Origin of the sequence: Bradyrhizobium sp. HKCCYLRH3059 (assembly GCF_051168035.1) — a bacterium.
In the GTDB taxonomy this organism is placed as follows: Bacteria; Pseudomonadota; Alphaproteobacteria; order Rhizobiales; family Xanthobacteraceae; genus Bradyrhizobium.
In genome coordinates this window covers 227545-342887 of the sequence record NZ_JBNPUF010000006.1, presented here as the reverse complement: position 1 = coordinate 342887, position 115343 = coordinate 227545, and the positions used below count along the sequence as shown (strand labels likewise).

105 protein-coding genes (2 of these 105 only partly in view) are annotated in these 115343 nt (G+C 65.5%); 41 read left to right on the top strand and 64 right to left on the bottom strand.

Annotated elements, in window-relative coordinates:
- A protein-coding gene (locus ACQR13_RS20725) for an ABC transporter ATP-binding protein (RefSeq protein ID WP_316202375.1) crosses the window boundary here: on the top strand, positions 1-1392 show its 3' portion. It extends 237 nt beyond the left edge of the window; 1392 of the gene's 1629 nt are visible here — the last part of the coding sequence; its start codon lies beyond the left edge, outside the window; its stop codon occupies positions 1390-1392.
- Here the strand turns inward: ACQR13_RS20725 and ACQR13_RS20720 are convergent.
- Complete coding sequence (locus ACQR13_RS20720) at positions 1389-2699, bottom strand: NAD(P)/FAD-dependent oxidoreductase (RefSeq protein WP_315827560.1); 1311 nt, start codon at positions 2697-2699, stop codon at positions 1389-1391. The two genes, ACQR13_RS20725 and ACQR13_RS20720, sit on opposite strands and share 4 nt — an antisense overlap.
- Before the next feature lie 150 nt (positions 2700-2849).
- Here ACQR13_RS20720 and ACQR13_RS20715 point away from each other — a divergent pair, with 150 nt between their 5' ends.
- Positions 2850-3707: a VOC family protein gene (locus ACQR13_RS20715; protein WP_315711806.1), complete on the top strand. Its 858-nt coding sequence runs from the start codon at positions 2850-2852 to the stop codon at positions 3705-3707.
- Between the two features lie 40 nt (positions 3708-3747).
- Here the strand turns inward: ACQR13_RS20715 and ACQR13_RS20710 are convergent, their stop codons facing one another.
- From ACQR13_RS20710 to ACQR13_RS20700, 3 genes are read right to left on the bottom strand one after another with little or no spacing between them, the layout of a single operon-like run.
- Entirely contained in the window at positions 3748-4782 is a 1035-nt protein-coding gene (locus tag ACQR13_RS20710) for a 2Fe-2S iron-sulfur cluster-binding protein (protein WP_315711805.1), read from the bottom strand.
- Positions 4782-6713 carry an ethylbenzene dehydrogenase-related protein gene (locus tag ACQR13_RS20705; protein ID WP_434863148.1) on the bottom strand — a complete coding sequence of 644 codons (1932 nt, stop codon included), beginning with the start codon at positions 6711-6713 and terminating at the stop codon, positions 4782-4784. Before ACQR13_RS20705 ends, ACQR13_RS20710 begins: the two co-directional genes overlap by 1 nt.
- The gene (locus tag ACQR13_RS20700) at positions 6710-6892 is read right to left on the bottom strand and encodes a hypothetical protein (protein WP_315711801.1); all 183 of its coding nucleotides are present in this window, start codon (positions 6890-6892) and stop codon (positions 6710-6712) included. Before ACQR13_RS20700 ends, ACQR13_RS20705 begins: the two co-directional genes overlap by 4 nt.
- A gap of 776 nt (positions 6893-7668) precedes the next feature.
- Between ACQR13_RS20700 and ACQR13_RS20695 the strand changes: the two genes are divergently transcribed.
- From ACQR13_RS20695 to ACQR13_RS20655, 9 genes are all read left to right on the top strand, one after another.
- Entirely contained in the window at positions 7669-9531 is a 1863-nt protein-coding gene (locus tag ACQR13_RS20695; RefSeq protein WP_315827558.1) for a type I secretion system permease/ATPase, read from the top strand.
- A 3-nt stretch (positions 9532-9534) separates the two neighbouring features.
- Entirely contained in the window at positions 9535-11490 is a 1956-nt protein-coding gene (locus ACQR13_RS20690) for an HlyD family type I secretion periplasmic adaptor subunit (protein ID WP_434863147.1), read from the top strand.
- Positions 11491-11557: 67 nt separating this feature from the next.
- The gene (locus ACQR13_RS20685) at positions 11558-13687 is read left to right on the top strand and encodes an autotransporter strand-loop-strand O-heptosyltransferase (RefSeq protein ID WP_434863146.1); all 2130 of its coding nucleotides are present in this window, start codon (positions 11558-11560) and stop codon (positions 13685-13687) included.
- 553 nt (positions 13688-14240) lie between these two features.
- The gene (locus ACQR13_RS20680) at positions 14241-17534 is read left to right on the top strand and encodes a beta strand repeat-containing protein (protein WP_315711795.1); all 3294 of its coding nucleotides are present in this window, start codon (positions 14241-14243) and stop codon (positions 17532-17534) included.
- A gap of 569 nt (positions 17535-18103) precedes the next feature.
- On the top strand, positions 18104-19918 hold the full coding sequence (locus ACQR13_RS20675; RefSeq protein ID WP_315827555.1) for a hypothetical protein: 1815 nt from the start codon (positions 18104-18106) through the stop codon (positions 19916-19918).
- A gap of 228 nt (positions 19919-20146) precedes the next feature.
- Positions 20147-24373, top strand: a complete 4227-nt coding sequence (locus ACQR13_RS20670; protein ID WP_316192964.1) for a sulfotransferase — start codon at positions 20147-20149, stop codon at positions 24371-24373.
- Between the two features lie 700 nt (positions 24374-25073).
- Entirely contained in the window at positions 25074-25667 is a 594-nt protein-coding gene (locus ACQR13_RS20665; RefSeq protein WP_315711792.1) for a formyltransferase family protein, read from the top strand.
- A gap of 298 nt (positions 25668-25965) precedes the next feature.
- Entirely contained in the window at positions 25966-26316 is a 351-nt protein-coding gene (locus tag ACQR13_RS20660; RefSeq protein ID WP_315751045.1) for a hypothetical protein, read from the top strand.
- Between the two features lie 22 nt (positions 26317-26338).
- On the top strand, positions 26339-26806 hold the full coding sequence (locus ACQR13_RS20655) for a hypothetical protein (protein WP_409977878.1): 468 nt from the start codon (positions 26339-26341) through the stop codon (positions 26804-26806).
- Positions 26807-26812: 6 nt separating this feature from the next.
- On the opposite strand, the gene ACQR13_RS20650 is transcribed toward ACQR13_RS20655, so the two are convergent.
- Positions 26813-27043 (bottom strand): hypothetical protein, encoded by a 231-nt coding sequence (locus ACQR13_RS20650; RefSeq protein ID WP_315711788.1) that lies wholly within the window; start codon positions 27041-27043, stop codon positions 26813-26815.
- Positions 27044-27254: 211 nt separating this feature from the next.
- Between ACQR13_RS20650 and ACQR13_RS20645 the strand changes: the two genes are divergently transcribed.
- Entirely contained in the window at positions 27255-28145 is an 891-nt protein-coding gene (locus ACQR13_RS20645) for a DMT family transporter (RefSeq protein WP_315751044.1), read from the top strand.
- 198 nt (positions 28146-28343) lie between these two features.
- Positions 28344-29804, top strand: coding sequence for a caspase family protein (locus tag ACQR13_RS20640; RefSeq protein WP_315711785.1), 1461 nt, complete (start codon positions 28344-28346; stop codon positions 29802-29804).
- A 75-nt stretch (positions 29805-29879) separates the two neighbouring features.
- Here ACQR13_RS20640 and ACQR13_RS20635 read toward each other — a convergent pair whose 3' ends face one another.
- The gene (locus ACQR13_RS20635) at positions 29880-30119 is read right to left on the bottom strand and encodes a BrnA antitoxin family protein (protein ID WP_315711784.1); all 240 of its coding nucleotides are present in this window, start codon (positions 30117-30119) and stop codon (positions 29880-29882) included.
- A gap of 2 nt (positions 30120-30121) precedes the next feature.
- Complete coding sequence (gene cysK / locus ACQR13_RS20630; RefSeq protein ID WP_315751043.1) at positions 30122-31084, bottom strand: cysteine synthase A; 963 nt, start codon at positions 31082-31084, stop codon at positions 30122-30124.
- A gap of 487 nt (positions 31085-31571) precedes the next feature.
- Here cysK and ACQR13_RS20625 point away from each other — a divergent pair, with 487 nt between their 5' ends.
- On the top strand, positions 31572-31790 hold the full coding sequence (locus ACQR13_RS20625; protein ID WP_315751042.1) for a hypothetical protein: 219 nt from the start codon (positions 31572-31574) through the stop codon (positions 31788-31790).
- 183 nt (positions 31791-31973) lie between these two features.
- Here ACQR13_RS20625 and tgt read toward each other — a convergent pair whose 3' ends face one another.
- Positions 31974-33128, bottom strand: coding sequence for a tRNA guanosine(34) transglycosylase Tgt (tgt, locus tag ACQR13_RS20620; protein ID WP_315751041.1), 1155 nt, complete (start codon positions 33126-33128; stop codon positions 31974-31976).
- Positions 33129-33400: 272 nt separating this feature from the next.
- Between tgt and ACQR13_RS20615 the strand changes: the two genes are divergently transcribed.
- A complete protein-coding gene (locus ACQR13_RS20615; protein ID WP_316192965.1) occupies positions 33401-34426 on the top strand; it encodes an aspartate-semialdehyde dehydrogenase in 1026 nt (341 codons plus the stop codon).
- A gap of 39 nt (positions 34427-34465) precedes the next feature.
- Here ACQR13_RS20615 and queA read toward each other — a convergent pair whose 3' ends face one another.
- The 4 genes from queA to coaD all read right to left on the bottom strand — a co-directional run bounded on the left by queA (position 34466) and on the right by coaD (position 37585).
- Positions 34466-35560 carry a tRNA preQ1(34) S-adenosylmethionine ribosyltransferase-isomerase QueA gene (gene queA / locus ACQR13_RS20610; RefSeq protein WP_315751039.1) on the bottom strand — a complete coding sequence of 365 codons (1095 nt, stop codon included), beginning with the start codon at positions 35558-35560 and terminating at the stop codon, positions 34466-34468.
- 139 nt (positions 35561-35699) lie between these two features.
- Positions 35700-36164, bottom strand: coding sequence for a peptidylprolyl isomerase (locus ACQR13_RS20605; RefSeq protein WP_315799860.1), 465 nt, complete (start codon positions 36162-36164; stop codon positions 35700-35702).
- Positions 36165-36458: 294 nt separating this feature from the next.
- The gene (locus ACQR13_RS20600; protein WP_315711771.1) at positions 36459-37022 is read right to left on the bottom strand and encodes a peptidylprolyl isomerase; all 564 of its coding nucleotides are present in this window, start codon (positions 37020-37022) and stop codon (positions 36459-36461) included.
- A 68-nt stretch (positions 37023-37090) separates the two neighbouring features.
- Positions 37091-37585: a pantetheine-phosphate adenylyltransferase gene (coaD, locus tag ACQR13_RS20595; protein WP_315827550.1), complete on the bottom strand. Its 495-nt coding sequence runs from the start codon at positions 37583-37585 to the stop codon at positions 37091-37093.
- Between the two features lie 293 nt (positions 37586-37878).
- Here coaD and ACQR13_RS20590 point away from each other — a divergent pair, with 293 nt between their 5' ends.
- The gene (locus tag ACQR13_RS20590) at positions 37879-38136 is read left to right on the top strand and encodes a hypothetical protein (RefSeq protein ID WP_434841149.1); all 258 of its coding nucleotides are present in this window, start codon (positions 37879-37881) and stop codon (positions 38134-38136) included.
- Positions 38137-38170: 34 nt separating this feature from the next.
- Here the strand turns inward: ACQR13_RS20590 and gyrA are convergent, their stop codons facing one another.
- Positions 38171-40915 (bottom strand): DNA gyrase subunit A, encoded by a 2745-nt coding sequence (gene gyrA / locus ACQR13_RS20585; protein ID WP_315827548.1) that lies wholly within the window; start codon positions 40913-40915, stop codon positions 38171-38173.
- Between the two features lie 313 nt (positions 40916-41228).
- Entirely contained in the window at positions 41229-42122 is an 894-nt protein-coding gene (locus ACQR13_RS20580; RefSeq protein WP_315711766.1) for a LysR family transcriptional regulator, read from the bottom strand.
- 136 nt (positions 42123-42258) lie between these two features.
- Between ACQR13_RS20580 and ACQR13_RS20575 the strand changes: the two genes are divergently transcribed.
- Entirely contained in the window at positions 42259-43254 is a 996-nt protein-coding gene (locus ACQR13_RS20575; RefSeq protein WP_316165346.1) for an aldo/keto reductase, read from the top strand.
- Between the two features lie 140 nt (positions 43255-43394).
- Here ACQR13_RS20575 and ACQR13_RS20570 read toward each other — a convergent pair whose 3' ends face one another.
- Positions 43395-43892 carry a single-stranded DNA-binding protein gene (locus tag ACQR13_RS20570; protein ID WP_315711764.1) on the bottom strand — a complete coding sequence of 166 codons (498 nt, stop codon included), beginning with the start codon at positions 43890-43892 and terminating at the stop codon, positions 43395-43397.
- 462 nt (positions 43893-44354) lie between these two features.
- On the opposite strand from ACQR13_RS20570, the gene ACQR13_RS20565 reads away from it, so the two are divergent.
- The 6 genes from ACQR13_RS20565 (at position 44355) to uvrA (ending at position 52269) form a co-directional block, all read left to right on the top strand.
- Positions 44355-45110, top strand: a complete 756-nt coding sequence (locus ACQR13_RS20565) for an outer membrane protein (RefSeq protein WP_315711763.1) — start codon at positions 44355-44357, stop codon at positions 45108-45110.
- Positions 45111-45302: 192 nt separating this feature from the next.
- Complete coding sequence (locus ACQR13_RS20560) at positions 45303-46058, top strand: outer membrane protein (protein WP_316170186.1); 756 nt, start codon at positions 45303-45305, stop codon at positions 46056-46058.
- Positions 46059-46322: 264 nt separating this feature from the next.
- A complete protein-coding gene (locus ACQR13_RS20555) occupies positions 46323-47108 on the top strand; it encodes an outer membrane protein (protein ID WP_434863145.1) in 786 nt (261 codons plus the stop codon).
- 212 nt (positions 47109-47320) lie between these two features.
- Positions 47321-48061: an outer membrane protein gene (locus ACQR13_RS20550; RefSeq protein WP_315827542.1), complete on the top strand. Its 741-nt coding sequence runs from the start codon at positions 47321-47323 to the stop codon at positions 48059-48061.
- Between the two features lie 293 nt (positions 48062-48354).
- On the top strand, positions 48355-48999 hold the full coding sequence (locus ACQR13_RS20545; protein WP_315827541.1) for an outer membrane protein: 645 nt from the start codon (positions 48355-48357) through the stop codon (positions 48997-48999).
- Between the two features lie 276 nt (positions 49000-49275).
- The gene (uvrA, locus tag ACQR13_RS20540; RefSeq protein ID WP_316175355.1) at positions 49276-52269 is read left to right on the top strand and encodes an excinuclease ABC subunit UvrA; all 2994 of its coding nucleotides are present in this window, start codon (positions 49276-49278) and stop codon (positions 52267-52269) included.
- A 191-nt stretch (positions 52270-52460) separates the two neighbouring features.
- Here uvrA and ACQR13_RS20535 read toward each other — a convergent pair whose 3' ends face one another.
- From ACQR13_RS20535 to ACQR13_RS20525, 3 genes are all read right to left on the bottom strand, one after another.
- A complete protein-coding gene (locus tag ACQR13_RS20535) occupies positions 52461-52790 on the bottom strand; it encodes a hypothetical protein (RefSeq protein WP_316175353.1) in 330 nt (109 codons plus the stop codon).
- 236 nt (positions 52791-53026) lie between these two features.
- Positions 53027-53341 carry a hypothetical protein gene (locus tag ACQR13_RS20530; RefSeq protein WP_316175352.1) on the bottom strand — a complete coding sequence of 105 codons (315 nt, stop codon included), beginning with the start codon at positions 53339-53341 and terminating at the stop codon, positions 53027-53029.
- Positions 53342-53502: 161 nt separating this feature from the next.
- On the bottom strand, positions 53503-54495 hold the full coding sequence (locus ACQR13_RS20525) for a lipase family protein (protein WP_316165342.1): 993 nt from the start codon (positions 54493-54495) through the stop codon (positions 53503-53505).
- A 272-nt stretch (positions 54496-54767) separates the two neighbouring features.
- Here ACQR13_RS20525 and ACQR13_RS20520 point away from each other — a divergent pair, with 272 nt between their 5' ends.
- The gene (locus ACQR13_RS20520) at positions 54768-55412 is read left to right on the top strand and encodes an HAD hydrolase-like protein (RefSeq protein ID WP_315711750.1); all 645 of its coding nucleotides are present in this window, start codon (positions 54768-54770) and stop codon (positions 55410-55412) included.
- A gap of 184 nt (positions 55413-55596) precedes the next feature.
- Here ACQR13_RS20520 and ACQR13_RS20515 read toward each other — a convergent pair whose 3' ends face one another.
- The 7 genes from ACQR13_RS20515 to ACQR13_RS20485 form a co-directional block, all read right to left on the bottom strand.
- Positions 55597-56529 carry a cytochrome D1 domain-containing protein gene (locus tag ACQR13_RS20515; RefSeq protein ID WP_315712611.1) on the bottom strand — a complete coding sequence of 311 codons (933 nt, stop codon included), beginning with the start codon at positions 56527-56529 and terminating at the stop codon, positions 55597-55599.
- Between the two features lie 276 nt (positions 56530-56805).
- A complete protein-coding gene (locus ACQR13_RS20510) occupies positions 56806-57360 on the bottom strand; it encodes an SRPBCC family protein (protein ID WP_315827537.1) in 555 nt (184 codons plus the stop codon).
- 104 nt (positions 57361-57464) lie between these two features.
- Positions 57465-58151, bottom strand: coding sequence for a UPF0149 family protein (locus ACQR13_RS20505; protein ID WP_316192969.1), 687 nt, complete (start codon positions 58149-58151; stop codon positions 57465-57467).
- A gap of 24 nt (positions 58152-58175) precedes the next feature.
- On the bottom strand, positions 58176-58364 hold the full coding sequence (locus ACQR13_RS20500) for a hypothetical protein (protein ID WP_434863144.1): 189 nt from the start codon (positions 58362-58364) through the stop codon (positions 58176-58178).
- Between the two features lie 550 nt (positions 58365-58914).
- Positions 58915-59685 carry an AAA family ATPase gene (locus tag ACQR13_RS20495; RefSeq protein WP_315827535.1) on the bottom strand — a complete coding sequence of 257 codons (771 nt, stop codon included), beginning with the start codon at positions 59683-59685 and terminating at the stop codon, positions 58915-58917.
- Between the two features lie 75 nt (positions 59686-59760).
- Positions 59761-60618, bottom strand: coding sequence for a PCC domain-containing protein (locus ACQR13_RS20490; protein ID WP_316188441.1), 858 nt, complete (start codon positions 60616-60618; stop codon positions 59761-59763).
- 6 nt (positions 60619-60624) lie between these two features.
- Entirely contained in the window at positions 60625-62226 is a 1602-nt protein-coding gene (locus tag ACQR13_RS20485; RefSeq protein ID WP_434863143.1) for an acyl-CoA synthetase, read from the bottom strand.
- A gap of 255 nt (positions 62227-62481) precedes the next feature.
- On the opposite strand from ACQR13_RS20485, the gene ACQR13_RS20480 reads away from it, so the two are divergent.
- From ACQR13_RS20480 to ACQR13_RS20470, 3 genes are all read left to right on the top strand, one after another.
- A complete protein-coding gene (locus tag ACQR13_RS20480) occupies positions 62482-63024 on the top strand; it encodes a DUF3828 domain-containing protein (protein WP_315827630.1) in 543 nt (180 codons plus the stop codon).
- Positions 63025-63030: 6 nt separating this feature from the next.
- The gene (locus ACQR13_RS20475; protein WP_315711742.1) at positions 63031-63303 is read left to right on the top strand and encodes a GNAT family N-acetyltransferase; all 273 of its coding nucleotides are present in this window, start codon (positions 63031-63033) and stop codon (positions 63301-63303) included.
- A gap of 115 nt (positions 63304-63418) precedes the next feature.
- Positions 63419-63583 (top strand): DUF1127 domain-containing protein, encoded by a 165-nt coding sequence (locus tag ACQR13_RS20470; protein WP_315751025.1) that lies wholly within the window; start codon positions 63419-63421, stop codon positions 63581-63583.
- Between the two features lie 99 nt (positions 63584-63682).
- Here the strand turns inward: ACQR13_RS20470 and ACQR13_RS20465 are convergent, their stop codons facing one another.
- Positions 63683-64090 carry a DUF3597 domain-containing protein gene (locus ACQR13_RS20465; protein ID WP_315711740.1) on the bottom strand — a complete coding sequence of 136 codons (408 nt, stop codon included), beginning with the start codon at positions 64088-64090 and terminating at the stop codon, positions 63683-63685.
- 402 nt (positions 64091-64492) lie between these two features.
- Here ACQR13_RS20465 and ACQR13_RS20460 point away from each other — a divergent pair, with 402 nt between their 5' ends.
- Positions 64493-65404: a DUF2189 domain-containing protein gene (locus ACQR13_RS20460; protein WP_315751023.1), complete on the top strand. Its 912-nt coding sequence runs from the start codon at positions 64493-64495 to the stop codon at positions 65402-65404.
- 190 nt (positions 65405-65594) lie between these two features.
- Positions 65595-66416 carry a lytic murein transglycosylase gene (locus tag ACQR13_RS20455; protein WP_315751021.1) on the top strand — a complete coding sequence of 274 codons (822 nt, stop codon included), beginning with the start codon at positions 65595-65597 and terminating at the stop codon, positions 66414-66416.
- A 70-nt stretch (positions 66417-66486) separates the two neighbouring features.
- Here the strand turns inward: ACQR13_RS20455 and ACQR13_RS20450 are convergent, their stop codons facing one another.
- The gene (locus tag ACQR13_RS20450; RefSeq protein ID WP_315712608.1) at positions 66487-66753 is read right to left on the bottom strand and encodes a hypothetical protein; all 267 of its coding nucleotides are present in this window, start codon (positions 66751-66753) and stop codon (positions 66487-66489) included.
- A 475-nt stretch (positions 66754-67228) separates the two neighbouring features.
- On the opposite strand from ACQR13_RS20450, the gene ACQR13_RS20445 reads away from it, so the two are divergent.
- The 5 genes from ACQR13_RS20445 (at position 67229) to ACQR13_RS20425 (ending at position 71971) form a co-directional block, all read left to right on the top strand.
- A complete protein-coding gene (locus ACQR13_RS20445) occupies positions 67229-67381 on the top strand; it encodes a DUF1127 domain-containing protein (protein WP_006614327.1) in 153 nt (50 codons plus the stop codon).
- 155 nt (positions 67382-67536) lie between these two features.
- Positions 67537-68970, top strand: coding sequence for a methylenetetrahydrofolate--tRNA-(uracil(54)-C(5))-methyltransferase (FADH(2)-oxidizing) TrmFO (gene trmFO / locus ACQR13_RS20440; protein WP_315711734.1), 1434 nt, complete (start codon positions 67537-67539; stop codon positions 68968-68970).
- A 7-nt stretch (positions 68971-68977) separates the two neighbouring features.
- Positions 68978-70078: a serine/threonine protein kinase gene (locus ACQR13_RS20435; RefSeq protein ID WP_315711732.1), complete on the top strand. Its 1101-nt coding sequence runs from the start codon at positions 68978-68980 to the stop codon at positions 70076-70078.
- A gap of 66 nt (positions 70079-70144) precedes the next feature.
- Positions 70145-71035 (top strand): TauD/TfdA dioxygenase family protein, encoded by an 891-nt coding sequence (locus tag ACQR13_RS20430; protein WP_315751018.1) that lies wholly within the window; start codon positions 70145-70147, stop codon positions 71033-71035.
- Positions 71036-71278: 243 nt separating this feature from the next.
- Positions 71279-71971, top strand: coding sequence for a TauD/TfdA dioxygenase family protein (locus tag ACQR13_RS20425; RefSeq protein WP_315711730.1), 693 nt, complete (start codon positions 71279-71281; stop codon positions 71969-71971).
- A gap of 13 nt (positions 71972-71984) precedes the next feature.
- On the opposite strand, the gene ACQR13_RS20420 is transcribed toward ACQR13_RS20425, so the two are convergent.
- The 5 genes from ACQR13_RS20420 to yajC all read right to left on the bottom strand — a co-directional run bounded on the left by ACQR13_RS20420 (position 71985) and on the right by yajC (position 76342).
- Positions 71985-72845 carry a phytoene/squalene synthase family protein gene (locus tag ACQR13_RS20420; RefSeq protein ID WP_434863142.1) on the bottom strand — a complete coding sequence of 287 codons (861 nt, stop codon included), beginning with the start codon at positions 72843-72845 and terminating at the stop codon, positions 71985-71987.
- A complete protein-coding gene (locus tag ACQR13_RS20415; RefSeq protein ID WP_315711727.1) occupies positions 72842-73219 on the bottom strand; it encodes an Mth938-like domain-containing protein in 378 nt (125 codons plus the stop codon). Before ACQR13_RS20415 ends, ACQR13_RS20420 begins: the two co-directional genes overlap by 4 nt.
- Before the next feature lie 42 nt (positions 73220-73261).
- Entirely contained in the window at positions 73262-74275 is a 1014-nt protein-coding gene (gene secF / locus ACQR13_RS20410) for a protein translocase subunit SecF (RefSeq protein WP_316170173.1), read from the bottom strand.
- An 8-nt stretch (positions 74276-74283) separates the two neighbouring features.
- Complete coding sequence (gene secD, locus ACQR13_RS20405) at positions 74284-75885, bottom strand: protein translocase subunit SecD (protein ID WP_315711724.1); 1602 nt, start codon at positions 75883-75885, stop codon at positions 74284-74286.
- An 88-nt stretch (positions 75886-75973) separates the two neighbouring features.
- Positions 75974-76342, bottom strand: coding sequence for a preprotein translocase subunit YajC (gene yajC, locus ACQR13_RS20400; protein WP_006614336.1), 369 nt, complete (start codon positions 76340-76342; stop codon positions 75974-75976).
- Positions 76343-76545: 203 nt separating this feature from the next.
- Between yajC and ACQR13_RS20395 the strand changes: the two genes are divergently transcribed.
- A complete protein-coding gene (locus ACQR13_RS20395; protein ID WP_434863141.1) occupies positions 76546-77562 on the top strand; it encodes an ATP-binding protein in 1017 nt (338 codons plus the stop codon).
- A 51-nt stretch (positions 77563-77613) separates the two neighbouring features.
- Here the strand turns inward: ACQR13_RS20395 and ACQR13_RS20390 are convergent, their stop codons facing one another.
- Positions 77614-79068 (bottom strand): peptidoglycan DD-metalloendopeptidase family protein, encoded by a 1455-nt coding sequence (locus tag ACQR13_RS20390; RefSeq protein WP_434863140.1) that lies wholly within the window; start codon positions 79066-79068, stop codon positions 77614-77616.
- A gap of 107 nt (positions 79069-79175) precedes the next feature.
- Positions 79176-79823 (bottom strand): protein-L-isoaspartate(D-aspartate) O-methyltransferase, encoded by a 648-nt coding sequence (locus tag ACQR13_RS20385; protein WP_434863231.1) that lies wholly within the window; start codon positions 79821-79823, stop codon positions 79176-79178.
- 266 nt (positions 79824-80089) lie between these two features.
- Here ACQR13_RS20385 and ACQR13_RS20380 point away from each other — a divergent pair, with 266 nt between their 5' ends.
- Complete coding sequence (locus ACQR13_RS20380) at positions 80090-80473, top strand: response regulator (RefSeq protein WP_315799824.1); 384 nt, start codon at positions 80090-80092, stop codon at positions 80471-80473.
- A gap of 8 nt (positions 80474-80481) precedes the next feature.
- On the opposite strand, the gene surE is transcribed toward ACQR13_RS20380, so the two are convergent.
- From surE to ACQR13_RS20320, 12 genes are all read right to left on the bottom strand, one after another.
- Positions 80482-81249, bottom strand: coding sequence for a 5'/3'-nucleotidase SurE (surE, locus tag ACQR13_RS20375; RefSeq protein ID WP_434863139.1), 768 nt, complete (start codon positions 81247-81249; stop codon positions 80482-80484).
- A gap of 96 nt (positions 81250-81345) precedes the next feature.
- Positions 81346-81705: a hypothetical protein gene (locus tag ACQR13_RS20370; RefSeq protein ID WP_434863138.1), complete on the bottom strand. Its 360-nt coding sequence runs from the start codon at positions 81703-81705 to the stop codon at positions 81346-81348.
- Positions 81706-81807: 102 nt separating this feature from the next.
- A complete protein-coding gene (serS, locus tag ACQR13_RS20365; protein WP_434841160.1) occupies positions 81808-83139 on the bottom strand; it encodes a serine--tRNA ligase in 1332 nt (443 codons plus the stop codon).
- A 126-nt stretch (positions 83140-83265) separates the two neighbouring features.
- The gene (gene tatC / locus ACQR13_RS20360) at positions 83266-84081 is read right to left on the bottom strand and encodes a twin-arginine translocase subunit TatC (RefSeq protein WP_315827526.1); all 816 of its coding nucleotides are present in this window, start codon (positions 84079-84081) and stop codon (positions 83266-83268) included.
- On the bottom strand, positions 84078-84605 hold the full coding sequence (gene tatB / locus ACQR13_RS20355; RefSeq protein WP_315711712.1) for a Sec-independent protein translocase protein TatB: 528 nt from the start codon (positions 84603-84605) through the stop codon (positions 84078-84080). Before tatB ends, tatC begins: the two co-directional genes overlap by 4 nt.
- Before the next feature lie 112 nt (positions 84606-84717).
- A complete protein-coding gene (locus ACQR13_RS20350) occupies positions 84718-84951 on the bottom strand; it encodes a twin-arginine translocase TatA/TatE family subunit (protein WP_006614346.1) in 234 nt (77 codons plus the stop codon).
- Positions 84952-85227: 276 nt separating this feature from the next.
- Positions 85228-86325, bottom strand: a complete 1098-nt coding sequence (gene scpB / locus ACQR13_RS20345; protein WP_315827524.1) for an SMC-Scp complex subunit ScpB — start codon at positions 86323-86325, stop codon at positions 85228-85230.
- Between the two features lie 19 nt (positions 86326-86344).
- On the bottom strand, positions 86345-87184 hold the full coding sequence (locus ACQR13_RS20340) for a segregation and condensation protein A (protein ID WP_315711705.1): 840 nt from the start codon (positions 87182-87184) through the stop codon (positions 86345-86347).
- Entirely contained in the window at positions 87181-88209 is a 1029-nt protein-coding gene (nagZ, locus tag ACQR13_RS20335; RefSeq protein WP_316202391.1) for a beta-N-acetylhexosaminidase, read from the bottom strand. The genes ACQR13_RS20340 and nagZ overlap by 4 nt, the downstream gene beginning before the upstream one ends.
- 42 nt (positions 88210-88251) lie before the next feature.
- A complete protein-coding gene (locus ACQR13_RS20330) occupies positions 88252-89802 on the bottom strand; it encodes an SPOR domain-containing protein (RefSeq protein ID WP_315750999.1) in 1551 nt (516 codons plus the stop codon).
- 95 nt (positions 89803-89897) lie between these two features.
- Positions 89898-91694, bottom strand: coding sequence for an arginine--tRNA ligase (argS, locus tag ACQR13_RS20325; protein WP_434863137.1), 1797 nt, complete (start codon positions 91692-91694; stop codon positions 89898-89900).
- An 8-nt stretch (positions 91695-91702) separates the two neighbouring features.
- Positions 91703-92869 carry a deoxyguanosinetriphosphate triphosphohydrolase gene (locus ACQR13_RS20320; RefSeq protein WP_315711700.1) on the bottom strand — a complete coding sequence of 389 codons (1167 nt, stop codon included), beginning with the start codon at positions 92867-92869 and terminating at the stop codon, positions 91703-91705.
- Between the two features lie 111 nt (positions 92870-92980).
- Here ACQR13_RS20320 and erpA point away from each other — a divergent pair, with 111 nt between their 5' ends.
- A complete protein-coding gene (erpA, locus tag ACQR13_RS20315; protein WP_315711699.1) occupies positions 92981-93322 on the top strand; it encodes an iron-sulfur cluster insertion protein ErpA in 342 nt (113 codons plus the stop codon).
- An 18-nt stretch (positions 93323-93340) separates the two neighbouring features.
- Here erpA and ACQR13_RS20310 read toward each other — a convergent pair whose 3' ends face one another.
- The 3 genes from ACQR13_RS20310 to ACQR13_RS20300 form a co-directional block, all read right to left on the bottom strand.
- Positions 93341-95656, bottom strand: coding sequence for an ATP-binding protein (locus ACQR13_RS20310; protein WP_434863136.1), 2316 nt, complete (start codon positions 95654-95656; stop codon positions 93341-93343).
- Positions 95657-96418: 762 nt separating this feature from the next.
- Positions 96419-97159 (bottom strand): metallophosphoesterase family protein, encoded by a 741-nt coding sequence (locus tag ACQR13_RS20305; protein ID WP_316165448.1) that lies wholly within the window; start codon positions 97157-97159, stop codon positions 96419-96421.
- Positions 97160-97576: 417 nt separating this feature from the next.
- Positions 97577-98482 (bottom strand): LysR family transcriptional regulator, encoded by a 906-nt coding sequence (locus ACQR13_RS20300; protein ID WP_315827517.1) that lies wholly within the window; start codon positions 98480-98482, stop codon positions 97577-97579.
- Positions 98483-98577: 95 nt separating this feature from the next.
- Here ACQR13_RS20300 and styA point away from each other — a divergent pair, with 95 nt between their 5' ends.
- Both styA and ACQR13_RS20290 read left to right on the top strand, forming a co-directional pair.
- On the top strand, positions 98578-99825 hold the full coding sequence (gene styA, locus ACQR13_RS20295; protein ID WP_316165311.1) for a styrene monooxygenase subunit StyA: 1248 nt from the start codon (positions 98578-98580) through the stop codon (positions 99823-99825).
- Positions 99826-99848: 23 nt separating this feature from the next.
- Entirely contained in the window at positions 99849-100376 is a 528-nt protein-coding gene (locus ACQR13_RS20290; RefSeq protein WP_316165309.1) for a flavin reductase family protein, read from the top strand.
- 322 nt (positions 100377-100698) lie between these two features.
- Here ACQR13_RS20290 and ACQR13_RS20285 read toward each other — a convergent pair whose 3' ends face one another.
- Positions 100699-100941 carry an aldo/keto reductase gene (locus ACQR13_RS20285; RefSeq protein ID WP_316165307.1) on the bottom strand — a complete coding sequence of 81 codons (243 nt, stop codon included), beginning with the start codon at positions 100939-100941 and terminating at the stop codon, positions 100699-100701.
- Between the two features lie 78 nt (positions 100942-101019).
- Between ACQR13_RS20285 and xth the strand changes: the two genes are divergently transcribed.
- Together xth and bla are read left to right on the top strand one after the other, a co-directional pair.
- The gene (gene xth, locus ACQR13_RS20280; RefSeq protein WP_316186114.1) at positions 101020-101811 is read left to right on the top strand and encodes an exodeoxyribonuclease III; all 792 of its coding nucleotides are present in this window, start codon (positions 101020-101022) and stop codon (positions 101809-101811) included.
- A 14-nt stretch (positions 101812-101825) separates the two neighbouring features.
- Positions 101826-102695, top strand: a complete 870-nt coding sequence (gene bla, locus ACQR13_RS20275) for a class A beta-lactamase (protein WP_315827514.1) — start codon at positions 101826-101828, stop codon at positions 102693-102695.
- Here the strand turns inward: bla and ACQR13_RS20270 are convergent.
- The 14 genes from ACQR13_RS20270 to ACQR13_RS20205 all read right to left on the bottom strand — a co-directional run.
- Positions 102650-103489: an urease accessory protein UreD gene (locus ACQR13_RS20270; RefSeq protein WP_434863135.1), complete on the bottom strand. Its 840-nt coding sequence runs from the start codon at positions 103487-103489 to the stop codon at positions 102650-102652. The two genes, bla and ACQR13_RS20270, sit on opposite strands and share 46 nt — an antisense overlap.
- Positions 103486-104130, bottom strand: coding sequence for an urease accessory protein UreG (gene ureG / locus ACQR13_RS20265; protein WP_316192982.1), 645 nt, complete (start codon positions 104128-104130; stop codon positions 103486-103488). Before ureG ends, ACQR13_RS20270 begins: the two co-directional genes overlap by 4 nt.
- On the bottom strand, positions 104127-105833 hold the full coding sequence (gene ureC / locus ACQR13_RS20260; RefSeq protein WP_434863134.1) for an urease subunit alpha: 1707 nt from the start codon (positions 105831-105833) through the stop codon (positions 104127-104129). Before ureC ends, ureG begins: the two co-directional genes overlap by 4 nt.
- A gap of 4 nt (positions 105834-105837) precedes the next feature.
- On the bottom strand, positions 105838-106536 hold the full coding sequence (gene ureB, locus ACQR13_RS20255) for an urease subunit beta (RefSeq protein ID WP_315711684.1): 699 nt from the start codon (positions 106534-106536) through the stop codon (positions 105838-105840).
- Between the two features lie 16 nt (positions 106537-106552).
- Positions 106553-107230: an urease accessory protein UreF gene (locus ACQR13_RS20250; protein WP_315711682.1), complete on the bottom strand. Its 678-nt coding sequence runs from the start codon at positions 107228-107230 to the stop codon at positions 106553-106555.
- Entirely contained in the window at positions 107223-107672 is a 450-nt protein-coding gene (gene ureE, locus ACQR13_RS20245) for an urease accessory protein UreE (protein WP_315711680.1), read from the bottom strand. Before ureE ends, ACQR13_RS20250 begins: the two co-directional genes overlap by 8 nt.
- 163 nt (positions 107673-107835) lie before the next feature.
- Entirely contained in the window at positions 107836-108138 is a 303-nt protein-coding gene (locus tag ACQR13_RS20240) for a putative quinol monooxygenase (protein WP_257164995.1), read from the bottom strand.
- Positions 108138-109652 (bottom strand): amidase, encoded by a 1515-nt coding sequence (locus tag ACQR13_RS20235; RefSeq protein ID WP_315827508.1) that lies wholly within the window; start codon positions 109650-109652, stop codon positions 108138-108140. The genes ACQR13_RS20240 and ACQR13_RS20235 overlap by 1 nt, the downstream gene beginning before the upstream one ends.
- An 86-nt stretch (positions 109653-109738) precedes the next feature.
- A complete protein-coding gene (locus ACQR13_RS20230) occupies positions 109739-110440 on the bottom strand; it encodes an ABC transporter ATP-binding protein (RefSeq protein ID WP_315711677.1) in 702 nt (233 codons plus the stop codon).
- On the bottom strand, positions 110437-111165 hold the full coding sequence (locus ACQR13_RS20225; protein ID WP_315711676.1) for an ATP-binding cassette domain-containing protein: 729 nt from the start codon (positions 111163-111165) through the stop codon (positions 110437-110439). The genes ACQR13_RS20230 and ACQR13_RS20225 overlap by 4 nt, the downstream gene beginning before the upstream one ends.
- 1 nt (position 111166) lies before the next feature.
- Positions 111167-112222, bottom strand: coding sequence for a branched-chain amino acid ABC transporter permease (locus ACQR13_RS20220; protein ID WP_316202399.1), 1056 nt, complete (start codon positions 112220-112222; stop codon positions 111167-111169).
- Positions 112222-113088, bottom strand: a complete 867-nt coding sequence (locus tag ACQR13_RS20215; protein ID WP_315711674.1) for a branched-chain amino acid ABC transporter permease — start codon at positions 113086-113088, stop codon at positions 112222-112224. Before ACQR13_RS20215 ends, ACQR13_RS20220 begins: the two co-directional genes overlap by 1 nt.
- 66 nt (positions 113089-113154) lie before the next feature.
- Complete coding sequence (locus ACQR13_RS20210) at positions 113155-114393, bottom strand: urea ABC transporter substrate-binding protein (RefSeq protein WP_434840723.1); 1239 nt, start codon at positions 114391-114393, stop codon at positions 113155-113157.
- Positions 114394-114490: 97 nt separating this feature from the next.
- Positions 114491-115343: the 3' portion of a substrate-binding domain-containing protein gene (locus ACQR13_RS20205; protein WP_316172811.1), read on the bottom strand. 200 nt of this gene lie beyond the right edge of the window; only the last 853 of its 1053 coding nucleotides appear in the window; its start codon lies beyond the right edge, outside the window — the gene reads right to left on this strand; its stop codon occupies positions 114491-114493.

Here is a 115343-nt window from a genome sequence, read left to right as displayed (position 1 = left end):
TGCACCGCCACGGCGGCCGAGATGCGCCGCATCCGCGGCGCCGAAATCGCGATGGTGTTCCAGGAGCCGATGACCGCGCTCAATCCATTGCGCACGATCGGCGACCAGATCGGCGAGGTCCTGGACATCCATACCGATCTGTCGAAGGTCGAGATCAAATCGCGCGTGCTGTCGCTGCTGTCGGACGTCAACATTCCCGATCCGCCGCGCGCGGCGAAGGCCTATCCGCACGAGTTGTCCGGCGGACAACGCCAGCGCGCGATGATCGCCATGGCCTTGGCGCTCGATCCGAAGCTGCTGATCGCCGACGAGCCGACGACGGCGCTCGACGTCACGACGCAGGCCCAGATCCTCAAGCTCATCCGCGAGCTGCAGCAGAGGCGCAAGACTGCGGTGCTGTTCATCACGCATGACTTCGGGGTCGTCGCCGAGATCGCCGACCGCGTCGTCGTGATGCAACATGGCAGCGTCGTCGAACAGGGCGCGGCGGCGGATGTCCTGCAACGGCCGCAGCATGACTACACCAGGCAACTGATCGCCGCGGTGCCGCCGGTAGCAGCGCCCCCGGCACGCAAGCTGTCGGACCGGATGATCCTCACCATCTCCGGTGTCTCGAAGACATATCGCACCGGCGGCTTCCTCGGCCGCGGCGAGCGCGTCACCCATGCGGTCAGGGACGTCTCGCTCGCGCTGCCAAAGGGCGCAACGCTCGGCATCGTCGGCGAGTCGGGCTCCGGCAAATCCACCCTCGCCCGCTGCATCATTCGCCTGATCGATCCCGACGCAGGAACGATCCTGCTCGACGGTGAGGACTGGGCGCGCCTCTCCCGCAGCGAGGTCAGAAACCGGACCCAGCAGATGCAGATGGTGTTTCAGGACCCGTTCGCCTCGCTGAACCCGCGGCGCAAGGCGGTCGATCTGGTGGCGCAGGGACCGATCGTGCACGGCACCTCGCGAGACCAGGCGCTGACGGAGGCGCGCGAGCTGTTCAGCCTAGTCGGGCTCGACCCGTCGGCCGCCGATCGCTTCCCGCATGAGTTCTCCGGAGGTCAGCGTCAGCGCATCGGGCTGGCGCGCGCGCTGGCACTGAAGCCCAAGGTGTTGGTCGCGGACGAACCGGTGTCCGCGCTCGACGTCTCCGTTCAGGCACAGGTGTTGAAGCTGCTGACCAGCCTGCGCGAGCGCCTCGACCTGTCGATCATCTTCATCACGCACGACCTGCGCGTCGCAGCCCAGATCTGCGATCTGGTCGCGGTCATGAAGGACGGCGTCGTCGTCGAGCATGGACCCACGCACGACGTGTTCGGCAACCCGCAGCATCCGTATACGCAGGCTCTGCTCGAGGCCATTCCCGGCGGCGACTTCGCCCGGACCGAACATCCCACGTCTTAGCCGATCTCACGCGCGTCGCGATATCGGTACAAGAGCAGCATCAGCGGCGCGAACGGACGCAGCAGGGCGTGCGCGGGAATGGTGACCGGCTCCGTGAACGGCAGCGCCAGCTCGTTCGCCGACACGCCGCGCACCGCTTTCGCAAGCTCCGCACCGAGGGGGATCGTGAGCGCGACCGCGCGGCCGTTGCAGCCGGTCCAGCCATAGGCATCAGGACCGAGGCGATGAATCCGCGGCATGTAGTCCGTGGTCATGCCGACATAGCCGTTCCAGACATAGTCGAACCTGACCTCGCCGATCTGCGGCCACAGGCGCTGCAGGCGTTCGGCGACCCTCGCCTTCAGCCGCTCGGCCTTATTGCCGGGGCCGATCACGGCGCCGCCGGTGACCAGTCGGTTGCGGGCGTCGTAACGCGCAAAATAGAGTTCGCCATGGGTATCGGACATCGCCTGCCGCGCCGGGATGACGGTCTTCCGCACATTGTCGGACAGCGGCTGCGTCGCCATCTGCCACGACAGCACGGGCATCACCTCGTGCGCGATATCCGGTGCGAGCGCCTTGGAGAACTCGCCGCTATAGGCATTGCTCGCCAGCACCAGCGCGCGCGCCGACAACTCCCCTCGTGCGGTGCGCACGATCCAGCGATCCCCCCGCCGGGCGAAATCGATCACCGGCGAGCGCGCATAGATCCGGCCGCCCAGGCTCAGCACCGTCCGCGCCAAGCCACGCGCCAGCGCGAGCGGATTGATGTGGCCGCCGGTCTTGTTCCAGAAGCCGCCATGCCAGGCGTCCGAGCCGAGCATGTCTCGCGCCTGATCGCGCGACAGCAGCTCGACCGGCGCGCCGAACTTCGACCACTGCTTGAACCTGCGCTCGGCGATCTTGATGCGGCCGGGCGTATGCACCGGCTGGACCCAGCCGGCCTGTTCATGCTCGGCGTCGATGTTGTACCGTCTCACGGTATCGAACAGATTGGACGCGCTGTCGCGTAACATCGCCACGAAGCGCTCGCCCGCGGCGCCATGACGCGCGACGAGGTCGTCCGGATCGGGACGTGACAGCGTCGGAATGACCTGACCGTTGTTCCGGCCGGATGCGCCCCAGCCGGGCTCCATCGCCTCGACGATGGCGACGTCCGTCCCAGCTTCGCGCAGATGCAGCGCCGTCGACAGCCCCGTGAAGCCGCCGCCGATGATGACCACGTCGGCCTGCACACTGCCCTGAAGCTCGGACAGGTCGGGTCCAGCCGGGGTCTGCGCCGCCCAAAGGGATGGCGGCCATTGAACGGAATCTGTGGTGGTGCTCATCGCGGACAGCTCATCCTTGCTGGTCGACCGCCCTGCCGGAGATCGATCTTGCCTTGCGCCCAGCGCCCCGCAGCGCCGGTTGCGGCGCATGGGTCGATTGGGCATAGTTCGGCCACCAATATGCCAAGTTCGCTGCAAGGAGACAAACGCGTGGCCCTCAAGAATGTCATCGGTATCGATCACGCGGTCGTCGTGGTGAAGGATCTCGACGCCGCGGCGGAGACCTGGAAGCGGCTGGGTTTTACGCTGTCTCCGCGCGGCACGCACAGTGCCAAGATGGGATCCGGCAACTACACCATCATGCTCGATCCTGACTACATCGAGTTGCTCGGCATCCTCGCCGAGACCGATCACAACGTTCCAACCCGCAATTTCCTTGCCCAGCGCGGCGAAGGCATCGAGCGCATCGCCTTCACGGCGATCGATTCCGCGGCCGGCGCCGAGGAAATCCGCGCGAAAGGTTTTGAGCCGATTGGTCCCATCGACTTCGAGCGTCCGGTGCCCCTGCCCGACGGCAGCATCTCGGCAGCGAAATTCCGCGTGTTTCAATGGCCCGTCGCGGAGGCTCCGGGCGGCCTGCGCATCTTCGCCTGCCAGCACAAGACGCGCGAAACGGTGTGGATCCCGGAACTGATGCGCCATGCCAACGCCGCCAAGCAACTGAAGCAGGCGCTGATCGTGACGCCGGATCCGGCCAAGGACGCGGCTCACCTGTCGCGCCTGATCGATCGCGACGGCCGGGACGAAGCCGACGGCGCCGTGACCGTCACCTCGGGCGGTGACCGCGCCGATTTCGTATTCCTGACCAGGGACCAGCTCGCAGCGCGCTATCCGGGTGTGTCGCTTGCCGGCCTGCCGGAGCGAGGCGGCGCAGGCCTGGTGCTGGCCTCACACGATCTGACCGCCACCGAAAAGGCTCTGGGCGCGGCAGCGGTGCGCAGTGGCGCGAGCCTGATCGTTCCGCCCGCGTCGGCCACCGGCACTCTGCTCGCTTTCATGGCCGGCTGAGCGCCGGACTGCGGCCGCGCGCGTCGCGGCCGCAACGATCTCATTCCGCCGGCTGGAACATGGCCGGCCGGCCTCGCTGGCTGTCGAGCCACCCGACCAGCCGATCCATGAGTCCGCCGCTCGACTCGGAGGGCTGCGCCGACGAGACGAACGGATCGCAATGACACTTCGCTCCGGCCGCGCGCGACATCTTCGCGACCGCCTCCGTCATAGCCGGCGCGCCGCAGGTGTAGACGACGTCGTTCGGCGTGAGCTCCGGCATGTGTTCGGTCGGCCGGCCGCTGCGAATCGCCGGCGAGACGTTCTGCGGCTCCGACACGATCGGGATGATCTTCACGTTCGGGAAGCGCGCCAAGCGGCACAGCGCCTGATGCATGTAGAACGACTGCAAGGTGCGTGACACGACGATGAAGACGATCTCGCGCTTCGGATTCTCCGTGATGGCGGCGACCGCGATCGCCCACATCGGCGCGAAGCCGGTGCCGCTCGCCACCAGGATGATCCGGCCGCGATGCTTCTGACGGAAGAACGCGGTGCCGAGCGGCGCCGTCAGCTTGACGCGATGGCCGACCTGGATGTCACGGCCGAGCGCCGAGGACACCAAGCCATCCTTCAGGATGCGGATGTGCAGATACAGCAGATGGCTATCGGGTGCGCCGACCATCGGATAGGTCGGGCTGTAGCAGCGTGTCGGAAAACCGCGGTACTGGACCTTGGCGTATTGTCCAGGGAAGAATCGCAGCGGCTTCGGCATCTCGAGGGTGACACCGACGACGTCGGGCGCGAGCCGCACGAGATCGCCCACCTCGCAGTTCATCGTCACCGTATCCGGCACGGGCTCCGTGATGATCTTGAGGTCGGACACGACACGCGCCTGGCACGCATGCGCCATGTCGCCTTCCATGCCGCCGAACAGCTTGCCGTCGATGACCGTCACTTTACAGGAACCGCAGATTCCGCTGCGGCAGTCATGGGGCAGATCCACGCCACTGTTGATGGCGCCGTCGAGCAGGATATCGCCCACATTCGCGTAGAACGTTTCCCTGTTGTACTGGATCTTGCAAATCTTACCCATTACTGCACCTCAAGTCGCATCGGCCGGATCTGCCTGGTATGTCTGATCTGGGTATGGTCGAACGCTGCGACACGCATGAACACGCCATTCTTGATCGGAACGTCGTACTTGCTTTTCGTGTCCATTTTGCGGGCAATTTCGAGCGTCCAGTGGCCCGCGGCCCAACGCGCAGCGCAACGGATGTCCGCGCGATCACCGGTGAACTCGCCGCTGACGAGAACACCGGGCACCACGGTCCCGATCGGCGTCTGGGCATCCGCCTCGGCCGAATAGGGCACCGATTCGGCCTCTGTCATGAACCAGCGCGCGCCTTCACTCTCGCCGATGTTGGGATCGAGATTGATCTCGCCCATCGCCGCGGTCATCGCGGCGACGTCCTTCGGAAGGCGCTTCGGTCTCACGCCCCGATTTCCCAGTCTTGCGGCCTCCCTGTCGATCACGAAATTGTCCGAATAGTTCGCAGTCCCCGGATCCGGTGCGAACCCGCCCTTGTAGGGCGTGAGTCCCTTGACCTGATCCGGTGTCGGCTCCGCAGGCGGACCGAAATGATCATCGTCCATCCATCCGGTCGGGCCGCCGCTCGTCGCCTTCCACAGCCAGGCGTCGGCATAGAGATTCGGCGCCGGCGTGTAGTGGATGCCGCGACCCGACAGCGTCGGCGGCTTGTCCGGCATCGGCTGCGAGCTCATGTGAAACGTTCGGTCCGCGGCCAAGGTGATCGGCAGCGTCGTGAACAACAGCGAGAACTTGTCCTCGTTGAAATCGTTCTCGTCGCCCTTGTCGAATCCATTCTGCAGGAGATGCCAGCCATCCGCCTTCTTGATCAGCGGCAGCTGCTTCAACGATCGCGTCGGATCCTCCCAGATGACGAGGAAGTAGACCCACGTGCCGTCATGCGCCGCCTTGATCCAGACGCGCGATTCGCCGGTACCGTCGAAATTGTCGCCCTGGTTGGTCGTCACCATGTGCGGCTGGATGTTGCGCCAGACACGATCCGACGAATCGCCGTCAAGCGTCGGCGCATCCGATGTCGCGATTCGATACACCGTGACGGTGTCCTCGGCGTAGTAGTCGGCGGCGAACATCGCCGAACCGATCACGATGGCTGCGGCGATCGCGACCATGAACGGGTTGGATTGGAAGCTCGGATTGCGGCGGCGGGAATTGCCCTTGGCAGGTGTCGGCGGCGGACGCATGCGGCCCGGCGGCACACGCGGCTCGGACCGGGCCCGCATCGGCTCCTCCATGCGCCGCGGCGCCGGCATCGGCTCACGTGCTGCAGGCCGCGCAGCTGGCGCCGGCCTCCTCGGAGGCGCCTCCGCTTCCTCCAGCTTTTCCGACTGCTCGACCAGCATCGTGAGGAGTTCGACGGGATCGAGCTTTGGCGGCGGCGGCGGCAAGGGCGCCGGCCGGAACACGCGATAGAGCTGCATCTTTCCGCCGATGCTGAAGTGAACCAGGACGTGCAGCACCAGGAAGGCCGGGATCACCCAGGTCGCGTACCAGTGGATCATCATGGTGACGTAGCCGGAGGCTACGCCGAAGAAGAGCATGCCTCCGGTGACGATCAGGATCGCCATGGAGATGAAAAGCACCCAATGCAGCATCACGCTGATCGAGCCCAGCCGCGCCGGCCGGCGGCCGAGCAAGCCCTTGAAGCGCATCTTGTCGATGGTGACGCGACGGCCGAGCCCTGACTTCGAGATATAGATCATGTAGGCGACGGCGACGCTCGCGAGCACGACCCCAGCCGGCATGTGCCAGGTCCAGGTCCGGTGCCGGGGCAGCAGCCAGTCGAGATTGTTGGCGATCCATGCGTGTCCAGGCGCTTCGGTCGCCATGCGAAGCCCCGTCAGGAACGCGATCACCGTGGCCCCAACCAGGGTCCAGTGCAGGATGATCGTTCCATAGTCGGTCTTGCGGATCTTCATGCGTGCGCCTCCAGAGCTGCGCGCACGCGATCGGCGCGATTCACCGCCGACCTGGCGACCGTATTTCGTCTCAGCGGACCGATCCGGCGCAGGATGATCAAGTATTCAACCCTGCGGGCCGCCCCTCGACCCGAATCCATTCCCGCATCACGCGTCTCGATGGTGATGTCGTCCAGCAACTTTGTCGTCCCCCGGATACGCTTTACTAAGTGAGCAACTTCGTCCGACTTCGGCGTTACGGCGCCGTTCTGCACCCAATCGTTGCCCCGCTACGCTTGAGCGTGATCGGTTGGATCACGCCTATGGTTGATCAGCTGCCGTGGCCCGAGCCGGTGACGAGTTGCTCGGATCGCACGCGGACTGATCTGCTTCGTCCTCCCTGGAGTTGATGTTGATCTCGTGCGCCCGATGCTTGGCGGGTCACCGGTTCCACAGCGGCCGCACGTTCGATGATAGAACACATCGTCGGTCGCCATGCCCGGCTGAGCTGATTGCACGTCTTGGATTGGTGCGCGGAGCCGCATGTCCTTGTGTTGCCGCCGCCATCATGATCGTTCTCCGCACCATCATCGAATACCGCATGATCGAGATGACAACGCCTGTGCGTTGCACCGCAGGAAGATTTATTCGGCTTCGTGGCGTCATTCGGCCCGGACCGCGACCAATGAGTACGGAACCAAGGTGATAGACGGACGAATGTGTGACACGCGTCGCGTGCCGATGGCTGCTATCACGCTGCAACTATCGACGATCGCGGACGGATTTCGCACGGACCCGATCGCGCTGAACGATGCCACACTTTTTCAGAGCCGCCCCGGCGCATCGCGCCTCGTGCCGGTCGTTTACCCGCGACGCTGCGACGGAATTGCCCACTTGTCCAATTGTTGCCGGAAAATCGTCGGTATCGACTGTCAATAGCGCGGAGTGAAGCACTGTGTTTGGGAGACGCGCCTGGATGAGTCTGGCTCAAGACCGCCCGAGAACGAAAGCCGCGGCTGCCCTCAACGACCTTCTCTCGGGAAGCGACGATCCGGTGACGCGCGGGTTGCGCCAGGCTGTCAAACGCATGGCCGGCATCGGCGTGTTCAGCGGCGTCATCAACATCCTGATGCTCTCGGGCTCGGTTTATATGATGCAGGTCAATGATCGCGTCGTTCCGAGCAAGAATCTCGCCACGCTCGTCGGCCTGTCGGTGATGATTCTAGCCGTCTATCTGATTCAGGGTTATTTCGACGCGTTGCGCACCCGCATGCTGTGCCGGGTGGCGACCGTGTTCGACGCGAGCTTGCAGGACGCGATTCATCACGCTCTGGCCACCCTGCCCCTGCGCGGCACCAAGCCGATGCTGATGCAGCAGCCGCTGCGCGATCTCGACCAGCTGCGCGCCTTTATGTCGAGCATGGGACCAACCGCCTTTCTCGACATGCCATGGATACCGATCTTCCTGATCGGCATGTTTCTGTTTCATCCGCTGATCGGCATCACGGCCGTCATCGGCACGGCCGGAATCATCTCGATGACGCTGGTGACCGACCGGTTGTCGCGTCAGGCGAGTAAATCCGCCAGCGATACGAGCGCCGCGCGGCAGGTTCTCGCCGACGCCACCCAGCGCAATGCCGAGGTGATTCGCGCGCTCGGAATGCTGGATCGCTTCTCGGCACGCTGGAACGCCGTCAACGAGCGCTATCTGAAGGACAACATTCGCGCGAGCGATGTCTACGCCAATCTCGGAGCCGCCGCGAAAGTGCTGCGCTTCATCCTGCAATCGGGCATGCTCGGCATCGGCGCGGCGCTCGTCGTCTCCGAGCAGGCCTCCGGCGGCGTGATGATGGCCTCGTCGATCCTGATGGGCCGCGCGCTCGCCCCGATCGAGATCGCACTTGGCAGCTGGAAACAGCTGGTCGCCGCGCGCCAGGGCATCGCGCGTCTGCGCGATATCTGCAAGGCCACCGCCAGGCCGGAAGCGCCGCCGGTCGCGTTGCCCCGCCCGTTCCGCGAGCTGACCGTACAGGAGCTGACGGTCACCGCGCCGGGCACCGATCGGCCGATTGTTCAAAACGTGTCGTTCTCGATCAAGGCAGGCACGGGTCTGGCACTGCTCGGCGCGAGTGCATCCGGCAAGACCTCGCTCTCGAAGGCGCTGGTCGGCATCTGGCCTGCACAGCATGGATCCGTCCGCCTCGACGGCGCAGCGCTCGACCAATGGAGCAACGAGGATCTCGGCCGCCACATCGGCTACCTGCCGCAGGACGTTGCCCTGTTCGACGGCAGCATCGCCGACAACATCTGCCGCTTCGACGAGAATGCGAGCTCGGATGCGATTCTGAAGGCGGCGCAGATCGCCGGCGTGCACGACATCATCCTGCGGCTGCCGGAAGGCTATTCGACGCGAATCGGCCAAGGCGGCATGTCGCTGTCGGCCGGTCAGCGGCAGCGCGTGGGTCTGGCCCGCGCGGTGTATGGCGATCCCTTTCTCATCGTCCTCGACGAGCCGAATGCCAATCTGGACACCGACGGCGAGAACGCGCTCAGCCGCGCCATTCAGATCATGCGGCAGCAGAACCAGAGCATCGTGATCGTGATTTCGCACCGTCCCAGCGCGCTGAATGCGCTCAACATGGCGCTGGTGCTGTACGAGGGCAAGGCGATCGCATTCGGTCCCTGCCAGGAGATATTTGCCCGCGTCGCCGGAGCCAACAAGGCCGCGGGACCCGCCGTCACGCATGCCCCCGCTCCGCCCAGGGTTGCTGCTCCCGCAGCGGCGCCAAATCCGAACGCCCGCTCGCTTCGTCGCGCCGCCCCAGCAGAAAGCGCTTGATCAATGAAACACATCAACGACTTCAGGCCGTTCGACGACGACGATTATGTGCGACCGAAGACTCGCGCGGTCGGTCCGCAGGGCGATGCATTGATCCTCGAGCTGCAGCGGCTGCAGGGCGCATTCGACGACGGCTCCGACGAGGACCCGCGGCAGCGCCACGGCACACGGGACGGCGGCAAGAAGCGACGGCGTCCGCCACCGTCGCCAGGCAGGCCAAAGCCGCGTTCGAAGAAGAAGGGCAGCACCATGGGCCGCGCCCTCGGTGCGTCGCTGTCGCTGTTCGGTCTCGGCGCCCAGGCGCCCCGGACACGCCGGGGTGAAGGCATCCGCGAGATGGACTGGCAGCAGCCCGCACCGATGCGCGGCAACGAGCCGGAGCTGTCGCCGCCGCCGCGCCATCCGCCCGCGCGCATGGCGGGCAGCAATTCGGCGCCCCTGCTCGACCTGCAGGATGCACGACGCGACGGCAATTTCGGCGTCGGCGCGCCGCGCGCGGTCGGGCAGCAGAACCTCCCCGCCCGTCTGGCGCATGCGCCTGCCGTTCCGCAAACCCGTGTCGGCCGCCTGGTCGGCACCGCCGGCACGGCCTTGACCACCGGCATGACCTTCATTGCGACGCAAGGAACGGCGGCCGATCTCGACGACGGCTCGGACGAATCGCTGGTGCCGCGCGTCAGCCGCATGTTCGAGAACGAGTTGCGTCTCGGCTTGCGGGTGCTGCTTGTCGCCGGCGTTCTCGGCGGCGGCTGGCTGACCCTCGTGCCGCTCGCCGGCGCGATCGTGGTCCCCGGCAATCTCGTGGTGCAATCCAACGTGAAGGCCATTCAGCATCCGACCGGCGGCATTGTCGCGGAAATCAAGGTCGACAACGGCAAGCGCGTCGCGGCGGGCGATCTGCTCGTGCGGCTCGACGCTACGCAGAGCCAGGCCCAGCTCCAGGCGATCACCAAGCAATTGAACGAGCAGCGCGCCAAGATTGCGCGGCTCTCGGCCGAGCGTGACGGTCTCGATCAGCCGGACTATCCGTCCACTCTGACCTCACGTCAGGACGATCCGAACGTCCGCACCGTGATCGCGTCGGAGAACGCGCTGTTCAAGGCCCGTGCCACGACCCGCAAGAGCCAAAAAGAGCTGCTGCAGGGCCGCATCGTCCAGCTGAACAACGAAATCAGCGGCATGGAGTCTCAGCTCGAATCCAAGAACAAGCAGATCGAGCTGATCAAGGGCGAGTTGGCCGGCGTGCAGGAGCTCTATGACAAGCGGCTCGTTCCGCTGACGCGACTGACCACGCTGCAGCGGGAAGCCGCTCGGATCGACGGTGAACGCGGCCAGCTGGTGTCCAGCGTGGCGGAGACGAGGTCCAAGATCAGCGAAGCCGAGCTCCAGACCGTCAAGATCGATCAGGATTTCCGCAGCGAGGTGGTCAAGGACCTCAGCGAGTCCCAGGCCAAGGAAGGCGATCTGGTCGAGAAGGGCGTCGCCGCGCGCGACCAGCTCGATCGCATCGAGATGCGCGCGCCGAACTCCGGCACCATCCACCAGCTCGCGATCCACACCATCGGCGGCGTCATCAAGCCGGGTGAGACCGTCATGGAGCTGGTCCCCGATTCGGACGAACTGCAGGTCGAAGGGCACGTCCAGCCCAAGGATATCGATCACGTTCACGCCGGGCAGGATGCGATGGTCCACTTCAACGCCTTCAACCAGCGCACCACGCCGAAATTGAGCGGCCAGGTCTCGTTCGTGTCGCCTGATATCACCAATGACCCACGAACCGGTTCCACCTTCTACACGGTCAGGATCACGCTGTCCGACGAGGAGCGCAAGCGGCTCGGCAACGTCAACCTGATGCCCGGCATGCAGGCCGAAGTCTACGTTCAGACCGGCAGCCGGACGATGCTCAGCTATCTGATGAAGCCGGTTCTCGATCAGTGGCGCCGCGCCTTCGTGGAGTAACAAGACCGAACGGCCGCGGTCGGCGTCATCGCTCACGAATGAACGCAGACCGCGTCGGCACCTCGACATGAACGTTGCAAATTTTCCCCGCACCTCAGACCCGGCGATGGTGCCGGCAAGTGCGTTACCGTCCGCCCAGCCCGGCGCCCGCACCGAGGCGTCTGATCACGCACGCAAGCCGCGACTGCCGCCGCCAGCGGCCGTGCCGACCCAGGAGGGTCCCCAGGGGCTGCGCTTCGACTTCAACGACGGCTGTCGTGTCATGCTGCCCGACACCGGACACGCCTGGCACGTCCGATTGAGCGATCTCGAGACCGCCAACGTCCTGTTCGACATCGACCTGCGTTCTGGGCACGTCAACAGCAGCAAACGCTACTTTGTCCCGTTCAGGCTCGAAGTGTGGTCAGGGCCCGAGCTGCTGCTGTGCCACGACTATGACGCCACCGACCGCGACGTCCTGATCCAATTCCCGGTCGGCACGATCGGCGACATCATCGGCTGGATGAGCTATGCAGTGAAGTTCAAGGACCTGCATCGGTGCCGCCTGAGCTGTGCGATGGGCGAGCCGCTGATCCCGCTGTTCCGCGACGCCTACCCTGACATCGCATTCCTCAGCCACGAGACGGTCCAGCCGGAGCGATACTACGCAACCTACTCGGTCGGGCTGTTCTTCGACGATGCCGAGCTGGTCCATCAGCCCTGTGATTTCCGGCAGGTCGGCCTGCATCGGACCGCAGCTCACATTCTCGGCGTGGATCCGGCCGAGCGTCCACCTCGCGTCGCGTTGAGCGAAGACAGCCGTCCCATCGAGGACCCCTATGTCTGCATCGCCATGCAGGCAACGACCGCGTGCAAGCACTGGAACAATCCCGAGGGCTGGCAGAGCATCGTGGCCTTCCTCCGCGCGACCGGCTATCGCGTGATCTGCATCGATCAGACCGCGGAGCGCAGCCACGGCGCCTACCGGACGCAAATTCCCGCCGCAGCCGAGGATCAGACCGGCGACCGGCCGCTGCCCGAGCGTGCCCGCTGGCTCAAGCATGCCGCATTCTTCATCGGCCTTTCCTCGGGGTTGTCATGGCTGGCCTGGGCGGTCGGCACTCCGGTCGTGCTGATCAGCGGCTTCACCCACCCGACCAACGAGTTTGCGACCCCCTATCGGGTCATCAACCATCACGCCTGCAACAGTTGCTGGAATGATGCCAGTCATCGCTTCGACCATGAGGACTTTCTGTGGTGCCCGCGATGGCAGGGCACGTCCCGACAGTTCGAATGCACGCGCCTGATCACGGCCGCGCAGGTCGAGGGCATGTTGCGCCGAATTCCCGGATTCGGACAGGGATTGTATCCGCAACCGCGCACCTCTCAGCAGCAGGCGGCGCCTGCGTCCTTTGATCGGCATCGAACCTCGAGGGCAGAGTCTGCGCCGGAATCCGTCGAGAGCGACGAACCGGTCGCGCTCGCAGCACTGCTGGCGCGACCGTGCGGCGACGTTGCCCGCGGGGGCCTTGCAGTCGGCGTCACGGTCGCCGCCGGCAGGCTGCTGGATCAGGCTGCCGCCGGCATCGCGGAAGGCGATCGCGCAGCCACCGCGAGCGATCTCATGGGCGCGCTGCAGAACTACAAGCAGAGCATCGCCATCGTCAGGTACCTGACCGCAGCCAATCCGGACGACGCCGGGTTTCAACGCAACCTCTCGGTCGCCTTGAACCGCATTGGCGCCGTGTTGTTCGTTCAGCGAAACCTCGAGGCTGCGCATGCCGCCTATTCCGCCAGCCTCGCCATCATCCGGAAGCTGACCGCAGCTCACCGCGGCAATCTCAGCTTTGAGCGCGACCTCGCGTGGTGCCACGCTCTGCTGGCGGACGTGCTCGCCGCCCAGGGCCGCCATGCCGAAGCCTTCGAGCAGCGTCGCGCCAATACCGCGCTGATCACCCACCTCGCCAACACGGTCGCCAACGATCCGTCGCTGCAGCAGGCGCTTGCAAATTCCTACCAGAGTCTGGGCGATGCCTTCATTCCACTCGGCAACATCGACGGCGCGCTCGCCGTCTACCGGATCAGCCTGGGCCTGACCAAGCAAGGGCTGGACGCGAACGGGCAGAATGACCCGGCCTGGAATCAGCTCTACACCACACTGCTGCAGAAGATCAGGACTGCGCTCCTGGCACAGCGTCAGGCCGCGCCGCCGTCCTGAACGGCGCACGGCGAGGTCGGCCGATACGCCCAGGCGCGTTCGCCTCTCACTCCCCCGGACAGACGATCCATCGTGGCGTTTTTCCAACAATCGCGCTGCGACAATGCCGCGCGCCCTCGTCGCTGGGCAGCCTTAAGCGCATCAGACCAACCCTGCGTCTGATCTCCGGAGACCGGCCACTCACCGGCGAGATGCAGGCAGCATCTTGACGACAACATGCAATTCGCGCCCGATCGCCGTACCCCGCATTTGCTGCTTGCCGCCAGAAATCAATCACTTGGCACGCGATCGCGGCACATCTGTCACAGATCCGCGATGTCCCGAGAACAACATATTTGCGGACTCCCCCACGCCTTTTTTGGCCCGATTGCTCCGAGCATATAGCGAGGTGCGACAAAGTAGCGCGCGTCAGAAAAGCGCGCGACACAGCGGCGCACGGGCGTGAGGCGCGGCGCAGCACGTCCGACGCAGGGCCGATGCGCTTCCGCATCGTCCGGCCAGTTTCGGTACGGGGCCCTGCCGGGCGTCGGATGAACTTGGGGAGAGATGATCTATGGCGAATAACACCTTCAACCCGACGGCGCTGGCCAACGGAACGTCGAACCTGCTGGTGCGCGCCTCAGCGCTCAAGATGTCGACCGACCTCGTCCAAGCCGGCGTGGTGTTCAACGATGCGGTGCGCGCCTCGCTCGGCCTGTTCACGCAGGCAGGCAGCGGCAACTCGAACCCGTTCCTCGGCAGCTACACGACCGATCTCCACGCCGTACAGAACGACATCGCCGCGATGCTCGCAAATCCCGGCCAGGTGACCCTGGGCGGCCAGGCCTTCACGCTGAATGCGACCGACACCGCCGTTCTCACCAACGTGCAGGCGCAGATCTCGACGCTGCTCACGGCCGCACCGCAGACCACGAATGCTGCGACGATCACAGCCGCGGATCAGACCCTGCACGCGGTCCAGCAGGAGATCCTGCAGGAGATCAACGGCGACGCGCATCTGTCCGGCGCGCTCAACAAGGTCAACTTCCTCGCCAACACCGGCGGCCAGGACGTCGGCTTCCAGAACACGCCGGCCGGTGCCGATGATGCGGCGACCTTGGCCGCAGCGACCGCAGGCAACACGCTGAAGGATGTCGGCCTCGTCTTCAACAAGGTCGTCGACCTCGCCTCCGGCGGCATCAGCACCGCGAACCTGCAGGAGGTAACGAACGACCTCACCGCGATCTCGCAAGGTCTCACCAAGATCCTCAACAACAAGACCCAGCTTGCCCAGATCGAGAATGGCGAAACGGCGAACGCGGCCGCGCTCACGACCATCCATCTGCAAACGGTGCTCGGGCAGATCAATCTCGAGCTCAACCAGTATGCCAAGGCGGAAACAACCGGCAATCAGGCTGCGCTGCGCGGCACGGCGGACAATCTGCTCGACAGCATCGACATCATTCAGAACGACGCCAATCTGAACAAGGCCGCGGGCGGCAACGGCATGCCGGGCCATGCCGGCGGGTTCGCGGAGGATCCGGGCGGGTTGACCGGCACGGTCACCAAGTTCCAGGACAACCAGGCGCAGACGAATTTCTGGGCCGCCTTCTTGGCGGAAGGCAACACCATCAACGCGACCCTGCAGAAGATCGCAACCGGCGGAGCGCAGGCCAGCGCCGCACTGGTCACCCAGATCCAGAACTATCAGGCATTTGGCGCCAATTTCGATGCCGCGCAAGGCAACGTTTTCCGTGGCCGCTTCGACAACGAGCTTCTGAGCGGCACGCTCGAAGCCGACACGGCGGCCGCGGTGAAGGGCCTGCAAGGCATCCTGAACGGCGATACGGGCGCTGCGCTTGCCGCGGACAAGGCGATGCTCGCCGCGGCCGGCCAGGGCTTCGCGGCCGACGCCATGGACGTTTCCGGCAACAACATCGCCATCGGCGGCGCGACCTATGTCGGCTCGGCGACCACGGTCTCGACGGCCACGTCGGTGCACGGACTCGCCCAGGGCACGATCCCGGTCACGGCAACCCCGAACATTGCCAACGGCACCGGCGGCTCATCGTCGACGCCGCCGGCTGGCGGCGCCACGCCGGTGAATTTCAGCCCGACCGCGCTTGCCAACGGCACGTCGAACCTTTTGACCCGTGCCACGGCGATCCAGCATTCGACCGACCTGGTGCAGGCTGGCGTCGTCTTCAACGACGCGGTGCGCGCCTCGCTCGGCCTCTTCAGCCTCGCCAACAGCGGCAACTCGCCGGCCTTCCTCACCAGCTACCAGGCCGACATCACGGCGGTGCAGACCGATATTGCGGCGATGCTGGCCAACCCTGGTCAGGTCACGCTCGGCGGCAAGACCTTCGCCTTGAACGCGACCGACACGGCGGTGCTGACCAATGTCGAGGGGCAACTGGGCACACTGCTGCAGGCGGCGGGACAGTTCGCCAACGCCAGCACATCGGCAGCGGCAAGCCAGACGATCCACGCGCTGCAACAGGAAATCCTCGGCGAAATCCACAATGACGCGCATCTGGCGAACGCGTTGAACAACGTCCCCTTCCTCGCCAATACCGGCGGCCAGGACGTCGCCTTCCAGACGTCGCCCGCGGGCGCGGACGATCCGGCGAGTCTTGCCGCCGCTACCGCCGGCAACAGCCTGAAGGACGTTGGTCTGGTCTTCAACAAGGCCGTCGAGGTCGCCTCGGGCGGCATCAACACCGGTAACCTTGCCGAGGTGACCGCGGACTTCACCGCCGTCCAGCACGGACTGACGGCCATCCTCAACAACAAGACCCAGCTCGCGCAGATCGAGGCTGGCGAGACTGCCAACGCCGCGGCGCTGACGACGATCCATCTGCAGACGGCGCTCGGCCAGATCAACCTGCAGCTGGGCAAGTATGATCAGGCTGCGACCACCGGCAATCAGGCCGCTCTCCGCGGCACGGCCGACAACCTGCTCGACATCATCGACATCATCCAGGGCGACACCAACCTCAACATGGCGGCAGGTGGCAACGGCAACGCCGGCCATGCGGGCGGCTTTGCCGAGGATCCGGGCGGGCTCAAAGGGACGGTCACCAAATTCCAGGACAACCAGGCACAGACGAATTTCTGGGCCGCATTCCTGGCCGAGGCCAACACCATCAACGCCACGCTGCAGAAAATCTCGACCGGCGGTGCGCAGGCGAGCGCGGCCCTGATCACGCAGATCCAGAACTACCAGCAGTTCGGCGCCAATTTCGACGCCGCCCAGGGGGCCGTGTTCCAGGGTCGGTTCGACAACGAACTGCTCAGCGGCACGCTCGAAGCCGACACCGCCAACGCGGTCAAGGGCCTGCAAGGCATCCTCAACGGCGACACCGGCGCGGCACTTGCGGCAGACAAGGCGATGGTCGCCGCGGCCGGCCAGGGCTTTGCCGCCGACGCCATGGACGTCTCCGGCAACAACATTCCGGTCAATGGCGGCACCTATGTTGGGACGGCCACGACGGTCTCGGCGGCGACCTCAATCAAGGGGACCGCGCACGGCACCATTCCGGTCACCGCGACACCGAACCTGGCCAACGGCACCGGCGGCACTGCTGCGGCAGGAACCACCGCCGCCGGTGGCGCTGCAGCCGGTGGCACCGCGGCGAACGGAGGCACGTCGACCGGCGGAACGGCGGCTGGCGGAACGGCGGCTGGCGGAACGGCGGCTGGCGGCACGTCGACGGGTACCACGGCCAACAACGGCAGCAACGCCACGCATCACAGCGATCATCACCATCATCACGATCAAAGCCAGGGCGCGCATATGAGCCAGGCCGCGGCTGCCGGGCCCGACATGTCGCATCTCCACGCGATGCATCACATGTGGGGTTGACGAGGCAGCCGCAGCAGCCGCTGCGGCTGGGATACGGATACCCGGGAGCACAAGCAGATGAGGTCCACTCGCGCAGTGCTCCCGGGGGAAATGAGAAGGACAATGAGCCGGGCGAGACGACACGCGTTGAAGAAGGAGGCCTCGGAAGATCAACAAAGATGCACGTTCCGTTCCGCACCGCGGAGGCTCGTCACGCTGGAACTTTTCTAAGGAGAGATCGGTGACCGGTCGCAAGATCGGGGCAACTTCTTGTCTGGACCGTGCGTCGAAGCGCCGCTGAGCGACGATGTTGCGGGGATGCCACGACAGAAATCAACGAGTTAGTAAGCTTCCGACCGTCGCCGTGACCCGGCTGCGACAGGAGCCATTTGCCCGAACAACATCATATTTGAGGACTCCGCGGCGCTTCTTTTGGCCCCATTGGAGCAAATAATTCCCAGGTGCTCTGAGGCTGCGACATTTCGCCCGTTCCGCGAAGGAGCGAACGAGACGTCGCTGCCCGATCAACGCCCGCGTGCTGCCGATACGCCAAGCAGCAGACGCCGGGTTGAAACTTGGGGAGATGATCAATGGCAGCCAATACCTTCAACCCGACGGCGCTGGCGAATGGCACGTCCAATCTGCTGGTTCGCGCCTCTGCGCTCAACCCGTCGACCGACCTCGTCCAGGCCGGCGTCGTGTTCAACGACGCGGTTCGCATCTCGACCGGCCTGTTCTCGACGCCCCAGAACAGCGGCAACTCCAACCCGTTCCTCGGCAGCTACACCACAGACCTGCATGCCGTGCAGAACGACATCAACGCGATGCTTGCCAATCCCGGAGATGTCACGATCGGCGGCAAAGCATTCACGCTCAACGCGACCGACACCGCGGTGCTCACCCAGGTCTCGAACGAGATCACGACGCTGATCAACGCCGCACCCAACACGACCAACCCGGCGACCCTCGCCGAGGCCGACCAGACCATCCACAACGTGCAGATGCAGATCCTGGCGCAGATCCAGGGTGACGCGCATCTCTCGGCCGCGCTCAACAACGTTCCCTTCCTGGCCAACACGGGTGCCATGGACGTGGCGTTCCAGAGCCTTCCCGCCGGCAACGACAGCGCCACCAATCTCGCTGCAGCGGCCGCGGGCGACCTGACCGCCATCGGAACGGTGTTCAATGCCGCCGCTGACCTTTCGCTGGGCGGCATGAGCGCCAACAACATCAACCAGATCCAGGCTGATTTTACGGCCGTGACGCAGGGCCTTCAGGCGATCCTGAATGACCCCGCGAAGCTCGCTGCGATTGAAGCCGGTGAAACCGCCGTTGCGGCCCAAACGACGACACTTCACCTGATGACGCTGCTCAGCCAAGCAAACCTTCAGCTGAACAAATACGATGTCGCCGAGACGATGGCCAATCCGACGGCGCTGCGCGGCTCCGCCGACAACATCGTCGACATGATCGACGTGTTTCAGAACGACGCGGCGCTCAACGCAGCGGCGGGCGGCACCGGCGCGCCTGGTCACATCGGCGGGTTCTCCGAAATGCCCGGCGGCCTGACCGGGACCGTCACGAAGTTCCAGGATAATCAGGCGCAGACCAATTTCTGGGCGTCGTTCCTCGCCGAGGGCAATACGCTGGGTGCGAAGTTGGTTGCGGTCGCAAATGGAACAGGTACGGCGTCACAGGCCCTGATCGACCAGATCACGAACTACCAGAACTTTGGCGCCGCGTTCGATGCGGCGCAGGGGGCGGTGTTCAAGGGACGGTTCGACGACGAGCTCGCCGCCGGAGCTCTACAGTCTGACACCATCATGGCCACCAAGGCATTGATGGGCATCATGAACGGCGACACGGGTGCAGCCCTGGCGACCGATCAGGCGATGTTGAAGGCTGCCGCCGCGAACTACATCGGCAATGCCGGAGACATTGCTGGCAACAACATCGCGATCGGCGGATCGGCCTACGTGACCTCAGCGACGAGCTTCGTGACAGCGACTGCGGTCAATGGCATTGCCCAGGGCACCGGCATGCCGGCGGGCGCCAATCCGAACATCGCCAACGGCACGGGCGGAACGCCTACGAGCACGACCACGCCCGGCGGCGGCATGGGCGGAGGTGGCACGACCGGTGGTGGCACCACCGGAGGCGGCACTGCGGGCGGTGGCACCACGGGTGGTGGGACGACCGGTGGCGGCACGACGGGCGGTGGAACGGCCGGCGGAGGAACCACCGGCGGCAACAACACCACCACGACGCATCACTGCGGCGGCCACCACAGCCATCATAGCAGCCACCACACGGCGGCAGCCGCGGCCACGGCCGCAACGGCGGCAGCGGCCTCGAGCGGTCCGGACATGTCCCACCACCACGCGATGCACCACATGTGGGGCTGACGCCTTCAGCAACCTGACCAACATTGGCCGGCGCAGACCCCCTTGGGTCTACGCCGGCTCGTTGCGTTGTGGCAGCACCGGCCATCGACGCTGCACGTGGCCGGACAAGCTCCATCCGCTGCTCGAAGGGTTCTAGCCGACCGTTTGCGATCGGCCTCGCCTAAGCCTCCGTTTCGCTTCAATCCGCCTCGACAACGGCATTCGTCGAACATTCAGCAAGTTGCCATCATGAACGAGCTCGCCGTCGCCTTCCGTCCCCGCCTCGTCCCCGCAGCGTCCGACGGCAGACAGCCGTCGGCGGCCGCGCTCAATGATCAAGCCTTGCGCATCGCCGAGCAGGCCTACCGGAAGGTTCTTTCGCTTCAGCCCCGTCATTTCCGCACCCTGTGTAGCCTCGCCATGGTCCGCCTGCAGCTCGGCGACACACATGAGGCACGCGACCTGCTCGACCAGGCCGCAGAGGAAGCCGGTGACGCCGCGGATCTGCACCTGTCGCTCGGCAAGTCCTTTGCAGGCCTCGGCGACCTCGCCAAAGCGAGCGCGCATCTGCAGCGCGCCGTCGCGCTCGACGAGACCTCGACCGAGGCCAGGCTTCTGCTCGGCAGCGCGCTCACCAGCCTCGGCGATCCTGCCGGCGCGGTTCGGCATCTGGAGCTGTTGCTGGCCGCGGACGCGGGCAGCGCCGATGCACACCAGGCGCTCGGCTTTGCCTTGCAGCGCCTCGACCAGTACGAGCGCGCGCTCGCGCATCACGAGGCCGCACTCGACGCGCGGCCGGATTTCGCCGCAGCCGCCGCCAGCCTCGGCGACGCCTGCCGCATGCTTGGGCGGCACTCGGAAGCCATTGTCCACTACTCGCGGGCGCTCGCGATCCAGCCCAACGCGCCGGTCGTGCTGCTCAACATCGGCGGCTGTCAGCAGGCCACCGGTCAGCTCGACGCCGCGATCCACACCTATCAGCAGGCCCTTGCCCTGAACCCCCGGCTCGCAGAGGCGCACTACAATCTCGGCAATCTGCACCTGGAGATGAAGAGCGGCCCTGCCGCCATCTTCCATTACGAGCGTGCCATCGCCGCGCGGCCGGACTTCCCGGAGGCCCATAACAACCTCGCCAATGCGCTGCGATCGCGCGGCAAGCACGACCTGGCGCTCGCGCATTACGACGAGGCGGTGCGCCGGCGCCCCGACTATGCCGTCGCCCACCGCAACCGCGGCGATGCGCTGCGCGACATCCAGCGCTACGAGGACGCCGTCGCGAGTTATCGAACCGCCCTCGCCCACGATCCCCGCGATGCCACGACGATGAACCATCTCGCTGGCGTGCTGATGATCCTGGGGCGGCTCGACGAGGCGGCGCTCGCGTATGAATCGGCCCTGGCTGTCAACCCGCGCAGTATCGGCACGCACCTCAATTACGGCGTGGTCAAGCCGTTCGCGGTCGACGACGCGCGCTGGGCACCTCTGCAGGATCTGGCCGCGAGATCGGAGACACTCACCGAGGATGCGCGCATCGCCCTGCACTTCACCCTCGGGCGGGCTTATGCCGACATCAAGGACGGCGAACGGTCGCTGGTGCACCTCAACGCCGGCAACGCTCTCGAGCGCCGCCGCATCAACTATGACGAGAACCAGACGCTGCGCCAGATCGAGCGCATCCGCGCGGTGTTCTCCAGGGACATGCTACAGGCGCGCGCAGGCCATGGCGATCCATCGCACGCGCCGGTGTTCGTCATCGGCATGCCCCGGTCCGGCACCAGCCTGGTCGAGCAGCTCCTCGCCAGCCATTCCGCCGTGCATGGCGCCGGCGAGGTCAACTATTTCGCGGCCGCCGCGGGGCTGTTCACCGATCGTGACCGCGGTGACTATCCGGAGATGCTCGCCAAGCTGTCCGACGCCGACATCACGACCCTCGCGCACGCCTATCTCGACCGGTTCACGGACCTGCCGGCGGACACCAAGCGCATCGTCGACAAGATGCCGTCGAACTTCCTGTTCGCCGGGCTGATCCATCTCGCGCTGCCGAATGCCCGGATCATTCACGTGCGGCGCAATCCGATCGACACCTGCCTGTCCTGCTACACCCAACTGTTCGCCGAGCCGCAGCCCTTCGCCTACGATCTGGCCGAGCTCGGCCGCTACTACCGGGCCTACGACGCCTTGATGAGCCATTGGCGCTCGGTGCTGCCAGAGGGCGTCATGCTGGAGGTGACGTATGAGGACATGGTGCGCGACTTCGATGCGCATGCCCGCAAGATCGTTGCGCATTGCGGGCTCGATTGGGATGACGCCTGCCTGTCGTTCCACGAGAACGAGCGTCCGGTGAACACCGCCAGCCTGGTCCAGGTCCGTAAGCCGCTGTTCTCCGGATCGGTCGGCCGCTGGCGCATGTATGGCGACCGGCTCAAGCCGCTGCTCGATGCGCTCGGCAGCGAGGCCGTGCGGCCGACGATTGCCGAGGCGATCGCGGGCGCCAAGCCGCCCCAGCCGGTGAACGTCGCTCCGCCCGTGGTGACGCCGACGACAGCATCGCTTTCCTTCGCTTCGCAGCAGGCCGGATCGCTGCAGACTCTGGCCGAAGGCGCCGCCGCCGTGGCAAAGAAGCTGCAAGGCCGCGGTGACTTCAAGGATGCCGAGACGATCTTCAAGCTGATCCTCGCGGGGCAGCCGAACCAGTTCGACGCGCTGGTCGGGCTCGGCATGGTCTGCACCACCACCAACCGGCTCGACGAGGCCAAGGAGTTCTTCCGGCGCGCGGTCGCGGTGAACGACAAGTCCGCCGAGGCCCATGGCAGCATCGGAGCCGTCGAGGCCTCCGCCGGCCATTATGAGACGGCCGTCCAGCACTACGAGACGGCACTTGCGCTGGCGCCGAGCCACGCCGGCATCCTCTATGCCTTCGCCATGGTGCGCCAGAACCAGGGGCTGATCGACGAGGCGATGGCCCTGCTCCGGCGGGCGATCGACAACAAGCCGCAGCACCTCGATGCGCATTTTGCGCTCGGCAACCTGCTCTATACGGCGGGCAAGGACATCGAGGCGGCGAAGCACTATCTCAAGGTTCTCGACTTCAGTCCTGAACACGCCGAGACCCACAACAACATCGCCAACGTGCTGCTGCGCCAGGGCCATCGCGAGCGCGCCATCGAGCACTACAAGCGGGCGATCGCGAGCCGGCCCGACTATGCCGACGCCTATGGCAATCTCGGCAATGCCTTCCTTGAGCTCAACCGGCTCGAGGAATCGATCGAGCAGAACCTGCTGGCCATCAAGATCAAGCCGGAACGCTTCGGCTCCTACAACAATCTCGGCGTCGCCTACCAGGCGCTCGGCCGCTTCGACGAGGCGACGGCGGCGTTCCAGAATGCCTTGGAGCTGGCGCCGGACGACGCGCCGATCCATCTCAATCTCGCGAACATGTCGAAGTTCAAGCCGGACGACAGCCGGCTTCCTGGTCTGCGGCAGCTCCTCGAACGCGTCGACCGGCTCGATCAGGAGAAGCAGATCGCAGCCCATTTCGCGATGGGCAAGGCGTTGTCCGACCTGAAGGACTACGACCAGGCATTCTCGCATCTGCACAAGGCGAACACCCTCAAGCGCAAGACCTTCGACTACGACTCCGAGCAGCGGCTCGGGATGATGAAAAATGTCGCGGCGCGCTTCACGCCCGAGTTCTTTCGCATGGTTGCAGGGCACGGCGACGACTCCTGGGCCCCGATCTTCATCGTCGGCATGCCGCGCTCAGGAACCACCCTGATGGAGCAGGTGCTGGCCAGCCATTCCAAGGTCTTCGGCGCGGGCGAGCTCGAGACCTTCAAGGATCTCGTCGGCGAATGCGCCAACCGCCAGAAGATCGTTCCGGCGTATCCCGATCTGATCACGCTGCTGCCACCCGAGGAGATGACGAAGATCGGTCAGGAGTACACCGCCCGCGTTCGGACGCTGGCGCCCGAGGCCGAGCGCATCGTCGACAAGATGCCGCTGAACTTCCTGTTCGTCGGGATGATCCATGCGGCGTTCCCGCGCGCCAGGATCATCAACACGCGGCGCGACCCGCTCGACAATTGCGTTTCCTGCTACTCGCTGCTGTTCACCGGCTCACAGCCCTTTGCTTACGACCTGACCGAGCTCGGCCACTACTACCGGGGCTATGAGGGCGTGATGGAACACTGGCACCAGGTGCTGCCGCCCGGCGTCCTGATGGACGTTCGATACGAGGATCTGGTCGACGACCTCGAGGGCGTGTCGCGCCGCGTGCTCGATCATTGCGGCCTCGACTGGGAGGATGCCTGCCTCGACTTCCATCGCACCGAGCGCATGGTGCGCACGGCGAGCCTGATGCAGGTGCGCGAGCCGATCTACCGCCGGTCGATCGGAAGCTGGCGCCGCTACGAGAAACATCTCGGACCGCTTTGCGAAGCCCTCGGCATCGACCTTCCGCCGCCGGAATCCACATGACCGCCGGCAAATAACCGGGTGCTGTTGCCCAGGGATTGGTGACAGGCGCGGCACCCGGCTATCCGGCCGCGCGGCGGAGCGGCCGGAGCATTGTGCTCCGTGGCCTTTAAGAAATTATCTTCGTCATATGCAGAAGCGTCAGTTTTAATACGCAGACCGACAACTAATTACACAATCAAAGGTTTATCTATCCACTCAGCCATTGGCTGAGGCGAATTGCGTTCGCAGACCGGCCAGATCGAACCCATGAGCCACCAGGATAGCACCTTCGGTCGTCCTTATCAGTTCAATTGATAGTTCGCTCCTAAGGGGTTTGAGGCCTGTCGACGGGCATGCCGCGATGCGGCACCGGTCCGGACACAACCTTTCGGCGAGTTTCGGGTATCGGTCCTGCCTCGCGGTCCATCTGATGCTGACGCCGGTCCCAACGAGGGTGTGTCATCCGCCACGGTCATCTCGGCCTGCACCTTGATGGCGCCCCACGGCATTCGGCGAGGTTGAAGCGCCCGCCCAACTCTGGCTCGCAGCAGCTTTCTCCTTTCCCGTTTGAATCCCCCCAGCGCCTCCACCGGCCGGACGAAGCCAGACTGTGACGACGGCCCAGCAGGCGCTTGACCTGGAGGCCAAGGCTTGGTTTGACCCGTTTCATCCGGTCAGAGCCCGACCGGATCCAGCCCCCAACCGTGGAAGATCCCTGACCATGCGCATCACTCTCGTCGGCTCCCGCCATTTCGGTGTCGCCACACTGAACATGCTGCGCGAGAGAGGAATCGAGATCGCGCGGGTCGTCGTTCATGATGGCGAGGACCGGCTCGCAGCCGCGGCGCGAGCAGCCGGGATCGAGGTCGTGGTCCAGGCCAATCCGAAGGTCGTGCCCGCCGGTGAGATCGCCCCCGACACGGACCTGATCGTCACGGCACATAGCCACGCCCGCGTCACCCACGAGGCCGTCGCAGCCGCCCGGCTCGGCGGCATCGGCTACCATCCCTCGCTGCTGCCGCGCCACCGGGGCATCGCCGCAGTGGAGTGGACCATCAAGGAGGGCGATCCGATCGCGGGCGGCACCATCTACCACCTCGCCGACCGCATGGATGCCGGCGCCATCGCCGCCCAGGAATGGTGCTTCGTCAAGAAGGGCGAGACCGCGCGCGAGCTGTGGGAGCGCGCTCTCGCACCGCTCGGGCTCAAGTTGCTCGGCGATGTCGTCGAATCGGCCAAGGCGACCGGCACGATTCCGGCCAAGCCGCAGGACGAGCAGTTCGCGACCAACGCGCCCAGCCTCACCCCGCACTGAACATCTGATCGCATCGCCCCGATAAGTTGTGGACATCCTCCCCGCTGGCGCCTTCGCGGTGCCCTGCGAACGGCAGCATGGGCGGTCAGCGGAAGGATGTGGGCGGTCGTCCGCTCATGTGGTGGGCGAAGGCGCAGTTTGCGCACAATGCCGCCCGAATGGCTCAAAGCCGGGTTCCGCATTAATCGTTAATGGACTGAAATTGCTCGATAAAAATTCGTTGCGGCGCTGCGGCAAATTTTCGTCACAATTCCTCCAAATAAGGTACCAATCAAACGACATTGAGGGACAACGATTCATGCGTCTCGACCGCATTGGAATGGCTTTCGCCGCGTCGATCCTGGTGGGTAGCTCGGCCGCCCCCGCATTCGCCCAGTCGCCCTATGACGGTCAGTGGCAGGTGACGATCGTCACCAACAGTGGCAGCTGCGAGCCCACGGCCAGCTCGACCTTGATCGTCGCAGACGGTAAGATTTCTGCGGCTGGCGCCAATGTGTCGGGTTCGATTGGACGCGAAGGCCTCGTCAAGGTCTCCATCAATGGCGCATATGCGAATGGGCAGCTCAACGGCAATTCTGGCTCGGGCAAGTGGAACGGCGCCTCGGCCGGCATCCCCTGTAGCGGCCGCTGGCAGGCTTCGCGCCTGTAACGGCGCGCACACGCTCCTGAAGATGGTGCGGCGGGCCGCGGCCGCCGCCGTCGTTTTGACAGCGGGTATGACCGCCTCGCCGGGACACGCCGATCCGGGCCCCTTCACCGGCATGGCCGGAACGTGGGGCGGCAGCGGCACGGTTGCCCTTGAGGACGGCTCAACCGAGCGTATCCGGTGCCGGGCCAATTACGGCGTCTCGGGACCGCGGATGACGCTCGTCCTGACCTGCGCAAGCGATGCCTACAAGTTCGGGCTGCAGGCCGAGGTGATCGCCGAGGGCTCGGCCATCTCGGGGACCTGGAGTGAGACCAGCCGCGGCATCAATGGCGTGCTGCAGGGCCGTGGCGGCGGCGGCAACTTCCAGCTGCTCGCGACCACCGCCGGCTTCAACGCCAACATCGCGCTCGCCACCCGCGGCAAGAGGCAGTCCGTGTCGATCCGGGCCGACAGCCAGTTCCGCGCAGCCAACATTTCACTGTCGCGGTGATCTCGATCAACCGCCACGCTTGGCGCCGGGGATTGCACCTGCGGAGGGCGCCGGAGCAAGCTGCGCGGCGGTGCGCTTGATGGTCTTGGCGACCAGCAGCGCCTGCTCCCGCGTCATGGCGAAGTCCTGCACACCTTTATGGGTGGTCAGCGACAGCACCATGAGATGAGGCTCCCGCTCCGGCCAGCCGGTGGCAAAGGCGGTCACGAAGTCGGCTGAAGCGGCGCGTTCGGTCATGTCGTGTCTCTGGCTGCCTTGGGCTGTATCGCGGCGGTCGCTTTAGGACGAAACACAGCCACACTCCACGTTTTTCTCGATGACACGCGTCCGTCGCGAGCAAAGCCTGCAGCGGCGTTGGTGCACTGCACCGTTGATTTCATTTGCATTGCTCTGCACGCGAGGTGATACAGCCCGCCTTCGCCGCCCTCCTCCCTCTCCCCGCCACCTCATGAATCGTCCCGCTTCGAAACTGATCGCCGCACTGTGGATGACGGGCTGGCTCAGCCTGATGCTGGTGATGGCGGTGGCCGGACGCGAAGCCATGCGCGAGCTCAACGTGTTCGAGCTGATGGAGCTGCGCTGCCTGATCGGCCTGGTGATGCTGTCGCCGGTCATCGCATTTAGCGGCGGCTTTGCCAGGCTGCGCACCTCGCGCCTCAAGCAGCACGCGGCGCGCAACCTCGTCCATTACGGCGCGCAGCTTGGCTGGTTCTTCGCGCTCACCTTGATCCCGATCGGCCAGGTGGTGGCAATCGAGTTCACGATGCCGATCTGGACGGCGCTGCTGGCGGCGGCCTTCCTCGGCGAGCGCATCACCCTGTTCAAGCTGGCGGCGATCGGGCTCGGCCTCGTCGGCGTCGTCGTGATCGTCCGCCCGGATACCGGGGCGATCAATCCGGGACAGCTCATCGCGCTGGCCGCCGCGGTCGGCTTCGGTATCTCGATCGCGCTGGTCAAGCTGCTGACGCGCACCGAACCCACCGTGTCGATCATCTTCTGGATGCTGGTGGTGCAATCCATCGCCGGCCTCATCCCTTCGCTCGTATTCTGGACGCCGCCCTCGGCCGCGACCTGGGGCTGGATCCTCCTCGTCGCCTTCTGTGGGACCTTCTCGCATTTCTGCATGACGCGGGCGCTGCTCTACGCCGACGCCACCATCGTGGTGCCCATGGATTTTCTCCGCGTTCCGCTGACCGCCACCGTCGGCTGGCTGGTCTATGCGGAGCGTCTCGACGGATTGACCGTGGTCGGCGCTGCGTTGATTCTCGCCGGAAACCTGCTGAACCTGCGTCCGCCGCAGCCTCGGGCCGTGCCGATGGGCAGTTCGGCTGGGACCTGAGGCGCCGGGGAGCCCTCAAGCGGCGTGATCCGGATCACGGAACCGGCGCGCTACACGCGATCGTCGTGGATCGGGCGCAACACCCGCGAACTGGTTTGTGGCGGAAGCGTGATTTTTTGCCCGGGAACAAGACTTTTCGCGCCGATCCGCGACAAATGCTGCAGTGAACGCTTCGCTTGATCGTTGGGGGATCTCCTGATGCGCTATCTCACCGTCGCCCTGTCCCTGCTCTGCATGGTGCTGACCGCTGAAGCCGCCAAGGCCGACCGCCGCGTCGCCTTCGTCGTCGGAAACGGCGCCTATAAGAGCGTGGCTCAACTGCCGAACCCGCCGGTCGACGCCAAGGCCATGGCGGCCACCCTGCGCAACGTCGGCTTCGACGTCGTCGAGGGCACCAATCTCACGCGCGACAAGATGACCGAGAAGCTGCTCGATTTCGGTCGCAAGGCGCAGGGCGCCGACATCGCGGTGTTCTATTACGCCGGGCACGGCATCGCCATTGCGGGCACCAACTACCTGCTGCCGGTCGACGCCGACCTGAAGTCGGAAATGGACGTCAAGCTGGGCTCAGCCATCAATATCGACGTGACGCTCGACCAGACGATGGGGGACGCCAAGGTCAAGCTGGTGTTCCTCGATGCCTGCCGCGACAATCCGTTCGCCGCCAAGATCAAGTCGAACTCGCCAACCCGCAGCGTGTCGGTGCAGACCGGTCTGGCCGAGATGAAGTCCGGCGAGGGCACGCTGATCGCGTTCGCCACCGGCCCGGGCCAGACCGCCCTCGACGGCGAGGCCGGCGCCAACAGCCCGTTCACCCGCGCGCTGATCTCGCACATCGCCCAGCCCGGCGTCGAGATTCAGCAGGCCATGACCGCCGTGCGCGCCCAGGTCAATGAGGAGACCAGCAAGGGCCAATTGCCCTGGGGGCATACCAACCTGATCGGCGCGGTCTACCTCAACCCGGCGGCTGCCCCCGCTGCAACGGCCGCCACGGCCGGCACGACGCCGGCCGTCGCGACGGCCACCGTGACCGCAGGCGAAGCCGAGCTCGAATTCTGGCGCTCGGTGAAGGACTCCAACAAGCCGGAAGAGCTCAACGCCTATCTCTCGACCTACCCGAACGGGCAGTTCAAGTCGCTGGCGATGGCGCGCATCGCCGCGATCGAGAGCGGGGCCATCAACACCGCCACCCGCAACGTCGCCAAGGGCGTCGATCCCGCCACCTACACCGAGGAAGGCACTCAGGTCAGCGAGGATCAGATCGGCCTCGACAAGACCAAGCGCCGCGACGTGCAGCGGCGGCTGACCGGTCTTGGCTTCGACACCAAGATGACGGGCGTGTTCGACGACCAGACCCGCGGCGTCATGAAGCGCTGGCAGGCGGCCCGAGGCTATCCGTCGACCGGATTCCTGACCAAGCTGCAGCACAAGGCGCTGCTGGCAGAGCCGCAGCCGGCGCCGGCGACCGCCGCAGTCGGCGATGAGGCCAGGCCGCGCCGCGCCAAGCCGGCGGGCAACGTCGCGGCCGGCGGCCCGCCGCCGCAGGGTGCGCCGGTCTATCGCAATCCGCCGCCGCAGGACAACGCGGGCAACGCCGCCGGCGCCGCCTTCATCGGTGGCATGATGGGCGGTGTGCTCGGCAGCGCGCTCCGCCGGTAAACGTCTTCGTCTTTCCCGCGTAAAAAAAGCCCGGAGCACGAGCTCCGGGCTTGTTCGTTAGAATGCAGCCGGCCCTCAGAGCCCTGCCGCCTTGCGCAGCGCCGCATTGATGCGGTCCTGCCAGCCCGGCCCTTCGGACTGAAAGTGCTCGAGAACGTCCTGGTCGATCCGCAACGTCACCTGCTCGCGCACGCCAGGAACCGCCGCCTTCTTCGGCGGCGCCTCCACCGGCTTGGTGGTCACCTTCTTGAACGCGGCCTCGGCCTCGGTACGGGCGTCAGCGAGCGTGCGGGGCCGCCGCGGCTGGTCGGCCATGGTCAGATCCCCTCGAACAGTGCGGTGGACAGATAACGTTCGGAGAACGAGGGCACGATCGCCAGGATCGTCTTGCCCGCGCTTTCCGGTCGCTTGCCGATCTCGATCGCGGCCGCAATCGCCGCGCCCGAGGAGATACCGCCGGGAATGCCCTCGTTGCGGGCCAGCGCGCGCGAGGTCTCGATGGCGGTGGTGCTGTTGATCTTGACGATCTCGTCGATCACGGACCGGTCGAGAATGTCGGGCACGAAGCCGGCGCCGATGCCCTGGATCTTGTGCGGCGAGTGCTGGCCGCCCGACAGCACCGGGCTCTCCTCCGGCTCGACCGCGACCACCTTGATGCCGGGCTTGCGCGACTTCAGCACCTGGCCCACGCCGGTGATGGTGCCGCCGGTGCCGACGCCCGCGACGAACACGTCGATATTGCCCGCCGTGTCGTTCCAGATCTCCTCGGCGGTGGTGCGGCGATGGATGTCCGGGTTTGCGAGGTTCTTGAACTGCTGCGGCATCACCGAGTTCGGCGTCGTCCGCAACAGCTCCTCGGCGGTGGCGATGGCGCCTTTCATGCCCTGCGACGCCGGCGTCAGCACGATCTCGGCGCCGAGGAACGCGAGCATCTTGCGCCGCTCCACCGACATCGACTCCGGCATCACCAGCTTCAGCTTGTAGCCGCGCGCCGCAGCAACGAAGGCCAGCGCGATGCCGGTATTGCCCGAGGTCGGCTCGATCAGCACGGTGTCGGGCTTGATCACGCCGGCCTGCTCCATCGCCAGGATCATGCCGACGCCTATCCGATCCTTCACGCTCGCGGCGGGATTGAAGTATTCCAGCTTGGCGAGGATGGTCGCCTTGACGCCATTTTGCTCCGGCAGCTTTCGCAACCGCACAATCGGCGTATTGCCGAACGCGTCGACAATTGAATCAAATACGCGCCCGCGTCCGGGACGCTGTGCTGACGACTCCATGAAATCACTCCTCTGCGCGCCCCGCGCGACGTCGACAACGATTCCGACCATCTTCAGCGAGCCTGTTGCGCTGCGCAAGCACGTTTGCGCGATCTTAGGACGATCGCGGCGCACAACAAGTCGTGGCTAAATTGCGAAAAACCAACGCATTTGTGTTGCGACAAGGTCAATAAACTCGGTGTATGCTTGATTTCAGCCGGACGAAGATTCACGGTGCAGGTCGACTGCAACCCGGGCGGACATCAGCAAGATGTCATCTTCGGAGTGATACAATCGGGGCGTTCGTGCCAAACGACAGCACCGTTGTAGAATAGACATAAGAACAGACCACCCAAACAAACTCTTTGTGTGACGGACTTGATATCCGCGAAAGTTGGACTCGTCGGAATAGACCCGTTCGAACGCGACTCGTTCGAAATCGACCCTTTTCGAAATTGACGTCGTTCAAGCAGAGATCGCCAACAAAGAGATCGTCCAGGAGGTCAATATGTCAGCACTCGCTGATCTCGTGTCGACCGCAACCGCACGCCCGAATCCTCGCGGCTGCGATCTGCCGACATGCCCGGTCTGCTCCGACTCCATGATTGCCGCGGAGGCGTCGGCATATTTGGCTGACAATGCGATCAGCTATCTCTGGACCTGCGACACCTGCGGCTATGGCTTCGTCACCAAGCACTCCGTGAAAAGCCGCTTCGTGTGCAACTGAACGGTCTGCAACTGAACGGCGCCAGGGCGAGAGAGTTCCGCGACGTGATGTCGCGGCCGTTCCGTCGCTAAGGATAACGCGACCGTCGGGCAGGTCGGCAATGCATGATCAGCACAATTTCAAGAGGGCCGGCGCATAGGGCCGGGCTCACAACGAGCTGGCGGCCTTCACCTGAAGCGGCCGTCAGCCGGCGCGCGGGGCGATGTCGCCGCCCGCCCAATCGGCCTTGGTGCGCTCGTAGAATTCCGTGAAGCGCCCTTGTGCGATCGCCGCGCGCATCCCGGCCATCAATTGCTGGAAGTAGGCAATGTTGATTTCCGACAGCAGCGTGGCGCCGAGCGCCTCGCCGGCCTTGATCAGATGATGCAGATAGGCGCGGGCATAGCTGCGCGCCGCCGGCCACGGGCTCTCCTCATCCAGCGGCCTGTCATCATCGGCATGACGCGCATTGCGCAGGTTCACCGGCCCGAAGCGTGTGTAGGCGACGCCGTGGCGGCCGTTGCGGGTCGGCAGCACGCAGTCGAACATGTCGATGCCGCGCCGGACCGACTCCAGGAGATCGTCAGGCGTGCCGACGCCCATCAGGTAGCGCGGACGGTCGGCCGGCAGCACCGGCGCGGTCGCCTCGATCATCTCGAGCATGACCGCCTGCGGCTCGCCGACGGCCAGGCCGCCGATCGCATAGCCATGGAAGCCGATGTCGACCAGCGCCTGCGCGCTGGCGACGCGCAGTGCGGGCACATCGCCGCCCTGCACGATGCCGAACAGCATGTAGCCTGCCGGCGCACTCTCGAACGCGCGGCGGCAGCGTTCGGCCCAGCGCAGCGACAGCCGCATCGCGCGCTCGATATCGTCGCGCTCGGCCGGCAGCCGCACGCATTCGTCGAGCTGCATCGCGACGTCGGAGTTGAGCAGGCGCTGCACCTCGATGGCGCGCTCCGGTGACAGCTCGATTTTCGCGCCGTCGATGTGCGAGCGGAACGTCACCGCCTGCTCGGTCACCTTGCGTAAACCCGACAGCGACATCACCTGGAAGCCGCCGGAATCGGTCAGCATCGGCCCGCCCCAGCCGGTGAAGCGCTGCAGGCCGCCGAGCGCGGCGATGCGCTCCGCCGTGGGCCGCAGCATCAGGTGATAGGTGTTGCCGAGCACGATGTCGGCGCCGGCCTCGCGGACGTCGCGCCAGTGGATGCCCTTCATGGCGCCGGCGGTGCCGACCGGCATGAAGGCCGGGGTGCGGACCACGCCATGCGGCGTCGTCAGCCGGCCGGTGCGGGCCGCGCCGTCATTGCCGAGCAGTTCGAAATGGTTGGGAAGGTCGCTGGCCGAGGAGCTCATGGCCGGCTTATTGCGTCAGGATGGCCCCCGATTCAACCGCGATGGCGCCGTTTTCGTCCATTTCGGCCGTTGACGGCGGTTCCGACCGCCCCTATGGTCCCGCGCCATGTCGATCTCGACCAAACGCACGACGAAAACCACCAAGCCCACGAGGGCCTCGGGAGGCGTGCGCGCGTAGTCGAACTCGATTGCGACCATCTTCGAACCGAAGCCCCGCCTGATGAAGGTCCGGGGCTTTTTTATTGCCCGAATTTCAACCGGAGACTTGAGACGTGTCCCACGATCCCACCATTGCCATCGTCGGCGTGACCGGCGCCGTTGGCGCCGAATTCATCGCCACCCTGGACCGCCGCAACGTCCGCGTCGGCCAGCTCAAGGCGCTGGCGAGCGCCCGCTCGGCCGGCCAGACCCTGACCTTCCGCGGCCAGACCACCGTGATCGAGGAGCTGACCGAACGCTCCTTCGAGGGCGTCGACATCGCGCTGTTCTCGGCCGGCGGCGGCATTTCCAAGAAGTTCGCGCCGATCGCCGTGCGCTCCGGCGCCGTCGTGGTGGACAATTCCTCGGCCTTCCGCATGGATCCGAACGTGCCGCTGGTGATCCCGGAGATCAACGCCCGCCGAATCCGCGACCACAAGGGCATCATCGCCAATCCAAACTGCGCGGCCATCACGGCGCTGGTGCCGCTGTGGCCGATCCATCAGAAGAATCGCATCAAGCGCGTGATCATCTCGACCTATCAGGCCGCCAGCGGCGCCGGTGCGGCGGCGATGGACGAGCTGGTGCAGTCGACCCGCGCGAGCCTCAACGGCCAGGTCTACGCGCCCAAGGTGATGCCGCATCCGTTCGCCTTCAACCTGTTCAGCCACAACACCGCCATCGATCCCGAGACCGGCTACAACGACGAGGAAACCAAGGTCATCAACGAGACCCGCAAGATCTTTGAGGACGAAGGCATCGCCATCGGCGTCACCTGCGTCCGCGTGCCGGTGCTGCGCGCCCATTGTGAATCCATCAACTTCGAATGCGAGAAGCCGATCTCGGAGGACGACGTCCGCCGCATCCTGGCGACCGCGCCCGGCGTGCGCGTGGTCGACGACCGCGCCAAGAACTACTTCCCGATGCCCGTCGACGCCTCCGGCCAGGACGACGTGCTGGTCGGTCGCATCCGCAAGGATCTGTCCGATCCGTCAGGCCACTCGATCGCGATGTTCGTTGCCGCCGATCAGCTGCTCAAGGGCGCTGCGCTCAATGCGGTGCAGATCGCCGAGCTCCTGCCCGAGCGGGCGATGGCGTAGCTCTCAGGGCGAACTTGCAGGGTGGGCCTTTTGCCCACCCTACGGCTCGACGATGCGCTCGTCTGGCTGACGAAACAACAGGCACGCATCGCCATACGAATAGAAGCGATAGCCGCTGCGGATCGCATGCGCATAGGCCGCGTGCATCGTCTCCAAGCCGGCGAAGGCTGAGACCAGCATGAACAGCGTCGAGCGCGGCAGATGGAAGTTGGTCATCAGGATATCGACCGCGCGGAAGCGATAGCCGGGCGTAATGAAGATCGACGTCTCCGCCTCGAACGGCGCGATCGTGCCGTCGGGCTGCGCCGCGCTCTCCACGAGCCGCAGCGACGTCGTGCCGACCGCGACGATGCGGCCGCCCTTGGCGCGCGCCTCGTTCAATGCGGCCGCCGTGTCCGGCGTGAGACTACCCCACTCCGCATGCATGCGGTGGCCTTCGGTGTCATCGACCTTCACGGGCAGGAACGTGCCGGCGCCGACATGCAGGGTGACACGCTGCAGCCCGACGCCACGCTCGCGCAGCCGCTGCTCCAGCGTCGGCGTGAAATGCAGCCCAGCCGTCGGCGCAGCCACCGCGCCCTCTTTGGCCGCGAACATGGTCTGATAGTCTGTCGCGTCCTGCTCGTCTGCGGGCCGCTTGCCGGCGATGTAGGGCGGCAGCGGCGGCCGGCCGAGATCGGCGATCGCTTGGTCGAGCGCTGGCCCATGGAACACAAAGGACAGCGTCAGCTCGCCCTCCTCGCCCTTGGCCTCGACGGTGGCGTCGAGATGGCCGAGCAGGCAGACCTTGCCCTCGTTGCCGAACCGGATCGTATCGCCTGGCGCGAGCTTCTTGGCGGGCCGCACCAGCGCCTGCCAGCGCGAGCCGTCGAGGCGCTTGATCAGGGTCGCCTCGATCTTCGCCTCGGTCTCGCGGCTGATGCGCCGACCGGACAGCTGCGCCGCGATCACCTTGGTGTCGTTGACGACGAGCTGATCACCGGGCTCCAGCCAGTCCGGCAGGTCGGCGACCGTGCGGTCGCGTAGGACACCGTCGCCTTGCACCACCAGCATGCGCGCGGACTCGCGCGGGCTCGCCGGGCGGAGCGCGATGTTTTCGGGGGGAAGACGGAAATCGAACAGGTCGGTGCGCATCGTCGTTCTGGGACGACCATCGGCCCTTCATCCCGGGACGCGTGCGACAGCACGCGTCGCGAAGGATGAAGGCCCGACTGTCTGCCTCATGGTGCGAGACGCGTGCTGCGCACGCGCCTCACCGTGAGGATCGCAAAGTCTAAGCCGCGTCGGCGGCCATGTAGGCCTTCACGATCTTGTCCGGGTTCTGCACCGGCTCGCCGCGCTTGATCTTGTCGACGTTCTCCATGCCCTCGGTGACCTTGCCCCAGACCGTGTACTGCTTGTCCAGGAAGCGGGCGTCGTCGAAGCAGATGAAGAACTGGCTGTCGCCAGAATCAGGATTGGCCGCACGCGCCATCGAGGCGGTGCCACGAACATGCGGCTCGGCGTTGAACTCGGCCTTCAGCTTCTTGCCGGAGCCGCCGGTGCCAGTGCCCTGCGGGCAGCCGGTCTGCGCCATGAAGCCGTCGATGACGCGGTGGAAGACGATGCCGTCGTAGAAGCCCTCGCGGACGAGCTCCTTGATGCGCGCGACATGGCCGGGCGCGAGATCGGGACGCATCTCGATCGTGACGGGGCCCTGAGTGGTCTCGAGGATCAAGGTATTTTCGGTCACAGCCATTCTGGTCTCTCGGTTTTTGTAGAATTGACGGGGGTCAGGACAAAGCAAATCCTGGGTCTGAAATGTCGCGGCGCCTTCCCATGTGCGGCCGTCACCCCTCCTGACGGCAATCCGAGCACGACGAGGCCCGCGATGCTGGCCCAGAATAGACCCAATGCGCTTAAAGCTGAAGCCACCGGCCCTGTCGATGTGACGGGGCGGCAGAATCGGCATGCCTCCGCGACGTGGCAAAAGGTTCCTTAAGGCCCGGGGGAACCCGGGCGCGAGACCCGGGCATGCCCCCGCTCTGCCTGCCTACTTGATGTCCGAGGCGACCTGAACCTTCACCATCTTGTCCGGATCGGTGACGGCACCGCCCGACGAGCCCGGAGGCGCCTTCTTGAGCTTGTCGACGACGTCCATGCCCTGCACGACCTCGCCGATCACGGTGTATTGGCCGTTGAGGAAGGACGCATCGCCGAAGCAGATGAAGAACTGCGAGTTGGCAGAATCGACGCTATCGCCCCGACGCGCCATGCCGACGGTGCCGCGCTTGAACGGCGTGCTCGAAAACTCCTGCTTCAGGTTCGGGTACTTCGAGCCGCCGGTGCCATTGAAGTTCTGGCCGTCGCCGGTCTGCGCCATGAAGCCGTCCATGACGCGGTGGAACGGCACGTTGTTGTAGAAGCCTTCGCGCGCCAGCGTCTTCAGTCGCTCGGCATGCTGTGGCGCCAGATCGGTGCGCAGCTTGATGATGATGCGGCCCTTGGTGGTGTCGATGACCAGGGCATTCTGCTTGTCGAGGCCGGCAGGCAGCGACTGGGCCAGCGCCGGCAATGCGAACACGAGAGCAAAGACGAAGGCGAGAGCGCGGATCATGGCAACTCCGATGACATGAGACGATGAGGAGAGGAAGGCACCGCCGGAAGCGGCCGGTGCCCGAAGGATCACTTGAACTTGGCCTTGAGACTTTCGGCCACCGACGGCGGCACGAAATGCGAGATCTCGCCGCCCATGGCGGCGATCTGGCGAACCAGCGTGGCCGCGATCGGACGGACACCCACCGAGGCTGGAACGAACACCGTCTGGACCTGCGGTGCCATGGTCTGGTTCATGCCGGCCAACTGCATCTCGTAGTCGAAATCGGTGCCGTCGCGCAGGCCCCGGATCATCATGATCGCACCGGCCTTTTGCGCGGCGGTGACGGTCAGATTGTCGTAGGTCGAAGCCTCGAAGCCGCAGCCCGCCGCGGCTGCGACGGGACCGAAGATCTCGTGCGCCATCGCCAGCCGCTCCTCGGTCGAGAACAGCGGCTTCTTGCCGTGATGCACGCCGACCGCGACGATCAGGCGATCGCAGAGATGAACGGCCTGCCGGACCACATCGAGATGGCCGTTGGTGACGGGATCGAACGAGCCCGGATAGAGCGCAATGCGTTGCATGCGCCCGTCCTATACCGCCCGGAACAGGCCGGCAAGCCGCCGTCAGGCCCGCTGGCGTGGCTGTGATGGGCAAAGAGCGGCCGAGAGACCGCACCGCAATGAAATGGGCTGCGACACCGGGGAGCCGGAACTGTGGTCGGCTACCGCGATTGTTTCATCGGAACTCGGGACACGAAACACGCTCGCGCAGAGACGAAACCAATTCGCCCGTTCCGCGAAGACGTCTCGAAACCCGAACTGATTATCAAATCCTTAACGAACAACGGGCCGAACGGCCCAGACAGGGGACCGTCATGATCAAAGCGCTATCTGCAGTCGCAGCGGCCGGCTTGGTGGCTGCCGGCATCACCCTCCTGCCCGGCTTCGCTCCTCAGGTCGAAGCCAGCGTGCCACGTCCGCTCGCCAAGGCGGACCGCCTGGACAATCGACCGATCGGCCGCGACTGCTCACAGCAGGCCTGGCCGAACTTCGAAGCTGGCTGCCTGCGCAGCGCCGGAACCAGAGGAACGGTCCGCGAGGCCAGGATGGTCTCCGTCGAGCGGACGGAGTAAGCGAATAGCTGCTCACTATTCGCCGGTCGCGCCTTTACTCGCCATTTGCCTGCTCGCTGGCCCCGTTGCCGTTCTCGGCCTCCTCGCCGATATGCTCCACCGACACGACATGCTCATCATCGGCGGTGTCGAACACAATGACGCCCTGGGTCGAGCGTCCCGCGATGCGGATGCCGTCGACGGGGCAACGGATCAACTGCCCCTTGTCCGTCACCAGCATGATCTGATCGCCATCCTCGACCGGGAATGAGGCGACGAGCTTGCCGTTGCGGTTGTTGACGGACATCGCGACGATGCCTTTGCCGCCGCGGCCGGTGGTGCGGTACTCGTAGGACGAGGTGCGCTTGCCGTAGCCGTTGACCGAGACGGTCAGCACCACCTGCTCCTGCGCCGACATCTCGACATAGCGTTCCTGCGACAGCTGGATCGCGCCAGCGGCCGCCTCCTCGCCCTCGGTCTCGACCGGCTCCTCGGTGGCAGCATCGCCCGACATCGCCCGCCGCATCTTCAAGTACGCCGTACGCTCGTCCGAGGTCGTTTCGACATGGCGCAGGATCGACAGCGAAATCACCTTGTCGCCGCCGGCGAGCGCGATGCCGCGCACGCCCATCGAGGTCCGCCCGGTGAAGACGCGCACGTCGGTGACGGGGAATCGGATGCACTGCCCGCCCGACGCCGTGAGCAGCACGTCGTCACGCTCGGTGCAGATCTGCACGTTGACGATCTCCTCGCCCTCGTCGAGCTTCATCGCGATGATGCCGGAGCGGCGCACGTCGACGAAATCCGACAGCTTGTTGCGGCGGACGTTGCCGCCGGTGGTGGCGAACATCACGTCGAGATTGGCCCAGGAGGATTCATCCTCCGGCAGCGGCATGATCGTGGTGATGCGCTCGCCCTGCTCCAGCGGCAGGATGTTGATCAGCGCCTTGCCGCGCCCGTTGGGCGCCGCGATCGGCAGCCGCCAGACCTTCTCCTTGTAGACCTGGCCGCGCGACGAGAAGAACAGCACCGGCGTGTGCGTGGAGGCCACGAACAGCCGGCTGACGAAATCCTCCTCGCGGGTCTGCATGCCCGAGCGGCCCTTGCCGCCGCGGCGCTGCGCCCGATAGGCCGACAGCGGCACGCGCTTGGTGTAGCCGGCATGCGACACGGTCACGACCATGTCCTCGCGCTGGATCAGGTCCTCGTCCTCGACCTCGCCTTCCTGCTCGGCGATCACGGTGCGGCGCGGCGTGCCGAACTCCGCCTTGATCGCGGCGAGCTCGTCCTTGATGATCCCCTGCACCCGCGCCCGCGAGCGCAGGATGTCGAGATAGTCGTTGATCTCGACCTTGAGCTTGTCGAGCTCGTCGGAAATCTCTTCACGGCCGAGCGCGGTCAGGCGCTGCAGACGCAGGTCGAGAATCGCCTTGGCCTGCTCGAACGACAGCCGGATGGTGCCGTCCTCGGCGAGGCGATGACGCGGATCGTCGATCAACGTGATGATGGCCTCGACGTCGCGCGCCGGCCAGTCGCGCGACATCAACGCCTCGCGCGCGGACGCAGGATCGGGCGAGGTCCTGATGACCCGGATGACCTCGTCGATATTGGCCACGGCCACGGCGAGGCCGACCAGGATGTGGGCGCGGTCGCGCGCCTTGTTGAGCAGGAACTTGGTCCTGCGCGTGACGACACGCTCGCGGAACGCGACGAAGATCGTCAGCAGGTCCTTCAACGTCATCGTCTGCGGGCGGCCGCCGTCGAGCGCCAGCATGTTGGCGGCGAAGCTCGTCTGCAGCGGCGTGAACTTGTAGAGCTGGTTGAGCACGACGTCCGGCACGGCGTCGCGCTTCAGCTCGACGACGACGCGGTAGCCGTCGCGGTCGCTCTCGTCGCGCAGGTCGGCAACGCCTTCGACCTTCTTCTCGCGCACCAATTCGGCGATGCGCTCGACCATCGTGGCCTTGTTCACCTGGTAGGGAATCTCGGAGATGATGATCGCCTCGCGATCCTTGCGGATCGTGTCGATCGTCACCTTGCCGCGCATCATGATCGAGCCGCGGCCCAGATGATAGGCCGAGCGGACGCCGGCGCGTCCAAGAATGATGCCGCCGGTCGGGAAATCCGGCCCCGGAATGATGTTGATGAGCTCGTCGATCGTGAGCGCGGGATTGTCGATCAGCGCGATGCAGGCATCGATCACCTCGCCGAGATTGTGCGGCGGGATGTTGGTGGCCATGCCGACCGCGATGCCGCCGGCGCCATTGACCAGCAGGTTCGGATATTTGGCCGGAAGAACCGACGGTTCCTTGTCCGAATTGTCGTAGTTCGGCTGGAAGTCGACGGTGTCCTTGTCGATGTCGTCGAGCAGCGGGATCGCCGACTTGGCGAGCTTCGCTTCGGTGTATCGGTAGGCGGCCGGCGGATCGCCGTCGACGGAGCCGAAATTGCCCTGGCCGTCGATCAGCGGCACGCGCATCGAGAAGTCCTGCGCCATGCGCACCATGGCGTCGTAGATCGACTGGTCGCCATGCGGATGGTATTTACCGATGACGTCACCGACCACGCGCGCGGACTTGACGTATTTCTTGTCGGGCGTGTGCCCCTGCTCGTACATCGAATAGAGGATGCGCCGATGCACCGGCTTCAGGCCGTCGCGCGCATCGGGCAGCGCTCGCGACACGATCACGCTCATCGCGTAATCGAGGTAGGAGCGCTTCATCTCATCGAGGATGGAGACGGGACGAATGTCGGAAGGTCCGCCCGGCTCGCCGGGCTTCTCATCTTCTTTATCGGACAAAGGGGATACCGGTCGGTTTTGACACGCGAAAATCGCTTGGAATCATATAGCGCATCGCGTCACGGCAGGCCACCCCTTGACGCACCGGCAAGACGGATTTTTTGGCCGCATTTCCAGCGACTTAACGAGGTCTTACGCTGCGACCGACGGTGCCCCGGACGCCCCCCCGCGGACTGGACTTCAGCCGTGCCGCCGCACTTGTTTTCCCGCCTCAGCGCCGCAGTTGCAGAGAGACTGCCAGCGGCGCGCGAGAGCCGTTGATTCTTCAGCAAAATCCGTTTGTCCGGCGAAACGATCTCGCGAACCGGGCTCGTCATGTGCGATAGCGCAGCGCGTCGACCAGCACCGTGAACGCGGATGTGGGCTGCCGGCGGCTGGGAAAATACAGATGATAGCCGGCAAACGGCGCGCACCAGTCTTCCAGGACGCGAACGAGCTTGCCTCGCGCAAGGTCGTCCCGGACCTGATCCTCGGGCAGATAAGCGAGCCCGAGCCCGGCGCGCACCGCGTTCATGCGCATCGCGATGTTGTTGAACACCAGTTGCCCGTCCACGCGCACCTTCAGCGCGCGTCCACGCTTTTCGAACTCCCACGCATAGATCCCGCCCAGGGTCGGAAGTCGGATGTTGATGCAATTGTGGTCCGTGAGATCCTGCGGCTTCCTTGGCCGCGACCGCACGGCGAAATAGGCCGGTGAGCCGACCACGGCCATGCGCAGGTCCGGCCCGATCCTGACGGCGATCATGTCCTTGGCGACCTGCTCGCCGAGGCGGACACCCGCATCGAATCTCTCGGCGACGATATCGGTCAGTCCATAGTCGGTCACGACCTCGACCTTGATGTCGGGATACAGCGGAAGCAGCTTTTTCAGCGCCGGCCAGAGCACGGAGTCCGCGGCATGCTCTCCCGCCGTGATCCGGATCGTGCCGGCGGGCCTGTCGCGCAATTCCCTCAACCCCGCCAGTTCCGTTTCGATCTCATCGAACCGGGGTCCGATGCTCCGCAGCAGACGTTCACCGGCGGCCGTCGGGGCGACGCTGCGCGTCGTGCGCGCCAGCAGCCGCACGCCGAGCCGGGCCTCCAGATTGCGAAGGGCATGGCTGAGCGCCGACTGGCTGACGCCGAGCCTGGCAGCCGCCCGCGTGAAGCTTCCCTCCCGGGCGACAGCGAGGAAACCAAGGACGTCGTTCAGGTTCTCGCGCAGCATTCATGATTCCATTTCATAAAAGTATGCGCATTCTAGCCTCTAATGTTATCGCGGTCACAGCCTTAGGTTCAGCCCGGACGGCAAGGTTGACGACGCGTGATGCCGGCGTTGACCGCAGGACGGACAGGAGAACCGGATGAAGAAGAGAACCCTGGGCAAGAGCGGCCTCGAAGTGTCGGCCATCGGCTTCGGCTGCATGGGCCTGAACTTCGGCTACGGTCACGCGCTCGAGAAGGACGACGCGGTCAACCTTATCCGCGCCGCCTTCGATCGCGGCGTGACATTTTTCGACACCGCCGAAATCTATGGACCGTTCACGAATGAGGAGCTGGTCGGCGACGCCCTGGCTCCCGTTCGGGACAAGGTGGTCATCGCCACCAAGTTCGGCTTTGCGATCGACCCGGCGACCGGCCGGTCATCAGGGATGAACAGCCGCCCCGAGCGCATTCGCGCGGTCGCGGAGGCATCCCTGAAGCGGCTCAAGACCGATCGCATCGATCTGTTCTATCAGCACCGCGTCGATCCGGACGTGCCGATCGAGGACGTCGCCGGCGCGGTCAAGGATCTCATCGGGCAAGGCAAGGTCAGGCACTTCGGCCTGTCCGAGCCCAGCGCCCAGACCGTACGGCGCGCGCATGCCGTCCAGCCCGTTGCCGTGCTCCAGAACGAGTATTCGCTGTGGACCCGAGGTCCCGAGAGCAACGGCATCATTCAGGCATGCGAGGAGCTCGGCATCGGCCTGGTGCCCTATAGTCCCCTGGGAAAAGGCTTTCTGACCGGCGCGATGAACGAGACGACCACGCTGGCCGACAACGACTTCCGCAGCACCCTGCCGCGCTTCACGCCCGCGGCGATGAAGGCCAACCAGGCGCTGGTCGATCTCCTCAAGCAGATCGCCGAACGCAAGGCATCCACGCCGGCCCAGATCGCGCTCGCCTGGCTGCTCGCGCAAAAGCCGTGGATCGTTCCCATTCCGGGCACGACCAAGCTCCATCGCCTCGACGAGAATCTCAAGGCCGCCGACGTCGAGCTCACTGCGGACGATCTCGCCCAGATGGAGCAGGCCGCAGTTGCGATCAAGGTTGAGGGAGAACGCTATCCCCCGCACCTGATGGCGACAACAGGGCGGTAGAACCCCTCTCCCACATCACCGGGCACTCCCATCGTGAGCGCCCGAAACCACCTGGAGGCGACGCGCCGCCGGCGGCGCGTACACCCCACAGCTTCACCGAGATCGCGCCTTCTCCTTCACACCAAGGCGCGCCCTGAATTTCAGAACGGAATGTCGTCGTCCATGTCGCTGTTGCGTCCGCCACCGCCCGCCGAAGCAACCGCGCGGCGCGGCGGCGCCATCGACGGACCGCTGCTGCCAAAATCACCGCCACCCATGTCATCGGAGAAGCTGCCGCCACCGCCGCCCCGGCCATCGAGCATCGTCAGGGTGGAGTTGAAGCCCTGCAGCACGACCTCGGTCGAGTACTTCTCGACACCGCTCTGATCGGTCCATTTGCGGGTCTGCAGCGCGCCCTCGATGTAAACCTTGGCGCCCTTCTTCAAATACTGCTCGGCGACCTTGCAAAGACCTTCGTTGAAGATCACCACGCGGTGCCACTCGGTCTTTTCCTTGCGCTCGCCTGTCGCCTTGTCGCGCCACGTTTCCGACGTCGCAATGCTCAGATTGGCGATCGGCCGCCCATCCTGCGTGCGCCGGATCTCGGGGTCCTTGCCGAGGTTGCCGACCAGAATCACCTTGTTCACACTACCCGCCATCACCACTCTCCCGCGGTTCTCGATCATCGGACCGGCCGTCCACACCGGCCTCACGGCGTCCGGTGGCTAACCCTTCCTCTCGCGGCGGACCCTATACGGTTGCCGCGCGGTCCACCCGCCCTGTCCATTGCTTATCCACATATAGCAGGCGGAAGGCCATTGTTCCAGTTTTGTTCGCGCGCATATGTCTACAACCGTGCGTCGAGTTCCGCGGAACTCGATGGAACCGCAAGTTCTCGCAATGGAACCCGGAAAAAGTTCCCTTATTCACGAAAAAGGGATTAACTTTCATCAAGTTAGCCAGCCTCACTTCCTCCTCGGCTGTGGCTTTTGGGAGACGGTATCCAGGGTTGAATCGCGTATATTTGAGGATGGATTGGGGCCGCAAGCGTGGTCGCACCAACTTCACAGACGAGCGTCTCCGGGGACCATTTTGGAGACGCCCAACGCGGGAGACTTGGGATGAAACGAATTTTTCTCGGAGCTGTCAGCTTGATGGTTTTGGGGGCGCTGACGCCGGCGGGAGCCGCCGATCTCGCCGCCCGCCCGTACACGAAGGCCCCGGTGATGGCGCCGGCGCCGCTTCCGACCTGGGCCGGCTTCTACCTCGGCCTGCAGGGCGGCGGCGGCTGGGGCCGCAGCAACGAGACCTTCTTCGGGGCGCCGAATACGGCGATCTTTGCCGGCACCCAGAACTATGACACCAGCGGCGGCTTCGTCGGCGGTGTGGTCGGCTACAACTGGCAGGTCGACAACATCGTGTTCGGTCTCGAGGGCGACTATCACTGGGCCGACATCAACGGCCGGTCGGGCGTCGTCAACGCCGGTCTCGGCGATACCTACTTCACCAGGCTGCGCGGCTTCGGCGACATCAAGGGCCGCCTCGGCTGGGCTGCGGGTCCGGCGCTGTTCTTTGTCAGCGGCGGCGCTGCCGTCGGCGATCTCCAGCACCGCTACGACGCGGCGCTCAATGGTGGCGCGGCCAATAGCTTCGCTCAGAACAACTGGCGCTGGGGTTGGACGATCGGTGCCGGCGCCGAGTACATGTTCGCGCCGAACTGGTCGGCCAAGGTCGAATACAACTATCTCGACTTCGGCAAGAGCTCGATTCAGTACAGCGCGGTTCCGACCAACCGCTCCGAGTGGAGCGACACCGTGCACACCGTCAAGGCGGGCGTCTCCTATCACTTCGGCGGCCCGATCGTGTCGCGCTACTGATTGCACGCAAAAAGCGAATATGTCGAAAGGCCGGCCTCGCGCCGGCCTTTTTTGTGTGCCAGAACCGGCACTTGCCGAGCCGTTGTGTCCTTTGGGTGACGGCTTTTTACGGCGGAAGGAGCTATCAACGTCCGGCGGGTGGGCGTTGGTGAGAGCGTGCGTGCGGGCGTCGGACGTGGTTTGGGGAATGCGATGAGAAGGCTGTTGCTGGGGGCGACAACTTCGCTGGCGCTGGGGATTGCGCCGGCCATCGCTGCCGATCTGCCCGCGCGCACCTTCACCAAAGCGCCTGCGATGATCACGACGATCTATGATTGGAGTGGCTTCTATATCGGCCTGAATGCCGGTGGCGCAGCGGCCCGCACCTGCTGGACCAACAAGGTCAGCTTTGCCGGCGTGGCCGCAACCAACGCGGAAGGCTGCCATGATGCGACCGGCGCGCTGGCGGGCGGCCAGATCGGCTATCGCTGGCAGGCTGGCGGCTGGGTGTTCGGCATCGAAGGTCAAGGCAACTGGGCCAACCTCAAGGGCAGCAACACCAGCCAGTTCGCCCCGGCCGTGACCAACCAGACCAAGATCAACGGCATCGGCGTGTTCACCGGCCAGATCGGCTATTCCTGGAACAACGTGCTCTGGTACGTGAAGGGTGGCGCCGCGGTCGCGGGTGAGAAGTACAACGGCCTCTCCACGGCCACGGGCGTGGTGCTCGACGTGTCCAGCGCCACGCGCTGGGGGGCTGCGGTCGGGACTGGTGTCGAGGTCGGCTTCGCCAAGAACTGGTCGGTCGCAGCCGAATACGAGCACCTGTTCATGGGCAACCGCACCTTCGGCTTCTCGGGTGTTCCCCTTGGAGCCGCGGGCCGGACCGATGCGGTCGGCCAGGACGTCGACATGGCGACGGTCCGCGTGAACTATCGCTGGGGCGGTCCCGTCGTTTCCAAGCACTGACCCTCGAGGGCTGACACTCGGGATCTCACGCGGCGGCGCTTGCCCGGCCTGTCGTCACTCACGCTGTGACACAGCTCCCCCCGTCGGCTCTGGCAGTCGCCGTCTTTACCCGCGCTTAAGCACGATCGGCACATCCCGCCACACGGCTCGTCCCGGTCACGAGTTTGGAAAGCAGTCTCCCTTACAACCAGCCACAGGCCACCTTCGCGTGGGCCCGGATCGGAGGGATCCGGAGCGTGGTGTATTGGGACTGGGGAGAGACGAATGCAGAAGACGACCTTGATCTTGACCGCAAGCGCCGCGGCGCTGGGACTGGCGCCGGCCTCGGCGGCCGACTTCGCGACGCGCCCTTACAGCAAGGCGCCGCCGCCGGCCTATGTCACGCCGCTGCCGAGCTGGGCCGGGTTCTACCTCGGCGTCAATGGCGGCGCCGACTGGAGCCACAATTGCTGGACGCTCAACCGCGTCGGCGGCGTGGCGGTCGTGCCGACCCAGTCCGAAGGCTGCGACAACGCCTCGAGCGGCCTCATCGGCGGCCAGGTCGGCTATCGCTGGCAGGCGGCGAGCTGGGTGTTCGGCGTCGAGGCCCAGGGCAACTGGACCGACCTGAAGTCGTCCAATGCGAGCACGGCTGCGCTGGCCGCGGGCATCACCAACACCACCAAGACCGATGCGATCGGCCTGTTCACCGGCCAGGTCGGCTACGCCTGGGGCAACGTGCTCTGGTACGTGAAGGGCGGCGCCGCCGTCACCCACAACAAATACACCGGCACGGCGAATGCGGCCGCGCCCTTCCCGGTCGGCACACTGCTGGATTCCGCCAGTGAGACCCGCTGGGGCGGCACCGTCGGTACCGGCGTCGAGTTCGGCTTCGCGCCGAACTGGTCGGTCGCCGTCGAGTACGACCACCTGTTCATGGGCTCGCGCGACATCAGCTTCCCGGCCACCGCAACCGTGCTGTCGCGCGTCGATACCATCAAGCAGGACATCGACATGGCGACCGTCCGCGTGAACTATCGATTCGGGGCGCCGATGGGCACGCGCTACTGAAAAAAGCCGCCGCTCGCACGCATTCGGAAAGGCCGGCCCTCGCGCCGGCCTTTTTCGTGTCAACAGCCCGGCAGCGTCGCGGCGTTTTTGTGCTAAATATATGATATATAACGCTTTTTCATTTCTGTGGCGGGCGCGTTACAGCCTCTCCGGGATGCCCTGTGTATGACTTGCCCATCGCTTGTCATTCCAACCTCCCGGGGGAGAATTTGATGAAGAAGTTGCTTGTGATCACGACGGCGCTCGTCGGCATCGCATCCGCCACATCCGCGTCGGCGGCCGACATGGCGGCCCGCCCGTACACCAAGGCGCCGCCGATGGTCGCGCAGATCCTGAGCTGGTCGGGCCTCTACGCCGGCATCCAGGGCGGCGGCGGCTGGGGCACCAGCAAGGAGACCTTCCTCGGCCGCTTCAATGCGCCGGGCTTCCTGGGCACCCAGAACTACAACACCAATGGCGGCTTCGTCGGCGGCGTGGTCGGCTACAACTGGCAGGTCGACAACGTCGTGTTCGGCCTCGAAGGCGACTATCACTGGGCCGACATCAACGGCCGCTCCGCCGTGGTCAATGCCGGCGTCGGCGACACCTTCTTCACCAAGCTGACCAGCTTCGGCGACATCAAGGGCCGCCTCGGCTATGCCGCCGGTCCCGCCCTGTTCTTCGTCAGCGGCGGCGCCGCGGTGGGCCAGTTGCAGCATCGCTATGACGGCGTGCCCGGCAACGTCTTCAGCCAGAACACCACCCGCTGGGGCTATACGGTCGGCGCCGGCGCCGAATACATGTTCGCGCCGAACTGGTCGGCCAAGCTCGAGTACAACTATCTCGACTTCGGCAAGAGCACGATCCAGTACAGCGCTGCGGCGCTCAACCGCTCCGAGTGGAAGGACACCGTTCACACGGTCAAGGCCGGCCTCAGCTACCACTTCGGCGGCCCGGTCATCGCAAAGTACTGATGCCTGCAAACCGACAGGTTCCGAGAAGGGCCGGCGAAAGCCGGCCTTTTTTGTTGCCCTGATGCCACCTTGCCGGCTCGCCACACCCGGAACCAAGTAACTGAGTGACATAGGCTTTCTGGAACTTGGCCGTAAAAACGCGGTTTGGGCGCGAGTGTGTCTTCAGGGTGACGGTAATCCGTACGGAACCGGGCTATAGGAACCTCGTCAACTTGAACGGGTGAGTCTGTTTCGTGCGTAAGCTTATCGGTGCGATGCGGACTTCGAGGAATAAAAATAAACTGGAGACTGGAATGAAGAAGATCCTGCTCGCGACCGTGGCCTTGGCCGCCCTGGCCGCTCCCGCTGCCGCCGCTGATCTTGCCGCACGCCCGACCTACACCAAGGCCCCGGTTGCCGCGCCGGTGCTGACCTGGACCGGCTTCTACATCGGTGCCATGGGCGGCTATGCCAACGAGAATGCTGACTTCGCGGCCATGAAGGGCGGCTTCGCCGGCGGCACCGTCGGCTACAACTGGCAGCAGGGTGCTGTCGTGTTCGGCCTCGAGGCCGACGCCGCTTGGGCCGACATCAACGCAAACGTCGGCGCGCTCGGTGTCAACGCCGAGTCCAAGATCCGCGACTGGGGCACTGTCCGCGGCCGCATCGGCTACGCCTTCGGCCCGACCCTGCTGTACGCGACCGGTGGTTACGCCTGGGCCGACAACCGCATCTCGCTGACGGCCCCCGGCTTCGCCGCTGCCGACAGCAAGATCCACTCCGGCTGGACCGTCGGCGCTGGCGTCGAGTACATGTTCGCCCCGAACTGGTCGCTGAAGGGCGAGTACCTCTACAAGAGCTTCGGTGGCGAGAGCTACACCTTCACCGGCCTCGGCACGCTCACGACCGGCACCCTCAACGTGCATTCCGGTCAGGTCGGCATCAACTACCACTTCTAAGTTTTTGCCTCCGGGCCAACGCACACAGCCTCCGCTCTGCCAGAGCGGAGGCTTTTTCTTTGTGGGATCGTGCACAAAACAGGACGGAACCGGCAGCCTCCTGCCAGTCGCTGCCATTCCCTGAGCGCATTGTTGATGATTCGCTGACGGCACTGGAAATCCAGCTCCGTTCTTCCTACGTTCCGACCATACCTTTTCCCCCTGGCGTCCGATGGCCGGCTTCCGGCGAAACGCGCCTGCAACGATGGCGCGACTCTGCGCCGTGGGACGATCGTCATGGATGAAGTGCTCAAGGCCAAGCAGCGCGCGCAAGCCAACCAGTCGAGCCTGCGGGCCATCACCATCCGCGGCGCCCGCGAGCACAATCTGAAAAACATCGACGTCGAGATCCCGCGCGACAGGCTCGTCGTGTTCACCGGCCTGTCCGGCTCCGGCAAATCCTCGCTCGCCTTCGATACGATCTACGCCGAGGGCCAGCGCCGCTACGTCGAATCGCTGTCGGCTTATGCCCGCCAGTTCCTGGAGATGATGCAGAAGCCGGACGTCGACCAGATCGACGGCCTGTCGCCGGCGATCTCGATCGAGCAGAAGACGACCTCGAAGAACCCGCGCTCGACGGTCGGCACCGTCACCGAGATCTACGACTACATGCGCCTGCTGTGGGCGCGCGTCGGCGTGCCCTACTCCCCGGCGACCGGCCTGCCGATCGAAAGCCAGACCGTCTCGCAGATGGTCGACCGCGTGCTGGCGATGCCCGAGGGCACCCGCCTCTATCTGCTGGCGCCGGTCGTGCGGGGACGCAAGGGCGAGTACAAGAAGGAGCTCGCCGAATATCTCAAGAAGGGCTTTCAGCGCGTCAAGATCGACGGCACCTTCCATGAGCTCGCCGAGGCGCCCACGCTCGACAAGAAGTTCCCGCACGATATCGACGTCGTCGTCGACCGCATCGTCGTGCGCCCCGACATCGGCCAGCGTCTCGCAGAAAGCTTCGAGACTGCGCTGAAGCTCGCCGAAGGCCTGGCCGTCATCGAGTTCGCGGACGCTCCCGCCTCGGCCGCGCCGGCGGAGGAGAAGGAAAAGAAGAAAACCGCAAAGATCCACGACAAGAGCGGGCCCGAGCGCATCCTGTTCTCGGAGAAGTTCGCCTGCCCGGTCTCCGGCTTCACGATCCCCGAGATCGAGCCGCGGCTGTTCTCGTTCAACAACCCCTACGGTGCCTGCCCGGAATGCGGCGGCCTGGGGGTCGAGCAGCACGTCGATGCCGACCTCGTCATTCCCGACAAGGACGTCACCCTGCGCAAGGGCGCGATCGCGCCCTGGGCCAAGTCGTCGTCGCCCTATTACCTGCAGACGCTGACCGCGCTCGGCAAGTTCTACAAGTTCACGCTGGACACCAAGTGGAAGGATCTGCCGAAGAAGACGCAGAACGCGCTGCTGCACGGCTCCGGCGACGACGAGATCAAGTTCACCTATGAGGACGGCGTCCGCGCCTACGACACCAAGAAGCCGTTCGAGGGCGTCATCACCAACATCGAGCGCCGCTTCCGCGAGACCGAGAGCGAGTGGGCGCGCGAGGAGCTCGGCAAATACTTCAACGACGTGCCCTGCGCCGGCTGCACGGGTTTTCGGCTGAAGCCCGAGGCGCTGTGCGTCAAGGTCGGCGACAAGCACATCGGCGAGATCAGCGACCTCTCCGTCAAGGCGGCCGGCGAGTGGTTCGCCGAGGTGCCGAAGGCCCTGAACGCGCAGCAGACCGAGATCGCCACGCGAATCCTGAAGGAGATCCGCGACCGCCTCACCTTCCTGCTCGACGTCGGCCTCAACTACCTGACCCTGGCGCGCTCCTCCGGCACGCTGTCCGGCGGCGAGAGCCAGCGCATCCGCCTGGCGTCGCAGATCGGCTCGGGGCTGACCGGCGTGCTCTACGTGCTCGACGAGCCGTCGATCGGCCTGCACCAGCGCGACAATGCCCGCCTGCTCGACACGCTGAAGCGGCTGCGCGACCTCGGCAACACCGTCATCGTCGTCGAACATGACGAGGACGCGATTCGCCTCGCCGACTATGTGCTCGACATCGGCCCCGGCGCCGGCACCCATGGCGGCCACATCGTCGCCGAGGGTACGCCGGCCGAGATCATGCGCAATCCGGCGTCGCTGACCGGCAAATATCTCACCGGCGAGTTCGAGGTCGAGGTGCCGGAGCGGCGGCCGCCGAACCATCGCCGCACCATCAAGGTCGTCAATGCCCGCGGCAACAATCTGAAGAACGTCTCGGCCGAGATCCCGCTCGGCCTGTTCACCGCGATCACAGGCGTGTCCGGCGGCGGCAAGTCGACGCTCCTGATCGACACGCTCTACAAGGCGATCGCACGCAAGCTCAACGGCGCCAACGAGGCAGCCGCGCCGCACGACCGCATCGAGGGGCTGGAGCATATCGACAAGATCATCGACATCGACCAGTCGCCGATCGGCCGCACGCCGCGCTCCAACCCCGCGACCTATACCGGCGCGTTCACGCCGATCCGCGAATGGTTCGCCGGCCTGCCGGAATCCAAGGCGCGCGGCTACGAGCCCGGCCGGTTCTCCTTCAACGTCAAGGGCGGCCGCTGCGAGGCGTGCCAGGGCGACGGCGTCATCAAGATCGAGATGCACTTTTTGCCCGACGTCTACGTCACCTGCGACGTCTGCAAGGGCAAGCGCTACAACCGCGAGACGCTCGACGTGCTGTTCAAGGGCAAGTCGATCGCCGACGTGCTCGACATGACCGTCGAGGAGGCCGCGGAGTTCTTCAAGGCGGTGCCGCGCGTGCGCGACACCTTCGAGACCCTGCGCCGCGTCGGCCTCGACTACATCCATGTCGGCCAGCAGGCCACCACGCTGTCCGGTGGCGAGGCCCAGCGCGTCAAGCTCGCCAAGGAGCTGTCCAAGCGCGCCACCGGCCGCACGCTCTACATCCTGGACGAGCCGACGACGGGCCTGCACTTCCATGACGTCAAGAAGCTCTTGGAGGTGCTGCACGAGCTGGTCGCGCAGGGCAACACGGTCGTCGTGATCGAGCACAATCTCGAGGTCATCAAGACCGCCGACTGGGTCATCGACCTCGGCCCCGAGGGCGGCGACGGCGGCGGCGAGATCGTCGCCTGGGGCCCGCCGGAAGATATCGTCAAGGCGCCGCGCAGCTACACCGGCCAGTTCCTCAAGCCGGTGCTGGAGAAGTCGGCCAAGCCGAAGAAGCGCGGCCGCGGCGCGGCCAGCGAGGCGGCGGAGTAGTTGCCCTCAACTCCCTTGTATCGATCGTCATTGCGGGCGAAGCGAAGCAATCCAGGGCCGCGTACGCGACTCTGGATTGCTTCGTCGCTGCGCTCCTCGCAATGACGCATGTGGTCGATACCGGTTCATCACAGCAAAGCCCGCCGCTCCCTGCAGAGCGGCGGGCTCGATGTTTCTGCAACGAACTCAGATTACCACTGGCGATAATACCCGCTCCGCGTGCCGTTGTTGTTGCCGCGCGGTCCGACGTCGCCCTGGGTCGAGCTTGGGGTCGGGTGGTTTGTGCCGTTGTAGCCGGCGCCCCAGCCCGGGCCGTCATACGGGCCCGGCGCGACGGCGACGTAGCCTTCCTCATAGACCGGCCCTGGCGCCCAGGCGAAGGAGTCGCGGTAGGCATAGGTGCTGGTGACCTGGCCGCCATAGCCGTAGCCGCCCGGCCCGTATTCGCCGGCCGAGGCGCCGATCGTGCCGGCGACCAGCGTGACGGCGGCCAGCGCGGCCAATCCAAACGTGCGTGTCATGAACTTGCTCCGTTGTTCCCAATTCATCGAGGAACAAACCATCGTCATGCCCCGGCAGTTCCGCCACCCGCCACAACATGTGTGCGACACAACGTGGCGCTCACGTTGCCGCGATCAGATGATCCGGAAGCTGGTCGCATCATCTCGCAAGCGACTGGGCGTCCTCTCAGACGACAAACCCGCCGCTCTTGTCGGAGCGGCGGGCTTGATCGACTCACTTCAGCGCCAGACGGCAACTACCACTGCCGGTAGGCGCCGGTCAGCGTGCCGTTGTTGTTGCCGGACGGGCCGACATCGCCCTGGGTCGAGCCCGGGGTCGGATGGTTGGTGCCGTTGTAACCGCCGCCCCAGGCCACTGGGCCAGCCACCGGACCCGGCGCGTAGGCCGGCGCCGGCGCTCCGCCATACACCGGCTCGGAATCGGAGGTCTGCGCCGGCGGCACCCAGGCCATGGAGTCGCCGAATCGGGCATAGCCCTGCGCGGACGCGGCGGCGGTGCCGATCACCAGCGTGGCTCCGGCCAGCGCGGCCATCTTGATCGTACGTTGCATGTCTCTCTCCTCGCTTCTGTGCGGGGTCAACCACCGCACGGCGCCAGGCGTTCCCGCAGCGCACACTCACAATAATCGTGATGAAAGGTTGATCGGCCGCCGCACCGAGCCCCCTTGCAGGACTGAGCGAACCCAGCCCCGCAAAAGCTGCCCTGCGGCGCTCAGGCCGCGACGGCGACCGCCCGTGGCCGCGCCACGCCGGTCTTGGTGACTCCCGGCAGCGGCGGCGCCTTCGTGCCGGTCGCATGCGGGAAATACTGCAGCTGCATGGAATGCATGTAGCCGGCTTCCGCGGTCCAGGAGTCGTTCGCCTCGACGATCGGCGTGATCGTGAACAGATCCGGATTGCTCGGCGCAATCGACGTATAGGTCGGGATCGCTGCGCTGAGCCACTCGAGCGGTTTGTAGATCGAGTAGTAGTTGGTATCCTTCAGGACCGGCGCCGGCGGCGGATAGGTACCGAGAATTCCGTTCAGGTTGGCCCAGGCCATCGGCACGATGTCGTTGCTGTTGACCGCCGCGTAATAGGTGTAGCTCTTTGCGAAGGTCGTCGCGAAGCCCGCGTTCCACATCGTCGGAGCCGCGAAGGTGTGCGGCCACAGCGTGAACGTCAGCGACGAGTTCAGCTTCGGCAACTGGTCCTGCAGCCACGCCGTCGCCACCACGGCGAGCGCGCCGCCGAGGCTGTGCCCGGTCACCATCAGTTGCAGGTTCTGCTTGGCCGCAAGGCCGCGCAGATAGTCCAGCAGCGACAGGTCCGTCGTGGGATCGGTGAGCGCGATGACCAGCGCCAGCGCGTCGTTGATTCCGGCGCTGATCTGCAGCGGCGCTCCGGCCTGCTGCGGATACAGCCACGGCACCTGGAAGACAGCATCGGCATCGGCGAGCACGTTCTCGAACGCGCCGGCGACCGAGCCATCAACATCGGTGCCGCGGAACGCCACCGCGTAGCTCCCGTCGCTGCCTTGCGCGACGTAGGCGAGCACGCCGTTGTTGACCGCCGGGCCCCAGCATAGCGACCACGGACCGTTCGCCGCACCCGATGGGACGGACTTCAGCATCGCCACGAAATCGCTCGGCTGAACCACATCGAGCGCGTCGTCGATATAGGCGAAGTAGGACAGATACGCTGCAGCAACCTTGTTGAGGGCCATGTGAAATCTCTCTGGCTTGAATGATGAAAACAATTTCGATCAAATCGGGCAGGCAGACCCTGATCCGCCGGCCCACCGGGATGATAGACCGCGTTATCTCCAGGTGCACATCACAACATGTTCAACCCCTGATCATCAAACGTCACCGTGGAGCTGCGACACGCAATGATCGCATCTCATTGCGCGCCGCCCCTCCCATTGCTATGGCGCAGGCTGTCGCAGGACGACACGCCTCGACGATCATCAGCTCCTCGCCACGCTCACCTCGCGCGATGCCCTACTCTCTCGTCATCTTTGATCTCGACGGCACCCTCGCCGACAGCTTCCCGTGGTTTCGCACCCACGTGAACGTCGTCGCGCAGCGCTTCGGCTTTCGTCAGGTGAAGGACGAGGACATCGACGGGCTCCGCCATGCCTCGACCCGTGAGATCCTCGATTTCCTTCAGGTGCCGCGCTGGAAGCTGCCCTTCATCGCGCGCCACGTGCGCCAACTGAAGACGGCGCATGCAGCGAGCATCCCGCTGTTCGCAGGCGTCGACATCATGCTCGACACGCTTGCCGCGAACGGCACCATGCTCGCATTGGTCTCGTCGGACAGCGAGGCCAACGCGCGGCAGAAGCTCGGATCGCGCGCCGGGCTGTTCGCCGATTTCGATTGCTCGGCCTCGGTGTTCGGCAAGGCACGGAAGTTTCGCCGGGTGCTGAAGCGGCTGCGCGTCGACCCGGCAGAGGCCATCGCGATCGGCGACGAGACCCGCGACATCGAGGCGGCGCGTGCCGCCGGCATCGCCTTCGGCGCGGTGACATGGGGCTATGCCGCGGAGCAGGCGCTGCGCGACCACCAGCCGGAGATGCTGTTCACCCGGATGGACGAGATCGTGGAGCGGTTGGTGGTGCCCGCCAGACGAGATTCGTAGCCTGCATCAGCGCCGCCGGCGACATGCAGGGATAATGACGAGCCTCGATAACCTCACCGCGTCATTGCGAGCGCAGCGAAGCAATCCAGAGTCTTCGCGCGGCCTCGATTGCTTCGCTGCGCCGCTGCGCTCGCAGTGACGGAGGCTGCAGATGCAACTCCATTTCCGCCACCGGCGGACCTGCTCACCGCCGCAGGAACGCGCCGAATGCGCGCGGACCGTCGCCGACCTTGATCTCTCCGGTGACCTTCAGCGCGGCCACGTCGATGACGCTCAGAATGTTGCTCTCCCAATTGGCGACGATGACGCGCTGGCCGTCGGCGGTCGCCTCGATGCCCTCCGGATAGTCGCCGACGCTAATGCGCTTGAGCGGCTGCAGGCTCGCCAGGTCGAACACGCTGACCGTGCCGTCATACTGGTCGGTGGCGAAGCCCCTGCCCTGCGCCAGCGCCACCGCATAGGGCCGCAAACCGGTCTTGACCCGGCCGATCTCGCGGCGCTCGGCGAGGTCGATCACCGAGACGTCGTTGGAGGCGACATTTGCCGTGTAGGCGCGCTTGCCCTCGGCGTCGATGGTGACACCGAACGGCCGCGTGCCGACCTTGATGGTCGCAAGGCGCTGGCGCGTCGCCGTGTCGATCACCGAGACCATGTCGTCATCGCGGTCGGCGGAGAGCAGCAGCTTGCCGTCTTGTGTCACCGCAAGCCCCGACGGCGAGGCGCCGACCGCGATGCTGCCGGTCACGGTCCGGGTCTTCGCATCGATCACGCGGATTGCGGCGTTGTACCAGTCTGCGACGTAGACCGTCGAACCGTCCGGCGTCACGGCAATGCCGAGCGGCCCGCCACCGACCTCGACCCGTCCAACCACCTTTCGCGCGACAGCGTCGACGACGCTCACGCTCTTGTCGTCCGGGCTCGCCACATAGGCGAAGCGTCCGTCGGCAGCCACCGCGACGCCGGCCGGCTTGCCGCCGATCGGGATTGTCGCCACCGGCTTCGAGGTCGCGAGGTCGACGATCGTCAGATCGTCGCTGAGCTGGTTGGTGACGAAGGCCTCCTCGGCATGGGCACTGGCGCAGCAGACGAGCAAGGCTGCGAGCAGAAACGCTCGAATAGGATCTGGGAGACGATGAGTGGTGCAGCGCCTTGCCTTGTACCCACCTCGCCCCGCTCTTGTCCGCCGTAGCTCGCAGAGCGAAGGCGGATGCGGGGCCGCGACGAGCTTCGCTCGCGCTGAGAGGTCGGATTGCATCGCCAGATGCAATCCGGGTGAGGGGGCACAGGTCCAACCACCCACACCACCCGTTCGGCAGCCCCTTACCCCAACCCTTTCCCCGTAAGAACGGAGAGAGGGAGCGCAGCGCTGACTTGGCGACATGGTCGTATCCAATCAGCTCCCGCTTTCCACCTTCTTCTTCAGTCCTTCGAGCCCGCCCTTGTACAGGCCGGTCACCGCATTGACCGCGGCCTCGTCGTTCAGTTCCGGTGGCGGATCGTTGTTGGGGAAGCCGCGGTAGAACGCGCCGGTCCATTCGACCACGCTGCCCTTGCCGTCCGCACTCGGCGTCACCGCGATGGTCGACGAGTAGTTCGTCACCGGCAGCACCTTCACGTCGACGGCGGTGATACGGTACGAATAGCTCATCTTCTCGGCGTCGTATTTGTAGAGCTCCTCGTCGACGGTAGCGCCGCCCTTCAGGGTCAGCTTGCGCGTGGCGCCAATCTCGTTGCCCTTGTCGCCCGCGGTCTTGTCGACGACGCCGAGCCAGCTCATGTCCTGGAAGTTGCCGATCACGGCCCACACCTTGGCGGGCGCGGCGTTGATCTCGACGTGCTCCTGCACCTTGCGCCGGGTCGGACCATGCGCATCCGCTGTGGTCAGGACCGTCGTTGCGATCGCGAGCGCCGCCGTCACGGCCAGCGCCTTGCCGAACACCATCCTCATGTCGTTTCCTCAGTCACTCTCATTGGCCGGCGCATCCGGCGCGCGGCGGCGCATCTTTACACCGCTCCCGATTGTTGCAACAAAAAAGACCGTGTCGTGGCCGATCAATTCGCGCCGCAGCAGCGCTTGTATTTCTGGCCGGAACCGCACGGACAGGGGTCGTTGCGGCCGACCTTGCCGAACGACGCGAAGGGATTGGGCTGCCGGGCGAAGCTGGTGGACGCGGGCAGCGGAGCCCCGCTCTGCCGGTATTGATGCAGCGTCAGCACCGCCTCGCGGATATTCTGGGGCGCGTTGCGACTGAGATTTCGATATTCGACGGGATCCGGGTTCTCGTCGAGAGTTGCGCCGATCATCATCATCAGACCGACCGCAGCCATGGCGACTTCGCCGCCCACCCGCTCATACGCATCGAACCTGTCACGACGCAGGTTCGTGGCCGCCGCGAAGCCGTCGATCCACAGCTCCCAGACGACCTCGCCGTTGAAGCCGTCGATAGGAAAGCGCGGCTGGTACTGCTCCGGATGATGCGCGAGCGTCAGCGCGATCTCCCGGTGATAGTCCATGACCAGCCCGAGCACCTCGTTGGCATGGTCGATGCTGGTGAACACGGAGCGACGGCCCTTGCCGAGCCCGAAGGCCGCCGCGAACCATTCGCCCGGCGGAATCGGCTCAGGGAGCACGAGCAGGCCGGCGATGAAGCCGTCGAGCTCCTCCAGCACCATGGCGCGATCATCCAGGGCCAGGAGCGCCTGTTCGAGCTTGTCGTGGCGACCGATCTGCTCCGGCATGCAGCCCCTCTTCCTTCGCTCCTGTCACGTTCCGAGTCGCCCGACGGGCACGGCGCGCACATGGCCGAGCCACGACGCGGCCGTTTTGACACCAAAACGGCCATGCGCGCAAAACCTAAATTTGCGCACGGGGATCAGCGGCATCACCCTTGTCCAGTCCTGCCGTGAAAAATATTCCTGTTTCGCCATTTCGGAATTTCTGTTTTCCTGCATGCGTCCTGTCCTCACGAGAGGGGCGCTTCGCGGTCGTCACGGGCGTGGAGGGCGGGATGCGATGGACGTCACGGGCCCGGCGCTTTTGCGCAGACGACGGGTTTTGTGGCGGACGGCGAAATCGTGTGGTCCTGACCTCCCGACGCTGAGGTCAAGTGGGTGTCGATGCCTTCAAGGCGTCGCGCCGATGACGGTGGCCAGAAGGCCCGGCGCACCGAGGAGAGCGCGTATAAGCCGGTAGAAACCGTCGCGCAGGGAAGGCCGGTTGTTCGGCCAATCCTGTGGTTCCTGCCGCCTGCATTTTTTTCGCAGGCGGGCCATGGGTGCGGCCTGCACCCGGCCTTCCCTGCGCCCTCTCACTGAGGAGGGCGGAATGAACGTCAAAGCTCGGGTGCACCTGGCACGGCGAGAACGCGCAGTCATGTCTCTCCGTCATCGCGAGGAGCAAAGCGACGAAGCGATCCAGAGTCCTCGTGGGATCCTGGATTGCTTCGCTTCGCTCGCAATGACGGCCGAGCAGGCTTCGCTCTGCTCGCCTATCATCCCGGCCTCACTCCGCCAGCACCGCCTGCACGAAGCCGTCGGGGTCGGCGCAGAACTCACGCATCGCCTTGAAATGATCCGTATCCTGCACCGCGACCTTCTCCAGGCCGTATTTGGTCAGCCGCAACAGGGTCGCGCCGGGATAGGCCATCAGGACCGGCGAATGCGTCGCCATCAGCACCTGGCAATGGCTGGAGTCATCCATGCGCCGCATCAGCTTCAGGAACTCGATCTGGCGCGCCGGCGACAGTGCCGATTCCGGCTCGTCGAAAATGTAGATGCCCTGGCGCTGGCAGCGTTCCTCGAAGAAGCGCAGGAACCCCTCGCCATGCGAATGGGACAGGAAGTCGGGCGGCGGCCCGCCGAACGGATCGTCCAGTGCGGCCTGATCGAGATAGCGCGCCACCGAAAAGAAGCTCTCGGCGCGGAAGAACCAGCCTTGCGTGATCTTCGGCAACCAACTCGCGCGCAGCGCGGCGGCGAGTGCGCCGCCCATACGCTCGATCGCACGCCCATGGTCGACCGGCATGTAACCCTTGCCGCCGCCAGCTTCGTCGTAGCCCGCGAGCGCGGCAATGCCTTCGAGCAGGGTCGATTTGCCGGTGCCGTTCTCGCCGACAATGATGGTGATGGCGTTGGTGAAGCTGAGCTCGAACGCGTCCTGCAGGAACGGCAGGCAAAACGGATAGGCCGCGCGATCGGAGATCTTCGCCGGATCGAGCCACAGCCGCTTCAGATAAGGGGCCGGCAGCCGGATCTCGCGTTGCTTCCTCGCCATGACGCCTTCACAACCTCGGTGACATCACCGGCAATCTCGCACATCGCGCCCGCATCGGCCACCGGCCCACGCGGGCTACGCCACGACCTCCAGCACCAGCTCCATCGTCATCAGCACCGGATTGTCGCCGCGGACGAGGCGCCCCCGCGCGAGCGCGCCGGTGTAGTCGACCAGCGCGGCGTCAACAGTGGCTTCAAGGCCGTCGTCGCCCGGCGCGATCGCGCCGGCGGTGATGGTCAGCTCCGTCGCGAACGGCTCGACGACGACGCCGTCCTCGAAGCGCGCCCCGATGGTCGAGCCGACGCCGCCGCGAATGCGGGCCTTGCTGATCCCCTGCGCCCGGCAGAATGCCTCAAGGCAGCCGGCGAAATCCTGGTTCGGCCGCAGTCGGAGCGCGAAGGCGCGGCGATCCGTCATGGCGCCGCTTCGCGCGGCCGCTACCGGCCCGAACAGCTTGAAGCCGGTCTCGACGTCCGGCTCTGCCGTGAAGATCGCGCCGTCGAGCCCGAAGGCGTCGACCTCGAACGGCTCGGCGACGATGGTCTCCTCCGGCAGGATGTGCCCGCCGCCGTTGCGGCTCCCCTCCTCCATCCACAGCGCGTGGCAATGGAAGAATGGCGCGCCGTCGCGCACGCCGAGCGTCATCGTCCCCGTCGACAGGCGCGTCACACCGGCGGGACGATAGGTGTCGCTGTAGAACGCGGCATGATCCGCCGTCTTCGACAGCGCCGGCATCACATAGGCGAACGGTCCGAGCGCACCGCCTTTGATATCGAGCACACCGCCGGCAAAGCCATTGGCCGCAAAGCCGCGGCGCGCGGCGTCCAAGAGCGGCAACCCCTGCTCCATGGTGAAGGTGAACACACGGCCGCGGGCCTCGACCCACTGGATGCGATCCGCGACGGGCGCACCGGGCTGGGTGATGGATCGCATCACGCGTCAGCCCTGCCTGGTGAGATCGAGCAGGCCGCGCGCCTCGAGCTCGTCGCGCACCAGACGCTTCGGAATCTTGCCATAGCCCGATTTGGGCAACGCGTCCCAGAAGAAAAAGCGCTTCGGCATCTTGTAGCGCGGCAGCTTGGTGGCGAGATAGCCGGCGATCGCGCTCTCGCTCGGCGCGGCCGCACCTTCGCGCGCCACGCAGACGGCAACACCGACCTCGCCCCACACCGGATCGGGCACGCCGAGCACCGCGACCTCGCCGATGTCGGGATGCGTCAGGATCTTTTCCTCGACTTCGCGCGGATAGATGTTGGAGCCACCGGAGATGTACATGTCCGAGGCGCGGCCGGTGATGTAGACGAAGCCCTGCGCATCCATGTGGCCGAGATCGCCGGTGCGAAACCAGCCGTCGCGAAACGCCTTCGCATTGGCGTCGGGATTGTCGTAGTAGCCCGCGAACACGGCCGGACCGATGACGCAGATCTCGCCGGTCTCGCCCGGCTTCAGCTCGCGTCCCTGATCGTCCTGGATCGAGACCTGCATGCCGGTGCGCTCATAGCCGCAGGTGCCGATCCGCGCCTCCGGCCCATCCTCTTCCTCGTGCGCCGCGGCCGGGAACACAGTGATGTTGCCGGTGACCTCGCCGAGGCCGAAATACTGCACGATCACCTTGCCGAGCCGCGCCAGCGCGCGCTTCTGGTCCTCGCGATACATCGGCGCGCCGGCATAGATCACGTGGCGCAGCGAGGAGTGATCGAACTGGTCGACCGCGGGATGCTCGACCATCATCTTCAGGATGGTCGGGACCGTGAACAGGTTGCTGACGCGATGCATCTCGATCAGGCGGAAGGCTTCGGTGATGTCGAACTTCTCGCTCGGCAGCAGCACGGTCTTGGCACCGCGCGCGCTCTGCATCAGCTGGTGCACGCCGGCGCCGTGCGACAGCGGCGCCACGACGAGCGACGCGTCGTGCTCGGTCGTGCCCGGCGTCAGGTCTGCAAGATGGTTCGTGATGACGAACGCCATCTGGCCATGCGTCAGCACCGCCGCCTTGGAGCGACCGGTCGTGCCGGAGGTGAAGAAGAACCAGCAGGGATCGTCATGCTCGACGGCCGCGTTCGCGACGTGTGCGCCGACATGCGCCTTCATTGCGTCGGCCACGGCCCCCGTGCCGAAGCTGCCGCCTTCACCGATGCGCCAGGTAAAGTCAGCAGTCGTCACTGCGGCAGCATGATCCGGAAAGTCGCCGTGGCAGAGAAACGCCTTCGCGCCCGAGGCGGTCGCGAGATAGGCGACCTCGTCCGGCATCAGTCGGAAATTGGTGGGCACCCAGACCGCGCCGAGCCGGAACGCGGCGAACATCGAGACGAACATCTCCTCGCAGTTCTTGGAGTGCACCAGAATGCGATCGCCCTTGGCGATCCCCTGCTCGGCCAGCGCCGCCGCGAGCGCCGAGACCATCGCGTCGATTTCGCGCCAGGTCCACGACCTCTCGCCCCAGACGAAGCCGACGCGGTCGCCGAGCCGGCGGCCATTTTGCGTGACGATATGCGCGAGGTTCATCACCCGGCGGGACATGCGCAGGGGTGCCGGTGTCATCGACAATCTCTCGCGCCGCTGCTGCTGACGAACAGACCCATGGAAGCGTCCCCTCGATCGATCCTTCAGGCGATCTCAGCCGCCCGATACCTTTGGGCCTGTTTATCCCGGTCCTGCTCGCCCTCGCAAGGCCGGCCTCCCCATCCCACCCATGCGGTGGCGTGTTTCGAACGGATGCGGATGCCGCGCGACAAACCGTGGCCGGCCGCGCATTTCTTCATATCACCGCGCGCCGAATCTGATTTGAGGACAACCATGATCGATCGTCGCTTCCTGCTTCTCGGCCTCGCTGGCGTGCTCGCCGCTTCTCCGCTGCACGCGCAGGCGCCTGCTTCCAGCGAGCCTGTCGGCATCATGACTGCGATCTACACCCGCGTCGCCAAGGGCAAGGGGGAGGATGGCGGCACCTTCGTCATCGAGGACAAGGCGGCGCGCGCGAAATATCTGTCGAAGTCGCTGGCCGCCCAATGGGCGAAGATGGACGCCCGCACGCCCAAGGGCGAGGTCGGGGCGATCGATTTCGATCCCGTCACGAATTCGCAGGATCCCGATGTCGCCTCGTTCAAGGTGACGTCGGAAATGCAGGACGGCGACAAGGCAACCGTCGCGGTCAGTATTCGCGGCCACCGGACCGAGCGCAAGGAACAGGCCGACGACATCATCCGTTACGACCTCGTGCGCGAAGCGGGCCAATGGAAGATCGACGACATCCGGGGTGCGGTCGATGGCAAGCCATGGTCGATCCGTGCACTGCTGGCGGAGTTCCTCAAGATCACCGAGAAACCTAAACGAAAGTAGAGGCGCATGACTGATGTCCGTGACAACAAGGCCGGGAGCCGCTTCGAGCTCGACATCAACGGCCACGTCGCGTTTGCCAATTACCGGGCCACGCCGCAGGGGGTGATCATCACCCACACCGAGACCCCGCTACCGCTGCGAGGCCGCGGCATCGGTTCGCAGCTCGTGGAAGGTGCCCTCGCGCTGATCCGCGCCGACGGCCGCAAGGTCATCGCGGGCTGCAGCTTCGTCGCCGACTACCTCCGAGACCATCCGGAGAACCGGGACATCATGGCCTGATGGGCCGTGGAATTACCGGGCGAGACGATTGGACGGTGCGCCTTAACGCAATGGCTACCTGGATGGATCAGCAATCCCCCGCCGAGCAAGCAACCAGACCCATGGGGAGAGGCAGATGTTCATCACAGCCATTTTCGACGTTCTCAAGCGCTACGTTCACTACCGCACGCAGCTCGCCTATCTCGACCAGCTCGACGAGCGCACGCTGCGCGACATCGGATTCGACCGCGACCAGCTACATGCGGAGGCCTGGGAACGCGCCGGCTTCGTGCACGTCTGAGGCGCTGGCACAGCCTCACGCCAGACGCGATCCAAGACGACAAAGGCCCGCACGATGGCGGGCCTTTCGCTTGTTGTTCTTGCCGTGAGCGGCGCACGCTCAGTGCTTGATCTCCGGCGGCAGTTTGCCGCCATTGGCGGCGAGCTTGCTCATCACCTGCTTGTGCAGCCACACGTTCATGCTGGCAGAGTCGTTGGTGTCGCCGCTATAGCCGAGCTCCTTGGCGAGCTCCTTGCGTGCAGCGAGGCTCGAATCGATATCGAGCGCCTTCATCAGGTCGACGATCGAGGTTCGCCACTCCAGCTTCTCGTGCTTGGCAGCCGCCGCCTTGTCGACGATCGCAGCCACATCGACATTTTGCGGCGCAGCAGCCGGGGCCGCCGTCGGGGACGCAGCCGCGCCGCCTGCCGGCGCGGCACCGCCCGCGGCGGGCGTGCTGCCGCCGGCCGGTGCCGCCTCGGCATGATGGCCGAAAATCGCGCCCATGATCTTTCCGAAAATGCTCATCAATGGCTCCCAATGGATGGTGATCGTAAGAAGAACTCGGCCGGCGGTGTTCCGTTGCAGAGACGCCCGTCGGAGCCGCTCCGCCACCGCCGTGGCCTGCCAAACGCGAACACGGCGACGAATGTGAAGCTTACCCAAGGCGGAATGACGGCGGAACGACTTTATTGGACCATGCTCAAGCTTCTGCGTAGGCGTGCCAGGCTAATGCACTGCGACATTCACAGCCCTCACCGAGGCGTGAGTAGGCGCAGCCTGTTTTGCCACTATCCTGATGACTTCCGTTCGCGAATGGCCGCCCCGAGGTTCGTCGCGTCTGGCCATCCGCGAATTTGTTCCAACGAGAAGCGCAGCCCGCCTGCGTGGTTGGGAAGCGCCCTACGCAGTTTGAGGGAGCACACGACGATGGCTACCTACCACAGCAATGCTGCCTCCCACGTTCGGGCGGCAGACGAGGTCGCGGCTGAGCTGACGATTCGCACGATCGACATGTCGAGCCTGATGCGTGCGCTGCGGCTCGGCTGGGATGACTTCAAGGCGGTGCCGAGTCACGCCGTGATGCTATGTGCGATCTATCCGGTTCTCGGCCTGGTGCTGGCGCGCGTAGTGTTCGGCTATGCGGTGGTGCCGCTGTTGTTTCCGCTGGCGGCCGGCTTCGCCCTGCTCGGCCCGTTCGCCGCGCTCGGTCTCTATGAGCTCAGCAGCCGCCGTGACCGCGGCGAGGACACCAGTGCCTGGGATGCCCTGGAGGTGCTGCGGTCGCCGTCGTTCGGCTCGATGCTCGGACTGGGCACGCTGCTGCTCGCGCTGTTCGTCACCTGGGTCGCGACCGCGCAGGCGATTTACGTCGCAGTGTTCGGCTATGGCGGCGCGACCGGTGTCAGTGATTTCCTGCAGCGGGTCTTCACTACGCCGCAAGGCTGGTGGCTGATCGCGGTCGGCTGTGGCGCAGGCTTCCTGTTCGCGTTGCTGGCGCTGTGCCTCAGCATCGTGTCCTTCCCATTGATGCTCGACCGTCACGCCGGAGCGCTCGAAGCGGTCGTCACCTCGCTGCGCGTGGCGGCCAAGAATCCAGTTCCGGTTGCGGCCTGGGGCCTCATCGTCGCAGTGCTTCTGGTGGCCGGCACGATCCCGTTCTTCCTCGGTCTCGCCGTCGTGATCCCGGTGCTCGGCCACGCCACCTGGCATCTCTACCGTGAGGCCATCGCGATCCACCCCGACGCCACCCGGATCGTGCCGCCGGTCCCCCGCAGCTCCAAGCCCGCGGCCGATTTCCCGGCGAACCTGTTCCCATGGCGCTCGCGTGACCAGATGTGAGGACGCAGCGATGAGTTTTCACTGCCGCCGGCCTCCGGGCCGGCGGTCGCGTCGAGGGGCCGCAGAGTGTGGCGGCGCTCACGAAATCCGACGCCAATGTGATCGAAAGGCCTTGCTGCTGCCGCGGTTACGCCCGACATGGAGCACGCCCAGCAACGCTTTTTGAATCCATTGCCGTCCAGGTGTTTCGATGATTGCTCGCGTTCTCGCCGTGTCCGCTCTGGCCTGTCTCGCTGCCCTTACCCCCCTGTTAGCGCCAGCGCACGCCGCGGTACCTTGCGGCAACGGCAATTTCGACGGCTGGCTCGCCGAGTTCAAGACCGAGGCTGCAGCCAAGGGCATCTCGCAAAACACGATCAATGCGGCGCTGACGGGCGTGACGCCGGACCAAAGCGTGCTGAACCGCGACCGCGGTCAGAAGGTGTTCAGCCAGACCTTCGAGGAGTTCTCCGGGCGCATGGTGCCGCCGCGCCTGACCCGCGGCTCCAACATGCTGAAGCAATACGGCTCGGTGCTGTCGCGGATCGAGCAGAGCTACGGCGTGCCCGGCGAGGTCCTGGTCGCGATCTGGGGCCTCGAGACCGATTTCGGCGTCAATGTCGGCAAGTTCTCGACCATCCGTGCGCTCGCGACCTTGGCCTATGACTGCCGCCGCGCCGAGCAGTTTCGCGGCGAGTTGCTGGATGCGCTGCGGATCGTCGACCGCGGCGACCTCCAGCCAGCCGAGATGCGCGGCGCCTGGGCCGGCGAGATCGGACAGACCCAGTTCATGCCGTCGTCCTGGATCAAATATGCCGTCGATTTCGACGGCAATGGCCGGCGCGACCTGATCCGCAGCGCGCCCGACGTTCTCGCGTCCACAGCAAACTATTTGAAGGGCTATGGCTGGCAGAAGGGCAAGGACTGGGAGCCCGGCGGCCCGAATTTTGCGGTCATCCAGCAGTGGAACAAGAGCGAGGTCTATGCGCGGACGATCGCAACCTTCGCGACGCAGCTGGCCCGGGCGCCATAGCCTGCCCGGAAAAAGCCGATCGCGGTGACGCGATCGGCCCTTTGGTTCAACGATGCGAACGACTGACGCGCTACTTGATCATCCCGGCCTGCATCGCCTTCGTCAGATGAACGCTGCAGGCGCCCATCTTGCCGCTCAGCAGCGCATCCTGGGCCGCCGCGATCTCTCGCTGTGCCGTGTATCTGGCATCGCCATCAGCCATCGCCTCGATCGCCGTCTCAGTCTTCTCCAGGTTGGCCCCGCTGCAGCCGGCGCCGTGCATCCGCGCCGCCTGAGCCGGACCGAACGCGGTCATCGCCGCGATGACGAGCGCGGCCCCCAACAGTTTGCTGTTCATTGTTTTTCCTCGCTGGTGCGACGGCGCAGGCATCATTGCCGGACGCCGCGACAATTTGTCGCACCACCGCGATATTCTCGCGAAATGAAATCACTGCGAGCCGCGCGTGATCGTGGACATCGGTTCACCGTCGCGACATCAAAGAGTGAATAAAAATTCACGCCGATCGACCCATGCACTTCGTCGGGGCTCGCGAGATGCTCAACGCCTAACGGCTTCACAGCCGTGGTGGCAGGCTATCGATCGGGCTTTTCAAACGAACGATTGAAAAACAGCATGATTACGGAGGTTTCCGACAGATCCGCCCCCTCTGATCCCCCTGCCCGATTCTTACCCAAGCGTTACCCAAGCTATGCGCCGGAGGTTTAGCTGCATCGCAACATCAGCGCTTCCGCATCGCAACAATCTCTTCTATGTTCATTTCAACGATGAGGTTCCAATGAAGAACTGAATCGTGAACTAAAGGAGATTTCTCATGTTGCTCTCGCTCATCCGCATGGTTCAGGCGTTCCGTGAGTATCAGCGCAACGTTGCCGAGCTGTCGCAGCTCAGCGATCGCGAACTCGCCGACATCGGTCTCGATCGCTCGGACATCCCGCGCGTTGCCGCCGGTCACTACAACGGCTGATCGGCCTTCTTCCGATATCTACCGGACATCGCCCGCCTCGCTGCGGGCGTTGCCGCATCTAGGCCTGGCGCAGCGAAACTCATGCGCCCGCTTTCTCGCGCCGAGCCTCATTGGCGCATTTGCAGCGCTCGGGAAAAGCGCTACCTGTCCCGCGCATGACAGGCTCCAAATCACCTTCGAATACCGTCCACGTTGTCGGTGCCGGCCTCGCCGGCTCTGAAGCCGCTTGGCAGCTCGCCGAGGCTGGAGTCGATGTGGTGCTGCACGAGATGCGGCCGGACCGCATGACCGAGGCGCACCGAACCGCCACCGCGGCCGAACTGGTGTGCTCGAACTCTTTCCGCTCCGACGATGCGGCCAACAACGCCGTCGGCCTGCTGCATGCCGAGATGCGCCGGCTGGGCTCGCTGATCATGCGCGCTGCCGACGCCAATCAGGTTCCGGCCGGTGGCGCATTGGCCGTCGACCGCGACGGCTTCTCGGCGGCCGTCGCAGCGGCTCTCGAAGGGCATCCACGCATCGCGCTGCGCCGCGGCGAAGTTACCGGCTTGCCGCCGGCGGAGTGGGATCGCGTCATTGTCGCCACCGGTCCCCTCACCTCGCAGCCGCTCGCCGAGGCCATCCGTGACCTGACCGACGAGACGGCACTTGCTTTCTTCGACGCCATTGCGCCGATCGTGCACAAGGACACGATCGACATGACCAAGGCGTGGTTCCAGTCGCGTTACGACAAGGTCGGTCCGGGCGGCACGGGTGCTGACTACATCAACTGTCCGATGACGAAGGAGCAGTACGACGCCTTCGTCGCGGCGCTGCTCGCCGGCGAGAAGACCGACTTCAAGGAGTGGGAGACCAACACGCCCTATTTCGACGGCTGCCTGCCGGTCGAAGTAATGGCCGAGCGCGGCCACGAGACGCTGCGTCACGGCCCGATGAAGCCGGTCGGCCTGACCAATCCGCACAATCCGACGGTCAAGCCCTACGCGATCGTGCAGCTGCGCCAGGACAACAAGCTCGGCACGCTCTACAACATGGTCGGATTCCAGACGAAGCTGAAATACGGCCCGCAGCAGCAGATCTTCCGCACCATTCCCGGGCTGGAGAACGCGGAGTTCGCGCGGCTCGGCGGCCTGCATCGCAACACCTTCCTCAACTCGCCGAAGCTGCTCGATGCGCAGCTCCGCCTGCGCGTCCAGCCACGGCTGCGCTTTGCCGGCCAGATGACGGGATGCGAGGGGTATGTGGAATCAGCGAGCATCGGCCTGATCGCCGGCCTCTACGCCGCCGCCGAGGTACGTGGCGCCAATCTGCTGCCGCCACCACCAACCACGGCGCTCGGTGCCCTGCTCGGCCATATCACCGGCGGCCACATCGAGACGATCGACGGTGCGACGCGCTCGTTCCAGCCCATGAACATCAATTTCGGTCTGTTCCCGCCGCTGGCGACAACCCCGACCCGCAAGCCGGACGGCACGCGGCTGAAGGGCAACGAGAAGACAGTGGCGAAGAAGCAGGCGATGAGCGCCCGCGCGCTGGCCGATCTCGACCGCTGGATCGCCGAGCACCTGCCCGTCGCGGCCGCTGCGTGAGAGCCCCATGAGTTTGCCGAAGACTGATTTCGCCGTGCTGGCGGCGCGCTGGAGCGAAGGCGTTCTGCTCAAGCGCGACGTGTTCTCGACCGTCGAGCGCGGCCGCTTCAAGAGCGAGGCCGGTGACGTCGACGCCGTGCTGCGCCGGCTCGATGAGGTGCCGTGGTGGTCGTTCGTGCTGGCGCGGCATTTGTTCGCGCGCGAGCGCAAGGCGCTGATGCGCGCCAAGGGGCTCAACGCCGGCCCTGATCTGCTATGGGCTGGGGATCGCGCGCTGGTCCGCGGCTTCATCAATGGCGTGGCGCTGCATCTGGCCAAGCCGCACGGCAACGTCGCCTATTTCCGCTCGGCCAAGCGGATGATGCGCCGGCTGCATCGCGCCGGAATCACGCACAACGATCTCGCCAAGGAGCAGAATTGGCTCGTCGGTCACGACGGCCATTGCTACGTCACCGATTTTCAGTTGGCCGCCTGCTTCGAGAGCCGCAGCCGGCTGTTCCGGATCGCGGCCTATGAGGACCTGCGTCATCTGCTCAAGCATAAGCGGAGTTACGCGCCCGAGGCGCTGACGCCGAAGGAGCGCAAGATCCTGGCACGCAAATCGCTGTTCGCGCGCGTCTGGCTGATGACTGGCAAGAAGGTGTATCGCGCCGTCACGCGCGGCATCTTCAATTTCACCGACCGCGAGGGTGGCGGACGACGCCTGGTCAACGATGCGCCGGTGCTGATGGACATGATCCGGAAGAACCCGGCCGTGCGCGACGCGGCGATCGTTGCCTTCGCAGACCGCCGGACCGGCGTCGGGCTCTATGCGTTCGTCGAGGGAGAGCAGCCGACGCTTGAAACTCAGCTGCAAAACGAGCTTGCTTCAGCCAAGGGCCCGAAGCCGCCGGAGCATATCCAGGTCGTGCATGCCCTGCCGCGCGACGCCAGCGGCAGGCCACGCACTGAACTGTTGCAGCTGGTCGCGATGAACCAGATCGACCTGATCGAACCGATGCTCACGAGCGACAGCGATCGCGCTTTCCTCAAGGACATCCTGGACTCGCGCAAGAACCTGCGCGACCGGTTCAATTTCGAGGCGGACCTGAACCTGCCTTCGGCCTGAGCGGACGAGACTTCGCGGACCGACCATTGTATCCTTTGGTTGCAATGTCGTTTGGGAGGATTGGCAATGAACGTCGAAACCCGCGCGGCCACAACGTCTCGGTCGTCGAACATCGAGATCATCCCGACCGGCCGGCAACTCGGTGCCGAGATTCGACATGTCGATCTCAAGCATCTGGACGATGCGGGCTTCAGCTCCCTGCTCCGTGCCTTTCACACGCACTCCGTTTTGCTGGTGCGCGGCCAGGGTCTGACGGACCAGGACTTGATCGCCTTCAGCCGCCGCTTCGGTGATCTCGACTGGGCGCCGGTGCAGGAGAACGGGCGCCGCTTCGTCGACGGTCTACCCGAAATCTATATCGTCTCGAACGTGAAGGTGAATGGCGAGGCGATCGGCAGCCTCGGCGCGGGCGAAGCGGTGTGGCATACGGACATGTCGTATCTCGACACGCCGCCGATCGCGAGCGCGCTCTACGCGCTGGAAATTCCCCCCGTCGGCGGCAACACGTCGTTCTGCAGCATGTATGCCGTGTACGACGCGCTTCCTCCTGAACTGAAGCGCCGCGTCGCAGATCTGAAGATCAAGCACGACGGCACCTACAACAGCGGCGGCTTCGTCCGACAGGGCGTAACGCCGACCGATGATCCGCGCACATCGCCGGGCGCGATCCATCCGCTGGTCTGCACGCATCCCGATTCCGGCCTGCGGATGCTTTATCTCGGCCGCCGGCGCAATGCCTATCTGGTCGGCCTCGAGCTCGCCGAGTCGGAAGCATTGCTCGACGCGTTGTGGGCCTATGTTGCCCGTCCGGAATTCTCCTGGGAGCATGTCTGGAAGGTCGGAGATCTCGTCATCTGGGACAATCGCTGCACCATGCATCGGCGCGATCCGTTCGATGATCATGCGCGGCGAATCATGCATCGGACCCAGATCAAGGGAACAGATCGCCCACACTGATTCGCTTGCGCGCGGGATCAGCACGATCAAGCGCCAGATTGCCTGCGAATGAGTTGCAGGTTGCTGGATATTTCCTCGCGCATCGCCTTGAAGCGTCCAACTTCCGACTCAGAGCGGCAGAGTGTGCCGACAATCGGCAGATCGTGCCGCGATCCTTCCGCGAATTGCCTCCGAGCCGAAACACCCCCGACAAATTACGATGGTTGATTTGCAGGCGCTGGTGAAACTTGGGAGATGACGCAAGTGAGTCTCAGAAGCAACGTTGCTCGAAGCGCCGAAAGCAGCCTCATCCAGGTCATCCCGACGGGAAAGACGCTCGGTGCCGAGGTCTGCAATGTCGATCTCGGATCCTTCGACGATTGGGCGTTCGCCTCGTTCATGCGCGCGCTGCTCAAGCATCAGGTCCTGCTGGTGCGCGGCCAGCGGCTTGGTGAACGTGACATAGCGGCCTTCAGCCGTCGCTTCGGTCACGCGGATCTATTTTACACCTCCCCCGGGGGCTTGCTGGGCGACAGACTGTCATTCTGCAGCCTCTACGCCGCTTATGACGCGCTCTCACCGGCGCTGCGCAGCCGCGTCGCTCATCTGAAGGTTCGTCATCTCGCGACCGACACCGCCGATGATGGCCGTCGCACCGTCATCGCAGGCCCGGTGCATCCGCTGGTCGGCAATCATATCGATACCGGCCGCTCGATGCTCGCGCTGGGGCAGCGTCGCCATTCCTACGTCGTCGGCCTCGAGCAGGACGAATCCGACGCGCTGCTCGACGATCTCTGGCAGCTTGCCGAACGGCCCGAGTTCAGTTGGACCCACACCTGCCGGCCGGGTGATCTCGTCGTCTGGGACACCCGCTGCACGATCCACCGGCACGAGCCGCCGGACATGCCGAGACTCCTGCACAGCCCGCCGCTCTGGAGCACGATGCCCTCGGCCTGAGCCCGCGACGGGGTCAGCGCGCGCGAAAACTCGTCGTCCCCGCGGCCCGCCACAGCGTCCACAGCGTCGCGAGGCGCGAGCGGGAGCGCGGCTGAAACGGATCGTCGCGGGGTCCGGCCCGCGCAAGGTCGCGCCGGACCAGCGCGAGCGGCAGCAGAACCGGCCGCACGGCCGGTGGCGCCTGACGCGCCAGCTCGAGGGTGTGATCGAGATGCTGCCGGGCCTGCCCGCGCAGCTCCATGATCACCTCCTGGATCGCCGGCGACGCCTTGCCGGAGAACATCTCCTCCTGGCCGACGCCATGCCGCGCGAGAAGATCGAGCGGGACATAGAGCTGCCGGTGGGCCGCATCGCGCGGCAGCGCCGCGATCACCTGGAGCAACCCTTGCGCGATGCCGGCATGGTGCGCGAGATGATCGGCGTCCGCAAACGGCGGCGCAATGATCTGCGCGGCCAGCGCGAACAGCGCGCCACGCGTGTCGCCGAGATAGCCGTCCAGCGCCGCCATCGTCGGCATCGGATCGTTGTAGAGATCGAACTGGTGCTCATCGACCAGGCGCGTCAGCCGCTCGACCGGAAGCGCGAAGCGCTGCACGGTGAGCAGCAATTCGGCCGCAACGGGATTTCCCTCCGCGCCGCCATGTTCGTGACCCGTCAGCGTGTCGTGCCACCACTGCAGGCGGACTTCGCCCGGCAGCGGCTGCGACACGAGATCTCGAATGCGGCTGACTTCGACGTTGAATGCGTACAGCGACAATAGCGCGCGCCGGGGCTCGGGCGACATGAACAGCGTCGAGGCGTAGCGGTCGAAATCGTGCTCGCGGACAAGGCCTGCACAGAACGCGGCGTCGCTGTTGGCGGTCGTCTCGCTCATGGGACGGCGATGAGCGCTGCCGCAACCCGGCGCCGCTCGCCGATCATGACGTTGTAGGTGCGAATCGCGGGGCCGGTCTGCATCGCATCGAGCACGACGTTCACGCCACGCAGGGCCGCGCGCAGCGGTGCCGGCGCGATCCAGACTTCGTTTCCGGTGCCGATGATGAGCGTGTCGATCCTGTTCGCCGCATCAAAAACGCGCTGCAACGAATAGCGGTCGATCTGATCGGGCTGGATGACGTCCCAGGCCCAGATCGAGTCGGGCAGGCACAGCAGCGAGCCGCGATGCGACATGCCGGCAAAGGCGAAGCCGCCTTTGCCATAACCGTCGATCGGCGCGGACCGCGGGAAATGCGGGGCGTCAGTTGCCATGCGAGACCAACATCTCAACCCCGATCCGGGTCCAACGGCTGATCAGGGCTTCTTTTTCGGCTCGTCGATCTGATCACCCCGAACGGTTCCGACGCCGAGATAGATCAGGATCGGCGCGGCGATGAAGATCGAGGTGTAGGTGCCGACCAGCACCACGCCGAACATCATCACCGCGGTGAAGCTGTGGATCGCCGGGCCGCCGAACAAGAGCAAGGCCAGCAGCGCCAGGGTCACCGTGACGTGCGTGATGATCGAGCGCGACAAGGTCGAGTTGATCGATTCGTTGAGCAGCTGCGGCATCGGCATCTTCTTGTAGCGCCGCAGCATCTCGCGGATACGGTCGTAGATGACGACGGTGTCGTTGAGCGAATAGCCGAGAATGGTCAGCAGCGCCGCGATGCTGGTGAGGTCGAAATCGACCTGGCTGATCGACATGAAGCCGATCGTCAACACGATGTCGTGGACGTTGGCGATCATGGCACCGAGCGCGAACTGCCATTCGAACCGGAACCAGAGATAGATCAGGATCGAGATGATCGCGAGCATCAGGCCGAGCATGCCGACGGCCAGGAACTCGCCGGAAACGCGCGGCCCCACCACCTCGACCCGGCGATACTCTACGGAATCGCCGATCGCCGCCTTCACCTTGTTCGCGGCCTCCTGCTGCGCGGCGTCGCCGCCCGGCTGTTCGGCAATTCGGATCAGAACCGATGCATCGGCCGCAGTGCCGAACTGCTGCAGCTGCACCTCGCCCAGACCGAGGGTCGCCAGCGTCGCGCGCATCCCCGCAATGTCGGCGGTGCCGGACTTGGCCCGCACCTCGAGCAAGGTGCCGCCGCGAAAATCGATGCCGAGGTTCAAGCCATGGGTGAAGAACAGCACGATCGCGAGGATCGACAGCGCCGCAGAAATCGGAAAGCTGATGCGGCGGAACTGTGTGAAATCGAAATGCGTGTCGTCGGGAACGATGCGCAGCGACGGCAGCAGGCCGAGCGCGCTGACCACCGTCAGCACCGCGATCAGGATGCCAAGCCCGATGAGAACCCAGTGTGTCACAGTAGCTCCTAGATTGGCACGCTTTGCGGCCGCTTCCACCGCACCCACCCCGCGACGATCAGACGGGTGAGCGTGAAGGCGGTGAAGACCGTGGTGAGGATGCCGATGCCCAAGGTCACGGCGAAGCCGCGCACGGGGCCGGTGCCGATATAGAACAGCACGGCGGCGGCGATGAAGGTGGTGATGTTGGAGTCGAGAATGGTCGCCAATGCGCGCTTGAAGCCGGCGTCGATCGCCGAGATCGCATTGCGGCCGCCGCGCAGCTCCTCGCGGATGCGCTCATAGATCAGCACGTTGGAGTCCACGGCGATGCCGACCGTCAGCACGATGCCGGCGATGCCCGGCAAGGTCAGCGTCGCATTGAGCAGCGACAGCACGCCGAAGATCATCGCGACGTTCACCACCACGGCGATGTTGGCGAACACGCCGAACAGCCGGTAGGTCAGCAGCATGAACACGATGACGAGGATCGAGCCGACATAGGAGGCGAGCTCGCCCTTGGCGATCGAATCGGCGCCGAGGCCCGGACCGACGGTACGCTCCTCGATGACAGTGAGCGGCGCCGGCAGCGCGCCGGCGCGCAGCAGGATCGCGAGCTCGTTGGCGGACTGCACGGTGAAATTGCCAGAGATCTGGCCGGAGCCGCCGGTGATCGGCTCGCGGATGACCGGCGCCGAGATCACCTTGTTGTCGAGGACGATGGCGAACGGCTGCCCGACATTCTCGGTGGTGGCTTGCGCAAACTTGCGCGAGCCGGCCGAGTTGAAGCGGAAGGTGACGATCGGCTCGTTGGTGCGCTGGTCGAAGCCGGTCTGCGCATCGGAGAGATCACCGCCGGAGACAAGCACCTGCTTCTTCACGACATAGGGCTGGTTGGGTGGCGATGCGCTCTGGAGCACCTCGGAATCCGGCGGCACCCGCCCCTGCACCGCCTGATCCGCCGGCACCGAGGTGTCGACCATCCGGAATTCCATCTTGGCCGTGCGCCCGAGCAGGTTCTTGAGCTGCGTCGGATCCTGCAAGCCCGGCACCTGCACCAGGATGCGATCGTTGCCCTGGCGCTGGATCACGGGCTCGACGGTGCCGAGCTCGTTGACGCGGCGCTCGACGATCTGCATCGACTGCTCGATGGTCTGGCGGATGCGTTCGGTGATGGCCGCCGGCGGGATCGTCAGCCGGACCAGTCCGCCGCCGGCATCGCTGACTTCGAGGCTGCGCTGGCCGCTGGAGCCGAGCAGCCCGCCGAGCGGCTGCGAGAGATCGCGCAGCTTGGAGATCGCAGTTCCCGTGTCGCTTTCCTTGGTGATCCGGACCTCGACCCCATCACCCCGGCTCACCAATCCGGTGTAGCCGATCTTGGCATCGCGCAGCGTGCGGCGAACGTCGTCGCGCACGGCATCGAGCCGCTCCTTCTTGATGTAGTTGGAGTCGACCTCGAGCAGCAGATAGGAGCCGCCCTGCAGGTCGAGGCCGAGCACCAGCCGGCGCTGCGCCCAGGCCGGCCAGGTCTTGACCGTCGCTTCGGAGAAGAAGTTGGGCACCGCGCACAGGCACACGACGAGCGCCGTGAGAATGATGCCCAGCGCCTTCCACCGCGTGAAATACAACATGGAGGTTGTCCGTAAGGGCCGTAGCCGGCCCGGAAAATCAGAACATCACAAAGAGCGAAGACCGGCGTTCGACCGGCCAGGCCGGCGATCAGCTCGCGGCTTTCTCGTCCTTCTTGTCGTCCTTTGCGTCTGCCTTCGCGGGCTCGCCCTTGGTGCGGACGCCCGTGATCATCTGGCGCATCTGGCGCACGCGCACGCCGTCGGCGATCTCGAACTCGACCTGGTCGTCGTCGACGACCTTGGTCACCTTGCCGACCAGGCCGCCCTGGGTCACGATGGTGTCGCCGCGGCGGACGTTCTTGACGAGATCGGCGTGCTCTTTGACCTTCTTCTGCTGCGGCCGCAGGATCAGGAAATACATGATCACGAAGATCAGCGCGAACGGCAGCAGCGACATCAGCATGCTGTTGGTGTCGCCAGCGCCGGCGGCCTGGGCATAGGCAGGGGTGATCAGCATGTGGTCGATCCTCGTGGGCAGCGCCCGGTGAGACAGGAATAGCCGGCGAACCACGCTTGTCTCGGCGCGGGCCGGCCTCTTGCGAATTTCGCGCGGAATATAGCGGCAGCAGTCCCAATAGCAAGGCGCCCCGCCCCTTCATTTCGCCCCGCTTGCGGCAGCCGGCGAGGCCCGATATGGCTGCCCCATCAGGAACTTGCAGCATGTCGAAAAAACCAGCCAGAGCCTCGTCCCGCGCCCCCGCCAAAAACGCCCTCAGACCGCTCGCCAAAGGCCCCCGGCCTGCAGCGCAAAAGCCACCAAAGATCGCGGCAAAACGTCCCGCCGGCCCCGCCTCCGATGATACGGCTGACCGGATTGCCCGTGCGCTGGAAGCAATTGCCGCGCATCTGGCGACAACCCATGCGGGTGCGACGCCCGCGCTGGACCTCAACGCGGCCGACGCCTTCGTCTGGCATCCGAACGGCCGGCTCTCGACGGTGCCGCGCGTCAGCCGTGTCGAGATCGACCTGCTCAAGGGCATCGACCGGATGCGCGACATCCTGATCGAGAACACCGAGCGCTTTGCCAACGGCCTGCCGGCCAACAACGCCTTGTTGTGGGGCGCGCGCGGCATGGGCAAATCATCGCTGGTGAAGGCCGCCCATGCCAGCATCAACGTCACGCGCAAGCCGGCCGACCGGCTGAAACTGATCGAGATCCACCGCGAGGACATCGAGAGCCTGCCGGCCCTGATGGACATCCTGCGTGCCGCACCGTTCCACTTCATCGTGTTCTGCGACGACCTGTCGTTCGACGGCAATGATGCGTCCTACAAATCGCTGAAAGCCGTGCTCGAAGGCGGCATCGAGGGACGCCCGGAGAACGTCATTCTCTACGCCACCTCGAACCGGCGCCATCTGTTGGCCCGCGACATGATCGAGAACGAGCGCTCCACCGCGATCAATCCGGGCGAAGCGGTCGAGGAAAAGGTCTCGCTGTCCGACCGTTTCGGCCTATGGCTCGGCTTCCACCGCTGCAGCCAGGACGAATACCTCGCGATGGTCAAAGGCTATTGCAGCCATTTCGCCATCGCAGTCGCCGAGGATCAGTTGGAGCGCGAGGCGCTGGAATGGGCCACGACGCGCGGCTCGCGCTCGGGCCGCGTCGCGTGGCAGTTCACGCAAGATCTGGCGGGCCGCCTCGGCGTGCGGCTGACAACGCAAAAAGCCGCGCAGTAATCTGCGCGGCCCTGTGTCGTCCACGATTGCGTGGGGTCAAACGACCGGACCTCACGCCCCGTTGAGGAATTGCAGCGGGTCAACCGGAGACGATCCCTTGCGGATCTCGAAGTGGAGCTGCGGCGATCCGACTTCTCCCGATTGACCCGACTTGGCAATGACCTGGCCGCGCTTGATCGGATCACCGCGCTTCACCATCAGCTCACTCGCATGGGCATATGCGGTGACATAGCCGTTGGAATGCCGCACCAGGACCAGATTGCCATAACCCTTCAATTCATTGCCGGCGTAAGCGACGACGCCATCTTCGGCCGCCTTCACCGGGGTGCCCTCGGGCACGGCGATGTTGATGCCATCGTTGGACTTGCCGTTGGTCTTGGCGCCGTAGCTGGTGATCACCTTGCCGCGCGCCGGCCAGCGGAAGGTCGGTAGCGAGCTGGTGGTCTCGGCGGGCCGTGCCGGCTCCTCCTCCTTCTCGGGCGCCGGATTGGCCTGGGCCAGGCGGGCGGTCTGGACCGGACCGGCGGCCGTCGCGACCCGCGTTGTCGGCGCTGGCGCCGGCACGGTCGCAACCGCCTGGGGAACGGTTGCGACCGGAGCCACCGGCGCAGCTGCCGCCACGGCCCTGCCAGGGACGGTCAGCCTGGTCCCGAGCTTGAGCGGCGAAGCCTGATCGAGATTGTTGGCGCGGGCGAGCTCAGCCGCCGTCAGATGATTCTGGCGGGCGATGCTGGCGAGTGTCTCGCCGCGGTTGACGAAATGGACGGTGGACGGTGTGGCGGCCGCCACCGGCTTCGGCGCGACCATTGGCGCCGCGGCAACGGGCTGGGCCGCGGGCGCAGCCGCCACCGCGCCAGGATGCGGAATGATCAGCTGCTGGCCTGGCGACAATGCGCGCGGCCCCTTGTAGCCGTTGGCAGCCAGGATCTCAGCCGGCGTCACGCGGTAGCGCTTGGCGAGGATGTCGAGCGTATCGCTGGTGCCGACGATGATCTTGGTGCCACTGGCAGGACGCGCGGCCGCGACCGAACGCGGCGGCACGGTGCCGGTGGTCTCGAGGCGCGGCTGGGCCGGCGGAGCATAGGAATGCGCGGGCTGTGCATAGGCCGGGGGTGCGGCGACGGCGGGCGCCGCGACGGGGACCGCAGCGGGTGGCGCATAGGACGCGACGCCGCGCCCGCCCGACGACATGCCTCCGGCGCCGCCACCAGTCGGATAGGATTGCGGAGCCCCGACCGCCGGGGGCGGCAGCGCCGAGGACGAATAGGCTGGCGCCGGCGCGGGAGCCGGCGTGTAGGACTGGCTATATTGCTGGTGCTGCCGGGGCGGCTGCGCCTGCACCGACCCGGTGGAATCGGATGCAAAGGGGTTTGAAAACGGATTTTGCGTCTGCGACAGCCGCGTCGACATGTCGGCGCTGCAGCCGGCGACGCCGAACGACATCAGCGCCAACGCCGCAACTTGCGGCAGGCGGCGCGAGCGAAGCAACTCGACAGTGGCGGGCATGGTTACTCACTCGTACGCAACAAACAACGAATTCGAGTAAACACAGCCGCGGTAAATAAGCGCTTAAGCCGCGAATAAAGCGTTGTGCGGCCTGCTGATCCGCACGTTTAAAGTTCGCGCGCAATCCCCGGAATTGCCGGCACAAATCGCACGTCGACGAGCTCCTTTCGGTCGAAACGATCACCCGTTCGCGTGATCCTGACGAGCGTCTGCACCCCGTGTTGCGGCCCGACCGGCGCGATCAGGATACCGTCCGGCTCCAGCCGGTCGAGCAGGCTCTGGGGAATCTCGTCCATCGCCGCCGTTACGATGATGCGGTCGAATTGGCCGCCCCCCGGCGGCAGCGCGTAGCCATCGCCGAGCATGACCTCGACATTGAAGCAGCCGAGCTTCTCCAACCGTTCCCTGGCCTTGTCGGCCAATGTCCGGAAGCGCTCCACCGTCAGAACGTTGGTGGCCAGCCTGGACAGAATCGCGGCCTGGTATCCTGACCCCGTCCCGATTTCGAGTACACGATGGGACTTCTGCAGCTTGAGCTGCTCGGTCATGTAGGCGACGACGAAGGGCTGGCTGATGGTCTGCCCACAGGCGATCGCCATCGCGCTGTCACGATAGGCCTCCGGGCGGTCGGCCGGCAGAACGAACTCCTCCCGCGGCACCTCTTCCATCGCGCGCAACACCGCCTGATCGCTGATCCCCCGCCGACGCAGGGTCAGCTGAAACATCATTTTCTCGGGAGGAGCAGCTGGGGGCATCGGGATGTCGGTTGGTGGGCTCGTGCGCAATTTACCTGCCGGGCGAGGGTTGCGCACCGATTTTCCGCACACCCGTCGCAACCGGATGCACCGTCATGGTCTCGACGACGACCGCGTTCCGCACGAGGAACCAAGTCGGGTCCGGTTCGTTCACCTTATGGGCGATCGTGCCCACGCCGCACGACCGTGAAAGACGACATTGTTGACGTTGCGCCATAAGCCGTTATTTGCGAGCGTCAAATCGGGTATGGGCAAGGACTGACATCATGACTGCACCGCGGCCGCCGCGCGGCTCTGTGTTTTTGGTTGAAGACGAAGTCATGATCCGAATGATGGTCGCCGACATGCTGGAAGAGCTCGGCTACACCGTCGCGGCCGAGGCCGGCGAAATCGGCGAAGCGATGCGGCTGGCCGAGAGCACCTATTTCGACGTCGCCATTCTCGACGTCAACGTCAACGGCAAGGTCATCTCGCCGGTGGCCGATCTCATCAAGGCGCGCAACCGTCCCTTCATCTTCGCAACCGGCTACGGCTCGTCGGGGTTGCCGGAAGAATATCGCGACCGGCCGGCCCTGCAGAAGCCATTCCAGCTCGAGACGCTCGGAAAGGCGATCGACCATGCCCTGCGTGGCGCTGAGCCACAAGGGTAGAAGGCGCTTCAGCCGAGAATGTCGCTGAGCTTGCCGGAGAACGCCTCGTCCGTGCGATCCAGGCGAAGCGGGGTCACTGATACGTAGTGCGCCGCGAGAGCTGCGAGGTCCGTCCCCTCGTCGGGCACATCGAGCGAGGCAGCCCGGTCGAAGCCGATCCAGAAATAGGGGTTGCCGCGGCCGTCGCGCCGCTCATCGACTTTCAAGAAGCCCAGATTGCGCTTGCCCTGGCGGGTGACCACGACGCCCCTGACCTCTTCCGGTGCACAGGCGGGGAAGTTGACGTTGATCACCGTATTCCTCGGCACGCCGGCTTCGAGCACCTTGCGCACGATCTGCGGGCCGAATTTGAGCGCGGTGTCCCAAGACGGCTTGTCACGCGTTGCAACGCTGAATTCCTGCGACAGGGCAAACGACGGCAGACCGAGAATGGTGCCTTCGAGCGCGCCGGCGATGGTGCCCGAATAGACCACGTCCTCGGCAACGTTGCGGCCCTTGTTGACGCCGGACAGCACCACCTCGGGCAGCCTCGCCCCCAGGATATGACGGGCTCCCATGATGACGCAGTCGGTCGGCGTGCCGCGCACCGCGAAATGCCGCGGGCCGACCTCACGCAGCCGCAGGGGGTCATTGAGCGAGAGCGAATGGGACACGCCGCTTTGGTCCAGTTCGGGAGCCACGATCCAGACGTCGTCGGACAGGGCGCGTCCGATCTCCTCGATCACCTTGAGACCCGGCGCATGGATTCCGTCGTCATTGGTGCAGAGAATCCGCATGGCCAACCTTCCGTCCCTTCGAAAGCATCGTTCGGGGGGTGTCTTATCTGCTGTGCAGCATCGAGGCAAACCTGAGCGCGCTGCGGCATCACCCGGTCAATGCCGGATCCGCCACTGCGGCAGGAACCTGGCGAGCTGCCCTCGTGTGCCCAGCCTCAACGGTAAGCTGGATGTGCCGGATCCGCCGGGTGCCTGCTGGACAGGAGGCGCCGGCACCGCTGAAGGCTCCGTCCGCGGCACCGCCGCAAACCGGGCCCGCGCGACACTCAACGCCTTCTCGAAGTCGACGGGGTTGAACCAAGCCTGATCGCGCAGCGAGTCGTGCAGGCCCTCGTCCCAGACCCTTGAGGATTCGATATCGAATGCTCCCTTCAGGCGCTGATCGACCGCCTGGATGCCGGAGCCGGTGACGGCCCATTGCCGCCCGATCCAGAAAATATCCCGATGCAGAGCCATGATGCCGGTATCTGAAAAGCAATTGCTGAACAGAACCGAGGATACGACCCGCCGGCGCGTACGCAATGGCGGCGACCTGAGCGGATGCAATTTGCCGCGACGCTATGGCTCCGCGGCCACCACCTTGAGGCCGCCCATATAAGGCTGCAGCACGTCGGGAATCGCGATCGAGCCGTCGGCCTGCTGATAGGTCTCCATGACCGCTATCAGCGCACGGCCGACAGCCGTGCCCGAACCGTTCAATGTGTGCACGAAGCGCGGCTTGCCATCGCTTCCGCGATAGCGTGCATCCATGCGGCGCGCCTGGAAGTCGCCGCACACCGAACAGCTGGAGATCTCGCGGAAGGCGCCGCCATCGCCCTGCCCGGGCATCCAGACCTCGATGTCGTAGGTCTTCTGCGAGGAGAAGCCCATGTCGCCGGTGCACAGCGTGATGACTCGATAGTGCAGATCGAGCCGGCGCAGCACTTCCTCGGCGCAGGCCAGCATGCGCTCATGCTCGTCCTTGCTGGTCTCCGGCGTCGTGATCGAGACCAGCTCGACCTTGGTGAACTGATGCTGACGGATCATGCCGCGGGTGTCGCGGCCGGCGGCGCCCGCCTCGGCGCGAAAGCACGGCGTCAGCGCCGTGAGCCGCATCGGCAACTCCTTCTCATCGACGATGGACTCGCGCACCAGGTTGGTCAGGGCCACCTCGGCAGTTGGGATGAGACCCAGCCGCTCGGTCTTGAGGCGATCATCCGGCTCTGCAATCAGCTCGCCCTTCACGGCCCAGAACTGGTCGTCCTCGAATTTCGGCAATTGGCCGGTACCGAACATGACGTCGTTGCGTACCAGCAGCGGCGGATTGATCTCGGTGTAGCCGTGCTCATTGGTATGAAGATCGAGCATGAACTGCCCGAGCGCGCGCTCGAGCCGCGCCAGGCCACTCTTCAGCACGACGAAGCGCGCGCCCGACAGCTTCGCAGCCGATTCGAAGTCCATGGTGCCAAGAGCCGCACCGAGATCATCATGCGGCTTCGGCGCGAAGGCGTAGTTGCGCCGGGCGCCGAACATGTGGCGCTCGACATTGTCGTGCTCGTCCTTGCCGTCCGGCACCTCGTCGAGCGGCAAATTGGGAATCGCCGAGAGCTCGCGCGCCAGCTCCTCATCCGCCTGCTTCGCGGCTGCCTCCAGCTCCGGCATGGTGGTCTTGAGCTTGGCGACCTCCTCCATCAGCGCCGATGCGCGCGCGTCATCCTTGGCCTTCTTGGCCTCGCCGATTTCCTTGGAGGCGGCGTTGCGCCGGGCCTGGGCCTGCTCGGAGGCCAGGATCGCCGCGCGCCGCCGCTCGTCGATGGCGAGCAGATGCGACGACAGCGGTGCCAGACCCCGGCGCGTCAGCGCCACATCGAAACCTTGCGGATTGTCACGGATCGATCTGATGTCGTGCATGGTCGTTCGGTCCTGGGAACGAAGAGTATCGGCGAGTCGCCTGGGCTCGCGGGCCGGCCTGCACTACCGCGAATGGCGCCGGATGGGAACAGGCAACGCCCTGGGATGTCCCCGAGCGCAACCGTTCTATTCGGAAGGGTCGGCCGGGAGATTCCCCGAGCCGGACGACGAGCCGGACTTGGCCGCAGCCGCCTGCTTCTCGACGATGCCGACCGCGATGATCGCGCCCTCGTAGAGCGCCAGCAGCGGCAGCGCCAGCGAGGCCTGGCTGAGCACGTCCGGCGGCGTAAGCACGGCCGCGATGATGAAGGCGATCACGATGAAATAGCGCCGCTTCTCCTTCAGCATCTGCGAGGTGACGATGCCGATGCGGCCGAGCAGGGTCAGGATGACCGGGAGCTGGAACGCGATGCCGAAGGCGAAGATCAGCGACATCATCAGCGACAGATATTCACCGACCTTGGGCATCAGCGCGATTTGCGCCGTCTCGGGGCCGCCGAGCTGCTGCATGCCCAGTGAGAAGCGCACGATCATCGGCCACACCGCAAAATAGACCAGCATGGCGCCAAGCACGAAGAAGACGGGGGTCGCTATCAAGTAGGGTAGGAAAGCATTGCGTTCGTGGCGATACAGCCCCGGCGCCACGAACTTGTAGATCTGCGTCGCGATGATCGGGAACGAGATGAAACCAGCGCCGAACATCGCGAGCTTCAACTGCGTGATGAAATATTCGAGCAGCTGGGTGTAGATGAACTTGCTGTTCTCGGCACCTGCGACCCAGACGAACGGCAGCACCAGGATGTTGTAGATCTGCTTGGCGAAAAAGAAGCAGAAGATGAAGGCCACGCCGAAGCCGATCAGCGCCTTGATCAGCCGCGACCGCAGCTCGATCAAGTGGTCCATCAACGGGGCCTTGCTGGCCTCGATATCTTCGACGGTCATGACGCTTTGGCGTCCTTCGGGCGGTCAGCTTCTGCTGACGCAGACATTTCAGGCTGTGGCTCGGGTTTGATTTCACGGACGATCGCCAGCGGCTCGCCCACGGATTGATGGACTTCAGCCTCTGCGAAGGTCTCGGCCACTGGAGGTTCGGGGGTGGTCGGGGTCATCACAGGAGGCTCGGGCGAAGCAGCAGCCACATCCGATGCGGGCGCCGGCTCGGCGGGCTTGTCGATCCCCTCGATATCGAGAGCCTTGTCGACGTCGCGCTGCAACGAGGAGATCACGCCGGTCGGAGTGAAACCGCTGGCCGCCTCGCGGACCTCATCGAAACTCTTCTTGAGGTCGGCCATCTCCGCTTCGCGCATCGCCTCCTGGAACTGGCCCTGGAACTCCGAGGCCATCCGGCGCGCCTTGCCGATCCATTGCCCGACCATACGCAGGACGCCCGGAAGCTCCTTGGGACCGATCGCGATCAACGCGACGACCCCAATGACGAGCAGCTCACTCCAGCCGATATCGAACATGAAACAATCCGCCTACGCGACGACGCCTCTGATCCCGCCTATCCGGGCCTGTCTGAACAGGTCCCGGTGCCGTCCCTGCGGGAGCGCGCCGCCGGCGCCTTTCACGCGCAGATCAAACGGCTTTGCTGCCGACATCCGTGCGGGTGGCCGAAGGCGTGGCGCCGTGATCGATCGACTTGACGGGCTCGGTCTTCTCCGGCGCCTTGTCGTCGTCCTGCATGCCCTTCTTGAACGCCTTGATGCCCTGCGCGACGTCGCCCATCAGATCGGAAATCTTGCCGCGCCCGAACAACAGCAGGACGACCGCGATCACGACGATCCAGTGCCAAATGCTAAGCGAACCCATCCTGCAACCCTCCAAACACCGGCGCAGCCTTCACCCGACTGCCCGTCGACGCTACCGCCGAAACCGCGTCATATCCATGGACTTGACCGCGACACTTCGCTTCTAGCATTCGATTGCGAAACATCAACACGAACGCGGCGCATCAGCCGAAAACGGCCCGCGGACAGCCCAATCTGGCCGGAAGGTAGGCGCCAACGCCCCCAAAAACAAGCACTTAAGGTCCGACAATTCGCGGCCGGACCTACGTAATAACGCGAGTGTTAACAGCCCCGGCCGCTAGCTTTGGCGCGGCGAGCCATCGTCGTCGGTATCGCGGTCGTGCGCGTCATCGGCCGCGTCGATCTCCTCATCCGCCGTGTCGACCTCGGCCTCGGCCTCTGCCTCATCGTCTGCCTGAGCGTCAGCGTCGGCAGACAGCTCGACGACCTCGATAACGGCCTCGTCGTCCGGCTCGACCTCGATCTGCTCGACGGCCAAGTCCACCTCGGTGATCTCGGTTTCCGCATCGGCGCCCGGCAGTTCCAGATCGCCAACGGCAACCTGCGACGAGGTGTCGTCCCGAACGGCGGCCTCAGTGGTCGCCATCTGGCCTTCGGCGACCTCGGCCGCAGCCGTGTCGGCTGCGACCGTTTCCATCTCGGCCGTTTCGTCTTCCGCGGCTTCGGCCTCGCCAGGCTCGGCCTCCACCGCCGGCGCAAGCGCCAGGTCGAGATCGCCCGGATCCAGCGGCTCCTCGTCCTCCCGCAGCGTCGGATCGTCCGATGGCGTCGGGACGGTGAAGCCGGTCGGCAGCCGGGAATCCAGCAGGCCGGTTCCCTTCAGCTCTTCCAGGCCAGGCAGATCGCCCAGGGTCTCCAGGCTGAACTGAGCCAGGAACGCATCGGTGGTTCCGAAGGTCAACGGACGGCCCGGCGTCTTGCGGCGCCCCCGCGGCTTGATCCAGCCGGTCTCCAGCAGAACGTCCAGCGTTCCCTTGGAGGTGACGACGCCGCGGATCTCTTCGATCTCGGCACGCGTCACCGGCTGGTGATAGGCAACGATGGCCAGAACTTCGATCGCCGCGCGCGACAGCTTGCGCGTCTCGGTGCTCTCGCGCGTCATCAGCCAGGCGAGGTCGCCGGCGGTACGGAAGGTCCACTTGTTGGCGACGCGCACGAGATTGACGCCGCGATTGGCGTACTCCGCCTGCAGCTGCGCCAGTGCGGCCTTGATGTCGACACCTTCAGGCATACGCTTGGCGAGCGCAGCCTGCTCAAGCGGCTCGGCCGAGGCAAACAGGAGAGCCTCGAGGATGCGCAACTCTTCGGGGCGCGCTACAGGCTCGATCGCGATCTCGTCGGGCTCTTCCATGCGCAGTTCCGCCAAGCTTGCCATGGCAGGGTCTCCTTGTTCGTTACTCAACCGTCAAGTCCGGCGCAGCCATGGCGCCGGGCTGGATCGGTGGACGCTTACGAAAGTACAGCGGCGCGAACGCCTGCTTCTGGTTCAGCTCGAGCTTGCCTTCGCGAACCAGCTCGAGGACGGCCGCAAAGCTCGATGCGAAGACGGTGGCCTTCTGTGCAGGCTCGACGACGTAGTCCAGCAGGTAGTCGTCGAGACATCCCCAATCGTCCGAGACCTCGGTCATGCCGACCAGACGCTCGAGCGTGGCGCGGGCCTCGGCAAGCGACCAGACCGTGCGCTTGGCCATATGAACGGACGTGACGACGCGCGACTGCCGCTGGATGGCATAGGCCGACAGCAGGTCGAACAGGGTCGCGGTGAACTTGGGACGACGAACCTCCGCTATGGCCTCCGGGTTGCCGCGCGGGAACACGTCACGCTGGAACTGGGGCCGGTTCATCAGGCGATTGGCGGCTTCGCGGATCGCCTCCAGCCGGCGCAGCCGGTTGGCAAGTGCCGTGGCCATCTCCTCGGCGCTCGGACCTTCTTGCGCTGGCGGCTCGGGCAACAGGAGACGCGACTTCAGAAAAGCGAGCCAGGCCGCCATCACGAGATAGTCGGCGGCGAGCTCCAGCCGGATCTTGCGGGCAGCCTCGATGAACTGGAGATATTGGTCGGCGAGCGCCAGGATGGAGATCTTGGCAAGGTCGACCTTCTGCTGCCGCGCCAGCGCGAGCAGCAGGTCGAGCGGGCCCTCGTAGCCCTCGACGTCGACGACCAACGCCGGTTCGGCCTCGGCCAGCTCCGTCGTGGGACGGCCGGTTTCAAACGACAGAATTTCAGCGGTCATGCGCTAGCGGATCCCAGCCGGTTGATCAAGGCGTCGAGCTCGCCGCGCGCGGCGTCACGATCGAAGCCTGTAGGTGCCTTGCGCGCCGCAAGCGCGCGATCGGCGCGGATCAGAGCCTGCCCTTCAAGCTCAGGCGTCTCGGCGGCCACGGCCTGCATCTCGTCGAGCTTGCCGTTGCAATGCAGAACCATGTCGCAGCCAGCCGCCACGATCGCGCGCGTGCGCTCGGCGATCGATCCGGCCAACGCGTTCATGGAAACGTCATCACTCATCAACAAACCCTGGAACCCGATCCGTTTGCGAATCACCCGTTCGATCATTGTCGCAGAAGTCGTGGCCGGATGGGCGGCGTCGATCGCGCTAAACACAACATGTGCAGTCATCGCCATCGGGAGGTCGGCCAGCGGCCTGAACGCGGCGAAATCGGTTGCGTCGAGTTCCGCTTCTGGCGCGTCCACGGTCGGCAGCCGGAAATGGGTGTCGGCGGTGGCCCGGCCATGCCCCGGAATGTGCTTCAGCACCGGCAGCACGCCGCCCTGCTCCAGCCCCTCCGTCACCGCCCGGGCGATCGCCGCCACCTTTTCTGGCGTCGTGCCATAGGCTCGATCCCCGATCACGGCATCGGCGCCGGCGACAGGGACGTCTGCGAGCGGCAGGCAATCCACAGTGATGCCGAGCGCGAGCAGGTCGTCGGCGATCAGGCGAGCGCTGAGCCAGGCGGCACGGAGGCCTGCGGCCGAATCAAGGTCGTAGAGACGGTCGAACACCACGCCGGCGGGATAGGCCGGCCAATGCGGCGGCCCCAGCCGCTGCACCCGGCCCCCCTCTTGGTCGATCAGGACCGGAGCGTCGGCGCGGCCGACGCAGGCCCTTAATTCCTCAACCAGTGCAGTCACTTGGGCGGGCGACTGGACGTTACGTTTGAACAGGATGAAGCCCCAGGGCCTGAACTCGCCGATGAACGCGCGCTCGGCGTCGGTGAGATCAGGCCCGGAGATGCCGGTAATGAAAGCCCGCATGGTCATGCGGGCCGCATAGACCCCGCCTCGGGGCCGGTCAAGCAGGCCTTAATTGTTGCTAAACGGGAAACACTGTCCGCCGGCAGTTTTCAACGATCCGCACATCTTGTTGGCCTCTTCCTTCGTCGCGAAGGGTCCGACGGCTGCGCGGTACCTGACGCCGCCCTTCTCACCCAGATCCATCCGCTTGATGATCGGCTCATATTTGCCCAGCACGGCGCCGTACTTGTCCTGCACCGCCTTGTAGGACGACATCGCCTCCGCCTCGCTGGCCTGCGACGAGATCGAGACCAGGTAGCCGCCGGTACGATCGGTCTGGGTCTGCTCGGTGACCGGCACGGCCGCGGCGATGCGCGCCGGTGCGGCCGGCTGCGGTGTCAGCGGCATCGGGCTGTCGTTGGCGGCCGACGCGTTGGCGTTGGCCGGCGACTTTCGGCCCTTCGGCGTCGCCGCCGGCTTGGTTGCAGGCGTCGCCGGCATCGGCGGATCGGCCGCAGCAGCCTGATTGCCCCCCGTCACGGACAGCGTCTTGATCGGACGCGGATCACTGTTGGGCAAAATGCCGTTGGCGTTGGCCATCTGCGACATCGGGGCCGCCCCGGCGCTGACCGGCGGCGGAGCCGCATTCTGGTTCATCTGCGGGAACACCACGCGCGGATTGCCGCCGCGGGCGTTCAGATCCATCGGCGTCTCCTCGCGGGACACCAGCTTCTCGCCGCCGTCATTGCCGAGCAGACGATCCGGCACCTTCGGCGTCGGATCCTGCTGGGCCATGATCTTGGTCGGACTGTTGTCGGCGCGAATGATCGGCGGCTCGCCGGTACGGCCGGACGAGATGTAGGTCTTGTAGCCGTAGGCGCCGCCGGTGCCGACCACCGCAAGGGTCAGCACCGCGAGCACGGTGCTCATGCCGCTGCGCCGCCGCGGCCGCTCCTCTTCCTCGCCCTCGTCGTAACCGTCCTGATAGCCGTATTGGCCATCCTGGAAATCGTTGTCGCCCTGAAACCCCTGCTGTCCCGAGCCCATCTGCCCGAACAGCGCATCGTCATAGCGCGAGGAGTCCGGCTCGTTGTCGTCGAAGCCGTTGTCGCGGTTGTAGTCGCGGTCATTCTCGGCGAACCCGTGGCGCGATTCCCCGACGCTGTAGTCGAGCTTGGACAACTGATCGGCGAACTCCGCGTTCGGATAACCCTGCTGCTGCCGGGGAGCGGGCGCGGGCGCGAAATCCTGGTCCGGGAAACCCGGCTGGCCGCGCGGATCCTGATAGCCCGCCGGAAAGGCCGGCGGTGCAGGCGCCGGCTGCGGCGGCTCGCGGCCGATGTCGGCGAAGGGGTTGGCGGCGGCAGGCTGGGCACGTTGCATCCAGGCCGGAGCGCCGGCCGGAGGCATGCCGGGAACCGGCTGTTCCGGCGCGGGCGCCGCGGGGCGCGCCATCGGACGCGGTTGAGATTGCGGAGTTGCCCGGCCCGAGGCGGCAAAAGGATCGTTCTGCCCGATCAGGCGAGCGAGTTCGGCGAGCGGATCGGCATCGGCCTGCTGGTTTCCACCACGGCCAAAACCATCAGCGGGAAAGGGTCTGTCCTGGTAACGATCAGCCATCGTGATGAAGCGTCCCTGCGGGTGAGCCGCATATGCGTCCTAAGGCGGACCCTGCCAGATTGAGGCCCCCAACTGAAGTCGTGTGTTTCCCCCAATCAGCGCATTGCATCAGGAGCATTAACGCCCAAGATCGCAAGTCCCGACGCCAGAACCGAGACGACGCCCTGAACCATGGCCAAACGTGCCTTGGTCAATTCTGCATCATCATCGATAATGAAGCGTAAATAGGGCAAATCCCGCCCCCGCGTCCAGAGGGCGTGAAATTCGCTTGCAAGTTCATACAGGTAGAAGGCGATCCGGTGCGGCTCATGCGCCAGCGCTGCGCTCTCCACCGTACGTGGGTACAGTGCCAGGCGTTTCAAGAGGTCGTGTTCGGCCGAGTCGGAGAGTTTTTCGAGGTTGGCCTCGCGGAGGAACGCTAACCGCGCCCCCTCGTCCTCCGGCAGGTCCCGGAAGCTCTCCCGCGCATTGCGAAAGATCGAATGCCCCCGCGCGTGGCCATACTGGACATAGAATACGGGATTGTCGCGCGACTGCTCGATGACCTTGGCGAGGTCGAAATCGAGCACGGCGTCGTTCTTGCGGTAGAGCATCATGAAACGGACCGCATCGCGCCCCACTTCATCAACAACTTCCCGCAAGGTGACGAAGTCGCCGGAGCGCTTCGACATCTTCACCGGCTCGCCATTGCGCAACAGCTTGACGAGCTGCACGACCTTGACGTCGAGCACGGCCTGTCCGGCCGTCACCGCTTTCACCGCCGCCTGCATGCGCTTGATGTAGCCGCCGTGATCGGCGCCGAATACGTCGATCAGGTCGGCGAAGCCGCGCTCGAACTTGTGCCGGTGGTTGGCAATGTCGGAGGCGAAGTAGGTGTAGCTGCCGTCCGACTTGATCAGCGGACGATCGACGTCGTCGCCATAGGCCGTGGCGCGGAACAGAAGCTGCTCGCGATCCTCCCAATCCTCCACCGGCGCGCCCTTGGGCGGCGGCAGACGGCCTTCATACACGTCGCCCCGCTCGCGCAGGAACTCGATCGTGTCGGCAACCTTGTTGGTGCTGCCTGCAATCAGCGAGCGTTCCGAAAAGAACACGTCATGACGGATGTTGAGCGCGGCGAGATCATCCTTGATCTCGGCCATCATCATCGCGATCGCCTTGTCGCGCACGATCGGCAGCCACTCGGTCTCAGCGAGCGCCTTGAGCTTGTCGCCGTGCTCGGCCGCGAGCGCCTGCCCGACCGGCTTGAGATAGTCGCCGGGATAGAGCCCTTCCGGAATGGCGCCGATGTCCTCGCCCAGCGCCTCGCGATATCTGAGGAAGGCGGAGCGCGCGAGTACGTCGACCTGAGCGCCGGCATCGTTGATGTAGTACTCGCGGGTGACGTCGCGGCCGGCGAACTGCAACAGGCTGCATAGCGCGTCGCCGAACACGGCGCCACGGCAATGGCCGACATGCATCGGCCCGGTCGGATTGGCCGAGACGTATTCGACGTTGACCTTCGGCGCGCCCGGCACCGGCGCAACGCGGCCGTATTCGGCGCCTTCGCGCAGGATCGTCGCCAGCGCCTTCGCCCAAACCGTCGGCTGCAAAGTGAGATTGATGAAACCCGGACCGGCGACGTCGACCTTCGCCACCAGCGCATCTTCGCGCAGGAGCTGGGCGATCTGCTCGGCGAGATCACGCGGCTTAGCCTTCGCCTCCTTGGCGAGCACCATCGCCGCGTTGGTGGCCATGTCGCCATGGCTCGGGTCGCGCGGCGGCTCGACGACCACGCGCGAAAAATCGATGCCCTCGGGCCAGCCGCCATCCTTGGCGAGCGCGGCGCAGATCGCGTGCACGCGGGCCAGCATGTCGGCGAAAAGATAGGGGGTGGACGCTTGTTCAACCATGCCGCCGCCTAACGCAAATCCGGAGTCGAGTCAAAAAGCCGGTGGTGCTCCGTTAAGGCGAAACGGTCCGTCATTCCGGCGATAAAATGGCCGATGCGGCGAGCCCGATCGCCCTCGCCGTCGCAACCGTCCAGCCAGCCCGCGGGCAGCGTCGAACCGTCCTCATGGTAGCGGCCGTACAGGTCGGCGACGATGCGCTCGGCGTCGCGCATCACCCGCATCACCCGCTCATGGCGGTACATCCGCTGCCAGAGAAACCCCTTGATGGTCGCCTCATGCTCGGCCACATCGGCCGGAAATGCCACCAGCGGCCCGCTGTGCCGCCTGATGTCGTGAGGCGACATCGGCTGCGCCCGCGCGATCCGGCGCTCGGCCTCGGCCGCCACGGCGGCGATCAGGTAGGAGATCAGCTCGCGCACCAGCTCGGCGCCGCGCCGGATCGGATCGAGCGCCGGATATTGGCGATCGATCTCGGCGATCATCGCGGCCAGCAGGGGAATTTCCTTGAGGTCGTCGACCGTGAACAGGCCGGCCCGCAGCCCGTCGTCGATGTCGTGGGCGTCATAGGCGATGTCGTCCGCGAGCGCCGCGACCTGGGCCTCGAGCGAGGCGTAGCTCCACAGCTCCAGGTCGAACCGGGTATTGAACTCGGCGATTCCCGGCGGGATCGGCTCCTGCAACGGCCCGTTGTGCTTGACGATGCCCTCGAGCGATTCCCAGGTCAGGTTGAGTCCGTCGAAATCCGGGTAGCGCTGCTCGAACGACGTGACGATGCGCAATGTCTGGGCATTGTGGTCGAAGCCGCCATGGTCCGCCATGCAGCGGTTCAGCGCGCGCTCGCCGGCATGGCCGAACGGCGGATGGCCGAGATCATGCGCCAAGGCCAGCGTCTCCGTCAGGTCCTCGTCGAGGCCGAACTGCCGGGCCAGCGCGCGGGCGATCTGGGCCACTTCCAAAGAATGGGTCAGGCGCGTGCGGTAGTGGTCGCCTTCGTGGAAGACGAACACCTGGGTCTTGTGCTTCAGCCGGCGGAAGGCGGTCGAATGGATGACGCGGTCGCAATCCCTGCGGAACGCGCTGCGGGTCCGGGACGGCGGCTCGGCGAACAGGCGGCCCCGGCTGCGATCGGGATCGCAGGAATAGGGAGCGCGGGGGGCAGCCATTCCGACCGACACGGGCGATTGTTCCTTTTGCGGTTTGATTCCTCGGCGGAGCCCACTTAACTATGGGGAGCGCCCGGCACCAAATGAATAGGGCATGACGCGCTACCTCGGAGACCTCCTACCATGACTGATGCCTCGACCGGCCCCGTCACCATCAGCGAACGCGCCGCCCGCCGCATCGGAGAGATCCTCGGCAAGGAGAGCGCCGGCGCGATGCTGCGCATCTCGGTCGAAGGCGGCGGCTGCTCCGGCTTCCAGTACAAGTTCGACATCGACCGCGCCAAGGCCGACGACGATCTCGTTATCGAGCGCGATCGCGCGGTCGTGCTGGTCGATCCGGCCTCGGTGCCATTCCTCGCCGGCTCGGAGGTGGATTTCGTCGACGACCTGATGGGCGCCTCGTTCCGGGTCAATAATCCCAACGCCACCGCCTCCTGCGGCTGCGGCACCAGCTTCTCGGTCTAGCGTCCCCTCGTTGTCGGCTCAGGCCTCCGCCGTCGCAGCCGGGACATCTGACGGCGCAAGCGCCGGCGCCTCGACGTTTGGCGCGGGCGTTCCGATCGCCTTCAGCATTGCCGCCACCATGGCCGGCTTGCGCAACGGCTTGGCCAGAAAGTCGGTCATGCCGGCCTCGCGGCATTGCTTGATGTCGTCCGGGAAGGCGTTCGCGGTCAGCGCGATGATCGGCAGCTCGGCGAGCCGTCCACCCTTGGCCCGGATGGCCCGGGTCGCGGCGATGCCGTCCATTTCCGGCATGCGAACGTCCATCAGCACGAGGTCGAACTCCTGTTCGTCGGCCGCCTTCACCGCCTGCACGCCATCCGGAACGATGCATTTATCGACCGGGAACTCCTGCAGCATCTTCGACACAACCATGCGGTTGGTGGCGTCGTCCTCGGCGATCAGCACGCGCAAGGGACGGCCGAGTGCCTCGATCCGTGCCTTGAGGTCGCCGGCGCCGACCCGGTCGCCGCGCTGATCGGACACCTGCTTGTCGCTCCACGGCAAGGTCAGGCTGAAGCGGAAGGTCGAGCCTTCGCCCTGCACCGACGACACCGCGATGACCCCGCCCATCTGCTCGATGATCCGCCGGGAGATCGCCAGCCCGAGCCCGGTGCCGCCGAAGCGGCGGTTGATCGAGGCATCGGCCTGGGCGAAATCCGTGAACAGCTTGCCGACCCGATCGGCGGGAATGCCGATGCCGGTGTCGGAGACGCGCCACTCGATCGTCGCCCTGTGGTCGTCGCGCGTGCGGCAGGCCACGGCGACGGTGATGCCTCCCTGCTCGGTGAACTTCACCGCGTTGGACGCAAGATTGATCAGCACCTGACGAATGCGCGCCACGTCGCCCTTGAGCGCCGGCGGCAGCTTCGGATCGATATCCGCATTGACCAGCAGGCTCTTCGATTTTGCGTTGACGCCCATGATGGCGGTGACCGCCTCGACCAGCGCCGCCGGCGAAAAATCCACCGTCTCGAATTCGAGCTTGCCGGCGTTGAGCTTGGACAGATCGAGGATGTCGTTGAGGATGCGCTGCAGGTTGTCGCCGGACTCGCGGATCGTCATGACCGCGTGACGCTGCTCGTCGTCGAGCTTCGTCTCCAGCAAGGTCGAGGCGAGCCCGAGCACGCCGTTCATCGGGGTGCGGATCTCGTGGCTCATCATTGCCAGGAAGTCGGATTTGGCACGGCTTTCGGCTTCCGCCTGCTCGGCCCGCCAGCGCTCGGTGACGTCGCGGCCGAAGCCGCGATAGCCTGCGAACTTGCCCTCGTGATCCCGCGCCGGCCGCGCCGTCAGCGCCCAACGGCGGCGCTCGCCGCCAGCCACCACGACATGGATCAGAATTTCCGGGATCGACAGCCGCTGCGCCATGCGATCGGCCAACGTCTTGAGCGTCGCCGTATCGGTCGGGCAGAGATATTTCAGCGTATCGATCAGCCGCTCGCCCTTGAGCTGATCGAGCGGAAGCTGGGCCACGTCGGCGAAACGCTGCGGCGCGTCGATCAGCCGGCCCTCGGCATCGGTCTGCCACAGCCAGCTCGCGGCGTTTTCCTGGAATTCCTTCAGGAGCAGCGAGATCGTCTCGTTCTGGCGCTCGTGCCGGATCTGCGCCTTCAGGTTCTCCAGGAACACGTTGCCGTGCGACACCAGGTGCCGCACCATGAACGAGGTGTAGAGCAGCAGGAACACGACGAGCACGAGATAGGTCGCGCCGCCGCACAGAAACAGCGAGCCCACCGAGGCGAGCATCAGGGTCCAGGTGTAGGCGAGACCAGCCCGCGGCACGCTCGACATCGCGAACGCGCCACCGGAGATCATCCCGGTCATCAGCGAACCCACGATGATCTGCAGATGCGGATCGACCTGCGGCATCACGATCAGCGGCAGCGATCCCCAGATCGTCGCCAAGAAGAACGCCTGCAGCGTCATCCGGGAGATGGCGCGCTCGGACGCCTCCTGCGGCCGCGACTTGCGCGCGCGCCACCAGCCGCGCAGCGCCATGCCGCCGGCCACGCCGATCGCAGTGCCCCACGCGATGAGGAAGAGATTGGAGACGGTGTTCCAGAACACGCCGAGAATGATGGCCGCGTTCGCGAAATTGATGCCGATTGTCACGGGGACGAGGCGCGCGACGGCATCGACCTGCCGCGCCCGGATGCGCCGGCGATCGCGCTCGGTCAGCGCTTCGTCGTCGAGACCCTCGATGGCGCCGAAGCCGCCGATCCAAAGGAAGAACGCGCCCAGCGGACTGGCGCTTGCGGTTCGCTTCGAACTCGTGGGATCCCCAGGCCAATTCATGAGGGCGCGATGCTTTCCTTGTGGTCCCTTGCCATGCCTGATCGGCTGCTTCAGCCGCGTTAATTGTTCCGCCCGTAGAATTACGGAACCTCCGAATGCGCGCGCTGGCAGCGCCGGATGCAACTCATCGTTCCCGCGGCACGATGTGCCCGAGTCATGATCGTCCGTTTCCCCCTCGTTCAGGTCGAGGGCGCAGGGAATGCCGGGTGCTGGCCGCAACCCATGGCCCGCCTGCAGAAAGAAAGCAGGCGGCAGTCACCACAGGTCCAGCCGGTCAACCGGCATTCCCTGCACGACGGCTCTACGCCTTATACGCATTCTCCCCGGGGACCGGGCTGTCTTGCCCCCGTGACCGGCGGATCATCGTCACCACCGGCGTGGCCTCAGCGTCGGGAGACCAGGACCATGCGATTTCGGCGTGCGCCCTGTGCCGTTCGTCCGCACGGCATCACGCCATGCTGCGGCCCACGACGCCCATCGCATCCCACCCCGCGTGTCGTGACGATCGCGATACGCCCCTCGTGCCGGGGCGGGACGGCGACATAGGAGCATGAATTCTGTAAAAGCGAAACCACGATATTTTTCGCACCGGGACTGGACAGGGCAAATCAGCTTGAAGGCGCTCGTGAAATTAATCTCTCGGCGCACGCTATTCGACGCCGGCTGCGCCCAATTGGCATCGCCAACATGGGTCATGCGGTGGATCGATTTGCCCGACGTGCACGCGGGATCGCAATCACCACGTCGTTGTTCGCTGATCCCTCACAGCACCGCGCCGGAGGCGTAGGCACTGGCCCAATGCGGAAAACCGTTTTCGGCGGCACGCGCCGCCGCGTGATCCCAGTCATAGGTCAGCGCCAGCAGCTCGGCCTGCCAATGTCCGCGTCGCTCGGTCAGAACCGCATAGCGCGCGTGCGGCGAGCGATGTTCGAGCTGGGCTGCGATCGGGATGTCGCCGAACACCGGGCAGCCGACGCTGCCGGGGTTGATCACCAGCGGCCCACGGGGCACCTGCACCACCGCCTGCCGATGGCTGTGGCCGCACAGCACCAGCGTGGCGCCGCCGATGTTGGTGAGCCGTGAGATGAGCACGTCGCGACGCGCCGGGACGTAGCGGCCATCGTCCAGCATCTCTTCGAGCAGGAGGGCACAGTCATCGTCTGGCGTGCCATGCACAGCGAGGATGCCATGCTCCAGCGCGATCCGCGCCGGCAGGGCATGCAACACACGGCGCTGTTCAGCGGTCAGCGCGACCTGCGCGAAGCGGCCGGCCGGCGACAACTTCTCCTCCGGCCATTCCTCGATCCAGCGGTCATGATTGCCGCGCACCGTGGGCAGCGTCACGGATTGCAGCAGATCGAACGTCTCCCGCGGCCACAGGGGGCTGGTCACGCAGTCGCCAAGATTGACCGTGGCGTCGACGCCGCGCATCTTGATGTCCGCGAGCACCGCCTCCAGCGCCGGCAGATTGCCATGCACGTCGGAAATCACAGCCAGCCGCATTGTCGCCCCCTCGCAGTCCCGTCTCTCTTCAGTCGCTTGAGGTAGAACTCTAGCATCCTCGTCATTGCGAGCGAAGCGAAGCAACCCAGAGCCCTTGGCGGCCCTGGATTGCTTCGCTTCGCTCGCAACGACGGTGGAGACGCCGGATGAACTAGAGCGCGGCGCCTCCTCGCTCCATCTATACTGCAGCGGAAGCGGTGGCCTCGGCGCCCACGACGCTGAGGCGTTGCTGCGCGTCTTCAGCTCCCATGCAGCCACATCCTCGCCGTCATGCCCGCGCAGGCGGGCATCCAGTACGCCGCGGTCCATCGGTATCGCCACAACCGCCTCGGCGCACTGGATCGCCCGGTCGAGCCGGGCGAAGACAGTCGCGTTTGTCGCGAGGGCACTGCTCCCTTGGTGGTTGCGAAAACTCCCTCACTGCAGCGCCCCGATCGCGAACACATCCGCGCGCTCGATGATCAGGTCGCGGAACAGGCGGGCGCGGTGCGACATCCATTGCGGGTCGGGATAGACGACGTGAAGCGGCAGCGACGGAACGTCGTAGTCGGGTAGCAGATGGATGAGCCTGCCTGACGCAATGTGTTGAACCGCGCACCAGTCCGGCAGCACGGCGGCGCCGAGGCCTTCCAGCGCCGCCAGGGTCATGATGTCGGCGTCGTCGCAGGTGAGCGAGGGCGTGATGCCGACGACGTGGCGGCCGGTTTCGGATTCGAGGCTCCACTCGTTCTTCGGCGACAGCCGCGAATAGGTCACGCAGGGGAGCTGGCGCAGATCATTGGGCAGTCGCGGCGGGCGGTGTCTTGCGAGCAGCGATGGCGCCGCAACCAGCAGCCGCTTGACCGTGCCGACGCGCCGCGCGACCAGCGAGCTGGAGCTGAGCACGCCGATGCGGATGGCGAGCTCCGTCCCGGTCTCCACGAGGTCGACGAACTGCTCGGTGAAGCGGATGTCGAGCCGCACCTCGGGATAGCGGCGGCCATATTCGGCGAAGACGTCGCTGAAGAAATGGCGGCCGAACGAGGTCGGCACCGTCATCCGCAAGGTGCCCGAGGGCGCGCCGACGCGCTTCGGCGACGGCATGCCCGCGCTCTCGAACAAGCTGACGATGTCCTTGGCGAGCTTGAGGACGCGATCGGCCTCGGCTGTCGGCCGGAGCTTGCGCGTGGTGCGGACGAACAGGCGACAGCCGAACTGCTCCTCCAAGAGCGCGATGCGCTTGGTGATCGCCGGCTGTCCCAGGCCCAGATCGGCCGCGGCCTGGGTGAAGCTGCCGGCTTCCATGACGCGGATGAAGGTCTGCAGCGCGTCGATCCGGTCCATCCATTCCTCCCCGGAATGAGTTTTATTCTCGTCATTCCGTATACGTCAGGAGGCGGGCCGGTCTAGCCTCTCAAAAAATCAAACGGAGGGAGACCATGGAGAAGTCGATTGGCATCGTCGGGGCCGGCATCGGCGGGCTGCACCTGGCGCTGTATCTGCAGAAGAAAGGCATCCAGGCCACGGTTCTGACCGACCGCGAGCCGGAACAGTATGCTGCAACGCGGTTGATGAACACGGTGGCCCATCACGGCATCACCGTGGCGCGCGAGAACGAGCTCGGCGTGAACCACTGGGACAGTCCCGAATTCGTCTATCACCACCACGATCACTACTTCAATTTCCCCGGCAGCCCCCTGCTCTTTCGCGGGGCCTTCAAGCAGCCGAGCCGCGCGGTCGACTACCGGATCTACCTGCCGGCGCTGATGAAGGATTTCGAGGACCGCGGCGGCGCGATCGAATATGCCAGCATCCAGGACGACGACATTCCGGCGCTGGTGGCGCGCTTCGACCTGCTGGTGGTATCGACCGGCAAGGGCGCGCTGGGGCGGATGTTCAGCCACCGGCCGGAGCTGTCGCCCTACAACCAGCCGCAGCGCCTGCTCTGCGTCGGCCTCTATGACGGCGTCGACCACGGCAGCCCCGAGGGCGACGATCCGCGCGGCGTGACGCTGTCGGTCTCTCCGGGCCATGGCGAGATGATCGTGATTCCGACGCTCACCTTCGGCGGCATGAAGACGGCGCTGCTGATGGAGAACATTCCCGGCGGTGACATGGCCGAGCTGGTGTCGCTCAACTACGACGCCGATCCCTCAGCCTTCCGGCAGACGCTGCTCGACAAGCTGGAGAAGCACCATCCGCACACCTACAACCGGATCGACACGCACCGCTTCGATCTGCAGCCGCTGGACCTCTTGCAGGGCGCCGTGGTGCCGACCGTGCGGCGCTCCTCGGTCACCTTCGACGACGGCAAGATCGCGATTGCGCTCGGCGACGTGCACTCCGTGGTCGATCCGATGATGGGCCAGGGTGCCAACATGGCCTCCTATGCCGCGTTCGAACTCGGCAAGGCGATCACCGAGGCGGTGGCGTTCGACGACCGCTTCGTCGAGACGGTCGATCGCGCGCGCGAGAACCGCGTGCTCGCCGCGGCGCGCTGGACCAACCTGATGCTGCAGCCGCCGTCGGAGGCGATGGGCCGGCTGATCTTCACCATGGCGCAGGATCGCGGGCTCTGCGACGAGTTCACCGACAATTTCAACTACCCGGAGCGGCAGTGGGACCGGCTGGCGAGCGAGCGGCGCATTCATGCCTGGATCGACGAGCGGACGCGGCTCGCGGCGTGAGGCGTGATGACGGAGAGCGGCCGATGAGCCATCATCCCGATGCCGCGGGTTTTCGCGCAGCCGCGTCGCGGTTCTCCACCGGCGTGACCGTCGTCACCAGCAGCGATGGCGACGGCGCGCCGGTCGGCATGACCGCCAACAGTTTCACCACGGTCTCGACGCAGCCGCCGACGGTGCTGGTCTCGCTCAAGCGCGGCCGCACCTGGCAGGCGGTGAGCGCGTCCGGCCGCTATGCGGTGAATGTGCTCGCGGCCGATGATGTCGCGATCGGCCGGCATTTCGCCGGCGCGGCCCTCGCACAGGGCGCGCCTGCCTTGGACGCGCGTGACGGCTTCTTCCTGCTGCCGGCGGCCATCGCGCAATTCGGCTGCGAGGTCGTGAGCACGGTCGAGATCGCCGACCACACGGTGTTCATCGGCGAGGTCCGCTGGTGCCGCCACCAGGACGGCCTGCCGCTGGCATTCTACGCCAGCCGGTTTCGCAATGGGCTGGGCGCGGAGATATTGCCAAGCGACGGGCTGGCGTATCCGGCGGAGGGGTGGACGATCTGATCGTGGTGCGCGGTGGGCACGGCGCTGCGCGCCTTTGCCCACCCTCCAAGTCAGTGGAAAATCCGATGCGGTCCGCCGGGACGACTTAGTGAGCCAAACATCGTCACATTGAAGACTGCGGGTCCGGCACAGTCGTGAGGCTCAACCGCCGATCGGTCCGGGGTCGATGCCCCCCGTTGTGGCGGCTCCAGAATGACCGGAGCGCGGCCACGTGACGATCGAACCTAATTTTACTTCCCGTCCGGCGTCGTCGTCAAATGGATCGGCACTGCAGGCACGAGGCCTCAGGCTGATGATCCACAGCAGTTCCGCTCGTCCTGGACTAGCGACGCTCGTTCAGCATCGGGAAGCCGCGCCGATGCCAGACCGGATAGGCCGCCGGCGTGTCGTTCGCGGCGTCGAGCGTGGCCACCTGCTCCGCCGTCAGGCTCCAGCCGACCGCGCCGATATTCTCGATCAGCTGGCTCTCGTTGCGGGCGCCGACGATGATGGTCGCGACCGTCGGGCGCTGCAGCAGCCAGTTCAGCGCCACCTGCGGAATGTTGCGCCCGCCTGTGATTCCCACGCCATCCGCCTTGACCGGAGTGGTCGCGGCTTGATCTAACCGGGGCCGTTTCTCCTTCCCCCCGGGAACCTCAAGCCAATGCGTATCGCCACTTGGAACGTCAATTCGGTCCGGCAGCGGATCGATCACCTCCTGACCTGGCTCAAGGAATGCTCCCCGGACATCGTCTGCCTGCAGGAGATCAAGTGCACGGACGACGCATTCCCAAGGCTCGAGATCGAGGCGCTCGGCTACAACGTGGTGACGCACGGCCAGAAGACCTTCAACGGCGTCGCGCTGTTGTCGAAGCTGCCGTTCGACGAAACCAAGTCCGGGCTCGACGGCGATGCCGAGGACGTGCATGCGCGGTTCCTGGAGGGCGTGGTCAGCCTCAAGAGCGGGGTGGTGCGCATCGCCTGCCTCTACCTGCCCAACGGCAACCCGCCGAACACGGAAAAATATCCCTACAAGCTCAAATGGATGTCGCGGCTTCGTGACTACGCGCGTGAGCGGCTGAAGACCGAGGAGCCGCTGATCCTCGCAGGTGACTTCAACGTGATCCCCGCTGCCGCCGACGTCTCCAACCCCGAGGCCTGGGTCGAGGACGCGCTGTTTCGCCCGGAGACGCGCGAGAGCTTCCAGTCGCTGCTCGGCCTCGGGCTCACCGACGCGCTGCGCGCCGTCACCGATGCGCCGGGGCAGTACACGTTCTGGGACTATCAGGCCGGCGCCTGGCAGAAGAACGCGGGGATCCGGATCGATCACCTGCTGTTGTCGCCGCAGGCCAGCGACCGGCTGGTCGAGGTCGGCATCGACAGCTATGTCAGGGCCTGGGAGAAGCCGTCGGATCACGTGCCGGTGTGGGCCGATTTCGATCTCGAGACGGCGTAACTCGAGGACGGTCCATGACAATCTACACACGGCGGCAATTGTTTCCGCTCGCAATCGTGCCGCTGCTGGCGGCGAAGCCGGTGCTTGCCGCCGACCTGCAGGCCACCATCGCCGGCATCGAAGCCGACAGCGGCGGGCGACTCGGCGTGGCGCTGCTGGACACCGCGAGCGGGGCGCTCAGCGGCCATCGGCTCGACGAGCGTTTCCCGATGTGCAGCACCTTCAAGGCGCTGCTGGCGGGCGCGATCCTCACCAAGGTCGATGCCGGCACCGAGCAGCTCTCGCGCCGCATTCCCATCGCGCAAGGAGACATCCTGTCCTACGCGCCGGTCACCAAGGCCTATGTGGGGACGTCGGGCCTGTCGGTCGGCGAATTGTGCGAGGCGACCGTGACGCTCAGCGACAACACGGCGGCGAATCTGCTGCTGGCGAGCCTCGGCGGCCCCGCCGGCCTGACCCGCGCCATCCGCGGCTTCGGCGACGCCATCACCCGGCTCGACCGCATCGAGCCTGCGCTCAATGAAAGCGTGCCCGGCGATCCCAGGGACACCACGACGCCCGCGGCGATGGCGCAGACCTTGGCGAAGCTGACGACCGGCACGGCGCTGTCGGCGGCATCGCGCGACATCCTGAATGGCTGGCTGATCGCCTGCAAGACCGGTGGCGCCAAGCTGCGCGCCGGCCTGCCCGGCGAATGGCGCATCGGCGACAAGACCGGCGCGGGCGAGCGCGGCAGCAGCAACGATGTCGCCGTGATCTGGCCGACAGGGCGCGTGCCGGTCGTCGTGAGCAGCTATCTCACCGAGACCAAGGCCAGCGACGACAAGCGCAACGCGGTTCACGCAGCGGTCGGCCGAGCCGTCGCAGGCGCGCTCGGGGCCTGAGCCTCGCGATAGATCGCGGCGATCGCGTCGAATCCGGTGCGCAGCTGGCGCATCTGGCGGCCCGCGAGGCGCACGCCGAGACCGGCGCTCTCCGGCAGCAGGCTTGCCGCGGCGTAGAGGCCGTCGATGCAGGACAGCGCATCGGCGAGACGCTGGCGAAGCGCGGTGAGATCGTTCGTCAGCGGCAGCATCAGCACGGCCGAGCCGAATGCGCGATGACCGTTGAAGACGGCGACATCAGGATCGCGCAGCTGCATGCGGTCGATGAGGAGCGGCGCCTCGCCCGTCCGGCGCACGACGAGCGCGGAGTCGAGCTCGCGGAACAAGCGCCCCTGCCCGTTCGGATCATGCATCGTGAAGGCGTCGGTCACGAGGGCCAAAGCATCGGCGGCGCAGTGCAGTTCGAGCACCTGGCACAAGGCAGCCCCGGGGAACAGAATACGCGGCTCCGGCCGATAATCGAGCCTGGCGCCGGTCTCGACCCGGAGCAGCACCTGCTCCATGGCACGTGCGCCCGGCTCGGCGCGATGGACTGAGGTGGCGCCCTGCGTGGTCACGCAAACGGCTGCACCCGCATGGAGCGTGAAGCGCTGCATCAATCGGTCCTCGCCATGCACCGCGCCACTGCCGGTCTGCAGGATCACGCTGAGCAGGTCCGGCCGCGCAGCATCGGTGTGGAAGCTGCGTGTCAGCACGAACGGCCACGCGAACAGCCGGCGGTCGATCATGGTGCGGCCGCCGCGGCGAACGAAGGAGAGATCGAGCCGCGGCGGCTCTGGGGCTGAAGCGCTCACTTGCGGAACAGCACCTCGCGCTCGAGCAGATCGACGATCGCATCAATACCCTCGCCGCGTCGGCAGTTGGTCAAGAGCACCGGACGGCCGCCGCGCACCTCGGCCGCTTCGCGCCGCATGCGATCGAGATCGACGCCGACATGCGGGGCGAGATCGACCTTGTTGATGACGAGCAGATCGGCGCGGATCACGCCGGGGCCGCGCTTGCGCGGGATGTCGTCGCCGCCGGCGACGTCGATCACGAACATCCAGAAATCGGTGAGGTCGCGCGAGAAGGTCGAGGCGAGATTGTCGCCGCCGCTCTCCAGCAGGATCAGCTCGACGCCGGGAAAGCGCCGCTCCAATTCGTCGGCGGCCTCGATGTTGAGCGTCGGGTCCTCGCGGATCACGGTGTGCGGACAGGCGCCGGCTTCGACCGCCGACACGCGCGCCGGGTCGATCAATCCCGAGCGGCGGACGCGCTCGGCATCCTCGGCGGTGACGAGATCGTTGGTGATGACCGCGATGCCGATGCCGCGCGCCTGCAGCGCCGGGATCAGGCGCTCGACCAGAGCGGTCTTGCCGGAGCCGACCGGACCGCCGATGCCGACGCGCGCGGCGGTCATCGGCGCATCGGTGCGGGTGAGAGCGAGACGGCTCATCGCAGCATGAACCTCCTCGCGAGCGGCACGGTCGTCGCAGGCGGGCACATCAGCAGCTTGCCGTCGGCACGGACCTCGAAGGTCTGCGGATCGACCTCGACATGCGGCATCGCCGCGTTGCGGACCATGTCGGTCTTGCGCAGCCGGCGCACGTTCTTGATCTGCACGGTCTCACGGCCGAGCCCAAGCTTGGCGCGGATGCCGACGTCGACCGCGAGCTTCGACATGAAGTTGACGCCGAGCCGCTGTGGCGCTGCGCCGAGCGCACCCCACATCCGCTTCTGGATCATCGGCTCGGAGAGACCCAGACTGCCATTGCCGTCGCCCATCGCGGCCCACACCGGGAAGCCGTTCTTGATCACCATGTAGGGCTTGAGGCCGAACGAGGCGCGCGGCCACAGCACGAGATCGGCCATCTTACCGACCTCGATGGAACCGACGACATGATCGATGCCGACGGCGATGGCGGGATTGATCGTGAGCTTGGCGACGTAGCGCTTGATGCGCTCATTGTCGGCGCGCGCGGTGGTCTCCTCGGGCAGCCGACCGATGCGGTCCTTCATCACGCTGGCGAGCTGCCAGCATTTGGCGACGTTCTCGGCGAGACGTCCCATGCCTTGCGTGTCCGTGCCGAAGATCGAGATCGCGCCCATGTCGTGCAGGAAATCCTCGGCCGCCATCGACTGCGCCCGCACCCGCGCCTCGCCGAACATGACGTCTTCGGGCGCGTTGTAGTTGAGCTGATGACAGATCATCGTCATCGGCACGCCCTCCTCCATGCCGTAGGAGGTGTAGGGATTGGTCGGATTGGTGGAGGACGGGATCACGTTCGGCCAGGACACTACTTTGAGCAGGTCGGGTGCATGGCCGCCTCCGGCGCCCTCGACGTGATACATGTGGATGGTGCGGCCGTCGACCGCCGCCATCGTGTCCTCGCAGAAGCCGTATTCGTTGATCGAGTCGGTGTGCAGATGCACGGCGAAGTCGTTGCGGTCGGCGGCGATCAGGCTCTTGTCGATGACGTCGGGCGCGGCGCCAAAGTCCTCGTGGATCTTGACCGACATGCCGCCGGCCGCAACCGCCTCCTCGACAGCTTCGGGATCGGAGCCGCCGCGGCCGAACAGCGCGTAGTTCAGCGGCGAGAACTCGATCGATTTCAGGAAGTGCCCGAAATTCGGCCCCGAGCCGGAGCCGACATCGAACACCGGCCCGGAGCCGTTGCCGATCATCGTCGTGGTGCCGCCGGCCAGCGCATGGTCCGACTGTTCCGGCGAGATCAGATGCGCGTGGCTTTCGATCGCGCCGGCGGTGACGATGAACGGGCCGCCGGCGATCGGCGCGGTGGTGTGGCCGACCACCATATCCGGATGCACGTCCGGCATCACGTCGGGATTGCCGGCCTTGCCGATGCCGACGATACGCCCGTCGCGGATGCCGATGTCGGCCTTCACGATGCCGGCGACGGCGTCGACGATGTTCGCGTTCTTGACGACGACGTCGAGGATCTTGTGGGACGACGTGCGGTGGCCGGCGATGGCCTCGCCGTCGCGCAGGTTCTTGCCGGCGCCGACCAGGAGCTCATGGCCGTAGGTCGTGTAGTCGTGCTCGATCTCGGCGAGCAGGCTGGTGTCGGCGAGCCGGATGAGATCGCCCTTGGTGGGGCCATACAGCTCGGCATAGGCGCGGCGGGTCAGCGTGGCCATGAGTTCAAGCTCCCAGATAGCCGCGCGACTGCGCGAGTTTCAGCCCGGTCTCGCGCGCGCCGGCCGCGTCGAGCGGGCCGTTGACGAGTCCGGCCTGGCCGCGCACGATGCGGTCGCCGGTGATCGGCACGAGGCGTACCGATTTGGTGACGCCCGGCTCGAAGCGGACGCCGAGTCCCGCCGGACGATCAATCTTCATGCCCCAGGCGGCGGCACGATCGAACAACAGTGCGCGGTTGACCTCGAAGAAATGGGTGTGGCTGCGCACCTGGATGTCCCGGTCGCCGGTGTTGACGACGTCGAGCGTGACCGCCGGCAGCTCAGTGAACATCGCGATGTCGTCGCCGCCCGCAATGATTTCGCCGGGCACGAACTCGTCACCCGCAGTGCCGTCGGCCGGCTGGATCGGCTCGAACAGCGCCATTACCTTGGTGCCCTCGGCAAACATCAGCTCGACATAGAGCATCGGGATCATCTGGGCGACGCCGGGCTCGACGTCGTCGGTCGTGAGCAGCCGTCCCGCCATGTCGCGGATCTCGGCATAGGGCAGATTGCGGCGCGCCGCGGTCATCACCTCGTCGGTGATGTAGGCCACCGCCTCCGGATGGCTGAGCCTGATGCCGAGCAAGCGGTTGCGCCGCGCCATCTGCGCGGCGTTGAAGATCACGAGACGATCCATCTCGGTCGGCGACAGGTTCATCATGGCGCGGCACCTCTGGTCAGGTCGTGAACATGCGCACGTGCCGCAGCGGACCGCGCGACACGGCGATGTCGATGAAGGGCGTGAAGCTCGACGGCATCGCGTCGTCGTCGGGTGTCTCGTCGAGCAGATCAGCGAGCCGTGCGCGGGCAAGCGCGAGGCTGCGCTGCGACTCGATGTGGCCGATCAGGCCGAGCCGCACGGCGGCGCTGACGAGGCCGGCGACGAGGGTCCAGCCGGAGACCAGTTCGGCCGCGTCGAGGCCAAGGCCGGCATCGCGGCCGGTGATGGCTTGTACCACCGGCAGATGTCCGAGCCGCGCATCGGCAGAAGCGCGGGCACGGTACGCCTGAGACAACGGACCGGCGAGCTTGACCCAGACGCCGAGCAGCGCCCTGCCCGCGCGCCGCGAGCCCTCGCGCATCTCGGCCGACGGCGTTGTCGCCTCGGCGAGGCGATCCACGGCGGCGATCGCGGCAATGTCGTCGGCGTGCCAGGCGCGGCGGAGCAGGATGCGATCCATGCTGGCCCAGCGCTGCGCGAGGTGATCGGCAATAACGCCGTCGAGGTCGGCGCGACCGGACAGCAGGCCGTCGGCCGCGAGGCCTTCGATGCCCCAGGAGAACGCAAAGCCGCCGGCGGGAAAGGCACTGTCGCCGAGCTGCAGCAGCGCGAGCGCCTCGCCGCGGTCAAACATGATCGCGCTCCACGACCTCGCCGGCATCGAGCAGCGGCTGGATGCGGGCGCGATAGGTGTCGAGCGGGGCATCGAGCAGCACGATCAGATGATCGTCTTCGAAGCGGACGCGCCAGTGCAGGTTGCCGGCGTGCCAGCCGAGCTTCAGCGCACAGGCCGGATCGCGCGCGCGCAGGTGCCAGACCTGCTCCTCACCGAAGCGGGCGATGATGGCGCGATCGGAATCGAGATGCAGCAGCGCGCCGTCGACGAGCTGTTCGTCGCGATCGAGGCTGACGGCGCAGTCGGTGCCGCGATCGGTGGTCAGCCGGAAGCGCCTGCGGCCGGCGTCCTCCGGCGGCACGAACAACAGCTCGATGCCGCCGCGATGCTCCAGCGCGTGGAGTTTTCCGGCATAAGCCCTGTCGTCGGCGCGTCCTATGATGCCGTGCAAACGGAGCATCGGCGTGATTTCCTCTCGTTGACGTCATCACTGTCATTCCGGGGCAGCCCGCCAGGGCTGAACCCGGATCTCGAGATTCTCAGGTGCGCAATTGCGCACCATAGTTCGATGCTGTCGCATCGCCCCGGAATGACTGTGGAGACGGTTGGTACCTCCCAGCGCACTACCGCAGCGTCGCCGACACCTCCTGCGACGTCACGAGAATGACCTCGCCGTCGAGGATCGGCTTGGCGATGCCGAAGAACGTCGCCACCGCGGCGGAGCCGTTGTGGCGGTCCATCGCGGCCTTGTCGGCGAAGCGCTCGTAGGTCGTGAACAGACCGGGCTCGGTCTCGCTCTGCGAGATGAAGAACCCGATCGTCTCCGGCTCGTTGGCCGCGACATGAGCCGCGACGGCGACGAGGGCGTCGCGCATCGTGGCCTCGTGTCCCGCCTTGGCCCTGATGACCGCGGTGATGGTGATCATCAGAAGGTCTTCCAGTCGCCGTCGGCCTCGAACGCCGCCGCCGCCTGGTAGATGGTGGATTCGGCGTAGTCCTTGCCGATCAGCATCAGGCCAACCGGCAGGCCGTCCGAGAGGCCGCACGGCAGGGTCATCGCCGGATGACCTGTCACGTCGAACGGGCTGGTCGTCGCGGTCATCTCGAAGGCGCGCTGCACCACCTCGGCGAGCGGCGCATCCTTGGCCGGGATCGGCGTGGCGACGCACGGCAGGGTCGGCATCAGCAGCAGGTCGTAGGAGCCGAACATGGCGTCATAGGCCGCCTTGGCCTGGAGCGCGATGTTGCGCGACTTGGCGTAGTAGCGGCCGCGATAGTGCTCGAGGCCCCACTGGCCGACCAGCATCGTCAGCTTCAACGTCACCGACAGATCGTCGGCGCGCGTGCGCCAGCCGGAATGCGCATCGAGCAGACCGACATCGTAAAGGCCCTTCCAGTTGAACCCCATGCCGTTGCCGAGCATCATCTGCACGAGGAAGCCTTCGAGCGTGATCGGATTCCACGCCGCCAGCGCATGCATGTGTTCGGGGATCGAGACTTCCGACACGCTCGCGCCCATCTTGGCGAAGCGCTCCGCGCCAGCCTTGACCTTGGCGACCACGCCCTCTTCCATGTTGGGCGCGCTGAAGCCTTCCTTGAGGACGCCGATCTTGAGACCCTTGACGCCCTTGCCGAGCGCCTCGGTGTAGGCCGAGACCTTCGGCGCATATTGCCGGGGATCGAGACCGTCGGCGCCGGCCAGCACTTCGAGCAGCAGCGCATTGTCAGCGACCGACTTGGTCATCGGTCCGGTGTGGTCGATCGTCGATTCGATCGGCATCACGCCGGTGTAAGGCACGAGGCCGTGGGTCGCCTTCATGCCGTAGATGCCGCAATAGGACGCTGGAATGCGGATCGAGCCGCCCTGGTCGCCGCCGATCGCCATGTCGACCTCGCCGGCCGCCACCAGCGCGGCGCTGCCCGACGACGAGCCGCCGGCCGAATAGCCCATCTTCCAGGGATTGTGCACCGGCGCGGGATCGGAGGTGTGACTGCCGCCGGACAGGCAGAAGTGCTCGCAGACGGCCTTGCCGACGATGGTGCCGCCGGCATCGAGAATGCGGGAGACGATGGTGGCGTCGGCGGCGGGAATGAAACCTTCGAGCGTGGTCGAGCCGTTCATCATGGGAACGCCGGCGAGCGCGACGTTGTCCTTCAGCACGACGCTCCGGCCGGCGAGCTTGCCGCTGGACGCGCCCTTCACCTCGGTCTTGATCGCCCAGGCGTTGTACTTGTTCTCCTTCGGCGGCGGCTTGGCGCCCGGCGTGCGCGGATATTTGACAGGCGGCAGCGGGTTCGGCAGCTCGTCGATGATATCGTACTGGTCGAACATGCCGCCCATCAGCGACAGATATTCGGCGGCCTCCTCCACCGTCATGTTCATGTGCAGGCTGGCGGCGAGATCGGCGACTTCCTCGGCATTCGGGCGTTTGATGGACATGAGTCATCCTTTCTTGTGAGGACAAGCTGGGCAGAGACAGCAGATTGTCAGTTCAATGGGCCGGCGCAGCTGCGCCGGTACGGGCTCTAGCTCGGGACCATCTGACCTTCCCGGGCCAGGAGAGTCTCACGGTCGAGTTCCTCGGTGATACGCCCCTTCTGGATGTGCAGGATGCGGTCCGATAACGACGTGATGAATTCGAGGTTCTGCTCGACCACGATCAAAGACATCTTCCAGCGCGACTTCAACGCCAGCAGCGTCTCGATGATCTCCTCGATGATCGACGGCTGGATGCCTTCGGTCGGTTCGTCCAACAGGATCAGCTTCGGCTTGGTGCACAGGCAGCGTGCCAGCGCCAGCAATTGCTGCTCGCCGCCGGACAGCGCGCCGCCGCGGCGATCGAGCAGCCGCACCAGCCGCGGAAAATCCTGCAGCACGGTGTCGATGACGCTACGGTCCTCCTTGGGAGCCGCGGCGAGCCCCATGCGCAGATTTTCCATGACCGAAAGGTCCGGAAAGATCTCCCGGCCCTGCGGCACCAGACCGATGCCGAGCCGCGAGCGCTCGTGCGGCTTGAGATGCGTGATGGCTCGGCCTGCGAACACCACCGAGCCGTCGGTGGTTGGCAGATGCCCCATCAGCGTGCGCAACGCCGTGGTCTTGCCCATGCCGTTATGGCCGAGGATGCCGAGATATTCGCCGTCGGCGACCGTCAGGTCCACGCCGAACAGGATCGGGATCCGGCCATAGCCGGACTTGAGCCCGTTGACTTCGAGAAGCGCACTCATGCCGCCACCTTCTTGCCGAGATAGACGTCGCGGACGCGCTGGTCGGCGAGCACCTTGTCCACGGTGTCCTCGACCAGCACGCGGCCCTGGTGGAACACCGTCACGCGCTTGGCGATCTGCTTGATGAACTCCATGTCGTGCTCGACGACCACGATCGCACGGGTCTGGTTGATCTCGCGGATGATCGCAGCGGTGTGGAAGGTCTCCTCGTCGGTCATCCCCGCGGCGGGCTCGTCGAGCAGGATCAGCTCGGGCTCGGCGGCGAGCACCATGCCGATCTCGACCCATTGGCGCTGGCCGTGCGACAGCGTCGCGACGATGCTGTCGGCGTAGTCGGTCAGCCGGATCATCTCGAGCACGGCATTGACCGCCGGGCCCTGCTGGCGCGGGGTCGCCTTGCGGCGCACCGCCATCCAGATGTTCTCGCGCACCGAGAGGCCGTTGAATACGTTCGGGACCTGGGTCTTGATGCCGATGCCCATGCGCGCGATCTCGTGCGACAGCTTGCCGGCGATCGGCATGCCGCGGAACGCGATGCTGCCCGACGTTGGCACCAGTTGTCCCGTCAGCGTCTTGAAGAACGTGCTCTTGCCGGCGCCGTTCGGGCCGATCAGGCAGCGCAACTCCATCTCCTGCAGGGTGAAGGTGATGTCGTCATTGGCGACGACGCCGCCGAAGCGCATCGTCAGGTGCTCGGCCTTGAGCAGAGGAACGAGGTCCGCCATGTCATTCGGCTCCTGCAGGATGCGGCGCCGCAGCGGATTGCACCGGTGGACCATTGGCTTTCGGCTTGGAGGCCGGCATCAGCCGCATCACGAGATCGCGGGCGGTCGGCACCATGCCCTTCGGCAGCAGCAGCACGAAGATCACCAGCACGCCGCCGAGCACGAGGTTGGAGTTCAACAGCTGCTGCGAGCCGATATAGGCGACGATGTATTCGATGACGACGCAGCCGATGATCGGCCCCAACAAGGTGCCGAGCCCGCCGACCGTGATCCAGATGATGATCTCCGCCGACAGCGACAGGCTGAAGATGGTCGGACTGACGAAGGCGCCCCAGTTGACGTAGAGCGCGCCGGCAAGCCCCGCGATCGCACCGCCGAGGATGAAGGTCAGGCACTTCACCAGCCGCGGGTCGTAGCCGAGCAGCGAGGCCCGCACCTCGTTCTCGCGCACCGCGACGATGATCCGACCCGCCGGTAGCGCCAGCAACAGGCGCAGCATCAGGAACACGCCGAGCAGCACATAGGCCGTGGTCCACCACGACTGCTCCGGCGACAGCACGGTCGACGGATCGAACGGCATGTTGAAGGTCGGCACCGCCGGCATGCCGTTGAAGCCGCCGAGCAGCGCCTTGCCGATCTTGTACGCATCGCCCGAGGTCGAGTTGACCGAGTTGAACAGGATCAGGGTCACCGTGAGCGTGATGACGCCGAGATAGACGTCGGAGATGCGGCCGAAGAAGATGAAATAGCCGAGGATCGCCGCGAACGTCGCCGGGACCGCGATGGCCACCAAGATCGCAGGCGTCGAATCCTGGAAATTGATGGCCGCGATCGCATAGGCATAGCCGCCGAGCCCGAAGAACGCGGTCTGCCCGAACGACAGGATGCCGCCGAAGCCCCAGATGAAGGCGAGGCTGAGCGCCAGCACCGCCATAGCAGCGAACAGCGTCAGCTGCATCAGCGCGAACAGCTCGATGACGCTCGGCACGATCGCAATCGCTGCGATGGCAAGGACGATCGCGCCCACCTGGCCGGAAAGACGGAGGTGCTTGTCCATCACAGGTTCCCCTTGAAGAAGCGCCCGGAGATGCCCTGCGGCAGCAAGCGGATCAGCACGATCGCGGTGGTGAAGACGATCACCTCGCCATAGACCGGCGTGGTGAAATAGGCGCCGATCTGGTTGACCGAGCCGAACAGGCTCGCGGCCGAGAGTGTGCCGGAGAGGATCGCGGCGCCGCCGCCGACCACGGTCATGAACGCCTTGGCGACATAGGCGCCGCCCATCACGGGGGTGATGCCGGACACCGGCGCCAGCAGGCCGCCGGCGAGGCCGGTCACCGCCGCACCGAGCGCGAAGGTGCTCATGTAGACCCGGGCCGGGTTAACGCCGAGCGTCGCCGCCATCGCCGGATTCTGCATCGTGGCGCGCGCGACCAGGCCGAAGCGGGTGTAGCGCATCACGCCATAGATGATCGCCATCATGACCGCCGCCATCAAGGCGAGGAACAACGTGTAATAGCTCGACTGATATGAGCCGATCGAGAAGCCGCCGAGCGGCGTCGGCACGCCCTGCTGGGTGTTGCCATAGATCGTCGTGATGATCCCGATGATCAGGAGGCTGAGGCCCCAGGTCGCAAGCATCGAATCGACCAGGCGGCCATAGAGGAAGCGAATCAGGCAGCGCTCGATCACGAGCCCCACGATGCCGACGAACAAGGGCGCAATGATCAACATCGCGATCCAGATGTTCACACCGGCATTGGCGGAAATGACGGTCGCATAGGCGCCGAGCATGATGAACTCGCCATGGGCGAGATTGATGATCTTCATCATGCCGAAGATGATCGCCAGTCCCAGGCACAGCAGGAACAGCGACGAGATTCCATTGAGGACGTCGAGCGCGAGGATGACGTAGATCGCCATGCGGGGTCTTTCCAGGCAGTCCAGGAGACAACGGGTCCCGCCGATGCGGCGGGACCCGAAAGCGCGTCAGAGATTGATGATGTACTGCTTGGTATCGTTCGGGTTCTTGACGAGGTCGCAGACACTCGCGGTGTCCGCCGGCTTGGCATCGGTGTAGGTTTCCAGCACCGACCATTTGCGATCCTTGACTTCGGCCAGGAACGCGTTGCGGACGGTGTGATGGGTCGGCTTGTCCAGCGAAACCTTGCCGCTCGGACCATCGAAGACGAGGCCGCTTTCGAGCGCCTCGATCACCTTCATGCGGTCGATGCTGCCGGCCTTCTTGACGCCCTCGGCCCACAGCATCACGCCTTCATAGGTGCACGAGGCGAGCTCGCTGATGTAAGGCGAATCCGGATGCGCCTTCTTGATCTTCTCGACGAAGCTCTTCGAGGCCGGCGTGGTCAGCTCCTCGAAATAGCCGTAGGCGCCAATGACCCCATCGCTTTCCGCCGCGTCCAGCGTCGAGGGCTCGTTGACGAGGCCAAAGGTGGTCGAGGCGATCGGGATCTTCGATTTCATGCCGGCGGCGGTCCACTGCCGGTAGAACGCGGTGTGGTTGCCGCCGACCAGCGCCGACAGGATGAGGTCGGGCTTGGCCGCCTGGATCTTCGAGATGGTCGAGCCGAAATTGGTCACGTCGAGCGGGAAGAAGTCGGTCGAGAGAATCTCGCCGCCATTGTCCTTGCAGTACTTGGTCATCCACTTCGCGGTGATCTGACCGTAATTGTAGTCGGCCGCGATGATGTAGGCCTTCTTGCCCGCCTTCTTCATCGCGCTCGGCACCAGCTTCTCGACCGTCTGCGCCGGCGTGGTGCCGGTGCAGAAGGTGTTGCGGTCGCAGACGCCGCCTTCGTACAGCGTGTTGTAGAAGTACAGCACCTTGAAGCGGTCGAAGGTCGGCCGGATCGCCTCGCGCGAGGCCGAGGTGATGCCGCCGTGCACGACGTCGACCTTGTCCTTCACCGCCAGCTGCTGGGCATATTGCGAGTACAGCTGGATGTTGGACTGGGTGTCGTAGTGGATGACCTTCAAGGGACGTCCGAGCAGGCCGCCGGCGGCATTGATCTCATCGACGGCGAGCTGCAGCGCGTAGACCATCGGCGTGCCGGAGGTGCCGATCGGGCCCGACTGGTCGTGCAGGCTGCCGACCGTGATCGGGTTCTCGGCCGCGAGCGCGCCTGAACGGAACACCGCAGGTGTCGCGATCAAGGTCGACGTCGCGATGGCCGAGCGTTGCAGAAAACGACGGCGGGAAAAAGTCATCAGGGGTCCCCATCGGTTGGTGATGCTGTTGCACAAGTCGCGCAAAGTTTAAAATTACAATATTTGAAAATGCAAGTTCTTTTTGGCGCGGCAGCGCTCAGTGTGACGATGCGACAACCGAGAAATCGTAGCCGTCCAGCTCGGCGAGGTGGATCGGGTGCCGGCCGCCAACCACCGGCTGTGCCTCCGTGCCGCGCGCCGTGCGCCGCTGCAGCGTGCGCCCGAAGAAGCGCCTGAGAACGCGCGCATCGAAGCTCTCTGCGCGCTCGATCAGCGCGGCGAGCGCGTGAATGCCCTCGTAGCAGGACTCGCCATAGCCGTTCGCGGGCGGCGGGTTGTCGCCGAACGCCGTGTAGTAACGCTCCAGGAAGGCGCCGTTGTTGCGCGAGCGCAGCGATGCAAAGTAGCTGGAGGCGACGAAGACGTTCTCGGTCTCGCTGCTGTCGAGTCCATAGACGATGGTCTCGTCGAAGGCCGAGGAGAAGCGCAGAACGTGGCGGCTGAGCCCGGCGGCGCAGAAGGCGCGGCTGAAGGCGATGCAGTCGAAGCCGAGAAAGACCGGGAGAACGACATCGCTGCGCGTGGTCTTGATACGATCGAGCATCTCGTCGAAATCATGCACGCCGACCGGCACGTAGTGCTCTCCGGTGACGACGCCGCCGTATCGCGCGATCAGGCGCTTGGCGATGTCGAGCGAGGAACGCGGCCAGATGTAGTCGTTGCCGCACAGGAAGAAGCGCCGGGCGTGCTTGCACTCCGAGAGCCATTGGATCGCGGGTGCCAGCAATTCGCCGGCGGTCTCGCCCGTGGTCATCACGTCGCTGTTCGCCGGCAGGCCCTCGAACTGGGGCGTGTAGACGAACGGCACGCGGCCGCGCGCGGCCTGCGCGACAGGATCGCGCGCGTAGCTCGGCAGCATGCCGACGAGGCCGTCGACGGCGAACTCGTCG

Bases quoted from the DNA above. Each gene is read 5' to 3' on its own strand.
- ACQR13_RS20720 (WP_315827560.1), bottom strand. From the start codon at position 2,699: ATGAGCACCACCACAGATTCCGTTCAATGGCCGCCATCCCTTTGGGCG.
- ACQR13_RS20710 (WP_315711805.1), bottom strand. From the start codon at position 4,782: ATGGGTAAGATTTGCAAGATCCAGTACAACAGGGAAACGTTCTACGCG.
- ACQR13_RS20705 (WP_434863148.1), bottom strand. From the start codon at position 6,713: ATGAAGATCCGCAAGACCGACTATGGAACGATCATCCTGCACTGGACC.
- ACQR13_RS20695 (WP_315827558.1), top strand. From the start codon at position 7,669: ATGAGTCTGGCTCAAGACCGCCCGAGAACGAAAGCCGCGGCTGCCCTC.
- ACQR13_RS20690 (WP_434863147.1), top strand. From the start codon at position 9,535: ATGAAACACATCAACGACTTCAGGCCGTTCGACGACGACGATTATGTG.
- ACQR13_RS20685 (WP_434863146.1), top strand. From the start codon at position 11,558: ATGAACGTTGCAAATTTTCCCCGCACCTCAGACCCGGCGATGGTGCCG.
- ACQR13_RS20680 (WP_315711795.1), top strand. From the start codon at position 14,241: ATGGCGAATAACACCTTCAACCCGACGGCGCTGGCCAACGGAACGTCG.
- ACQR13_RS20675 (WP_315827555.1), top strand. From the start codon at position 18,104: ATGGCAGCCAATACCTTCAACCCGACGGCGCTGGCGAATGGCACGTCC.
- ACQR13_RS20670 (WP_316192964.1), top strand. From the start codon at position 20,147: ATGAACGAGCTCGCCGTCGCCTTCCGTCCCCGCCTCGTCCCCGCAGCG.
- ACQR13_RS20665 (WP_315711792.1), top strand. From the start codon at position 25,074: ATGCGCATCACTCTCGTCGGCTCCCGCCATTTCGGTGTCGCCACACTG.
- ACQR13_RS20660 (WP_315751045.1), top strand. From the start codon at position 25,966: ATGCGTCTCGACCGCATTGGAATGGCTTTCGCCGCGTCGATCCTGGTG.
- ACQR13_RS20655 (WP_409977878.1), top strand. From the start codon at position 26,339: ATGGTGCGGCGGGCCGCGGCCGCCGCCGTCGTTTTGACAGCGGGTATG.
- ACQR13_RS20650 (WP_315711788.1), bottom strand. From the start codon at position 27,043: ATGACCGAACGCGCCGCTTCAGCCGACTTCGTGACCGCCTTTGCCACC.
- ACQR13_RS20645 (WP_315751044.1), top strand. From the start codon at position 27,255: ATGAATCGTCCCGCTTCGAAACTGATCGCCGCACTGTGGATGACGGGC.
- ACQR13_RS20640 (WP_315711785.1), top strand. From the start codon at position 28,344: ATGCGCTATCTCACCGTCGCCCTGTCCCTGCTCTGCATGGTGCTGACC.
- ACQR13_RS20635 (WP_315711784.1), bottom strand. From the start codon at position 30,119: ATGGCCGACCAGCCGCGGCGGCCCCGCACGCTCGCTGACGCCCGTACC.
- cysK (WP_315751043.1), bottom strand. From the start codon at position 31,084: ATGGAGTCGTCAGCACAGCGTCCCGGACGCGGGCGCGTATTTGATTCA.
- ACQR13_RS20625 (WP_315751042.1), top strand. From the start codon at position 31,572: ATGTCAGCACTCGCTGATCTCGTGTCGACCGCAACCGCACGCCCGAAT.
- tgt (WP_315751041.1), bottom strand. From the start codon at position 33,128: ATGAGCTCCTCGGCCAGCGACCTTCCCAACCATTTCGAACTGCTCGGC.
- queA (WP_315751039.1), bottom strand. From the start codon at position 35,560: ATGCGCACCGACCTGTTCGATTTCCGTCTTCCCCCCGAAAACATCGCG.
- ACQR13_RS20605 (WP_315799860.1), bottom strand. From the start codon at position 36,164: ATGGCTGTGACCGAAAATACCTTGATCCTCGAGACCACTCAGGGCCCC.
- ACQR13_RS20600 (WP_315711771.1), bottom strand. From the start codon at position 37,022: ATGATCCGCGCTCTCGCCTTCGTCTTTGCTCTCGTGTTCGCATTGCCG.
- coaD (WP_315827550.1), bottom strand. From the start codon at position 37,585: ATGCAACGCATTGCGCTCTATCCGGGCTCGTTCGATCCCGTCACCAAC.
- ACQR13_RS20590 (WP_434841149.1), top strand. From the start codon at position 37,879: ATGATCAAAGCGCTATCTGCAGTCGCAGCGGCCGGCTTGGTGGCTGCC.
- ACQR13_RS20580 (WP_315711766.1), bottom strand. From the start codon at position 42,122: ATGCTGCGCGAGAACCTGAACGACGTCCTTGGTTTCCTCGCTGTCGCC.
- ACQR13_RS20575 (WP_316165346.1), top strand. From the start codon at position 42,259: ATGAAGAAGAGAACCCTGGGCAAGAGCGGCCTCGAAGTGTCGGCCATC.
- ACQR13_RS20570 (WP_315711764.1), bottom strand. From the start codon at position 43,892: ATGGCGGGTAGTGTGAACAAGGTGATTCTGGTCGGCAACCTCGGCAAG.
- ACQR13_RS20565 (WP_315711763.1), top strand. From the start codon at position 44,355: ATGAAACGAATTTTTCTCGGAGCTGTCAGCTTGATGGTTTTGGGGGCG.
- ACQR13_RS20560 (WP_316170186.1), top strand. From the start codon at position 45,303: ATGAGAAGGCTGTTGCTGGGGGCGACAACTTCGCTGGCGCTGGGGATT.
- ACQR13_RS20555 (WP_434863145.1), top strand. From the start codon at position 46,323: ATGCAGAAGACGACCTTGATCTTGACCGCAAGCGCCGCGGCGCTGGGA.
- ACQR13_RS20550 (WP_315827542.1), top strand. From the start codon at position 47,321: ATGAAGAAGTTGCTTGTGATCACGACGGCGCTCGTCGGCATCGCATCC.
- ACQR13_RS20545 (WP_315827541.1), top strand. From the start codon at position 48,355: ATGAAGAAGATCCTGCTCGCGACCGTGGCCTTGGCCGCCCTGGCCGCT.
- uvrA (WP_316175355.1), top strand. From the start codon at position 49,276: ATGGATGAAGTGCTCAAGGCCAAGCAGCGCGCGCAAGCCAACCAGTCG.
- ACQR13_RS20535 (WP_316175353.1), bottom strand. From the start codon at position 52,790: ATGACACGCACGTTTGGATTGGCCGCGCTGGCCGCCGTCACGCTGGTC.
- ACQR13_RS20530 (WP_316175352.1), bottom strand. From the start codon at position 53,341: ATGCAACGTACGATCAAGATGGCCGCGCTGGCCGGAGCCACGCTGGTG.
- ACQR13_RS20525 (WP_316165342.1), bottom strand. From the start codon at position 54,495: ATGGCCCTCAACAAGGTTGCTGCAGCGTATCTGTCCTACTTCGCCTAT.
- ACQR13_RS20520 (WP_315711750.1), top strand. From the start codon at position 54,768: ATGCCCTACTCTCTCGTCATCTTTGATCTCGACGGCACCCTCGCCGAC.
- ACQR13_RS20510 (WP_315827537.1), bottom strand. From the start codon at position 57,360: ATGAGGATGGTGTTCGGCAAGGCGCTGGCCGTGACGGCGGCGCTCGCG.
- ACQR13_RS20505 (WP_316192969.1), bottom strand. From the start codon at position 58,151: ATGCCGGAGCAGATCGGTCGCCACGACAAGCTCGAACAGGCGCTCCTG.
- ACQR13_RS20500 (WP_434863144.1), bottom strand. From the start codon at position 58,364: ATGCAGGAAAACAGAAATTCCGAAATGGCGAAACAGGAATATTTTTCA.
- ACQR13_RS20495 (WP_315827535.1), bottom strand. From the start codon at position 59,685: ATGGCGAGGAAGCAACGCGAGATCCGGCTGCCGGCCCCTTATCTGAAG.
- ACQR13_RS20490 (WP_316188441.1), bottom strand. From the start codon at position 60,618: ATGCGATCCATCACCCAGCCCGGTGCGCCCGTCGCGGATCGCATCCAG.
- ACQR13_RS20485 (WP_434863143.1), bottom strand. From the start codon at position 62,226: ATGACACCGGCACCCCTGCGCATGTCCCGCCGGGTGATGAACCTCGCG.
- ACQR13_RS20480 (WP_315827630.1), top strand. From the start codon at position 62,482: ATGATCGATCGTCGCTTCCTGCTTCTCGGCCTCGCTGGCGTGCTCGCC.
- ACQR13_RS20475 (WP_315711742.1), top strand. From the start codon at position 63,031: ATGACTGATGTCCGTGACAACAAGGCCGGGAGCCGCTTCGAGCTCGAC.
- ACQR13_RS20470 (WP_315751025.1), top strand. From the start codon at position 63,419: ATGTTCATCACAGCCATTTTCGACGTTCTCAAGCGCTACGTTCACTAC.
- ACQR13_RS20465 (WP_315711740.1), bottom strand. From the start codon at position 64,090: ATGAGCATTTTCGGAAAGATCATGGGCGCGATTTTCGGCCATCATGCC.
- ACQR13_RS20460 (WP_315751023.1), top strand. From the start codon at position 64,493: ATGGCTACCTACCACAGCAATGCTGCCTCCCACGTTCGGGCGGCAGAC.
- ACQR13_RS20455 (WP_315751021.1), top strand. From the start codon at position 65,595: ATGATTGCTCGCGTTCTCGCCGTGTCCGCTCTGGCCTGTCTCGCTGCC.
- ACQR13_RS20450 (WP_315712608.1), bottom strand. From the start codon at position 66,753: ATGAACAGCAAACTGTTGGGGGCCGCGCTCGTCATCGCGGCGATGACC.
- ACQR13_RS20445 (WP_006614327.1), top strand. From the start codon at position 67,229: ATGTTGCTCTCGCTCATCCGCATGGTTCAGGCGTTCCGTGAGTATCAG.
- trmFO (WP_315711734.1), top strand. From the start codon at position 67,537: ATGACAGGCTCCAAATCACCTTCGAATACCGTCCACGTTGTCGGTGCC.
- ACQR13_RS20435 (WP_315711732.1), top strand. From the start codon at position 68,978: ATGAGTTTGCCGAAGACTGATTTCGCCGTGCTGGCGGCGCGCTGGAGC.
- ACQR13_RS20430 (WP_315751018.1), top strand. From the start codon at position 70,145: ATGAACGTCGAAACCCGCGCGGCCACAACGTCTCGGTCGTCGAACATC.
- ACQR13_RS20420 (WP_434863142.1), bottom strand. From the start codon at position 72,845: ATGAGCGAGACGACCGCCAACAGCGACGCCGCGTTCTGTGCAGGCCTT.
- ACQR13_RS20415 (WP_315711727.1), bottom strand. From the start codon at position 73,219: ATGGCAACTGACGCCCCGCATTTCCCGCGGTCCGCGCCGATCGACGGT.
- secD (WP_315711724.1), bottom strand. From the start codon at position 75,885: ATGTTGTATTTCACGCGGTGGAAGGCGCTGGGCATCATTCTCACGGCG.
- yajC (WP_006614336.1), bottom strand. From the start codon at position 76,342: ATGCTGATCACCCCTGCCTATGCCCAGGCCGCCGGCGCTGGCGACACC.
- ACQR13_RS20395 (WP_434863141.1), top strand. From the start codon at position 76,546: ATGTCGAAAAAACCAGCCAGAGCCTCGTCCCGCGCCCCCGCCAAAAAC.
- ACQR13_RS20390 (WP_434863140.1), bottom strand. From the start codon at position 79,068: ATGCCCGCCACTGTCGAGTTGCTTCGCTCGCGCCGCCTGCCGCAAGTT.
- ACQR13_RS20385 (WP_434863231.1), bottom strand. From the start codon at position 79,823: ATGCCCCCAGCTGCTCCTCCCGAGAAAATGATGTTTCAGCTGACCCTG.
- ACQR13_RS20380 (WP_315799824.1), top strand. From the start codon at position 80,090: ATGACTGCACCGCGGCCGCCGCGCGGCTCTGTGTTTTTGGTTGAAGAC.
- surE (WP_434863139.1), bottom strand. From the start codon at position 81,249: ATGCGGATTCTCTGCACCAATGACGACGGAATCCATGCGCCGGGTCTC.
- ACQR13_RS20370 (WP_434863138.1), bottom strand. From the start codon at position 81,705: ATGGCTCTGCATCGGGATATTTTCTGGATCGGGCGGCAATGGGCCGTC.
- serS (WP_434841160.1), bottom strand. From the start codon at position 83,139: ATGCACGACATCAGATCGATCCGTGACAATCCGCAAGGTTTCGATGTG.
- tatC (WP_315827526.1), bottom strand. From the start codon at position 84,081: ATGACCGTCGAAGATATCGAGGCCAGCAAGGCCCCGTTGATGGACCAC.
- tatB (WP_315711712.1), bottom strand. From the start codon at position 84,605: ATGTTCGATATCGGCTGGAGTGAGCTGCTCGTCATTGGGGTCGTCGCG.
- ACQR13_RS20350 (WP_006614346.1), bottom strand. From the start codon at position 84,951: ATGGGTTCGCTTAGCATTTGGCACTGGATCGTCGTGATCGCGGTCGTC.
- scpB (WP_315827524.1), bottom strand. From the start codon at position 86,325: ATGGCAAGCTTGGCGGAACTGCGCATGGAAGAGCCCGACGAGATCGCG.
- ACQR13_RS20340 (WP_315711705.1), bottom strand. From the start codon at position 87,184: ATGACCGCTGAAATTCTGTCGTTTGAAACCGGCCGTCCCACGACGGAG.
- nagZ (WP_316202391.1), bottom strand. From the start codon at position 88,209: ATGACCATGCGGGCTTTCATTACCGGCATCTCCGGGCCTGATCTCACC.
- ACQR13_RS20330 (WP_315750999.1), bottom strand. From the start codon at position 89,802: ATGGCTGATCGTTACCAGGACAGACCCTTTCCCGCTGATGGTTTTGGC.
- argS (WP_434863137.1), bottom strand. From the start codon at position 91,694: ATGGTTGAACAAGCGTCCACCCCCTATCTTTTCGCCGACATGCTGGCC.
- erpA (WP_315711699.1), top strand. From the start codon at position 92,981: ATGACTGATGCCTCGACCGGCCCCGTCACCATCAGCGAACGCGCCGCC.
- ACQR13_RS20310 (WP_434863136.1), bottom strand. From the start codon at position 95,656: ATGAATTGGCCTGGGGATCCCACGAGTTCGAAGCGAACCGCAAGCGCC.
- ACQR13_RS20305 (WP_316165448.1), bottom strand. From the start codon at position 97,159: ATGCGGCTGGCTGTGATTTCCGACGTGCATGGCAATCTGCCGGCGCTG.
- ACQR13_RS20300 (WP_315827517.1), bottom strand. From the start codon at position 98,482: ATGGACCGGATCGACGCGCTGCAGACCTTCATCCGCGTCATGGAAGCC.
- styA (WP_316165311.1), top strand. From the start codon at position 98,578: ATGGAGAAGTCGATTGGCATCGTCGGGGCCGGCATCGGCGGGCTGCAC.
- ACQR13_RS20290 (WP_316165309.1), top strand. From the start codon at position 99,849: ATGAGCCATCATCCCGATGCCGCGGGTTTTCGCGCAGCCGCGTCGCGG.
- xth (WP_316186114.1), top strand. From the start codon at position 101,020: ATGCGTATCGCCACTTGGAACGTCAATTCGGTCCGGCAGCGGATCGAT.
- bla (WP_315827514.1), top strand. From the start codon at position 101,826: ATGACAATCTACACACGGCGGCAATTGTTTCCGCTCGCAATCGTGCCG.
- ureG (WP_316192982.1), bottom strand. From the start codon at position 104,130: ATGAGCCGTCTCGCTCTCACCCGCACCGATGCGCCGATGACCGCCGCG.
- ureC (WP_434863134.1), bottom strand. From the start codon at position 105,833: ATGGCCACGCTGACCCGCCGCGCCTATGCCGAGCTGTATGGCCCCACC.
- ureB (WP_315711684.1), bottom strand. From the start codon at position 106,536: ATGATGAACCTGTCGCCGACCGAGATGGATCGTCTCGTGATCTTCAAC.
- ACQR13_RS20250 (WP_315711682.1), bottom strand. From the start codon at position 107,230: ATGTTTGACCGCGGCGAGGCGCTCGCGCTGCTGCAGCTCGGCGACAGT.
- ureE (WP_315711680.1), bottom strand. From the start codon at position 107,672: ATGCTCCGTTTGCACGGCATCATAGGACGCGCCGACGACAGGGCTTAT.
- ACQR13_RS20240 (WP_257164995.1), bottom strand. From the start codon at position 108,138: ATGATCACCATCACCGCGGTCATCAGGGCCAAGGCGGGACACGAGGCC.
- ACQR13_RS20235 (WP_315827508.1), bottom strand. From the start codon at position 109,652: ATGTCCATCAAACGCCCGAATGCCGAGGAAGTCGCCGATCTCGCCGCC.
- ACQR13_RS20230 (WP_315711677.1), bottom strand. From the start codon at position 110,440: ATGAGTGCGCTTCTCGAAGTCAACGGGCTCAAGTCCGGCTATGGCCGG.
- ACQR13_RS20225 (WP_315711676.1), bottom strand. From the start codon at position 111,165: ATGGCGGACCTCGTTCCTCTGCTCAAGGCCGAGCACCTGACGATGCGC.
- ACQR13_RS20220 (WP_316202399.1), bottom strand. From the start codon at position 112,222: ATGGACAAGCACCTCCGTCTTTCCGGCCAGGTGGGCGCGATCGTCCTT.
- ACQR13_RS20215 (WP_315711674.1), bottom strand. From the start codon at position 113,088: ATGGCGATCTACGTCATCCTCGCGCTCGACGTCCTCAATGGAATCTCG.
- ACQR13_RS20210 (WP_434840723.1), bottom strand. From the start codon at position 114,393: ATGACTTTTTCCCGCCGTCGTTTTCTGCAACGCTCGGCCATCGCGACG.